This is a genomic window from Bacillus sp. NTK074B, assembly GCF_017303375.1.
GTDB lineage: Bacteria > Bacillota > Bacilli > Bacillales > Bacillaceae_B > Rossellomorea.
On sequence record NZ_JAFKOH010000009.1, the window covers coordinates 115,344 to 203,400 of the forward strand.

General features: G+C 43.8%; 89 protein-coding genes, 1 other RNA gene and 1 riboswitch (1 of these 91 running past the window's edge). Of the genes, 31 read left to right on the plus strand and 59 right to left on the minus strand.

Annotated elements, in window-relative coordinates; genetic code table 11:
• The 4 genes from JI667_RS15775 to JI667_RS15790 form a co-directional block, all read right to left on the minus strand.
• Positions 1-46: the 5' end (the start) of an SDR family NAD(P)-dependent oxidoreductase gene (locus tag JI667_RS15775; protein WP_206856858.1), read on the minus strand. The gene continues 734 nt to the left of window position 1, outside the view; 46 of the gene's 780 nt are visible here — the first part of the coding sequence; it begins with the start codon at positions 44-46; its stop codon lies off the left edge, out of view.
• A 143-nt stretch (positions 47-189) separates the two neighbouring features.
• Positions 190-1,974 (minus strand): acyl-CoA dehydrogenase family protein, encoded by a 1,785-nt coding sequence (locus tag JI667_RS15780; protein WP_206856862.1) that lies wholly within the window; start codon positions 1,972-1,974, stop codon positions 190-192.
• A 75-nt stretch (positions 1,975-2,049) separates the two neighbouring features.
• Positions 2,050-3,228 carry an acetyl-CoA C-acetyltransferase gene (locus JI667_RS15785; RefSeq protein ID WP_206856864.1) on the minus strand — a complete coding sequence of 393 codons (1,179 nt, stop codon included), beginning with the start codon at positions 3,226-3,228 and terminating at the stop codon, positions 2,050-2,052.
• 37 nt (positions 3,229-3,265) lie between these two features.
• Complete coding sequence (locus tag JI667_RS15790) at positions 3,266-5,650, minus strand: 3-hydroxyacyl-CoA dehydrogenase/enoyl-CoA hydratase family protein (protein ID WP_206856874.1); 2,385 nt, start codon at positions 5,648-5,650, stop codon at positions 3,266-3,268.
• Between the two features lie 439 nt (positions 5,651-6,089).
• On the opposite strand from JI667_RS15790, the gene JI667_RS15795 reads away from it, so the two are divergent.
• Together JI667_RS15795 and JI667_RS15800 are read left to right on the plus strand one after the other, a co-directional pair.
• Entirely contained in the window at positions 6,090-6,227 is a 138-nt protein-coding gene (locus JI667_RS15795; protein WP_206856877.1) for a YuzL family protein, read from the plus strand.
• Between the two features lie 398 nt (positions 6,228-6,625).
• On the plus strand, positions 6,626-7,252 hold the full coding sequence (locus JI667_RS15800; protein WP_206856878.1) for a YczE/YyaS/YitT family protein: 627 nt from the start codon (positions 6,626-6,628) through the stop codon (positions 7,250-7,252).
• Between the two features lie 259 nt (positions 7,253-7,511).
• Here JI667_RS15800 and JI667_RS15805 read toward each other — a convergent pair whose 3' ends face one another.
• Together JI667_RS15805 and JI667_RS15810 are read right to left on the minus strand one after the other, a co-directional pair.
• Positions 7,512-8,006 (minus strand): GNAT family N-acetyltransferase, encoded by a 495-nt coding sequence (locus JI667_RS15805; RefSeq protein ID WP_206856879.1) that lies wholly within the window; start codon positions 8,004-8,006, stop codon positions 7,512-7,514.
• Between the two features lie 72 nt (positions 8,007-8,078).
• Entirely contained in the window at positions 8,079-8,996 is a 918-nt protein-coding gene (locus JI667_RS15810) for a proline dehydrogenase family protein (RefSeq protein ID WP_206856880.1), read from the minus strand.
• A gap of 318 nt (positions 8,997-9,314) precedes the next feature.
• Between JI667_RS15810 and JI667_RS15815 the strand changes: the two genes are divergently transcribed.
• Both JI667_RS15815 and JI667_RS15820 read left to right on the plus strand, forming a co-directional pair.
• Positions 9,315-9,578, plus strand: coding sequence for a hypothetical protein (locus JI667_RS15815; RefSeq protein ID WP_206856881.1), 264 nt, complete (start codon positions 9,315-9,317; stop codon positions 9,576-9,578).
• 79 nt (positions 9,579-9,657) lie between these two features.
• On the plus strand, positions 9,658-9,942 hold the full coding sequence (locus JI667_RS15820) for a spore coat protein (protein ID WP_201714322.1): 285 nt from the start codon (positions 9,658-9,660) through the stop codon (positions 9,940-9,942).
• 217 nt (positions 9,943-10,159) lie between these two features.
• On the opposite strand, the gene JI667_RS15825 is transcribed toward JI667_RS15820, so the two are convergent.
• From JI667_RS15825 to JI667_RS15845, 5 genes are read right to left on the minus strand one after another with little or no spacing between them, the layout of a single operon-like run.
• Positions 10,160-10,417: a DUF2573 family protein gene (locus JI667_RS15825; protein WP_206856882.1), complete on the minus strand. Its 258-nt coding sequence runs from the start codon at positions 10,415-10,417 to the stop codon at positions 10,160-10,162.
• A gap of 26 nt (positions 10,418-10,443) precedes the next feature.
• Positions 10,444-11,190: an IucA/IucC family C-terminal-domain containing protein gene (locus tag JI667_RS15830; RefSeq protein ID WP_206856889.1), complete on the minus strand. Its 747-nt coding sequence runs from the start codon at positions 11,188-11,190 to the stop codon at positions 10,444-10,446.
• Between the two features lie 5 nt (positions 11,191-11,195).
• The gene (locus tag JI667_RS15835) at positions 11,196-12,014 is read right to left on the minus strand and encodes an ABC transporter ATP-binding protein (RefSeq protein WP_206856891.1); all 819 of its coding nucleotides are present in this window, start codon (positions 12,012-12,014) and stop codon (positions 11,196-11,198) included.
• A 15-nt stretch (positions 12,015-12,029) separates the two neighbouring features.
• On the minus strand, positions 12,030-13,085 hold the full coding sequence (locus tag JI667_RS15840; protein ID WP_206856892.1) for a FecCD family ABC transporter permease: 1,056 nt from the start codon (positions 13,083-13,085) through the stop codon (positions 12,030-12,032).
• A gap of 4 nt (positions 13,086-13,089) precedes the next feature.
• Positions 13,090-14,070, minus strand: coding sequence for a FecCD family ABC transporter permease (locus JI667_RS15845; RefSeq protein WP_206856894.1), 981 nt, complete (start codon positions 14,068-14,070; stop codon positions 13,090-13,092).
• A gap of 219 nt (positions 14,071-14,289) precedes the next feature.
• Here JI667_RS15845 and JI667_RS15850 point away from each other — a divergent pair, with 219 nt between their 5' ends.
• The 4 genes from JI667_RS15850 to JI667_RS15865 all read left to right on the plus strand — a co-directional run bounded on the left by JI667_RS15850 (position 14,290) and on the right by JI667_RS15865 (position 19,133).
• A complete protein-coding gene (locus JI667_RS15850; protein WP_206856897.1) occupies positions 14,290-15,249 on the plus strand; it encodes an ABC transporter substrate-binding protein in 960 nt (319 codons plus the stop codon).
• A gap of 169 nt (positions 15,250-15,418) precedes the next feature.
• Positions 15,419-16,924: a spore germination protein gene (locus tag JI667_RS15855; protein WP_206856899.1), complete on the plus strand. Its 1,506-nt coding sequence runs from the start codon at positions 15,419-15,421 to the stop codon at positions 16,922-16,924.
• Positions 16,925-16,941: 17 nt separating this feature from the next.
• On the plus strand, positions 16,942-18,030 hold the full coding sequence (locus JI667_RS15860; protein ID WP_206856901.1) for a GerAB/ArcD/ProY family transporter: 1,089 nt from the start codon (positions 16,942-16,944) through the stop codon (positions 18,028-18,030).
• Positions 18,027-19,133 carry a Ger(x)C family spore germination protein gene (locus tag JI667_RS15865; protein WP_206856908.1) on the plus strand — a complete coding sequence of 369 codons (1,107 nt, stop codon included), beginning with the start codon at positions 18,027-18,029 and terminating at the stop codon, positions 19,131-19,133. Before JI667_RS15860 ends, JI667_RS15865 begins: the two co-directional genes overlap by 4 nt.
• A 47-nt stretch (positions 19,134-19,180) precedes the next feature.
• Here the strand turns inward: JI667_RS15865 and JI667_RS15870 are convergent, their stop codons facing one another.
• Positions 19,181-20,218, minus strand: a complete 1,038-nt coding sequence (locus JI667_RS15870; RefSeq protein ID WP_206856910.1) for an oxidoreductase — start codon at positions 20,216-20,218, stop codon at positions 19,181-19,183.
• A gap of 124 nt (positions 20,219-20,342) precedes the next feature.
• Between JI667_RS15870 and JI667_RS15875 the strand changes: the two genes are divergently transcribed.
• On the plus strand, positions 20,343-20,657 hold the full coding sequence (locus tag JI667_RS15875) for a thioredoxin family protein (RefSeq protein WP_206856912.1): 315 nt from the start codon (positions 20,343-20,345) through the stop codon (positions 20,655-20,657).
• 57 nt (positions 20,658-20,714) lie between these two features.
• On the opposite strand, the gene JI667_RS15880 is transcribed toward JI667_RS15875, so the two are convergent.
• Positions 20,715-22,103 (minus strand): esterase/lipase family protein, encoded by a 1,389-nt coding sequence (locus JI667_RS15880; protein WP_206856914.1) that lies wholly within the window; start codon positions 22,101-22,103, stop codon positions 20,715-20,717.
• A gap of 174 nt (positions 22,104-22,277) precedes the next feature.
• Here JI667_RS15880 and JI667_RS15885 point away from each other — a divergent pair, with 174 nt between their 5' ends.
• Positions 22,278-22,418, plus strand: coding sequence for a hypothetical protein (locus JI667_RS15885; RefSeq protein WP_206856916.1), 141 nt, complete (start codon positions 22,278-22,280; stop codon positions 22,416-22,418).
• Positions 22,419-22,468: 50 nt separating this feature from the next.
• Here the strand turns inward: JI667_RS15885 and JI667_RS15890 are convergent, their stop codons facing one another.
• Entirely contained in the window at positions 22,469-22,621 is a 153-nt protein-coding gene (locus JI667_RS15890) for a hypothetical protein (protein WP_206856918.1), read from the minus strand.
• Positions 22,622-22,730: 109 nt separating this feature from the next.
• Here JI667_RS15890 and JI667_RS15895 point away from each other — a divergent pair, with 109 nt between their 5' ends.
• Positions 22,731-22,910, plus strand: coding sequence for an H-type small acid-soluble spore protein (locus tag JI667_RS15895; protein ID WP_206856919.1), 180 nt, complete (start codon positions 22,731-22,733; stop codon positions 22,908-22,910).
• A gap of 49 nt (positions 22,911-22,959) precedes the next feature.
• Here the strand turns inward: JI667_RS15895 and JI667_RS15900 are convergent, their stop codons facing one another.
• From JI667_RS15900 to JI667_RS15915, 4 genes are all read right to left on the minus strand, one after another.
• Positions 22,960-24,339 (minus strand): alkaline phosphatase, encoded by a 1,380-nt coding sequence (locus JI667_RS15900; RefSeq protein WP_206856922.1) that lies wholly within the window; start codon positions 24,337-24,339, stop codon positions 22,960-22,962.
• A gap of 140 nt (positions 24,340-24,479) precedes the next feature.
• Complete coding sequence (locus tag JI667_RS15905; RefSeq protein WP_206856924.1) at positions 24,480-25,337, minus strand: dimethylarginine dimethylaminohydrolase family protein; 858 nt, start codon at positions 25,335-25,337, stop codon at positions 24,480-24,482.
• A gap of 178 nt (positions 25,338-25,515) precedes the next feature.
• A complete protein-coding gene (locus tag JI667_RS15910) occupies positions 25,516-27,096 on the minus strand; it encodes a long-chain-fatty-acid--CoA ligase (protein ID WP_206856925.1) in 1,581 nt (526 codons plus the stop codon).
• 450 nt (positions 27,097-27,546) lie between these two features.
• Positions 27,547-28,968 (minus strand): DEAD/DEAH box helicase, encoded by a 1,422-nt coding sequence (locus JI667_RS15915; RefSeq protein WP_206856927.1) that lies wholly within the window; start codon positions 28,966-28,968, stop codon positions 27,547-27,549.
• A gap of 100 nt (positions 28,969-29,068) precedes the next feature.
• Here JI667_RS15915 and JI667_RS15920 point away from each other — a divergent pair, with 100 nt between their 5' ends.
• Positions 29,069-29,524, plus strand: a complete 456-nt coding sequence (locus JI667_RS15920; protein WP_206856928.1) for a hypothetical protein — start codon at positions 29,069-29,071, stop codon at positions 29,522-29,524.
• Between the two features lie 184 nt (positions 29,525-29,708).
• Here the strand turns inward: JI667_RS15920 and JI667_RS15925 are convergent, their stop codons facing one another.
• Together JI667_RS15925 and JI667_RS15930 are read right to left on the minus strand one after the other, a co-directional pair.
• Entirely contained in the window at positions 29,709-30,872 is a 1,164-nt protein-coding gene (locus JI667_RS15925) for an iron-containing alcohol dehydrogenase (RefSeq protein WP_206856929.1), read from the minus strand.
• Between the two features lie 101 nt (positions 30,873-30,973).
• Positions 30,974-31,849, minus strand: coding sequence for a LysR family transcriptional regulator (locus tag JI667_RS15930; RefSeq protein ID WP_206856930.1), 876 nt, complete (start codon positions 31,847-31,849; stop codon positions 30,974-30,976).
• A gap of 197 nt (positions 31,850-32,046) precedes the next feature.
• Between JI667_RS15930 and JI667_RS15935 the strand changes: the two genes are divergently transcribed.
• Both JI667_RS15935 and JI667_RS22760 read left to right on the plus strand, forming a co-directional pair.
• Entirely contained in the window at positions 32,047-32,586 is a 540-nt protein-coding gene (locus JI667_RS15935; RefSeq protein WP_206856931.1) for a flavodoxin family protein, read from the plus strand.
• 84 nt (positions 32,587-32,670) lie between these two features.
• Positions 32,671-32,955: a hypothetical protein gene (locus tag JI667_RS22760; RefSeq protein ID WP_244668353.1), complete on the plus strand. Its 285-nt coding sequence runs from the start codon at positions 32,671-32,673 to the stop codon at positions 32,953-32,955.
• Here the strand turns inward: JI667_RS22760 and JI667_RS15940 are convergent.
• Together JI667_RS15940 and JI667_RS15945 are read right to left on the minus strand one after the other, a co-directional pair.
• Positions 32,861-33,706 carry a nuclease-related domain-containing protein gene (locus JI667_RS15940; protein ID WP_206856932.1) on the minus strand — a complete coding sequence of 282 codons (846 nt, stop codon included), beginning with the start codon at positions 33,704-33,706 and terminating at the stop codon, positions 32,861-32,863. The two genes, JI667_RS22760 and JI667_RS15940, sit on opposite strands and share 95 nt — an antisense overlap.
• 207 nt (positions 33,707-33,913) lie before the next feature.
• Positions 33,914-34,342: a MarR family winged helix-turn-helix transcriptional regulator gene (locus JI667_RS15945; RefSeq protein ID WP_206856933.1), complete on the minus strand. Its 429-nt coding sequence runs from the start codon at positions 34,340-34,342 to the stop codon at positions 33,914-33,916.
• Between the two features lie 170 nt (positions 34,343-34,512).
• On the opposite strand from JI667_RS15945, the gene JI667_RS15950 reads away from it, so the two are divergent.
• Positions 34,513-34,935 (plus strand): organic hydroperoxide resistance protein, encoded by a 423-nt coding sequence (locus tag JI667_RS15950; RefSeq protein ID WP_206856935.1) that lies wholly within the window; start codon positions 34,513-34,515, stop codon positions 34,933-34,935.
• A gap of 132 nt (positions 34,936-35,067) precedes the next feature.
• Positions 35,068-35,478 carry a VOC family protein gene (locus JI667_RS15955; RefSeq protein WP_206856937.1) on the plus strand — a complete coding sequence of 137 codons (411 nt, stop codon included), beginning with the start codon at positions 35,068-35,070 and terminating at the stop codon, positions 35,476-35,478.
• A gap of 63 nt (positions 35,479-35,541) precedes the next feature.
• On the opposite strand, the gene JI667_RS15960 is transcribed toward JI667_RS15955, so the two are convergent.
• The 5 genes from JI667_RS15960 to JI667_RS15980 are packed head-to-tail and all read right to left on the minus strand — an operon-like array spanning position 35,542 to position 39,609.
• Complete coding sequence (locus tag JI667_RS15960; protein WP_206856939.1) at positions 35,542-36,189, minus strand: Crp/Fnr family transcriptional regulator; 648 nt, start codon at positions 36,187-36,189, stop codon at positions 35,542-35,544.
• Complete coding sequence (gene msrA / locus JI667_RS15965) at positions 36,186-37,328, minus strand: peptide-methionine (S)-S-oxide reductase MsrA (protein WP_206856945.1); 1,143 nt, start codon at positions 37,326-37,328, stop codon at positions 36,186-36,188. Before msrA ends, JI667_RS15960 begins: the two co-directional genes overlap by 4 nt.
• Positions 37,325-38,380, minus strand: coding sequence for a sensor histidine kinase (locus JI667_RS15970; RefSeq protein ID WP_206856946.1), 1,056 nt, complete (start codon positions 38,378-38,380; stop codon positions 37,325-37,327). The genes msrA and JI667_RS15970 overlap by 4 nt, the downstream gene beginning before the upstream one ends.
• Positions 38,367-39,071, minus strand: a complete 705-nt coding sequence (locus JI667_RS15975; protein ID WP_206856947.1) for a response regulator transcription factor — start codon at positions 39,069-39,071, stop codon at positions 38,367-38,369. Before JI667_RS15975 ends, JI667_RS15970 begins: the two co-directional genes overlap by 14 nt.
• 13 nt (positions 39,072-39,084) lie before the next feature.
• Complete coding sequence (locus JI667_RS15980; protein WP_206856949.1) at positions 39,085-39,609, minus strand: DM13 domain-containing protein; 525 nt, start codon at positions 39,607-39,609, stop codon at positions 39,085-39,087.
• Positions 39,610-39,995: 386 nt separating this feature from the next.
• On the opposite strand from JI667_RS15980, the gene JI667_RS15985 reads away from it, so the two are divergent.
• Complete coding sequence (locus JI667_RS15985) at positions 39,996-40,229, plus strand: hypothetical protein (RefSeq protein ID WP_206857064.1); 234 nt, start codon at positions 39,996-39,998, stop codon at positions 40,227-40,229.
• Positions 40,230-40,322: 93 nt separating this feature from the next.
• On the opposite strand, the gene JI667_RS15990 is transcribed toward JI667_RS15985, so the two are convergent.
• Positions 40,323-41,303 carry an LLM class flavin-dependent oxidoreductase gene (locus tag JI667_RS15990; RefSeq protein ID WP_206856951.1) on the minus strand — a complete coding sequence of 327 codons (981 nt, stop codon included), beginning with the start codon at positions 41,301-41,303 and terminating at the stop codon, positions 40,323-40,325.
• A gap of 227 nt (positions 41,304-41,530) precedes the next feature.
• Complete coding sequence (locus tag JI667_RS15995) at positions 41,531-42,379, minus strand: VOC family protein (protein ID WP_206856953.1); 849 nt, start codon at positions 42,377-42,379, stop codon at positions 41,531-41,533.
• A 172-nt stretch (positions 42,380-42,551) separates the two neighbouring features.
• Between JI667_RS15995 and JI667_RS16000 the strand changes: the two genes are divergently transcribed.
• The gene (locus tag JI667_RS16000; protein WP_206856954.1) at positions 42,552-42,866 is read left to right on the plus strand and encodes a winged helix-turn-helix transcriptional regulator; all 315 of its coding nucleotides are present in this window, start codon (positions 42,552-42,554) and stop codon (positions 42,864-42,866) included.
• 7 nt (positions 42,867-42,873) lie between these two features.
• Here JI667_RS16000 and JI667_RS16005 read toward each other — a convergent pair whose 3' ends face one another.
• The gene (locus JI667_RS16005) at positions 42,874-43,872 is read right to left on the minus strand and encodes a nuclease-related domain-containing protein (protein WP_206856956.1); all 999 of its coding nucleotides are present in this window, start codon (positions 43,870-43,872) and stop codon (positions 42,874-42,876) included.
• A gap of 268 nt (positions 43,873-44,140) precedes the next feature.
• On the opposite strand from JI667_RS16005, the gene JI667_RS16010 reads away from it, so the two are divergent.
• Entirely contained in the window at positions 44,141-45,352 is a 1,212-nt protein-coding gene (locus tag JI667_RS16010; protein WP_206856958.1) for an MFS transporter, read from the plus strand.
• An 85-nt stretch (positions 45,353-45,437) separates the two neighbouring features.
• Here JI667_RS16010 and JI667_RS16015 read toward each other — a convergent pair whose 3' ends face one another.
• Together JI667_RS16015 and JI667_RS16020 are read right to left on the minus strand one after the other, a co-directional pair.
• Positions 45,438-45,593 (minus strand): DUF1540 domain-containing protein, encoded by a 156-nt coding sequence (locus tag JI667_RS16015; protein ID WP_079532121.1) that lies wholly within the window; start codon positions 45,591-45,593, stop codon positions 45,438-45,440.
• Between the two features lie 113 nt (positions 45,594-45,706).
• Positions 45,707-46,897, minus strand: a complete 1,191-nt coding sequence (locus tag JI667_RS16020; RefSeq protein WP_244668359.1) for an MFS transporter — start codon at positions 46,895-46,897, stop codon at positions 45,707-45,709.
• 161 nt (positions 46,898-47,058) lie between these two features.
• Here JI667_RS16020 and JI667_RS16025 point away from each other — a divergent pair, with 161 nt between their 5' ends.
• The gene (locus JI667_RS16025; protein ID WP_206856962.1) at positions 47,059-47,487 is read left to right on the plus strand and encodes a MarR family winged helix-turn-helix transcriptional regulator; all 429 of its coding nucleotides are present in this window, start codon (positions 47,059-47,061) and stop codon (positions 47,485-47,487) included.
• A gap of 10 nt (positions 47,488-47,497) precedes the next feature.
• Positions 47,498-48,253 carry a sugar phosphate isomerase/epimerase family protein gene (locus JI667_RS16030; protein ID WP_206856964.1) on the plus strand — a complete coding sequence of 252 codons (756 nt, stop codon included), beginning with the start codon at positions 47,498-47,500 and terminating at the stop codon, positions 48,251-48,253.
• A gap of 45 nt (positions 48,254-48,298) precedes the next feature.
• On the opposite strand, the gene JI667_RS16035 is transcribed toward JI667_RS16030, so the two are convergent.
• A complete protein-coding gene (locus tag JI667_RS16035; protein WP_206856966.1) occupies positions 48,299-49,279 on the minus strand; it encodes a zinc-binding dehydrogenase in 981 nt (326 codons plus the stop codon).
• Positions 49,280-49,503: 224 nt separating this feature from the next.
• Here JI667_RS16035 and JI667_RS16040 point away from each other — a divergent pair, with 224 nt between their 5' ends.
• Entirely contained in the window at positions 49,504-49,881 is a 378-nt protein-coding gene (locus tag JI667_RS16040) for a winged helix-turn-helix transcriptional regulator (RefSeq protein ID WP_206856967.1), read from the plus strand.
• A gap of 38 nt (positions 49,882-49,919) precedes the next feature.
• Here JI667_RS16040 and JI667_RS16045 read toward each other — a convergent pair whose 3' ends face one another.
• Entirely contained in the window at positions 49,920-50,810 is an 891-nt protein-coding gene (locus JI667_RS16045; RefSeq protein ID WP_206856969.1) for a TIGR01777 family oxidoreductase, read from the minus strand.
• Positions 50,811-51,153: 343 nt separating this feature from the next.
• Here JI667_RS16045 and JI667_RS16050 point away from each other — a divergent pair, with 343 nt between their 5' ends.
• Together JI667_RS16050 and JI667_RS16055 are read left to right on the plus strand one after the other, a co-directional pair.
• Positions 51,154-52,797, plus strand: a complete 1,644-nt coding sequence (locus tag JI667_RS16050; protein WP_206856971.1) for a M4 family metallopeptidase — start codon at positions 51,154-51,156, stop codon at positions 52,795-52,797.
• Positions 52,798-52,949: 152 nt separating this feature from the next.
• Complete coding sequence (locus JI667_RS16055; RefSeq protein WP_206856977.1) at positions 52,950-54,038, plus strand: GGDEF domain-containing protein; 1,089 nt, start codon at positions 52,950-52,952, stop codon at positions 54,036-54,038.
• A 94-nt stretch (positions 54,039-54,132) separates the two neighbouring features.
• Here JI667_RS16055 and JI667_RS16060 read toward each other — a convergent pair whose 3' ends face one another.
• Both JI667_RS16060 and JI667_RS16065 read right to left on the minus strand, forming a co-directional pair.
• Entirely contained in the window at positions 54,133-54,543 is a 411-nt protein-coding gene (locus JI667_RS16060; protein ID WP_206856978.1) for a DoxX family protein, read from the minus strand.
• An 81-nt stretch (positions 54,544-54,624) separates the two neighbouring features.
• The gene (locus JI667_RS16065; RefSeq protein ID WP_206856979.1) at positions 54,625-55,572 is read right to left on the minus strand and encodes an arginine deiminase family protein; all 948 of its coding nucleotides are present in this window, start codon (positions 55,570-55,572) and stop codon (positions 54,625-54,627) included.
• A 127-nt stretch (positions 55,573-55,699) separates the two neighbouring features.
• Between JI667_RS16065 and JI667_RS16070 the strand changes: the two genes are divergently transcribed.
• On the plus strand, positions 55,700-57,004 hold the full coding sequence (locus JI667_RS16070; RefSeq protein WP_206856981.1) for an amino acid permease: 1,305 nt from the start codon (positions 55,700-55,702) through the stop codon (positions 57,002-57,004).
• Between the two features lie 4 nt (positions 57,005-57,008).
• On the opposite strand, the gene JI667_RS16075 is transcribed toward JI667_RS16070, so the two are convergent.
• A complete protein-coding gene (locus tag JI667_RS16075) occupies positions 57,009-57,764 on the minus strand; it encodes a YqcI/YcgG family protein (RefSeq protein ID WP_206857065.1) in 756 nt (251 codons plus the stop codon).
• A 55-nt stretch (positions 57,765-57,819) separates the two neighbouring features.
• Positions 57,820-58,449, minus strand: coding sequence for a LysE family transporter (locus JI667_RS16080; protein ID WP_206856983.1), 630 nt, complete (start codon positions 58,447-58,449; stop codon positions 57,820-57,822).
• A 186-nt stretch (positions 58,450-58,635) separates the two neighbouring features.
• Between JI667_RS16080 and JI667_RS16085 the strand changes: the two genes are divergently transcribed.
• Positions 58,636-59,226 carry a spore coat protein gene (locus JI667_RS16085; RefSeq protein ID WP_244668360.1) on the plus strand — a complete coding sequence of 197 codons (591 nt, stop codon included), beginning with the start codon at positions 58,636-58,638 and terminating at the stop codon, positions 59,224-59,226.
• 112 nt (positions 59,227-59,338) lie between these two features.
• Positions 59,339-59,833, plus strand: coding sequence for a L,D-transpeptidase family protein (locus JI667_RS16090; RefSeq protein WP_206856987.1), 495 nt, complete (start codon positions 59,339-59,341; stop codon positions 59,831-59,833).
• Positions 59,834-59,876: 43 nt separating this feature from the next.
• Here the strand turns inward: JI667_RS16090 and JI667_RS16095 are convergent, their stop codons facing one another.
• Both JI667_RS16095 and JI667_RS16100 read right to left on the minus strand, forming a co-directional pair.
• Positions 59,877-61,073: an aspartate kinase gene (locus JI667_RS16095; RefSeq protein ID WP_206856988.1), complete on the minus strand. Its 1,197-nt coding sequence runs from the start codon at positions 61,071-61,073 to the stop codon at positions 59,877-59,879.
• Positions 61,074-61,569: 496 nt separating this feature from the next.
• A complete protein-coding gene (locus JI667_RS16100; RefSeq protein WP_206856989.1) occupies positions 61,570-62,817 on the minus strand; it encodes a homoserine dehydrogenase in 1,248 nt (415 codons plus the stop codon).
• Between the two features lie 124 nt (positions 62,818-62,941).
• Positions 62,942-63,053, minus strand: a riboswitch (SAM riboswitch).
• A gap of 257 nt (positions 63,054-63,310) precedes the next feature.
• Here JI667_RS16100 and JI667_RS16105 point away from each other — a divergent pair.
• Positions 63,311-64,696 (plus strand): DUF2254 domain-containing protein, encoded by a 1,386-nt coding sequence (locus JI667_RS16105; RefSeq protein WP_206856990.1) that lies wholly within the window; start codon positions 63,311-63,313, stop codon positions 64,694-64,696.
• Positions 64,697-64,935: 239 nt separating this feature from the next.
• Here the strand turns inward: JI667_RS16105 and aspA are convergent, their stop codons facing one another.
• The 13 genes from aspA to JI667_RS16170 all read right to left on the minus strand — a co-directional run bounded on the left by aspA (position 64,936) and on the right by JI667_RS16170 (position 78,353).
• Positions 64,936-66,366: an aspartate ammonia-lyase gene (aspA, locus tag JI667_RS16110; RefSeq protein WP_206856996.1), complete on the minus strand. Its 1,431-nt coding sequence runs from the start codon at positions 66,364-66,366 to the stop codon at positions 64,936-64,938.
• A gap of 445 nt (positions 66,367-66,811) precedes the next feature.
• Positions 66,812-67,444, minus strand: a complete 633-nt coding sequence (locus tag JI667_RS16115) for a methanogen output domain 1-containing protein (RefSeq protein WP_206856998.1) — start codon at positions 67,442-67,444, stop codon at positions 66,812-66,814.
• 283 nt (positions 67,445-67,727) lie between these two features.
• Complete coding sequence (gene qoxD, locus JI667_RS16120) at positions 67,728-68,024, minus strand: cytochrome aa3 quinol oxidase subunit IV (protein ID WP_206857000.1); 297 nt, start codon at positions 68,022-68,024, stop codon at positions 67,728-67,730.
• Positions 68,024-68,635 (minus strand): cytochrome aa3 quinol oxidase subunit III, encoded by a 612-nt coding sequence (qoxC, locus tag JI667_RS16125; protein ID WP_206857004.1) that lies wholly within the window; start codon positions 68,633-68,635, stop codon positions 68,024-68,026. The genes qoxD and qoxC overlap by 1 nt, the downstream gene beginning before the upstream one ends.
• Positions 68,636-68,637: 2 nt before the next feature.
• Positions 68,638-70,599, minus strand: coding sequence for a cytochrome aa3 quinol oxidase subunit I (gene qoxB / locus JI667_RS16130; RefSeq protein ID WP_206857005.1), 1,962 nt, complete (start codon positions 70,597-70,599; stop codon positions 68,638-68,640).
• Positions 70,600-70,615: 16 nt separating this feature from the next.
• Positions 70,616-71,629 (minus strand): cytochrome aa3 quinol oxidase subunit II, encoded by a 1,014-nt coding sequence (qoxA, locus tag JI667_RS16135; RefSeq protein WP_206857006.1) that lies wholly within the window; start codon positions 71,627-71,629, stop codon positions 70,616-70,618.
• A 374-nt stretch (positions 71,630-72,003) separates the two neighbouring features.
• Positions 72,004-73,527: a multicopper oxidase family protein gene (locus JI667_RS16140; protein WP_206857007.1), complete on the minus strand. Its 1,524-nt coding sequence runs from the start codon at positions 73,525-73,527 to the stop codon at positions 72,004-72,006.
• Positions 73,528-73,578: 51 nt separating this feature from the next.
• Positions 73,579-73,815, minus strand: a complete 237-nt coding sequence (locus JI667_RS22960; RefSeq protein ID WP_206857009.1) for an SHOCT domain-containing protein — start codon at positions 73,813-73,815, stop codon at positions 73,579-73,581.
• Between the two features lie 230 nt (positions 73,816-74,045).
• Positions 74,046-74,327: a glutaredoxin family protein gene (locus tag JI667_RS16150; protein WP_206857011.1), complete on the minus strand. Its 282-nt coding sequence runs from the start codon at positions 74,325-74,327 to the stop codon at positions 74,046-74,048.
• Between the two features lie 28 nt (positions 74,328-74,355).
• Positions 74,356-76,812 carry a heavy metal translocating P-type ATPase gene (locus tag JI667_RS16155; protein ID WP_206857015.1) on the minus strand — a complete coding sequence of 819 codons (2,457 nt, stop codon included), beginning with the start codon at positions 76,810-76,812 and terminating at the stop codon, positions 74,356-74,358.
• A gap of 15 nt (positions 76,813-76,827) precedes the next feature.
• Positions 76,828-77,043, minus strand: a complete 216-nt coding sequence (locus JI667_RS16160; RefSeq protein ID WP_034764185.1) for a heavy-metal-associated domain-containing protein — start codon at positions 77,041-77,043, stop codon at positions 76,828-76,830.
• A 23-nt stretch (positions 77,044-77,066) separates the two neighbouring features.
• On the minus strand, positions 77,067-77,528 hold the full coding sequence (locus JI667_RS16165) for a CopY/TcrY family copper transport repressor (protein WP_206857017.1): 462 nt from the start codon (positions 77,526-77,528) through the stop codon (positions 77,067-77,069).
• A 234-nt stretch (positions 77,529-77,762) separates the two neighbouring features.
• Complete coding sequence (locus JI667_RS16170; protein ID WP_206857019.1) at positions 77,763-78,353, minus strand: YdhK family protein; 591 nt, start codon at positions 78,351-78,353, stop codon at positions 77,763-77,765.
• A 206-nt stretch (positions 78,354-78,559) separates the two neighbouring features.
• On the opposite strand from JI667_RS16170, the gene JI667_RS16175 reads away from it, so the two are divergent.
• Positions 78,560-79,921 carry a sensor histidine kinase gene (locus tag JI667_RS16175; RefSeq protein ID WP_206857021.1) on the plus strand — a complete coding sequence of 454 codons (1,362 nt, stop codon included), beginning with the start codon at positions 78,560-78,562 and terminating at the stop codon, positions 79,919-79,921.
• 17 nt (positions 79,922-79,938) lie between these two features.
• A complete protein-coding gene (locus JI667_RS16180) occupies positions 79,939-80,625 on the plus strand; it encodes a response regulator transcription factor (protein WP_206857022.1) in 687 nt (228 codons plus the stop codon).
• 51 nt (positions 80,626-80,676) lie between these two features.
• Here the strand turns inward: JI667_RS16180 and JI667_RS16185 are convergent, their stop codons facing one another.
• Positions 80,677-81,003 carry a four-helix bundle copper-binding protein gene (locus JI667_RS16185; RefSeq protein ID WP_060672600.1) on the minus strand — a complete coding sequence of 109 codons (327 nt, stop codon included), beginning with the start codon at positions 81,001-81,003 and terminating at the stop codon, positions 80,677-80,679.
• A 217-nt stretch (positions 81,004-81,220) separates the two neighbouring features.
• A complete protein-coding gene (locus JI667_RS16190) occupies positions 81,221-82,402 on the minus strand; it encodes a permease (protein WP_206857024.1) in 1,182 nt (393 codons plus the stop codon).
• 150 nt (positions 82,403-82,552) lie between these two features.
• On the opposite strand from JI667_RS16190, the gene JI667_RS16195 reads away from it, so the two are divergent.
• The gene (locus JI667_RS16195) at positions 82,553-82,864 is read left to right on the plus strand and encodes an LAGLIDADG family homing endonuclease (protein WP_244668354.1); all 312 of its coding nucleotides are present in this window, start codon (positions 82,553-82,555) and stop codon (positions 82,862-82,864) included.
• 524 nt (positions 82,865-83,388) lie between these two features.
• Here JI667_RS16195 and ssrA read toward each other — a convergent pair.
• The 4 genes from ssrA to JI667_RS16215 all read right to left on the minus strand — a co-directional run bounded on the left by ssrA (position 83,389) and on the right by JI667_RS16215 (position 87,590).
• Positions 83,389-83,729, minus strand: a transfer-messenger RNA (tmRNA) gene (gene ssrA, locus JI667_RS16200).
• Positions 83,730-83,885: 156 nt separating this feature from the next.
• A complete protein-coding gene (gene smpB, locus JI667_RS16205; protein ID WP_206857028.1) occupies positions 83,886-84,356 on the minus strand; it encodes an SsrA-binding protein SmpB in 471 nt (156 codons plus the stop codon).
• A gap of 117 nt (positions 84,357-84,473) precedes the next feature.
• Entirely contained in the window at positions 84,474-86,816 is a 2,343-nt protein-coding gene (gene rnr, locus JI667_RS16210; RefSeq protein WP_206857038.1) for a ribonuclease R, read from the minus strand.
• 27 nt (positions 86,817-86,843) lie between these two features.
• Entirely contained in the window at positions 86,844-87,590 is a 747-nt protein-coding gene (locus JI667_RS16215) for an alpha/beta hydrolase (RefSeq protein ID WP_206857040.1), read from the minus strand.
• Positions 87,591-88,057: the final 467 nt, after the last annotated feature.

Consider the following 88,057-nt stretch of genomic DNA (forward strand, 5'->3'; position numbering starts at 1 on the left):
ACCCGATTCCGCTTGAAGCTCCTGTTATTAATACCGTTTTATTCATCTATGGCAACCACCTTGGTTTTAAAGTTTAAACACTTAAACGTTTAAGTGTTTAAACTTATAGTAATTCAATCAGTTCGGGATGTCAAGTATAGAACAAAAGAAAGGGACGGACCTCCGATTCGGAGGTCCGTCCCTGATTACTTACAGTACATATTTCTCTGCGTCGATCAGTTTTTCTGATGCTTCACGCTTCACTGCGATCACGTTGATCGGTGTGTGGCGCGTGAACTTACGAAGGGCTGATAGCATCATACGCAGTGTGTCGCCCGTTTCGGTTGCGACTAATGTTTCTTTTGCATGCTGTTCGATTTCGTTGAAAGCTTCTTGACAGAAGATTTGTGTGTAAAGGAGCTTCTGCTTCGCTTTCTCTACTCCACCTTTTTCAATTGCTTTCTCGGTTCTAAGAACAACAGATTCCATTGCGTAAGCTTGTGAAACGATATCCGCAATATTCACAAGGATCTCCTGCTCTTTTTCAAGGGCCTTACCATATTTCTGTGCTGCCAATCCAGCCAGCATCAAGCCGATTTTCTTCGCATTTTTCACAAGGTATTTTTCCTGTGCAAGCGGCTCATCGCCTACTTCTTCAGGCATAAGCATCATTAATTCTTCTTGAAGGGCCTGTGCTTTTTGAAGGAGTGGTAATTCACCCTTCATCGCTTTGCGAAGATAAGTGCCGGGAACGATTAGACGGTTGATTTCATTCGTTCCTTCAAAGATACGGTTGATACGTGAGTCACGGTACATTCTTTCAATTTCATATTCCTGCATGAAGCCATACCCACCGTGAAGCTGAACGCCTTCATCAACAATATAGTCCAGTACTTCTGATGCGAAGAATTTGTTTAGTGAACATTCAATTGCGTATTCAGCAATGGACTTTGCCACCTCTGTTCCATTCTTCACTTCTTCTTCTGTAAGATTACTCATGCGGTCTTCAAACAATCCAACTGTACGGTATACGGAGCTTTCAGCTGCATATAATTGCGCCGCCATTGTTGAAAGCTTTTCTTTCGTCAAATTAAAGCTTGAGATTGGTGTTTTGAATTGTTGACGCTGATTGGTGTATTGAACCGTTACTTCAAGGGCACGCTTACTGGCTCCGACTGCACCTACACCTAATTTGTAACGACCGATATTTAAGATGTTGAAGGCAATGATATGACCTTTACCGGCATCCCCAAGAAGGTTTTCCACCGGGATTTCAGCATCTTCAAGAATCAATGTACGAGTCGAAGAGCTCTTGATTCCCATTTTCTTTTCTTCAGGACCTGTTGAAACACCAGGGAATTCTTTTTCCACGATGAAAGCTGAGAAATGCTCCCCATCGATCTTTGCATACACAACGAACACATCGGCAAATGCAGAGTTCGTGATCCACTGCTTTTCTCCATTTAAGATGTAGTGGGTACCTTCAGCGTTTAATTTAGCCGTCGTTTTTGCACCAAGTGCATCAGAACCTGAACCTGGTTCAGTTAATGCATAAGCCGCTAACTTTTCACCGGTTGAAAGAGCTGGAAGATACTTTTGCTTTTGCTCTTCGTTACCGAATAGAACGATTGGAAGGGATCCGATCCCAACATGGGCACCGTGAGAGATGGAGAATCCGCCGGCACGTGACATTTTTTCAGAAATCAAAGCAGAACTTACTTTATCAAGTCCCAATCCGCCGTACTCTTCAGGTACATCCGCCCCAAGAAGACCAAGGTCTCCAGCTCCTTTTAGTAGACGAACAGAGTGATCGAACTCATGATTTTCCAGATTATCAATGACAGGAACGACTTCTTTCTGTACATAATCTTCTGCCGTTTTTGCAATCATTTTTTGCTCATCGGAATAATCTTCCGGTGTGAAAACTTGTTCAAAGCTTACATCTTCAATTAAGAAACTTCCACCTTTGATTAGCTTTTCTGTTTGATTCGCCATTTCGAATCCCCCTAAAATTGATTATTTTGTAGTGAGTTGGGAGGGCCTCGCATTTAGAGGTCCGTCCCTCCCCTATTAACCGATTAATTCAAATACGCCGGCTGCTCCCATTCCGCCGCCGATACACATGGTGACGATACCGAATTGCTGGTTTCTGCGTTTCATTTCATGTACGAGTGAAAGGGTAAGCTTTGCGCCGGTACAGCCAAGCGGATGACCAAGGGCGATGGCCCCACCATTCACGTTTACTTTATCTTCGTCTAATCCGAGCTGACGGATGACCTGGATGGACTGGGAAGCAAATGCTTCGTTCAGTTCAAACAGTCCGATATCGGATAGTTCAAGTCCTGCCATCTTCAGTGCCCGTGGAATTGCTTCAACCGGTCCGATCCCCATGATTTCAGGTGGAACCCCCGCTACTGCGAAACTTCTGAATTTCGCCATCGGCTGAAGTCCCAGAGAACCTGCCTTTTCACGGTCCATCACCATAACAGCCGCTGCTCCATCACTCGTTTGTGAAGAATTCCCTGCCGTTACGGAGCCCTTCACATTGAAAGCCGGGCGTAACTTAGCCAGTACTTCCGAGCTTGTTTCGGCACGCACACCTTCATCCTTTGTAAATTGGAATGATTTCTCGACCAGTTTATTTTCACCGTTCACTGAGCGATGAAGGACATCAACAGGTACGATTTCATCATTGAATTTCCCTTCTGCGATGGCCTTGGCTGCTTTTTGATGGCTTCTTACGGCAAAGGCGTCCTGATCTTCACGGGATACGCCGAACTTCGTTGCCACCTGTTCAGCCGTGTGGCCCATACTCATGTAATATTGAGGAGCGTTTTCAGCAAGCTTCGCGTTTGGACGAACCACGTGCCCCATCATAGGAACCAGGCTCATGGATTCTGCTCCACCTGCAATGGCTGTGTCTGAGTGACCGAGCATGATTTTTTCTGCCGCGTAGGCAATGGATTGTAGTCCGGAAGAACAATATCGGTTGATCGTAATCGCAGGTACCGAGTCAGGCAGACCTGCAAGTCCTCCGATATTCCGTGCCATATTCAATCCCTGTTCTGCTTCCGGCATGGCGCATCCGATGATCAAATCATCGATGTTACCTTCATAATTTCCTGCACGCTTGAGGGTTTCTTTGACTACAAGTGCTCCAAGATCATCTGGTCGTACCCCGGCCAATGATCCTTTTCTTGATTTTCCGACTGGTGTTCTTGCACCAGCAACAATGACTGCTTCGCGCATGATATTCCCCCGCTTTCTAATATGGTTCAACCGCTGATTAGTTGCGTAATGGTTTTCCTTTTACAAGCATGTGCTGCATTCTTTGCTGAGATTTCGGCTGAGCAACCAGGCTCAGGAACGCTTCTCTTTCAAGGTCCAGCAGATACTGTTCGTCTACTTCGGTTCCGTATGGTACTTTTCCTCCTGCAATTACGTAAGCAAGTTTCTTCGCAATCATCAGGTCATGTTCTGAAATAAAGCCTGATTGGAACATGGATTGAGCTCCAAGAAGCAGAGTCGCGTAACCTGGTTCTCCTACAACTGGAACCTTTTTACGGATCGGCGCTGAGTATCCACCTTCGTACAAGCTTAGTGCTGCGCGTTTCGCATCGTATAACAGATGATCATTGTTCACGCTCACTCCATCTGCTTTGTTTAAGAAGTTATTGTCCCTTGCTTCATCACCGGACGTGGAGACCTTCGCCATGGCAATCGTTTCGAATACTTTATTGGCCACTTTCTGTAGATCGAATTCCACTCCATTTGGCAGATTGGCTAAGTGCTTCATATAAAGCTCTTTGTTTCCGCCTCCTCCAGGGATCAATCCTACCCCGACTTCAACCAATCCCATGTAGGTTTCCATGGATGCCTGGATGTGGGCCGCCGGTAAGCAGACTTCGCTTCCTCCGCCTAATGTCATACCGAATGGCGCTGCAACAACTGGTTTAGAAGAATATTTAATCTTCATCATCGCCTGTTGGAAGTGTTTCACGACCATATCGATTTCAAAGACGTTGTCATCCTGTGCTTCCATAAGGATCATGGCAAGGTTTGCTCCTACACAGAAGTTCTTGCCCTGGTTTCCGATGACAAGTCCCTTGAAGTTCTTCTCCACTTCATCAACGGCAAAATTAATCATTTGCGTGATATCCATCCCGATGGCATTGTTAGGAGAATGGAATTCAAGAAGGGCGATTCCGTCCCCGATATCAATCAGGCTGGCCCCTGAATTTTTCTTGATCAGTTTCCCCTGTTTTTTCAGAGCTTTTAAATCAAGAGCTTTAGGATTCCGCTCTACGAGCTTGTAGTCACCGTTGTGATAGAAGTAACGCTCCCCTTCTTCCTCTTTGTAGAAAGTGGAATGCCCCTCTGAAAGCATCGTTTCAACCCACTGAGGTACAGTGTGGCCTTCTTCCTTCATACGGGTTACGGATTTTTCTACTCCGATGGCATCCCATGTTTCAAAAGGTCCCATTTCCCATCCGAAGCCCCATTTCATGGCCTGGTCGATCCCTACGATATCATCAGCAATCTCGCCATGAAGCTGTGCTGAATAGAGTAGGACCGGTGAGACGATATTCCAAAGAAGGGTACCTGCCTGATCTTTTGCATAAACAAGTGATTTCACCTTATTTTTTAATCCCTTTTCATTTTTCGCCATTTCAAGTGAAGCGGTTTTCAGCTTCTTGCGTGGCTGATATTCCAATGTTTCAGGATTCAATTCCAGTATTTCTTTTCCCTGCTTCAAGAAGAAACCTTGACCGCTCTTACTTCCGAGCCATCCATTTTCAAGCATTTTTTGCATAAAGGCCGGTACTTCGAACACCTTTTGCTCTTCGCCTTCCACTTGGTCGTACACATTTTTGGCAACATGTGCGAACGTATCAAGTCCGACTACATCAAGTGTGCGGAATGTCGCACTTTTCGGTCTTCCGATGGTCGGCCCTGTGATGGAATCCACTTCCCCTACAGAGTAGCCGCCTTTCAACATTTCCTGGACCGTAATCAGTAATCCATACGTTCCGATCCGGTTTGCAATGAAGTTTGGCGTATCCTTCGCCATGACGACACCTTTACCGAGGACATCTTCACCAAATGCTTTCATGAAGCTGACGACTTCCGGATTCGTCTTTTTGGTCGGAATCACTTCAAGAAGCTTTAAGTAACGAGGTGGATTGAAGAAATGCGTACCTAAGAAATTCTTTTGAAAGTCTTCTGTGCGCCCTTCTGACATGGCCTCGATTGAGATCCCTGACGTATTAGAGCTGATGATGCTGCCCGGTTTACGGTAGCGTTCCACTTGCTCAAACACTTTTTTCTTAATTTCCAAGTTCTCGACGACGACTTCAATCACCCAGTCGCAATCCCCGATATTTTTAAGGTCATCTTCGAAGTTACCTGCCGTAATAAGTGAAGCGTTTTGTTTTGATGTTAATGGAGCAGGTTTTTGCTTGAAGAGCTTTTTTAAAGCGTTTTCACTAAACTGATTACGAAACGCCTTGCTCTCTTCTGTAAGTCCCTTTGCTTTATGTTCGTCGGTCAATTCTCTTGGTACGATATCTAATAACATTGTCGGGATGCCGATATTTGCAAGATGCGCGGCAATTCCTGAACCCATGACTCCTGATCCTAACACTGCTGCTTTCTGAATTCTACGAACCAATGGTATTTCCCCCTTATACTCACTTTGAATGAATACTCATTCATTTTTCACTTAAAAAAAAGACTCGAATGAGTTCCTATTACATCTAATATATCGGATATTCTAAAATATCGCAATATTTAAACGTTAAATTTACAAAAAATTCACTAATGTCTCCCACACCCTCCAAGGACAAACATCTACAACCATCTACAGCAACCTATTCACAAAAACCCGTCCACGTGAAAAACAAATACCCAAACATATGTCCTACTATATTTATATGATATTTTCGAGGGACGGACCTTAGGTAGATGGCCTTTTCTGTTCCCATTTTTTATTAAAAGCCTTATTTAAAGGGATTTTTCTCCTTTTTTGCCTTGATTGCTGCTGAAATATGGAGGTCCGTCCCTCATAATTCATTCTTGTTTCGGGCATGTTAGGGGTGGAGGTGTTCGATATGGCGAAGCATAAGAAGAATCCTTCTAAGGCTGGGGTTAGTGCAGCAAGTGTGAAGGGGGATGCCGGTCCGACGGTTGAGATGGATGGCGGCGGTAAAAGGAACAGTCAGAACAATCAATTTAAGAAGCAGCCATAAAAGGTTTGGGAACGGCACCTGATTCATTGTGATCTGGTGCGGTTTTTTTATGGGGTGTGCAAGGGACATGGTGCGGTTTTTTCCACCTTTATTTTGTTTAATTGACCGTTCGACAAATTTCACCACTTCCAATCGTGCCTCTCATCACCTCCACCACTCATTCGCCCACCACCCTCCCCCCCCCTTGCCCCAGCTATTACGGCCAGCCCTCTGAACAGTCACACACCTAACTTCCTTCCCATACAAAAATTAACTTTGCCTTCCTTCACGTTTTACAGTAAACTATGATTATCCATTAGAAGACGTCAGACCTCCTACTTTAACAGCATGATCGAAGTAGATTGTCTGTTTTTTTAAGTATTTGAATGATAACGTTTACAGATAAGGAGTTTGTACAGATGAAGCGAAGAATAATGTTTTTTACAATTGGGCTTTTCATTTTAACGATGGGGGTTGCCCTCATCATTAAATCAGGCCTCGGAGCCTCTGCCTGGGATGCCCTGGCGGTTGGTGAATCGAACATGTTCGGGATTACGGTTGGGACGGCAGTCTTTATCAATGGGATTGTGTTGATTGGCCTGAATGCACTCATTATGAAGAAAAAGCCGGATGTATTGGCAGCGGGATCTATCCTGGTGATCGGGATGTTAATTGATTTTTGGCTGCTCGTGGTCTTTAACAATTATGCTCCTGGGATGTTGATGAACCAACTGTTCGCTCTCGCTTCTGGAATTTTGACGATGGGACTTGGAATAGCCATTTACCTGCAGGCTAAGTTTCCGGCAAGTCCGATGGATACACTTATGGTGGCCATTCACACTCGGTTCGGATTAAATCTTCGTAACTCAAGGATCATCAGCGAGGGATTTGCCCTTTCACTTGCCTTTTTATTTAGAGGAGATATCGGAATTGGAACGATTATTGTGACACTTACTTTAGGATTCGTCGTTCAATACAGCTTCCCGATATTCGAGCAGATCTTCGAAAAAAAATCGATGGGAAAAGCAGCCGTATCAGCTGACTGACCCAGAGTAAAAGCCAACTCCCGGGGGAGTTGGCTTTTTTTCATTTCATGAATGGGCTAATCCGCCTTCCCCATTCAACATTTCATGGATACGCTTCCTCCGGCTTTTATCAGCGAGTACATAGAGAATATTGCCTGCTTTGATCAGGGTGCCCCCCCTGGGAGTGATCAATTCAATGAGGGCAGTTAAGAGCACAACGAAGAATACGACGTTAATGAAGGATTCATTGTTTTCGATACCTGCTACTAGTGCGATTTCCTTATAAGGTTCTTCCCATTATGATGTATTCGTCAGGGACATTAGGGAAAAATCCCTCTCGTATGGTTTTAAAGTCCATTCTATGATAAAAGGCGATGGCAGAGTGATTATCTTTACGGGTTGTGAGGAGCACTCTCTCTTCCATTCTATTCTGCAATAATTTCTCCACCAAATGTTTGGCGATTCCCGTACCTCTGTATGCCGGGTCGACCCCAAGCTCCACCAGCTCCATGCAATTGCTCAGCCACACATGTTCTGCATGTAAATGGCGTGATAATAAATCGTGATAATACTGACCCTTTCTTGAAGAATAACCATAGATATACCCTGCTACCTCCCCATCGGTGATAGCCAGGTATCCTTCAAAAGAAGGATACGTCGAATGACGCTTGAACTGTTCTTCCATACCGACGGGATCAACGTTGAACAACCGGCAATATAGTTTGATCGTCTTTCTAAAATAACTACCCTGCACACGAAAAGGCACTACTTTCATCTTTTCCCTCCTACCAAATGTATACAAATAAAGACCCTATGAACATCCATAGAGTCTGCATCCTGCTTACTATTATTTCTTTATGACTCCTTTTAGAACAAAGGCGACGTTAGCCGGTCTTTCAGCCAGTCTTCTCATGAAGTATCCGTACCAGTCCGTGCCGTATGGTACATAGACGCGCATTTTGTAGCCTTCTTTGACCAGTTCATGCTGACGTTCCACGCGGATGCCGAAAAGCATCTGGAACTCGAATTGATCCCGTGGAATCTTATACTCTTCCACGAGCCTTTTCGTATATTCGATCATCTCATCGTCATGGGTGGCAATGGCCGTATAATTCCCGTTCAACAAGTGAGTTTTAATGATTTTTTTGAAATTATCGTCTACATCCTTCTTATCGGGAAACGCAACTTCAGGTGACTCTTTATAAGCCCCTTTTACAAGACGCAGATTAGGGGAATACGCATTCAAATCATCGATATCCTTTTCTGTTCTATATAAATAGGCTTGAATGACGGTGCCAATGTTATCATACTCTGACTTCAGACGTGTGAAAATATCAATGGTCTTTCCACAACGGCTGTAGTCTTCCATATCAATGGTAACGAAAACGTTCTGTTTGGTTGCTTCATCTAGAATCAGTCTCATATTCTTCATGACAACCTCTTCAGAAATATCAAGCCCCATGGAAGTCATTTTAAGGGATAGTTGAGACTTGAGGTTCTCTCTTCCGATTGCACGAATCGCCTCTACGCATTCAAGGGCCATTTCGTTTGCTTCACGCTCATTGTCCACAAACTCTCCCAAATAGTCGATCGTTACAACAAGATTCTGACTATTCAGCTCACGAATAACCTCAACTGCCTGCATGATGGAAGACCCTGCGACGAATCGACCGGCACCAAAGCGCAGACCATATTTTTTAGCAAGTTTCGTCATTGGCTTATTTTTTGAAAGGAATAAAAAGAAATTACGCATTGCTTGCTCCATGTTGCTTACCCCCTGAAAAAACATATATACCATACTATGAAACCGTTTTCTTAATTGCTAAAAAAGAGAAAGTTCATACGCGGTATATCTACCAACATTTTATCACCTTTTAAAGGTTTTGAATATACTTTCAATACTTTCTTAGTAGAATATTATCGAAATTTGTAAATGCGTGAATAAGTCTGTTGAATAGTAGGAAAAATAACCTTTGCCTTAGGATGATATCGCTTTCTCAACATTTGGTATACAGGGTAATTTTACCTAACCTGCCATCTCAAAGAAGGCATATTTGAAAATACGGAAAGGGAGGACTGAATCATGCAACAACAACCTCAACAAGGTCAAAGTAACCAGCAGCAGACTTATACACAGCCACCGAATATGCTCACTACAAAGGATTCCCTTTATTTAAATGACATGCTGGCCTGGAATCTGAATGCCATGAAAAAGTGTCACTTTGCAGCTGCTCACTGTCAGGATACGGAGATTAAAGTCGAGTTGGATAAATGCGGGCAAATGCATCAGCGTCACTACCAACAGCTATTGGCACACTTAAACACGACGAACCAAAACATGATGTAGAAAGGGGCCATCTTACGTGAATCAACCAAATCAGCAAAAAATACAAAATCCACAAACTCAAGTACCGGCTACACCGCAGATGAATGATCGTGACTTCATCACTGATGTCCTTTCACAGGAAAAATACATGACTGCTTCTTACTGTACAGCTCTGAACGAAGCGAGTCATCAAGCGCTCTATCAAGACCTTCTAACAATATTTAATGAAACACAGAATGCCCAACGCGAACTGTACAATGAAATGTTCCGCAAAGGCTGGTACAAGCTTGAAGCCGCCGACAGCCAGAAAATACAACAATCGTATCAACAGCACCAGCAGTATTCTTCTCAATTCCCTTATGGGTATGGCGGTCAGGTTCAATAATTGAAAAGACAGACTCCGGTCTGTCTTTTTTTGTTGGGTAGTGTGTGCATGAGAGAGTAGCATTCTAAAGAAGTTTCAAAGTCGATATGACTGGAACCATATTAATCATCCATCCCCAAAACCGTTTAATACCTTCCTCTAACCTCCCCGTTCCGGACAAAACCCAATATAAAAAGCACCCTCTTTTCATCAAAAGGGTACTAATCAATCTAAATCGCTATTCTTTGTTCCCATTCATTTCCGCACGATGAGCTTCATTCATCTTCTTAATCTCACCGACGATCCGTTTCATCTCTTCCTTGCCTTCAGGATAAAGTGAATTCCAATGCTTCACGAGGGCAGGCATGTTTTTGGCGATGAATGAGTAAAGGGCATATTGCGTCACCATTTCTTTCTTGTCGGCATCGTTTTTTCCAACCAGTAGCTCCGTGTACTTTTCAAGCAATGCATCAAATTGTTCGGGAAATTCCTTCATAAGGTTAACCTCCTTGTGAGTATGAATCAGGGCTTTTTCACCAGACAGGTGCGCGGACAGGTTTTACATCGATACTGCTCCCCATTCTCCATCCTATAGGAGAAACAGCATGTTTTCCTTACACGTACCTTCTCCTCTCCATCATCGACATTTACTTTCCTGCTATAATATCTGGCCAATGGATTTTGATGATACCTTCCGAACCACTGCCGGTTTTCATTTGACAGAAGAGCTCGAAATTGGTCATCACGTCTACTTTTCCATCCTTCATTTTGAAGGAAGTCATCATTCTCGAAAATCCAGAATACATATACGGCCACGTTTTCCCAAAGGATGAGGTTGGAAAGCTTCGTCGTCTTCTTTAGTGATTGAATCACCCGATCAAGATGTTCCCGAAAGAGGGATTGAATGAACACGTTCTTTTCCTCAAGGGACAAGAACTCCGAGACGGACGCATCTTTCAAGTGAAAGTGAGGCATCCACAGACCATTTTTGTCCTCATCCACAAGAATCAGATTTTCAGGCGTAACGTTTACTTTCTTATTCCAATACGTCATCGCCACCAAGCCCATGGCCGCTACAAAAGCATATCGCTTCATGAATATGGATGCTGCCACTTTAAGATCATCCGTCCCGATCATTGAACGGAGACGGGACAGGTAATTCCTCATCTCATCAACGTCGCAGAATGTGCTTGCGTCAACTCCTTGATTAGCAGCAGTTGAAGGATGAAACCGGTATCTACCGAGAGTCTCCCATTGTTCCTCAGTCAAGGCATTCATCCCGTCTCAACTGCATCCTTCAATATGCAACGCCCTTTCCCGAATGGAATGCATAATGGTGTACCGAATAACGGGTCCCTTGAAACCTGACAGTCCATATCGAACACATTCTTCACGAGTTCACAGCTGATCACCTCTTCAGGCTTCCCTTGGGCATAAATCTGCTTATCCCGAATCGCCACAATATTATGGGCATATCTGCAGGCGAGATTCAGGTCGTGAAGAACCATGACGATGGTACGCTGTTCCTTTTCATTGAGCTCGAATAATAAATCCAGGATTTCAATCTGATGGGTCATATCAAGATACGTCGTAGGCTCATCCAACAATATGATGTCTGTATCCTGGGCGAGTGTCAGAGCGATCCACGCACGTTGTCTCTGACCCCCTGACAGTTCATCCACTTTCCGATCCCTGAGCTCCTCCATCTTCGTAGCTATTAAAGCATTCTGGACAATTTTCTCATCCTCATGGGACCACTGTTTGAGCCAGGTTTGATGGGGATAACGTCCCTGCTTGACGAGCTGCAGGACGGTCAAACCTTCCGGAGCCGTGGGAGATTGAGGGAGAATGGCCATTTTCCGAGCGACTTCCTTCGTTGATAAACGTGAAATTGCTTCTCCATCTAACAGTACAGAACCTTGTTTCGGCTTAAGCAATCGGGCAATGGAACGGAGAAGTGTGGATTTACCACAGCCGTTCCCGCCGATAAAGACAGAAATTTCCCCTTGCGGAATGTCAATATTCAATTCGTCAATGACCGTCCGTTCCCCGTATGATAGAGTCAAATCTTTCGTTTGTAATGCATCACTCATCTATGGCCCACTCCTTTAAGAATTTCTTGTTTTAAATAAAAGATAGATAAAATATGGTGCACCGATCGCAGCAGTAAATACTCCTGCAGGAACTTCCAAGGGCAGGAAGAAGGTTCTGCCGATCAAATCTGCGACCATGACGAGAATTCCGCCTAGAAGGGCTGCAGTCGGAAGCAGCGCCCCGAATGAAGACCCTACCATCCGCCTTGCCATATGGGGAGCCATCAATCCTACAAATCCGATTCCTCCTGCAAAGGCAACCGCCCCGCCAACCAACGCCGTTGACATGAGAAGCAGGAAGAAGCGCTGGAGCTGGACATTCCCTCCTACACTTGTCACGATTTCTTCGCCTAGTTCCTGTATATTCAGCTGACGTGTAATAAAGAAGCTTAACAGAATAAAGACCAGGCTCCAAGGAAGCAATATCCATACATCCTGCCAGTCGGACCCGTTCACCGTACCCGTAATCCAGATATTTGCCTGACTCGCCCGGTAAATCGGGCCGAGTATCATAAGCAATGTGGTCAGGGCTTGAGTCAAAGCTGAAATACCAATACCAATTAGAACGAGTCTAACAGGAGAAACCCCTTTACGCCAAGCCAAAAAATAGACCAAAAATGCAATGATTGTCGCTCCAAGGAACGCTGCAACGGGAAGCCATTTAATACTGACCATCAACGAGTTGTCATCATTGCTGAATATAGTCAGGAATGCAACGACTGCCGCACCTGCTCCACCTGTAATTCCGATAATATCAGGCGAAGCCAACGGATTTCGGATCATCCCTTGAAGGATACCACCCGCGACGGCCAATGCCATCCCGGATAAAAGGGCGATCATAATACGGGGGAGTCGAAATGAAGTGACCACGAGCTGTTCCAAGCTTGACCCTCCTCCAAACCAGACACTGATCACCTTCCAAGGAGCGATTTGCATGTCACCGGTACCAGTACTGATAATTAGGACAAACAGCGTTATCACGCCAAGGATTGTGACTTTTCTTACCGCCGATAAATCAACAAGCATGGAAACCCGGTCCTTTAACCAACGTTTTCCTATAAATCGATTCATTTGTTTAAAACCCCTTCCTTGCAACATACACGAAGAATGGTGCACCGATTATGGCTGTCATGACGCCAACCGGTACTTCCTGGGGCATGATGATGTATCGGGCTCCAATGTCAGCGGCCAATAGGAATACCGCTCCGAGAAGGCCCGAGAAGGGGATAAGCCACCGATGATCCACCCCAATGATCTTCCTGGCTAAATGAGGGATGACGATGCCGATAAAGCCGATGGGACCGGCCACGGCAACGGATCCACCTGCTAAGAGGACGACGACGGCCAGTGCAAGAAATTTAATCAAGGTCGTCTTCAAGCCGAGACCTTTCGCCACATCTTCCCCCATGGCAAGGATGTTCATCTTGCCGGCTATGATGAGGGCAAGGATCCACCCTGCTAATATATAAGGAAAGACCCCATTCAATATATCCAGACTTCTTCCTTGCACAGAACCAGCCAGCCAGAATAACACCTGCTCGAGTGCCGCTTCATTCAGGACAAGCAAACCTTGTGTGAAGGAAGAAAACATGGCTGTGATGGCAGCACCCGCTAGCGTCAGCTTCATCGGTGTCAGTCCCTTCGTCCCTGCTGAACTGATGACATACACACCGACAGCGGCTAGACCGGCACCTGTAAATGCCAGCCACGTAAAAGATTGAAGATTCGTTACGCCGAATAATGTAACCGCCACAACCACCATGAAAGCTCCGCCTGCATTGATCCCGAATATTCCAGGCGAAGCGAGGGGATTCTTGGTCATTGTTTGCATTAAAACCCCTGAAATTGCCAGGGAAGCACCAACTGTCCCTGCAATCAGCGCCCTTGGCAGCCGAATCGTCTCGATGACGATATGTTCCGTCGAACCCGTTGGATTGATAAAAGCATCCAAAGCCGTTTTCCATGAAGTGTCCGTGTATCCGTATACAATGCTGATGCCGATAAACAGAAATAGTAAAAGTAGTGTACCTAAAAATAACAATAATTGTTTTTGCATGTGCTAACCTTTCTAATCCTTACGCCGTTTATAAGGAATGGAAAATCGTATATAACGTTCTGTTCTTCCCTAACTATTTTAAAGAAGATTGAAACAAGCGTCAATGATTTTGAAAATCATTATCAATTATGGATTGACAATGAAAACCTTCTCCACTACTATTATGAGTGTAAATGATAATCATTATCATCGATAAACCAATATCAGGAGGATATACATATGAAATGGAAAGCCTTACTATCTTTACTGCTGATCTCTACTTTTCTATTTCTTGCGGCATGTGGAAATAAAGACGAGAAAGATGAATCTGCAGCAAATGATTCAAAAGAAGAAACATACACGGTGAAACATGCCATGGGTACGACAGAAATCAAAGGCACGCCTAAAAAGGTCGTCATCCTTACAAATGAAGGGACAGAAGCCCTTCTTTCCATGGGAGTGACCCCTGCAGGGGCTGTACAATCATGGACAGGTGATCCCTGGTATGAACATATTGGCGACGACATGAAGGACGTTGAAGTGGTTGGAACAGAGAGCGAATTAAACATGGAAGCCATCGCAAAACTTCAACCGGACCTGATTATCGGAAATAAAATGCGTCAGGAAGAGCAGTACAATCAGCTGAAAGAAATCGCACCAACGGTCATGGCTGAAACCCTTCGCGGAGATTGGAAGGAAAACTTCGAATTGTATGCGAAAGCCTTAAATAAAGAAGAAAAAGGTCAAAAAGTATTGGATGAATACGATCAGCGGATTGAAGATCTTAAAGGCAGGCTTGGAGATAAGCTGGACCAACAAGTATCCATGGTTCGCTTCATGGCTGGGGATGTCCGCATTTATCATAAAGATTCATTCTCAGGGGTGATCCTGGATGAATTAGGGTTCGCCCGTCCTGATGGTCAGGATGTAGACGACTTTGCTGAAAAAGGTGTGACAAAGGAGCGCATACCGGCGATGGATGGCGATGTCCTATTTTACTTCACGTATGAAACAGGTGATGGAGAAGCGAATAAGCTTGCTGAAGAGTGGATCAACGACCCTCTATTCCAGAACCTTGAAGTAGCGAAGAAGGATCGGGTATACGAAGTCAACGACAGCATCTGGAATACAGCAGGCGGCGTCATCGCTGCAAATCAAATGCTTGATGATATTGAGAAGTATTTCTTAGAACAGGAATAAAAGTAAGCCGGAAAGGGATTCTCCTTCCGGCTTTTTTATATCCTACCATTGCTGGCTCCCATCACTACCTTCCTTACGATGATTTTCCTCCTCCCCCTCCATTTTTCATAATTCTCCTTTTTTCGGAAACACTACAAGGTAGAATATACTTCGGACATGAGGGATTAGTATGTTTCCATTCTTTAAGAGCAAAAAGAAGATCGATCAGGATAAGAAGAAGCAATCATATGAGAGCATGAAAAAGAAAGCGGAGAAATCCGTGGACTATAAACAGGCTTTTTATCAAAACCCGCATACCGGTGTGAAATTCAGCTTGCATTTCATCAGCACATTAATCGATAGTAAAATTTTACAAGATGATGTCCTTCCATCTTTGCTATCTAAGGATTTTCATTCTTTGGAAGATCTGAATGGCCTCGTACCAGTGTTGGATATACAAATTTCCACAGATGAAACTCAAATTGAACAGAAACTCTATAACGGCTATACCTTGCTTACGATGGGTGCCTCCAATCGAAAGTTCGCCTTTATATTCACTAAAAACGAAATGGGAAGGAAAGTATCCCAACCAGAGGTAGAGTTCAGTGTCGTCGGTCCGAAAGAGGCATTTGTGGAATCCCTGATGGATAACTTAAATCTCTTACGAAAACGTCTTCCTATCAAAGAACTCGTCGTTGAACTATTCAATGTAGGGAAACTAACCCATACGAGAGTGGCATTACTGTATGTAGATGGCTTGGTAGATGATGCGAATGTGAATACGGTCAGGCAGAGGGTTCGTGATATTGACTTCGATCAAATCATGGACAGTTCATTTATAGAACAACTGATTGCAGATAATAGTAAATCGCCCTTCCCACAGTTATTGGACTCCGAACGACCTGACAGGGTCGCTTCGGTACTCGTGGAAGGAAAGGTTGCCATCATGGTGGACGGTTCACCCCATGCATTGATAGGGCCGACCACCCTGGTGGAATTCTTTAGTTCCTATGAAGATTACTTCCTGAATTTTTTCATTTCGTCCTTCTTACGTCTCGTTCGTGTATTCGCTGTAGCATTCTCCATCTTAATTACACCGATCTACGTAGCGGCACTGACCTATCATTATGAACTGATTCCAAAAGATTTGATGGCAACCCTTATTACGTCGAGACAAGAGATCCCCCTGCCTCCGATACTTGAGGCATTATTTCTTGAACTGACCATTGAACTGTTGCGGGAAGCCGGCGCCCGCCTGCCGACAAAGGTCGGCCAGACGATCGGTATCGTTGGAGGTATCGTAATCGGGACAGCATCCGTTGAAGCGGGGATTACAAGTAACGTACTTCTCATCCTTGTAGCCCTTGCGGCACTTGCTTCCTTTACCACTCCCGTATACCGGATGAGTAATACCATTCGTCTGCTGCGTTTTCCTTTCCTCTTGTTTGCACAGCTTTGGGGATTATTGGGGATCGTTTATTGTTTCTGCCTCCTTATGGGGCATCTCTTACAGTTAACGTCTTTAGGCAGACCGTTCTTAGAGCCACTTTATCCTCCAAGGGTAAAGGACCTGAAAGATGCACTCATTCGACTTCCGTTCAGTAAACAAAAAGGACGTCCGGAATATTTGCGTACCAAGAAGCCGTTTAGGTTCCGACCGTCCGAAGGCAAGAGAAAGCTCGATATCGATGAATAACGCTTGGAGGTGATCAGATGCAGCCTGTTCCGGACCGAAGAAAAATATCTCCGTTTCTCGTATTCTTTCTCATCCACTCCATTCAGGTGGGAGGAGGTGTACTTGGATTTCAACGGGTCATTTCAATGAACGCTGGATACGATGGGTGGATTTCTGTCATTCTTGCGGGTATTTTCACTCATATTATCATGGTGATGATGTATTTCATCTTGAACAAAGTGGATGGAGATCTTGTATCTGCTCATACTCTGGCTTTTGGAAAATGGATAGGGAATGTATTCAATTTTATATTTGTCATCTACTTCAGCTTATTAGTCATTACCATTTTACGAACCTATATCGAAGTATTGCAGGTTTGGATGTACCCGAGATTGAGCACGTTCTTCTTTTCTCTGTTCTTTCTGATACTCGTTTATTATATCGTGAACGGAGGGGTACGGACGATTACAGGAACGGCTTTTTTCGGTATTGTCCTTCCAAGCTATCTCATTTTGACGTTTGCCTTTACCTTTCAATATTCGGACTTCTGGAATGTTCTTCCTGTCTTTGATCATTCGGTTAAGGACCTGTTGATTTCTACAAAGAATATGTCACTGACATATTTGGGCTATGAATCCATTTTGATACTATATCCCTTTATAAAGGACGCAAAAAAATCACAGAAGTACGCCCATTGGGCTCTATTTACCACTACTACGCTATACACATTGTTAGCGGTCATTTCCTTTGCATTCTTTAGTCAGAAGCAGCTGGAAAAGACCGTCTGGGCCACCCTTTCCATGTGGAAGATCGTTGAAATGCCATTTGTAGAACGATTCGAATACATCGGGATCGCCAATTGGTGTCTCATTATCCTTCCCAACACCTGTATTGCCACCTGGTGTGCCAGCAGGATATTAAAACGGATGACACCATTGAGGCACAGGACGTCGTTACTGATTATATGCATTCTATGCCTTTCCACCCTTACCTTATTCACCGATCGCAAGCAAGTGAATTTCCTGAATGATATTTCGGGACAAATCGGTTTCTATATTAACTATTTTTACATACCGGCCCTATTGCTCCTGGTGATCATCATGAAGAAAGTGAGGCATAAACCATGAAAGGTCGTTATTTCATCTTATCCCTTCTGATATGCACCATGTTCCTGTCAGGGTGTGTGGAGAGAGAAATCATTGATGATTTGTACATTGAGACAGGAAAAGCGTTCGACTATGAAGGAGAGAATAAGATAAGAGGGACCGCCCTATTTCCCATCTATTTAGCGGACAAGTCGATTCAAAATGGAACACTGTCGGCTGAAGCTTCTTCCACCAGGGAAGTGTTGGAAAAATTAGAACGAAGGTCACAGCAACCCCTGGTTCGGGGAGGACTTGACATCGTACTGATTGGGGAGGAGCTAGCAAGGAAGGGAATCATTGACATCGGTGATTCCCTTCAACGGGATGCAAGTGTCGGGGCACGGCTCTATTTAACCGTTACGGAGGGCGAAGCCGGGGAGCTCATCAAAGGGAATTATGGATTAAGGGGGAACGGTACATACCTATCGAACCTGATTCACCATAATATCACTCGGAGAGAATTACCCGAAACGAACCTTCACTTGTTCATCTATGACTATTTCCAGGAGGGACAGACGCCCTACCTTCCTATCTTGAAGCAGCTATCCAATGAAAGTGTCGCCATCACGGGCATTGCGTTATTTGATAAAGATAAAATGGTGGAGAAAATCCCTGCTAAAGATATGTTTTTCTTTAAACTTCTGGTGGATAAATTTGCAGAAGGCAGTCACGTGATTAAAATGGGGAAGGAAAAGAGCAAGGGGCATGTGGAAAAGTCCGTTGAGGCCTCAGTTACAAGTCTTATTTCCAAAAGTAAAATCATCATCAATCACAAAAGCAGTCCCGTCGAAGTGACCGTACGAGTGAAGATAAGGGGGATCATCCGGGAATATACCGGTAAGAATTTGACGCCGGACAAAGTGATCGAAGTGGAGAAAGCGATGAAAAAAGATATAGAAGAAAATTGCATGAACATGCTGAAGGAATTCCAGGAGCTAGGGATCGATCCTGTAGGCATCGGTCAATACCAAAAGCATGGGATACGAGGGTTTGACTTCAAGGAATGGGAAGATAGCATCTACCCCCAAGTAAAATTCAAAGTGGACGCCAGGGTCCACATCTTAGAAGCTGGTACGGTAGAATAACGCATAATGAATGGCTCCCCTCATCTGAAGGGAGCCTTTTACTATGTTCATATGGTTATGACTCGTCCGCTTTCTGCACTTTCTTTACATGCTTCAATTAGTTTGATGACCTGTAAAGCATCCTCAGGGTCAACGGGAAGCTTGTGGTTTTCTCTTATGGCGCCATAGATACCGAGGTAGAATTGGGTGTAATCCCCTTTTTCAGAAGGAATGACTTGAGATGTGACTTCTTCCCCTGTGATGGTTGTCAGGACACCCCAGTTTTCTTCCTCTTCCATTCCCCACTGTTTAGAAATAGGATTCTCGCCGGCTTTCAGATCGTCTTCCTGACGATCCATTCCACTCTTCACAAAGCTTCCTTTAAGTCCATGAACCTGATAGCGAGGTCCCGGATCCAGAACGATGGAACGGGAGTAAAGCTGTACCCTCAATAAGTCATATCCAAGGGTAATCAGGAAGTAGTCTTCCGCTTTATCGGGATTTCGTTGGGGTAAAACATCTGCCTGTACCCAATTTGGTGCCCCAAACAACATGAGGGCCTGGTCCAGGAGATGAGCTCCTAGATCGTACAGCACTCCCGCTCCTTCCATCTTGTTCTCTTTCCACCGGTCTTTAACGGCAGGTCTGAAACGGTCAAAATGGGCTTCGTATGTATAAAGTTGTCCCAGTGCCTCTTCTTTTAACAACTTCTGGATCGTTAAGAAGTCAGCATCCCAGCGCCGATTATGGAAGACAGAGAGATGCAGGCCTTTTTCCTTTGCTAAAGCCAGAAGCTCTTCCCCATCCTTGCTGTTCGTTACAAATGGCTTCTCTACGACGACGTGCTTGCCTGATAATAACGATTGCTTAATCATGCTGTAGTGAAGGTGATTTGGAGTCGTGATGACCACTAATTCGTTATCTTTCTGAAGCAAGTCATCAAGTGTTGACACGACGGTCGCCCCTTCGATGTCCTTCAATACTTTATCCTGATTGGAAGAAAGGACCGCTTCGATCTGAAATTCCTTTAAGTGAGATAGTAAAGGACGATGAAAGCTTTGTCCTGAAAAACCATATCCTGCTAAACCAACTTTAATGGGCTGCATAATGTCACCTTTTTCTTTCAAAATGTATCCCTATATTATCATGTACAAGATCGGACGAAAAATGATTCGTTTTACAAGGGGGCAGGATTTTGTATAAAATAAGGGGAAAAGGGAGGTTATCATCATGCAATCAATCAAAAATAAAGAAACCTTTGACGATCTAATCGGTTCAACAGAGCCTGTCATCGTGAAATTCCATGCGGACTGGTGCCCGGACTGCCGTCGCATGGACATGTTCATTGATGAAATCATGGAAGAGTTCAATCAATATAAATGGTATGACATCAATAAGGACGAATTTCCGGAAATCGCCGAAAAATATGACGTCATGGGCATTCCTAGTCTGCTGGTATACAGAAACGGCGAAAAAATCGCTCACCTGCACAGCGCCAATGCCAAATCACCAGAACAAGTGACAGAATTCCTGAACACACTATAATGTAAAGGTCCGTCCCTCTTTATAGAGAGGGACGGACCTTTGTTGTTTCCCTTATCTTCAATATATATTTCCCTTTCCATCTACATATATCGTTTGAACCATCGTTCGCTGGAAGTTTTGTCCTTGCATCGTTTTTCCTTCCAGGTCTGTGGTGATGTTGTGAATTCCTTCTTCAAAGTCCGCTAACGGGAGAGATGAAAGTTCTTCAGACGTAATGAGTGTTGACGTTTTCTTCCCGCTTTTCATGGGGATATGATGAATTGTATAGGTCTTCCTCACAGTAGGATCCCCCACAGCCAAACTTCCCGCAGCATCACTCATTCCAATTTTATAAAAAAGGATGCTTACCATATAGTGTTCTCTTTGAGTCGATCTCGCCTTCACTTCCCATTTCCCTGAAACGGGTCGTGAAAGAAGGATGGAATGATGATATGCGCCAGGAAAATACCCTGTAGCATCTTCAGAGAGACTCCACTGCTTGAAGACTCCACCGTCGGGACCTACCAGTTCATACATCGTATCCCGACGGTCACTGATCCAGTCGACCGTGATACTTTCCACCCCTTCCTCAACGGAGAAACGCTCCCTTATAACCCCTTCATATTCTCCTCCCCTGTGAAGGACCGACGTTTCTCCTGCCGGGGGCATTTCGTTCACCTCTGCATATGGAACAGACGCTACTTTTTCTGTGTATAGATTCTTTAAATAAGGATAAATCTTGCTCCCTATTTTGATCGTGGTGTGTGTCCAATCTTCAACCGCCACTTCATTGGCATAAGGAAGCCTTGAGCTTTTCACCAGTACGGCACCGTCGCTTTGGCCGAACCTGCTTAAGTACAGGCCTCCCCAAAATAATTCTGAATTGAAACCGCCCCATCCTGTGCCCCCGAAGGTATAGAATGGGACACACCCGGCCATTTCACGCCCATCTGTCTCTGCCCGGAAACCTTTCATATATCCTGTTTGCAATGAAAAGACGGCAGGTGTCTTACTCTTTAATGCATCCGTCAGCCACCCTGCCCATTTACTGAAGGCAAGGTCTGCAAGCTCAGATCCATGATGGGGACTCGAGAGGGTGATGACCCTTTCGATATAGGAAGAAGCTCCATAATGCACCAATGCTGATTGGATGTCGATTCCACCTTTACTATGACTCACAACGACAATCTTTTCATTGAAGTATTCATGCATCTCCCTGAGCTTCGCAGCCAGTAATTCACCATTTCTCCACATATCTTTGTCAGGATGCAAGTCGATGAACACCGATTGATAACCAGCTCCACGGGTGATTGGAAGCATATCGTTACCCGAAAACCACGTCTCTGATGATGTATGAATTCCATGTATAAATAAAATCGGGAACCCATTTGTATTCACTGCTTCTTCGTCTACGAACCAATTACCGGGTTTTCCTGTCTCCAGCTGTCTCACCTGTTTCTCCTGCACAACCCTTCCCTCCCTTTATAAAGAAGTTCTTTCCTTCATTATCGTTTAGTAGCGATACATTTTCATTATGATTGTTAAATACAGGAAGAAAGACACATATTCTTCAAAAATTTGAATAGTCCCCATGTCCTTATGGAAAACTAATCATCATCCTACTCAATTGGAGGGATTCTTATGACAAAGAAAAACAATCGGGGAAGCGAGAACCAAAACTCACCGAAACGCGGTACGACAGAGTTCGCAAATGAAATCACAAGCGGGGACAACAGCAAGGGAAATAAGCACAATAAAGATCAGAAAAATAAAACGAAATAGCAAAAACCTGCCTGATTCGTTTCAGGCAGGTTTTTACTTTGAAAAAGGGGTCACTCTTCTTCCTTTGAGATATTCACTGGGATCATATTGGATTCAACATGTATGTGACTTTGGTCGGCTTCCCTATCATCGCCACCATTTAATCGTTCGTTTAACTCCATATTGGCTTCTGTTGCCGACAGTCTCTCTTCCTTCTTTTTCATATCATCATCCTTTCACTATTAGAGTATCAATTCTCCATTGGAATTATGCGGTCATGGTTCTACCTAATTGGGACACACTAATCAATGAAAAACGTAGGAGGAATGAAATATGGACCAAAATCGAGTCAAACAGATCTTATCTTCATCAGCTGACATCCAAGTCAAATACAAGGATACATCCGTTTGGATTGACTCTGTATCAGAAGACGGAAAAACGGCTGTTGTGCACCTTCGAGGGCCGCTTGAGGAACGTTCAGAAGTAAGTATTTCTGATTTAGAAGAGGTCTAAGAAGAATAGACCACGCCGGGGACGTCACGCCCCCGCGTGGTCTTCATTATTATTTCTTGTCTTTGATTTTCCCTTTGTTCTTCAATAGTTCAAAAATTTGGTTCGCCTGATCTGTATTATCGATCAAACCGGCAAATTTCTCTTTTTGAGGGCCGAACGCGTACACAGGAACGTCGTCACCTGTATGTCCACCTGTTGTCCAGCCGGTACCTGAACGCGTATCAAAGATTTTCTCAATCGCGTTATCGATTTCCGTTTGATCGCCTTTTTCAGCCGCCTTTTTCACAGAAGCAATCTCTTCAGGCGTCAGTTCAAGGTCGATGTTGTTCGCAAGTGTTTCTTCAACCGATGCACCGTTCACAATTTGTTCTGCCATGTAGTCAGGTGTATGCTTAGCAGCCTGGATTGGAGCCGGATCCCAGTTGTATTCACCGTCAGAACCGATTGAGATACCACCCGTTGAATGGTCAGCTGTGACAATCACCAATGTTTCACCATTTTCCTTGGCAAAATCTCTTACTTTCTCAAATGCTTGTTCAAAGTCTCTCATCTCACTCATGGCACCGACTACATCATTATCATGTCCGGCCCAGTCAATCTGACTGCCTTCCACCATCAGGAAGAATCCATCTTTATTGCCTTTTAAGCGATCAAGGGCAGCTGTCGTCATATCCGCTAAGCTCGGTTGCTTCTCATCGCGGTCAATCATCTTGTCCATTCCGGATTCAGCAAATAGTCCAAGAATTTGATCATGATCATCTTTTTTAAGCTCTTCAGCTGATTTTACATAGCTGTATCCGTCTTTCTTGAACTGTTCTGCAATATTACGATCATCACGCTCGAAGAAATCCGTTCCTCCACCCAGCATGACGTCAATCTTATGCTTGCCGTTGATCATTTCATCATAATAATCGTTTGCAATCGCATCTTCACTCTTACGGGATTCTTCATGTGCTCCGTAAGATGCCGGGGTAGCATGTGTGATTTCTGACGTAGCTACAATCCCTGTAGACATGCCGTTTTCTTTCGCCTGTTCCAATACCGTTTTTACATTTGATTTATCATTATCCACTGCAATCGCATTATTGTATGTTTTCACTCCACCGCTCATGGCTGTCGCGGCAGCTGCAGAGTCTGTTACATTTTCTTTTTCATCTTCCGGATACGTCGTTTGCAGTCCGACAAGGTAAGGGTCAAATGCCGTCTTCTCCATTTCCACTGTATCAGGATTATCATTCATATAACGAAGGGCGGTTGTGTAAGGTACACCCATGCCATCACCGATCATAAAGATGACATTTTTTGCTTTGCCGTTCTTCGATTCCTTCGCACTTGCTTCTGTGTCGTCCTGATTCATTCCTATAATACTCCCAAGAGCCAAAGTGGAAACCACCGCTAACGGAAGGATCTTCTTCATTGATTTCTTCATTTTCCCTACCTCCTATAATTCGTGGTACATGTAGAAGGATAAGGGTTAAATATGAAGAAGTATTTTCAAAACGAATACAGGAGTGTAAAGCTTATGTAAAATTGAAAAAAACAGGTATTAAGTCACCTGTTTTATCAATGTTATTCTCTTATAAGGGGAAGCGTACAGCAACGGAATGATCCACCTGATTTGATGATCTCTGAAAGATCAAGTTCGATCACCTCAAACCCTTTCGCTCTGATCCGTTCATTAAGACCTGGATTTTGGGTGAGACTGATGATTTTCCCGTCGCCGATTGCCAACACATTCGGTCCCATTTGGAATTGTTCATCATCTGTCACCGTGATGATATTGTATTGCCTCTTGATGGTCTCGAGATCCTCCTTTGAAAACGCCGGTGGATACACAAGTGCCCATTCACTTGAAATGATGGTGAACACGCAATCCAGATGAAGAATGTCTTCTCTTAAAGGCAATTCGTGAACGTTGTAAGGTGTAAGCTGATTTCGTAACGATTGAATTGCCAGCTGATTGGTCCGTCCGCTCACCCCGATCCAAATATTCTCCCCATCAACGAGTACATCCCCTCCCTCGATGGAATGAAGGAGTTCACTATACGATACTTCATTCGTGTCAAGCCAACTCTTGAGCGTTTCCACTTCTCCCTTCCTGACATCCGTATTCATCGATGCGACGAAGAACCGGTCATGGATCGTGAATCCGATATCCCTTGTGAATACCTGCTCATTCAATTCCGGCGATGGCGTGAGGTGAATCACTTCAGCACCATGCCTCTCTAATGTTTCAACGAATAGTTTATGCTGCGAAACAGCCTTATCTATATTTATATTTTCTTGCAGAAAATGCTTCTGTGTCTCATTTATGATTTCATTTATCTGCATATTCTCTGGTGATACAACTACGACTTTTTTCAACTTTCCATACTCATTGGTACAATTCGTTTTAGACTTTGGAACCAACGGGGAATTTAAGCTCATCTTTACGCCCTCCAATTATCTACTCTTAAAACCTGCTTTTCCCTGTTATTATGATGATAAAACTTCCTTTTTATAAGTTATGCTGTAAAAGCCTAAACAGAGACGCCGGGCATCATGCTTTGGTGAAATAAGGGCGTTTGTCCATTAAAAAAGGCATGCAGCTGCACGCCTTTTTTTATCAATGAACCATCCGATCATGATCCTTCCAGAATTCTTTTCTGATGACAACCTTTTGGATCTTCCCGGATGCGGTTTTGGGTAATTCTTTCACGAATGTGATATTCTTCGGTGCCTTGAAGTGGGCGAGCTTCTCTCTTGTAAACTCGATGAGGTCACTTTCTGTCACACTGTGTCCCTCCCTTAGAACGACCACTGCATGGGGAACTTCCCCCCATCTTTCATGTGGAACGGCTACAACGGCCGCTTCCAGAATGCTATCATGCTCATAAAGGGCACCCTCCACTTCAATGGAAGAGATATTTTCGCCGCCGCTGATGATGACGTCTTTCATCCGGTCGACAATTTCTATATAGCCATCTTCGTCAACCGTCGCCATGTCTCCCGTATGCAGCCAGCCACCACGAATCGTTTGATTGGTGGCTTCGGGATTTTTAAAATATCCTTCCATCACCGTATTGGTCCTTGTCACGATTTCACCGATCTCTTTACCATTATGTTCCACTTCTTCTCCCAGCTCGTTTACCACTTTCACCCTGCTTCCGATCATGCTATAGCCCGCTTTCGCTTTCAATCGGTATTTTTCTTCCTTAGGTCTGCCCTGCTCCGACGACCTCAGGATAGAAGTTGTAATAAGGGGCGAAATCTCTGTCATCCCGTATACCTGGATGAATTGCCACTTCAGATCTTCCTCCACTTTCCGAACAAATGCAGGAGGGGGTGCAGACCCGGCAATGACCACCCTCACATCCTGCCCGCTGGAACGCTTCCCGACAGGGTAAGATTCCAGAAGCATATTTAAAACCGTCGGTGCCATATGCATGACAGTGACACGATGTTTATCCATCTTGTCCAAAATCACTTCCGGATCAACTCTCCGAAGCATCACTTGGGTTGCACCGTTGGCCGTATAATAAAATGGTGACCCCCATCCATTCACATGGAACATCGGCAGGACGTGAAGAAGTATGTCTTGGTCAGACACTCTTAAATGATGCATCGATGACATGGCATGCAAATAATTGGACCTGTGGGTCAGGAGGACTCCCTTCGGATCTCCCGTTGTCCCACTCGTATAGAGAAGAGACGCAATATCCGTTTCTTCCAATTCGACACGGTCGAAAGGATCGCGGCTGAAAGAACCACGCCATTTTTCATAACCTGGATGTCCGTCCCTCGATTTACCGTGAATCACCACATGCTTTAAGTGAGGTACCTTTGATAGGATCGGCTGAACCAATGGATAGAGTTCCTCATCGACAAGCAGGGCTTTACTCTCACTGTGGGTGAGGATAAATTGATAATCGGCAGGCTTTAATCTGGTGTTCAATGGCGTCATCACCCCTCCGACAGAGTAAACACCGTAGAATCCTTCCAGCATCTCCGTCGTATTAGGTGCAAGGTACGCGACTTTGTCCCCCTTCTCTATGCCGAATTGTTTCAATCCCCTTGCCAGCTGGTTCACCCTGTCATTCAGCTGCTTATAGGTCAAACGTTTTTCATCATCGATGATGGCAATCTTATCTCCGTATAACTCTACTGCCCTGTCGAGAAAATCCGTCAATACTAATGGTACATGCATATGTAACTCCATCCCTTCTGATTCGTAATGAATGCTGTGAATCGTTTATAGGAATTATTTTACCAGATTTCGCTATATTATTGGGAATATTCAGAAATTATTGGAGGTATCCAGTCAAAATAAATGTGGATAGGACATAACTAAATCTATACACTCTAAAAACGAACAATGAGATTACGTGGTACACCGCTTTTGATTTCCGTGCAAGACTTCGCTTTCCTCGGGGCGGAAGGCGAGCCTCCTCACAGCTTGAGCTCCTGCGGGGTCTCACCCATTCCGCTATTCCCGTAGGAATCTACGTATTGCACTCCAATCAAAAGTTAGAACTAGCTTAATACATGGACTGAGCTTTAGCACTAAAAATCAAAAATCCGAACGAGTTAGATTTTCATCCAATCACTCATTCGGATTTTTCTTATCTGAAACCCTTTTGTCCCAGCCTCTAACAGACTACCTTCCTCTGCGACTGGAAGTGGATCTTCCCCCGCTATTTCGCTTAGTACCGGAGTTAGTCCTTTCCGTAGAGCCTCTTCGGCTGCCCCTGGAAGAGGCCGTTGATTCACCACTTCGACGTGAGTCCCCTCGACCGGAACTCCTCTTGTGTGACTGACCATTACTTTCATCCGTCCGTGGTCTGCCTCCACGTGGGTGCCGTGCTTTACGGTCTTTATTCGCTTGGATCTTCTTTTCACGGCGATCTTTCGCACTTTCATTGGATCCTTTCGGCGCATCAGAGGTCCCTTTCGCAGGAACGACCTCAACCACCCGACGGGGCAAGGAACGCCCGATCCCTTTCTCTATCACTTCCAGGTCCTGCTTATCCTTTAATGCTACAAAGGTGATGGCAAGTCCATCGTTTCCGGCACGGCCCGTACGTCCGATTCTGTGAATATAACTCTCCACATCCTGAGGGATATCATAGTTAAACACGTGAGTGACACCTTCAACATCAAGGCCACGGGCTGCGACATCGGTTGCGATAAGAAGTTGAAGCTTCGCGTCCCTGAACTTCTTCATCACGTTTTCCCGTTTCGCCTGGGAAAGGTCCCCGTGGAGCTCATCGACTAGAAAGCCCTTGGCCTTCAGGTCGCCAAGAAGCTTACTGACCCTTCTCTTTGTCCGGCAGAAAATGATTCCCAAGAACGGCTGAGTGTCCTGAATCGTCTGACTGAGGGCATCAAGTTTCAGACGATCCGTCGTTTCTACGATTTCCTGCTTGATTTCCTGTACGATCTTTTCTTTTTCACGGATCTGTACATTATGGGGATTGTTCATATAGCGCTTCCCGATCTTACGGATATCCTTCGACATCGTAGCCGAGAATAGCGCGGTCTGTCGGGTAAACGGGGTCTCGCGGATGATCGATTCGACTTCATCGAAGAATCCGATATGAAGCATCTGATCCGCTTCATCTAATACAAGAAACGATACCTTCGAAAAGTCGACCGTCTCACGGCGTACATGATCAAGTATCCGGCCCGGGGTTCCGATTACGATATGTATCGCTTTATTCTTCAATCTCTTAATCTGTTTCTCGACATCCTGGCCACCGTATACGGCCAATACATGTATATCATCTTCCGTTGAAGAAAGGATCTGATTTAATTCAGCGGTTACTTGAATCGCGAGTTCCCTTGTAGGAGTTACGATAAGCGATTGAATCTCATCTTTCCCAGGATCTATTTTGGCAAGCATGGGTAAAAGAAAAGCCATCGTTTTTCCTGTCCCTGTCTGTGCCTGTCCAATCACATCTTCTCCGTTTAAGAGAAATGGGATGGTTTCGCTCTGAATCGGCGTAGGTTCTGTAATGGATTGTTCTTTTAAAGCATTGACGTACTTAGGCTGGATACCTAAGGAAGTAAAATCATTCATTGGGGTCACCTCTTTGTTCCTCATTATACCTTTAAACCTCGTTAGAAAATAGGGGCCTGTGTTATAATGGGGAAATCGAAAAATGAAATGAGGAATAACAGTGCTGACATTTGAGGAAAAATTAGCTGTCATAGAAGAGTTTCCTGAGCTTACACGGAAGGATGTCTCTATGAAAAGGGTGAACTTCCATTTTGAGGACAGTCTATATGAAAAGACGACTGTTGTGTACCACCTGCACCCGAACGGGAATGGGTTTGTTTTCACAGGCAGTCTCCAGGGATATGAACCGGATCAAAAAGGTCTTGTGAACATCAGGGACTTTACTCGCGATGAACTCCGGGAAGTCATCCGTGCTTCCATCGACCTTCTGGCATCGGAAGAAGAAGCTGTTCCACCAGTAGAAGAGTTATGGAAAGATGCTGAAGGACATTCCCTCCAATTGATAGAGGAAGACGATCGCTGGAATATTTATGCCGGCGACAATTTGGAAGACAGTTTCGGCGGGTATGATGAAGCAGCCCTGTATCTGCGTGAAGAAGGCTTTAGGAGACGATGATACAAACGTAAAAAGGACGAATCGACTGGCTCTCGATTCGTCCTTTTTATATGGGTCTGGCTTTGGAATTGAGCCGCTTTGGGTAAAAATCCGTCCGAAATGATGAATAATCCAGCCGAAACCGCTCATAATCCGGCCGTTTCCAAAGAAAATCCAGCCGAATTCCATTTATTACCTCAAACCATCATAACGAGCGCTTCAATATATCCCGTACACTATCATAATCCATTTCCTTATACGTCCCGACGCCTGGTTTAATGAACGTCTTCTCTACAATGGCATCAAACTGACTATCATCTATATCATAGTCTGCAAGTGTACTTGGAGCACCAAGAGAGTTCCAGAAGTCACGAAGTGCTCTCGCCCCTTCTCTTGCCACTTCTATATCTTCCTTGCCATCAGGCGAAATCCCAAATACATTGACCGCAAGCTGTTTGACCCGGAATGGATCCTCCTCAAGCACATGCTCCAGCCAATTAGGGAATAGAATCGCAAGACCACCGCCATGTGGAATATCATAAATGGCGGAAATGGCGTGCTCGATTCTATGTGTTGCCCAATCTCCACCGTCGGTTCCATTGGAAAGGGTTCCGTTAAAAGCCGTTGTACTGATGTACATCATCGTTTCCCTATGCTGGAAGGACTCCAGATCCTCCAATAATTTTGGTCCGGTTGCAATCGCCGTTCTTAGGAGTGATTCAATAAACCCGTCAATCATCGGAGTATTTCCAGTCCGGTGGAAATAATGTTCAAGAGCATGGGACATGCTGTCCACTATTCCATAGATCGTCTGATCACGGGGTACAGAGAATGTATAAGCAGGGTCCAGTATAGAAAACGATGGGAAAACATGTGGAGATCCCCAGCCCAATTTATCATTCGTTTCCCAGTTCGTGATGACCGACACAGAGTTCATTTCAGAACCCGTTGCCGCAAGGGTCAGAACTGTTCCAAATGGAAGTGCTTCCTTGATCGGAGCTTTAGCGGTAATCAGTTCCCACACGTCCCACACATATTTTGCTCCTGCTGAGATCGCCTTTGTACAATCGATGACGCTTCCGCCCCCTACGGCAAGGATGAAATCGATCCCTTCGTTTTGACAGATAGAGACACCCTTACGAACCGTCGTCAACCGGGGATTCGGTTCGACTCCGCTTAATTCAAAAACATTTGCATCGATTTTTTTCAATTCGTTCATCACATCGTCATAAACGCCATTTCGCTTGATGCTTCCACCACCGTAGACTAGTAATACGTTCAATCCTTTATCCAGGATGGAAGACAGCTGCTTCACTTCATCTTTACCGAAGTAAAGCTTTGTTGGATTGTATTGTAAAAATGTATTCATATTTAACACCTCATCAATCATATTTTGCATTCATTTTAGCACTAGATTCAACTATGGAGATATTGATAGTTTTTCATATTACATATCAAAAATTTTGATGATTAAGTAGTCAGGGCTGAAATGAATTGTGCAATCGGAGGCGTCAGCCACTTTTTCTTTTGATAAACGATCTGCGTATGCACCGGGATTTTTTTATGATCAAAGGGAATCTGGATCACTTTCCCGCTCTCAATGTCTTTTTTCACTGCTATTTCGGGCATGATGGCAAGCCCCAAATCATCCGCTACACATTGCTTGATGGCCTCCAGACTGCTGAAAGAGATGACTGATTTTGCCTGAACGTTTTCCTCTTTCAATAACTGCTCAAGTAAGACACGATACGAACAGCCTTTCTCCGTCAGGATAAGGGTTTCGGTTTCAAGCTCTTTTAAGCTCATTTCTTTCAGGGAATTCAGACGGTGCCTTGGAGGAGCGATCATCACCAATCTCTCTTGACGAATGGGGATCGTCGTCAAATCAGGATGCTCCGATAATCGGTCCAATAGGATGGAAACATCGAACTTCCCCTCAAGGGTGCCTTCTTTTAAGTTCGGGCACAGTCCTGATTCAAGCAGGATCTTCAATACGGGATGTCTTCCTTTTAAATCCTTTATATAGGGTGTGATGAAATATGCGGCCAGAGATTCGACGGTACCGATGCGCACCGTTCCCCTCAAGTTGCTTTCCTTCGAGATTTGTTCTTCAGCCTCATCTAACAGGGAGAGTATTTTGTCTACATAGAAGTAAAGTTCCTCTCCCGACTGCGTCAGCCTCATTTTCCGGCCTACCCGCTCAAACAGCTTCACTTTATAATGCTCCTCCAGTTTCCTGATCTGGGTCGTCACACTGGACTGGGCATAGCCGAGCTCCTCTCCGGTCTTCGTATAGCTCCCCCACTTGGCTACTTCTTTAAAGGTATAAAAATAGTTCAGATCCATTTGTCCCTCTCCATCATTATTTATAATACTTAGTATCGGTAATTATAGATAACTATAATCCTTCAATCAATGGTATACTCAATTCCATTACAGGCATAAAAATACCGGTATTTTCAGATCTTGGACCATTCTCTTATGGAACCCTTGGAAAAAACGAATCATTCAGTACATTTGAATTCATAAAGGAGTGTTGATTGATGAAGATATTAACCCTTTTAGGAAGTACACGAAAAAACGGAAACTCAGAATACCTTGCAAAGAAAATCGTAGAAGGAACCGATCACACTGTCGTTTCCCTTGCTGACATGCATATCGAGCCGATTGAAGACCTTCGCCATTCTGAAGGAGGCTTCCTTCCCGTGGAGGATGATTACGAAAAGCTTGTCCGACTGATGGAAGAGCATGATGTATTATTATTTGCCACTCCCCTTTACTGGTATGGGATGAGCGGCCCGATGAAGAACTTCTTTGACCGCTGGAGTCAGTACCTTCGTGATGAACGTTTCAACTTAAAAGAAGAACTTACGAAGAAGAAAGCGTATGTGGTGATTACCGGGGGAAGCTCCGCCAAAGTAAAAGGACTTCCACTGGTACAGCAGTTTGATTACATTTTTCAGTTCGTCAATATGGAATTCACAGACTATATGATCGGGGCAGGAGTCAAGCCTGGCGAAATTGTCAACGATACCGCAGCTCTTGAAAAGGCTGAACGATGGAATTCCCATTTCAAATCATAGATGATCCCTTTATGGGGTCATCTTTTTTGTTAATTTTGCGGGTTAAGGAAATAGTATGGATAAAACCCTTATTGGAGGCTCATTATGGATTTCCCTACCATTCACACAAACTTCTGGGATGCCGTCATTGCCATTCCTGTTATTATCCTGTTAACACAGCTGGTTAAAGTTTTATTTAACCCTCGTGCTTTTCTTGTACCAAATATAGCTGTCATACTGGGCTTGTTCATTTCCATCTTTATCAGCCATAGAGGGCATACCGTCACAGGTCTTTTTATGGGATTCTTTTATGGGTATGCGGCAATAGGGAATTATGCTTCCTTGAAGACAACGGTGCTGGCTTATCGGGGGGAGAAGGAGGAGTCTTGATGAGTGGCGTTAAGTCGTATGTGGAGACTTGTTGACAATGAACACAATAGACGCCGGTAAGGATTTCAGTTTGTGATACATTGAATTGTTTTAGAACGTCATAGGATTTAGGTGAATGATTTTTCACTAAGAAGTTCGACCATTTGGATAATTGTTTAGGGGTAAAAATAGGGGTTTGATAGGACTTGGAATAGTCTTGGATGTAGAAAAGAAGTTTAGGACTTCTAACCAGTCTTCGAAATACACTTTGGTCTTGCGGAGAATTTTTAATGTAGGTATTGGGGTTAGTGAATACAACCAGATTCTCAATTGGAATAGCAGGACATTTATTTCCCATCAACCATCTTTCAAGGTTCTTCCTTTGATTTGAAGACTGGAGAATAGGATCAGGAAATACTTCCGTTGTACCATTTAGTGTTCGAGTCATTTGATTGTAAGTGGTATCAATATAAATGTCTCCAGAGATATTTTTCACTTCAAGAATGAGGATGAAATTCTTATGAAGAATGACAGTATCTATCTGAAAGCAGGTAGATTGATGGCAAAGGCGCAGATCATGAATGATAACATATTCTTTTACCGGGAGTTGTTTCAAATAATAAGCCAGTGACATTTCACCATTGTATCCAGCTCTATATTTTGCCAACTGAATTTCAATTTCATGTCCTCCGTTGTAGTATTTGGACAACCGCTTCAGTAATGCTTCAAGTTTGAAGATGATGTCAGGAGGTTTATGCTCTTTTACGATCAATAGAATCACTCCTTTTAGGTAAATCAGCTGAATTCACATCATTACTGTGGAAAATCAGGCCGAAATTCGAAAAAATCCAGCCGTTCTACAAGAAAAAACAGCCGAAATCCTAATGAATCCGGCCGCTTTCACGTAAAATCCAGCCAAAACAATCAATAATCCAGCCAATAACCAAATTATAACAATTGTAACCCGAGAAATATACAGTTAATTCTGAAGTCTATCCAAAATCGTCGTCAGCGTCTGATCCAGCTGCTTAAGCTCCTCACCGTCCATTTCAAGTCGCTCCAATAAACGGTTCGGGACACACTTTGCTTTTTCCTTGAGGTCTCTCCCTCTTTCCGTAAGACTGATGACAACACTCCGCTCATCCTCTTTCGACCGTTTCCGTTCGACAAGACCGTTTGCTTCCATCCTTTTCAACATGGGTGTCAGGGTGCCAGAATCCAGGAATAGCTTCTTCCCCAAGTCCTTTACCGATATCGTTTGTTCTTCCCATAAGACGAGCAAAGACAGGTATTGAGGATACGTGACTCCGATTTCTTCCAACAGGCTTCGGTAGAGTTTTGTTATTTCCCGCTCTGCAGTATAGATTTTAAAACAAATTTGATTTTCCAATAAAAGTGGATCTTTCATACATGTCGATTCCTTTCTTGTACATACTAATTGTGATTATCATACAAAAAAGACTATTATTTATCAAATTTAATTTTACACAACTAAATTGTTGACAATATTATTAAAGGACGATACAATTGGTTTTGTAGAATTAAGTTGTACACAATACAAATGGAGGAGTGAATAAAATGGATGCATTATACACAGCAAAAGCAACAGCTGAAGGCGGCAGAGCAGGAAAAGTAAAAAGCAGTGACGGAGTATTGGATGTGGCACTTGCCATGCCTAAATCACTTGGTGGCAACGGGGCAGAAGGAGCAACAAACCCGGAGCAGTTATTTGCAGCCGGTTATGCAGCATGCTTTGACAGCGCCCTTAACTTAGTCGCTCGTCAGGAAAAGAAAAAAATCGAATCCAAGGTAACAGCGGAAGTCTCCATCGGAAAAGATACGGATGGCGGATTCAAGCTGGGCGTAGCCCTAGTCGTAGGTGTCAGCGGTGTAGAACTGGACGAAGCGAAGCAATTGGTCGAGAAAGCCCATGGTGTATGTCCTTACTCAAAAGCAACAAGCGGAAATATCGAAGTTGAATTACACACTGAATCGATGTAAGCTTCCCGGATGGGCCTTTTCATGGCCCGTCCTTTTTTTGAGAATAAAACGAACATTCGTTCTTGTTTTTATTCCGTATTGTGCTCTATAATAAAAGAGTACAAAATTCATCGAAACGGGAGTGGAGAAAGTATGAAACATCAGGCTACACCTTATTTTAGTTTTGACGGCATGGCAAGGGATGCGCTGGAGTACTATAAAGAAGTGTTTGAGGGGGAAGTGCTGGGAATTCAGACGTTCGGAGAGACAGATTTTCCAAGCCCACCTGAAATTTCAGACCATATCATGCACGCTCAATTTAAAAAAGGAGAGCTTTTCTTTATGATGTCGGACAGCTTTCCCGGCCAGGCACCGAATGTTGGCAATCATATTTCTCTGGTCCTTGAACTGGAAAGTGAAGAGGAAATCCATACTTATTATAAGCGGCTAACTGAAAAGGGAACGGTCGTGATGGAGCTTCAAGACACTTTCTGGGGGGCGATCTATGCTAAAGTGAGAGATCCTTTTGGAATCAACTGGGACTTGAATTACACAAAGAAATAAATAATAAGGCTGCTGCATTACCTGACTATGCAGCAGCCTCCATCCTGGATCCTTCAATCCATATCATTGGACGTATGGAAGGTCCGTCCCCCTCACGACATGATAATACTTCTCCATCTTCTGGAGCCGTCCTTCTAGGATGAGTTCTTTTGTCAGGCTTGTGACAGTCTCCCTGGTAGATCCGATGAAACCCGCGATGTCCTGGTGGGTTAGGGGGAGATCGATTTTAATAGAGTTCCCTGTCTTTTTCCCGAAGCGTGGCATAAGGAAGGCCATGAGACAAAGGATTCTCTCTTTAACGGGGGCATACATGATTCGTTCGAGGAATTGATTGCGCTCCTTCATTTGCTGGTTCAGGCTTGAATATATTTCTGTCACATCATGATGATGCGCAACACTTAAACGATCCACTTGTTTATAATTGAGCACGCCTACCACTGTCGAGTCGATCGATTCTGCATACACACCCTCATCATCTAAACTAAAACGGGGCATATTACTGAAGAATTCACCCTTGCCAAGAACGGTAAGGATGGTTTTCCGCCCTTCCTCACTGTTCTTATAGAGCTTTACTTTCCCTGAATGGATCATATATAGATTCTTGCTTAATGAAAAAGGCTGAAAAATGATCTCTTTTTTTGAGTAGTTTACAAGTCGTCCTGAAAGACTTTCTACCAAAGGCATAGATGGCAATGGGATAGCTGGATTCATGACGTCCCCTCCTCACTACTTTCAAATTCGGACACAAACTCACCATAGCCCTGCTCTTTTAATTCATCTTTCGGAACGAATCTGAGGGCTGCGGAGTTCATGCAGTACCTCAATCCTGTAGGCTCCGGCCCATCTTCAAATACATGACCAAGGTGGGAATCGGCATGCTTACTCCTGACCTCGGTGCGGACCATGAACAATGTGCGGTCCTTGACTTCAACAATATTCTCTTCCACGAGAGGCTTGGTGAAACTTGGCCACCCTGTTCCACTTTTGTATTTATCCTTCGAGCTGAAAAGAGGTTCACCAGAGACCACATCCACATAGATCTCCTCTTCCTTGTTATCCCAATATTCATTGTTGAACGCTTCTTCCGTATCGTCTTCCTGAGTGACTTTATATTGAGTATCCGTTAACTTCTCTTTTAACTCTTCCTCTGTAAATGAAGGATAAAGTGATTGGGTTTGAAGGATGATATACCGGTCTTCTCCCCAGGCCTCATCCAGAAAATCATCCCTGCCTGAATTGCTTCGATAGAACTTGTAGCTTAACTTATTTTTCTTATAATAATCCTGGTGGTACTCTTCCGCTTTGTAAAAGGTTTTGGCAGGTTGGATCTCGGTGACAATCTCTTCTTTAAAACGTCCTGAGTCTTTCAATTCTTTTTTTGACTGCTCCGCTGCCTTCATTTGTTCTTCATTATGATAGAAAATCCCACTCACATATTGGGGTCCGCGGTCAACGAATTGTCCGCCATCATCGGTCGGGTCGATTTGTCTCCAGAAGACCTTTAATAACTGGTCATAGGTAATCACTTCAGGGTTATACTCTATTTGGACCGCTTCCACATGTCCCGTTTGTTTGGATGAAACTTCGTCATATGTCGGATTTTTCTCTTCTCCTCCCGTGTATCCTGAAATGACAGCATAAACACCGTCCAACTTTTCAAATGGCGGTTCCATGCACCAGAAGCAGCCTCCTGCAAAAGTCGCTATGGCATGATCTTCATCGATCATATCTGATTTAACCGCTTCACTCCCCAACGATTTCTGCGTCATGCTTGCATACAGTTTCGGTCCGAAAAAAGCGGCAAGACCCACTATCAGTATCACACCGATTCCCATCACAATTTTTTTCATCGTCTCTCCTCCTTACTATTTTTCAAAGGTATTCGAAACCAGAACGTGCTGCCCGATTGTCCATCACTTTCAACACCTATTTCTCCACCGTGAAGCTCTATGATTTCTTTGCTGATGGAGAGGCCAAGGCCAGATCCACCTCCCGCCTTGTTGCGGGATTTCTCTACCCTGTAGAATCGTTCAAAAATCGAAGCTTGTTCTTCAAAGGGGACTCCTCTTCCCTGGTCTTTCACAGAAAACTCTGCCTGTTCCCCAATATTCACAGCACGAATTTCGAGAATGGTATGGTCAGGGGAAAAGGAAAGAGCATTTTGAATAAGATTGGTCATGACCCTCTTGATTCCAACAGGCATTAATGGAACGAGAGGCAGGCTATCATCGTATTCAACTTTCACTTCTATATCTTTCTCCTGTATTTTGCGTTCGAACTGCTGTATGGTATCAATCAAAAGCTGATCGATCGGAGTAGGATGCGGTTCCCAGGAAAGCTTTCTATTTTCCAGCTGAGAAAACTCCAGAACTTCTTCAATCAATAGACTTAATTTTTCCGTTTCAGATAAAATCGTTTCATAATATCGTTTGCGTGTCTTCGGATCTTCGATGATGTCATCATTCAAAGCCGCCACAAAGGAGTGGATGGATGACAGGGGTGTCCTCAAGTCATGTGATACATTGGCAATGAGCTCACTCTTGAATTTTTCTGATTCCTTTAATTCACCAAACATCCTTTCGATCCTTGAGGACATATGATTAAAGTTGGCAGCAAGCTCCTTGATTTCCTTTGGCCCCTCCTCTGTCACCTTTACATCAAAGTCGCCGTTCGCCATTTTGCCTGCTTCCCTGCTCATCTGCTTCACAGATTTTAACAAAGGGGAGGTAATCATCAAATTCACGGCAAACGATAACAATCCTGCTCCCAATGTTATGAGTGAAAGGAGAATGATGATGTCCGGTGAGATGAACATTTGCACATATGAAATAGTGAGGAAAACGAGAATTACGACAAGAGAAATGGTGTTGGCCAGAATGAGGAGAGTTCTAATCTTCATCATGATGCTTCCCTTCGAATTTATAACCGATTCCCCATACGGTTTTAATCCATTGGGGATCAGAAGGATCATTCTCGATCTTTTCCCTCAGTCTGCGGATATGGACGTTGATCGTATTAGCATCTCCGAGATATTCATATCCCCATAACGTTTCGATCAGCTGGGACTTGGAAAACACCTGAGCAGGATGTTGGGCCAGTAAAGATAATAGTTCAAACTCCTTCACTGTCATTTCAACTTCATTTCCCCTTGAGATCACTTTTCGTTTATGTCGGTCAATAAGCAGCCCCTTCCACTTAAGTACCTCCTGTTGTCCTTCCCTTCCTTCAGAGTAGGTTCTTCTTAGTACGTTTTTAACCCGCAGTAACAGTTCACGCGGACTGAATGGTTTCGTGACATAATCGTCCGCCCCGATTGTAAGTCCGTACATCCGATCCTTCTCTTGACCGAGTGCTGTCAGCATGATGATCGGAGTGTCATGTTCTTCCCTGATTTTTTCTGCTACCTGCCACCCATCCATTTCGGGCATCATGATGTCAAGGACCACAATGTCCGGATTGACCGATTGATACATGTCGAGTGCTTCTATCCCATTAACAGATGTACTCACTTCATATCCCTCCCGGACAAGATAGCGTGAACATACATCTAAGATATTTTCTTCATCGTCTACCAACAACACTTTTTTTGCCACTTTGAACGCCCCTTTACATCCCTGCACCTAATTCAGCACTTCCAAAATCCACATTGAATTGCTTACACCAGATCACCATTTTCATTCCTTCAGCCGCTGATACTCCACTGGGGATTTCATGGTTTTGATTGCCTATGTTTCCTTTTAACTCTCCAAGAGAAACTCCTTCTTTGGTTTCTTGATCTGCTTCTACTAAGTAAACGTAAAGATCCGGTCCATTGGTCACTTCAAAATTTTCCAATCGAACATGTTTTCCAGAAACCATCACATTCCCTTGTGCATGATGATTGGAGTCTGCCCCTTTGAATGTTCCCGTGAGTTCATTTTCTTTCATTGTATCTTTTGTCATAGCCTCTTGCGAAAATGAATCGGTTTCTTTCATAGTATCCTCTTCATTTTCTTTCATATGAGAGGCTGTAGTGGATTCAGGTGCTTCATTTACGACCTTATGGAAGAAAAGGGGGGATACAAGCCACCAGCCGACTCCCAACAAGCCTGCTGCAACAATTCCTATCACCCATTTTTTCAATACAATCATCCTCTCTCTTTCCCATTACCTGTAGTATAAAAAACAAATCTTATGGAATCTTAACGGAATTCTTAATTAATTCTTAACTGTGGGCAACGGACAAAAAGCCACGTTGGAGCCATCATATCAGCTCTCGTTCAAACCAAAGAATCCTCCAATTGAAGTTGCTTTACATATTCACTTCAGAATGTAGAGCAACTAACATTAGCTGTTCTACATCAATGATCATGTAAGAAAGATTTGCGCGTTCCATCTGGTCTGGGTACATTTTCATAAAATCTCTTCATCTGGGTTAACGCCCATACCATTTGGATGTGAAAAGAATACTCATAACCTAGATAGAGAGGAGGTTTTATGCTTTGAATGATTTTCAGACATTAAATAGGGAGCACTTTATGAACTATGGTGATTTTCGTCGCCCGATTGGACGCGTTGGATTTGGGAGACCCGGATTTGGATATGGCGGATTCGGAAGACGCCCGTTTGGATTTGGCTTCAGCCCATTTGTAGGCGGCCTTGCCGGAGGATTATTGGGAGCGGCATTATTGAGCCCAGGTTACGGATATGGGTACGGTTATGGATATCCATCTCCTTATTATGGCTACCCTTCATACCCCTATTATTATTAATCTCATACAACTAAAAGAGGAACCCGGATTCCGCTGCAGGAATATGGGTTCCTTTTTTCTGTCTTCAGAGCTGACGATGAGTAAGGTCTGTGATTACGAAAAAACAGCCTCCGCTACGAGCTCATATGACCTTAATTTATCTTCGAATTTCGCCACATTGGTTATGACCATAAATTCATCGGTTTGATACACTTCACTTAACATCTCTAGCTCTTCCTTCACTTTCTGAGGAGTCCCTACAATGCTTCTTTTCCTGTTTATTTTTACTTTTTCTTTCTCGAAATCTGATAGCGCCCTTGCCTTCGCTTCTTCCGTTGCAGGAATTTCTGTATCCCGGCCCTTCTCTACAGCCAATAACCACAAATCCTGGGTCATGGCTATTTCTTCTGCTTCCTCCTGTGTTGGAGCGCATACAACAAAGATACACACATTACTCTTAGGTGTGGATAAAGAGTGAGAAGGCCGAAAGTGAGAATGATAATAATCCAGCGCCCTTTTTCCATTTACCGGATTGATGAAGTGACCAAATGTAAATGCCGTACCCTTTTCTGCTGCCACCCGGGCTCCCCGGTGAGTGATTCCGAGTATCCATGGAAGTGGAGGAGCCGTTACATCGGGATACGCCTTCACTGATTGGCCCGTGGAGAGATGCAAATATTCCTGCAGTGCTTCCACCTGTTTCGGAAACTCGTTCATACTCTTTTTCAGTCCATCCGTAAGAGCCAGTCTTGTCTCATATGAACCCCCTGGCGAACGTCCGATTCCAAGATCAATCCGATTAGGAAATAAGGTTTCCAACACCTTGAAATCCTCTGCAATTTTGTACGGGCTGTATTGGGGAAGCAGGACGCCCCCAGATCCGACCCTGATTGAATCCGTCATAGAAGCAATATGTGCCATCAACACCTGGGGACTAGAGCCGGCGAGACCATTCGTATTATGATGCTCCGCCACCCAAAACCGTGTGTACCCCAATTCCTCCGCTCTCCTGGCAAGACGGACCGTATTCCTGAAAGCAGTCCCTGCATCCTCGCCCCTGGATATCACAGACTGATCCAATACACTCAACTTCATTCCTATCACTCCCCTTGTCCATCTGAATTTCCCTTAGTATGTGCCCACCATTATCCCACTAATATCCCTTGAAATAAAAAAAACTGCTTAGAGGGACGGACCTCCCTTTTTTATGGGTTGACAGAAGAAAAGCCCCTGGCTAATCGTGTCAAAACGGCTTTGCACCAAGGTTTCTATTGAAATATCGAAGGGGGACGGACCTCGTTTTTCGAGGTCCGTCCCTCCTATCACAAGCTTAAGTCGATACGGTTTCCGGATGGGTCCCGGGTCAGGATTTTTCCTTCGTGTTCCTGGATGGACGCCCCGATGGACTGAAGTCTGTTCATGACGAGGGCTCGCTTTTCTTCATTAGGGAAATGCAGAGTGAACCAATTGAGTCCAGCACTGTTTTCGGCGGGAGGCGGTGCACCAACGCCATTCCATGTATTCAATCCAATATGATGATGGTACCCTCCGGTCGATATGAAGAGTGCCTGATTTTCAAAGCGGCTGACCACGTCGAAGCCAAGGCCTTTCCCGTAGAATTCTTCCGAGGACTTCAAATCTGAAACGTGTAGATGGATATGTCCCATCACTGTATCGAGAGGAAGCCCATTCCACGCTTCCCCCTCCGCCTCGGCTACAATTCCCCGGGCATCGATGGGATCCACTGTCATCTTGACCTCTCCATCGTTCCATTTCCATTCCGTCGATGGACGGTCCCTATATATCTCGATTCCATTCCCATCGGGATCCGATAAATAAATGGCCTCACTGACAAGATGATCGGACGAGCCCAGCTGAATATTCAATCGGATCAAGTGAGCCAATATTTTCCCAAGCTCTTCTCTATTTGGCAACAACAAGGCGAAATGATATAACCCCGTCGTCCGCTGCTCTTTGGGCACGATATGCTCAGGCTGCTCCAAAGTTAACAGTGGATGAACTCCGTCTGCTGACAACGTTGTACTCTTCTGAGTTTGGTTCAGAACATTGAATCCAAGCACTTCCTGGTAAAAGGATAGGGATTGATGTAAATTCTGTACTTTAAGATTTACTTCCCCAACGAAAACATGGGGATGTTTATGAAAGTTCATTTTTATTTCCTCCGATTTTATTGATGGCTTGTTTAGGTGATTTTTTATAAGTTACTTTATGTAACCTACTTTAAATAAATAACTAAACACCGTCAAGTAATCAACTTACTATAATATGATGAGTATGGTATACTACTAACTAGATTTTCCCCAGATGAATGGAGGCATTTATATGAACCAATCCGACATATGCCCACGATTTGAAAAAGCCATCGGTATTTTAAGTCAGCGATGGACAGCCCTTATCATCTACCAACTGCTTTCCGGGCCACAGCGAAACTGCACCATTAAAGACGCCATCGGCATCAGTGGCAGACTCCTTTCAGAACGACTAAAGGACCTTGAGCAGGAAGGAATCGTCAGAAGGGACGTCTATCCTGACACACCCGTACGCATTGAATATTCGTTAACAGAAAAAGGCTATTCTTTAGAGCCTTTGATGAAAGATATAGAAAAGTGGTCTCAGGAATGGATTGAGATGGGCTGAAAACTCGTCAGGTTTGGCGGGTTTTTTGTTTTGGTGTATTTTTGTTGATAGATAGGATGTAACGGGTGCCTTTTCCTGTTCCGGTGGTGGGGAGGTTGAGGGATTGAAGGAGTCTTTTGGCGACATAGGGTGAATCAACTTCTAAGAACCATCTTAACTCGGCATTATTGATCGTAGGGCCAATCAATAGCTCATAATCTTTTAGAGCCCCTATATGAGCATCTCTATCTTGTTTATTACACCCGCGGCATATCCAGCTACCATGTATCTTCTTTAAAGAATGATTGTGGCAAAACCTGCACCTTACCCCTTTAATAATCTCTCCCTTTTTAAGATTATATCTTTCCATAACTTCTGGTTGTAAATCCCTATGCTGCTTTTTCATTATACGAATGACCTTTTTCAATTGTTTTGGAGAAATTGATTCATTAAGGATTATTTTATCGATATCCTCTAGTTTCTCCAATAAAGTATGGCGATTAATAACCACCTTATGAAGGGTTTTGTTTTCTGAAGATGTTCTAATAATCGTACGGTCATTGCTCATGACTACACATGACAATATCGGGATAGTGGGGAATCCATTTTTACCTAACCATTCTTCAAGCTGTTTTTTCTGCCGTTTGATTTGGAGTGTAGGGTCTGGCAAAGCTGTTTCCATGCCGTCTTTTGTTTGTATTAATTGATTAAATATAGGGTCGAAGAATGCAGTTCCAGCCAAGTACTTAACCTCAATAATAAGAATGAATTTTGTTGTCATGAGGAGCGTGTCGATTTGAAAGAAGGTATGCTTGTGAGGAATTCTTAAATCATTAAGAATAAAGTAATTTTTGGGTTCTAGAAAGCTTAAGATGAAATCCAAGGCCTCTTCCCCTTTAAAACCTGCCATTCTTTTACCAAGTTCTTCGGAGATAACAGTTCGTTTAGGGTGTTGAGGGGATAGTCTCCGCAATAAGGCTTGCAAAATGAGGATGATTCGGGGAATTGATCGTTCCTTTTCAACCATTTGATCACTCCAATCAGTTTTGTTACTGGTTCTATTCTCTATTGTTTAGTAAATTTCCTTCTTGAACCTGACTGGAAATTATTTATCGGCGAAAAATGAAATTTAACGGCGAAATAAAAAATTTAACGGCGAAATTTTCATTTTATCGGCGAAATCTCACTTATATCGGCGAACCACCAACTCTCCCACAAAAAAACCATTCCCATCCCACCCCTACCATAGTATATTTAGAGTAACGAAATAAATCGACTGCGAGGGACAGACCTATATGTGGAAAAATAAGAATGTGTGGATATTATTGATCGGGGAATTTATCGCCGGGCTTGGATTGTGGCTGGGGATCATCGGTAACTTGGAGTTTATGCAGGAGAAGGTGCCATCTGACTTTCTAAAGTCGGTCATCCTGGCTTCTGGGCTTCTCGCGGGTCTCGCTGTCGGTCCGCTCGCTGGAAAAATAACGGATCAGGCGAATAAAAAAACTGTGATGCTCGTCTCGGGGTTCACACGTGCGATGAGTGTGGTATTCATGCTGATTGCCATCTATACGGGTTCGGTATTATGGATGGTCATCTTTTTAGTCAGCATCCAGATTTCTGCTGCTTTTTATTTTCCTGCTCTCCAGGCCGCGATTCCGATGGTGGTAAAAGAAAAAGAGCTTCTGCAGATGAACGGGGTCCATATGAATGTTTCCACCCTTTCAAGGATCCTTGGGACGGCATTGGCGGGGATCCTGCTGGTCATCATTTCTTTATCTATGCTATATGTTCTTTCCCTGGTCGCTTATCTTGCCCTGTTCCTCATGACATGGTTCCTGACGATCGATGAAACACAGCAGGCAAAACCTCAGGGCTCAAAAAGAGCAGCAGGCTTCAAGGAAGTATTCCCGGTCATCAAAAGTCTTCCCATTGTGCTTATGACACTTGTGATGACCCTCATACCCCTGTTATTTATCGGTGGATTCAACTTGATGGTCATCAACATCAGTGAGCTTCAGGACAGTTCCGCCATTAAAGGGTGGATCTATACGGCTGAGGGGATTGCTTTTATGACGGGTGCATTCGCCGTTAAGAAACTCGGCGAGAAAGTATCCCCATATAAAATTCTGTTCACCTTCAGCTTTGTGATCGGGATTGCGCAGATGCTTCTTTACTTTGCTACAAGCCCCGTGATGTCCGTACTTGCGTTTACTGTTTTTGGATTTTCTGTAGGATGCTTCTTCCCAACGGCCGCCACCATCTTTCAAACGCGGATCCCGAAAGAATTCCACGGACGCTTTTTTTCATTCAGAAATATGCTCGACCGGCTGATTTTCCAAGTGGTGCTACTTTTAACCGGACTCCTGTTGGATCTGGTCGGACTACAGATCATGACGTTCTTATTCGGTATACTGTCCCTTGCAATGACTGGACTATTCTACATGAAATACAGACAGCTCAAAATCACTACATTGTCAGAACAAACTAACTCCGCCCACATCTAATTGTGGGCTTTTCGTATAATAATGAGAATTGTTATCAATACTAAGTCAAAAGAAGACAACCACGCCCATGGTTGCCTTCCTCGTATTACATACCGGGTTCGAATGTTTTGCAATCTGTTTCTTCGCTGTTATGCGCCTTGTTCCCTTTATGACTCACAACGAAAATCTGATCGGCAGAGCATTTCTTACCTTCGCTGTTGTACCTGCAGTTGCTTACTTCACAAAGTACGTCTTGTGCCATGGTATTACACCTCCCCTATATCATTAGAGTGTACGATTCATTTCAGGTTCATACCTTCACTTTAACCTCTGCCCATGAAAAAGGGACTCACCTAAGGTAAGCCCCGTCTCATCCTATAATTCCAATACTTCTCTTTGATTCACTGCTTCTTCTTTTCTCTTAGTCACAATTTTATATGCTGCCACCGTGATCAATACCACTCCGCCAGAGATCAGATATAAAACCGGGAAGCCGAACTGGGAAGATACAATCCCCAACACAAAGGAACCGACGGCTATCCCCATGTCGTAAAAAATGAAGAAAGTGGCCGTGGCATGTCCCGTTCTGTTTTTTGGGGCGGCTTGAATGGACATGGTCTGGAAGCTTGGAAGCAGTGCTCCATACCCAAGTCCGATGAGGGTACCTGCCACTAATAACAACACAACGGAATGTGTCATACTTAAGAGAACCAATCCAATGGCAAAAATGAAGAGGGATGGATAGATGACCGCATTCGGTCCCGATTGATCGAATAATCGTCCTGTAAATGGCCGAGTTAATAGCATGGCCGCTGCAAAGACGACGAAGAATAAGCTGACCGAATCAAAGAGTCCGACGGATTTTGCATAGACAGAGATAAACGACATAATCCCTGAATAAGCAAAAGCCGTCAAGAAACCAACCAGCGCAATCGGGATGGCCTTCACTTCCATTAAATCCTGAAAGGTCAATCGCCTGGAGATCTCCGCTTTCAATATTACTTCCTCGTTCACCTTCATTCCGAATGTACAGAAAAAACCGATGACGATGATCCAAGACAGCCCCATAAACAAAGACGTATACGGAATCCATCTAATGAGTGCCAAGGAAAGAAACGGTCCAACCACCACCGCCAGATTCATCGACATGGCAAAGTATCCAAGTCCCTCCCCTTTCCTGTTCGCAGGGATCATATCAGCGGCAATCGCTACTAAAACCGTTGAGCCGATACTGAACCAGATCCCATGGAAGAATCGAAGTCCCATTAAAAGATAAAAATCATTTACCCAGAAGTACATGAATGAAGAAACACCAAACAAGAGCACACTCATGCTCAGCGTGTTTTTTTTACCTAACATTTCAATGATTTTCCCCGAAAACGGCCTTACAATGATGGCCGATAATAAGAAAACCGTCGTAGCAAGTCCAGATTGGCCTTTTGTTCCATGAAGTTCATCAATCACATAAAGAGGCAGGACCGTTAATAAAGAGTAAAAAACCAAAAACATGAAAAAATTATTCAGTAACGCCATTAAAAAAGGACGTGTCCAGATGTTTTGTTTCATTGACTGTTCCACTTCCATTCTCCTTCGTCCAGTTAGTTGTTATACTAATTATATATACAACATGTATATTTGTAAATATAGTTGTTGTGACAATTAATTTTATATTTCCTGATTTTCATGTATGATAAAGAATAGAAAATGACTATAGAAGGTGAATAACCATGACCCGCGATGAATCCATTGGTTTGTATACAAGCCACACAGTTAAGAATATCATTCGATTCCTCACCCTCCATCTAAAAGACTTTGATGTGACACCTGAACAGTGGACCGTTCTAAAGAGGCTTGCAGAACAGGATGGAGTCAGCCAGAAACAGCTGGCCAAGAGGTCAGAAAAAGATCAGCCTACCGTGACCAGAATATTGGATATACTTGAAAGAAAGGAACTGATCTACAAACAAAAAAACACTGAAGATAGACGATCCTTCCTTATCTTTATTACAGAAAAAGGAATGAAAGCAAAAGATGAACTGTCCCCCTTCATAGAAAATTTGTATGAAGACACCATTCTCAAAGGAATTTCAGAGGAGGAATTAGAAGTATATAGAAGCGTTCTTTCTCAAATCAACGCGAACATGACCAGAGGATAGGAGTGTCGGTATGAAACAAATCCCTGTTGCCCTCCAGATGTATACATTGCGGAACGAGGCGGAAAAGGATTTCAGAGGTACACTGCAAAAGGTGGCAGAATTGGGGTATGAGGGTGTGGAACTTGCTGGCTATGGAGGATTTTCTTCCAAGGAGTTGAAGAAAGTACTCAATGATTTTGGGCTCCGGGCAGTCTCCAGTCACATACCACTGTCTGAACTAAGAACCCGGTTAACCGATGTCATCACCGATCAGCTGGAGCATGGCACACGCTACGTCGTTTGTCCCTACCTGGCTCCTGAAGAACGAACAGAGAAAGATTATTTCCGTTTGATTGATGACCTGAACACCATTGGCGCGAAATGTTTTCAAGGGGGGATCACCCTCTGCTATCATCACCATGACTTCGAATTAACGACCCTTTCCAATGGAAAAACGGCTCTGGAGACTATCCTTTCAGAAACTAATCCTCATTGGGTCAAAGCCGAATTTGACGTGTATTGGCTGACCTATGCAGGGGAAAATCCCGTGGAATGGTTGAAGCGTTACCAGGGCCGGGCTCCCCTTGTCCATTTAAAGGATATGACGACGGAAGGAGAGCGATTCTTCGCGGAACTTGGATCCGGTGGTGTGGACCTCGATTCTGTCCTGGAATTTGGAATGCACAGTGATGTGGACTGGTGGATCGTTGAACAGGATGAGTCAAGGATTCCTCCCATCGACAGCGTCCGAAAAAGTCTTGAATACTTACGACATAACAAAGCGTAATGCAAAAAGGAGAGCCGCGTTAATAAAAGGCTCTCCTTTTTCTCATTATTTAAGTTTCGCTACGATCTTGCCTTTCACATGACGGTCAGATAAACGACTCAGTGCTTCGGGTACTTCTTCAAGAGTGACCGTCTCCTTCAACATGGCATCCATCTGCCCTTGTTCCAACAGGGAAAGCATTTTATCCCCTATTACTGCAAAGTCTTTCTGCGCTTTGAAGTCATCTGTTTGATGGGCTGCTGCAAGAGCGATTTCGTGATAAGACACGACTTTTGTGAACGAGTTGATTTTGGTGAAATCAGGTGCACCGGCGATATATACCAGGTGCCCCATATAGGCCAAGGCATCCAGTGAATCTGTCGCACTCTGTCTGCTGACAGCATCCACAACGGCGTCCACACCTCTGCCATCCGTAATTTCCATCACCTTTGCTGTAACATCTTCTTCCCGGTAGTCGATACAATAGTCTGCTCCAAGTGATTTCACATAGTCATGATTGTGACGGGACGCAGTCGATATGACGGTCTTCCCTGCAAGTTTCGCAAGCTGCACACCAAACCCGCCTACTCCACCGGCACCTCCGTGGATCAAAATCGTCTCGATGTTGTCGAGGGGCAGTTTACGGTGAATGGCCTGGTAAGCCGTATAACCCGCAGTCGGAAGGGCTGCAGCATCCTCAAAGGAAACGCTGTCCGGGATGCGAGAAACCGTATGGGCCGTGATGATCGCATATTCTGCATATCCGCCTTTTTTCGTAAAGTCACCGTGATAAACGACACGGTCCCCTTCTTTAAAGTCTGTTACTCCCTCACCAACTTTTGCGACTTCACCTGCCACATCCAAACCGAGAATATGTGGGTACGACCAGACAGCCATCCCATTCGTGGCTGTCTTGTAATCAACCGGATTCAATCCGACTGCATGGACCTCTACGAGAAGTTCTCCTTGTTGTGGTGAAGGTGTTTCGATTTCCTCCACCTGCATGTCTTTCCATAAACCTTTTTCTTTTAATAATAGAGCCTTCATTATCTTCATCTCCTTAAGAGCGTTATGATTATTTTGCTTACTTGGTATATAATATATACTATAGACTTGATTAACAAGTAGGCACTATTTAGTATCCTGGTTCCCGTTTGGAAACCTTGGAGGTGCCTTCGTTCGTTGATGAGGCGGTTCAGCTGCTGAAAAATCTTCTTTATGTAACAACTTAAACACAAAGGAACACCACATACAAACCAGGAGGTATTCTTATGAAACAACTAAACCCCGAATATCAATGCTCCATCGACCTCGTGATCGACGTCATCGGAGGGAAATGGAAGGTCCTCATACTGTGGAATTTAAATGAAGGGGTAAAACGATTTAATGAATTGAAGCGTTCCCTGCCGAACATCACACAGAAAATGCTTACCCAGCAGCTTCGGGAGCTTGAAGAGCATGGACTCGTCTCCCGGGCGGTTTACCAGGAGGTCCCGCCGAAGGTCGAGTATTCTACGACTGAAATGGGAAAGAAGCTTCAAAGCACTTTATTTGAGATGTGTAAATGGGGAGATGAATATGCCGGGCAGAAAGGGATTGAGATGAACCGGTGCTGGACGACCTATGATTTCATGGAGAACGACCGGTAGTACGAAAAGGACTTGCCACTGTGACAAGTCCTTTATCTTCATTTAGCGAGTATCTGTTTCAGCGCCTTTTCCAACGTGTCATATTGAAATACGAATCCTGCTTTCTCTAACCTCTCTGGAAGGACCCATCTGCTCTTCAGGACTAATTCGGTTTCCGTTTGAATCAGCAGGGAACCTACTTCGAGCATCCATTTCGGAGTCGGAAGACCGACCTTCCTGTTCATATCGTTTCTTAATTGTGCCATGAATTCCCGGTTGGTGACAGGATCTGGAGAGGAGCAGTTAAACACCCCGGATAACTCCTTCGAATCCTTCAGAAAAAGGATGGCGCGGAACAGGTCTTCAATGTGAATCCAGCTGAATTTCTGACTCCCTGTCCCCTGCACTCCCCCAAGGCCAAGTTTGACCAGATTTTTATAAGGTGTCATCACTCCGCCATCGGGCCCAAGTACAATGGCGATTCGTAAAGCGGCCCGCCTGGTATCCGGCAAAGAGTGGGAGAAGAATGCCTTCTCCCACTCTTTGGCCACTTCGACAGAAAATCCTGTGCCGATCTCGCCGCCTTCTTCTGTCATAGGCCGGTCTTCTGCATGACGATAAATGGTTGCCGTGCTGGAATTGATCCATAAAGGCGGTGGGTTCTGACATTGTAAGAGGGCGTTCCCCAAGAGTTCCGTTGTTTGGGTCCTAGAACGGAAAATGTCGGCTTTATTTTTTTCATTGTAGCGGCAGTCGACTGACTTTCCTGCAAGATTGATGAGCATGTCGGCCCCCTCTAATGACTGAACAATATCATTGGGGCTTTCCCATGACACATGCGGCGACTGCCTTGAGATGATGGTCACGTGATAGCCCTTCTCCATAAATTTCTTCTGAAGATACCGGCCGATAAAACCGGTGCCCCCTGCTATGACGATCTTATTTTCCACAGTATCAACTTCTTTCGCCGAATTAGTTTGTGAATATCTTCACATTAATTATACCAAATCCTGTCACAATCTCAAATGAAAATCTCCCTTATCCCCCATCCACAAAATCAGTGGAATATTCCTAGAAAAATATTTTACTGTGAATGGAATAGATAACGGTAGAAATTCACCCCTAATTTGTTTTATATCGACAATATTAAACACTAAATATTTTAAATTAACTGAAAATTACCATTTTTTACATTGCGGATCTTTCTTTTTTTTACTAGACTACTAATTAGCCGCCGGGGCCAAAAGAAATAGCTATTTCCAAAATCTATGATCAAAAGGGGAAATTGTAATTATGTCGAAAAAGAAATTAGTCAGTTTAGCACTAGGTACTTCTCTCGTATTCAGCGCCTCTTTTACGGGTGCTTCCGCATTTGCCCAGTCTTCAGATTCGATTACTTCTAAAATGGACATTCATCAAAAGGTCATGAACATAGATAAAAAAGGGCCAAGCTTCTTATCTGGGAAACTATCAAAAGGTATTGTAAAGAACGATCAAGATGTGAAAACGTTCATGAAAGAGAATAAAGAGCTTTTCGCCATCGATCCCCATTCTGAACTGACATTACTGGAAAAAACGACAGACGATCTTGGAATGTCTCATTATCGATTCACTCAATCAGTGGACGGTGTCCCTGTTGATGGAGCCATCTTCATTGTTCATACAAACAAAAAGAATGAAGTGACGGCTACAACTGGTCAACTTTATAAAGAAGCTTCTAAAAAAGTGACCAAGACAAAATCAAAAATCAATCAAAAGTCAGCTACGGACCTTGCCTGGAAGCATATCGGGCTATCTAAAGCTGATACAGTGAATGGAACTCAGGATCAGTTTGCCATTGATGCAAAAAAAGACAGTCATGTTGAAAGCACGACCGAAAAAAATGATTTAGTGATTCATGAAAAAGATGGAAAGTTCACTCTTGCTTATAAGGTACAGCTTCAATTCATCGAGCCTTATGGAGCGAACTGGCAAATTTATGTTGATGCGAATGACGGATCCATCGTCGAAGCTTATAATGCTGTAACAGATGCAGCTACGACAGGTAACGGTTATGGAGTTTTAAATGACTATAAAACTCTTAATACTTATTCTTCAAATGGAACCTATTACTTATATGATACAACGAAACCAATGAATGGTGTCATTGAGACCTTTACGGCCAATAACGGGTCAAGCCTTCCAGGAAGCTATTCCGTTGACAGCAATAACTCCTGGACTGCTTATTCTCAAGCTGCTGACGTAGATGCCCATGCTTATGCCGGAAAAGTCTATGACTATTATAAAAACACACATAACCGAAATAGTTTCGACAATAATGGAGCCACTATCCGTTCTACTGTCCATTATGGATCCAATTACAATAATGCGTTCTGGAATGGGTCACAAATGGTATATGGTGACGGGGACGGGTCAACGTTCACTTCCTTATCGGGTGCACTGGACGTCGTTGCCCATGAGCTGACTCATGCCGTGACGGAACGTACTGCGGGATTACAATATCAATATCAATCCGGAGCCTTAAACGAATCATTCTCTGATGTATTCGGTTATTTCTTAGATCCGGGTGATTATTTAATGGGTGAAGATGTTTACACACCAGGCATCTCTGGAGATGCACTGCGCAGTCTTTCTAACCCATCTAAATATGGACAACCGGAACATATGAATAACTATGTGAATACTTCTTCGGATAACGGTGGTGTTCATACAAACTCCGGTATCCCGAATAAAGCGGCTTACAACACGATCTCAAGCATCGGTAAAGCCAAAGCGGAAAAAATCTACTATCGTGCCCTAACTGTCTACTTAACACCAACAAGTAACTTCAGTTATGCACGTGCAGCCCTTCTTCAATCAGCGGCTGACCTTTACGGTAGCGGAAGCTCAACTTACAATTCCGTCAAAGCTGCATGGGATGCTGTAGGGGTATACTAATCTAAATATGTGGACTAAAAAGCCATCCTTTTTGGATGGCTTTTTATATTGGAAGAACTTCTCATAAGTCCTTCACCATTTCCCCTGCAGAACCGATATAATAAATATAGGTACATCGTCACATGCCCCTATTACTTCAAGGAGGAATTAGTTTGCTGGAAATTTTATTTGTTAACTTGTGCATTATCATTTCATTTTTATATTTTGCCGGGATTGTAATGAGAAGTCCCCAAAGATCCTCCTTCACTTCCCTTTTATTCATGGGCATATTCTTCGGGATCCTCGGCCTCGCTCTCATGCACTTTACGATCCCCCTTAAACATAATACCATCATGGATTTGAGACATTTGGCAACGGTCACGGCAGCTGTTTATTTGGGCTGGATTCCTGCCCTCCTATCCGCAGTTGTCATTACTGCCGGCAGAATTCTCATGTTTGGGATGACACCCCAAGCCTTCGTTGCAGGCATCGGGATGATTCTAATCGGACTTTTTTGCAGTCTTTTGGCCCGACTTCCCATGAAGAATCTGTATAAGCTACAAATTTTAAATCTTATAAGCTTGATGATTATATTTCTTGCTCTATCCAGAAATATAGGCTTACCAGAAACTCTGAAGGTTTTCCCATACCATTTTCTGACTTCAATAGCAGTTGGGTTTATTGTCTTTTTTATTGGGGATCAGATCATTCGTTCAAATGATCAGTATCATTTAATGAAGCAAAGTGCAACGATTGATTTTCTCACCAACTTAAATAACGTAAGACAGTTTGATGTGTGTTATAACGAGGCCCTCAAACACGCTAATGAAAGAAAGGAAAAACTTTCTTTGCTGCTTATTGATATCGATCACTTCAAGAATGTAAACGATACCTTTGGGCATCAAGCAGGTGATGAGGTCTTGAAAGAACTTGGAAAAGTGTTAAAACACCACTCCAGATCCTTTGATATTGTTTCAAGGAATGGAGGAGAAGAATTCAGTATACTTCTCTTGGATTGTCCACATGGTCATGGAATGGTCATTGCCGAAAGAATTAGGCAGGCAGTTGAAACCCACAAGTTTTTCATTAAAGAAGATCAGTTTATTTCTATTACGGTATCAATCGGAGTGTCCACTTTCCCAGATACTCTTTCACAGGACGGAGAAGAGATTTTCGAGCAGGCAGATAAGGCTCTTTATTTGGCGAAGCGTACTGGACGAAACAAAGTATGTGATTTTCAAATGGTTCAAGCCATAGACTAATACAACAAGATTCAACATCCTTTCCCAGGAAATGATGCTGATATTTGAAGAAAGAAGGAGAAGGGCGTCGATCACCTTCTCCTTTCTTCTTCATTTAACCCGTACTCATTGAGTTCACCTTTCGACGTTCTTTATCGAGCGCACTCATGACGGACCACTTGTCACTACCCGTGATCGAAAGCATGACCGACAATGCCAATAATACTAAAGGATACTCATATCCTCCAATGAGACCCATCTTGAATTTCACCAGTACAATTGCCCCCAGCATGGTAACCCCTATTGCAGCGGCAGACGGGATCACATAGAAACCGAGCATCAACGTTAAGCCCCCGACCGCTTCTATGACGGCCGTTGTATAGGCCATCATGGGGGGTAAACCGAGCTGATCGAACATCCCGATGGTTTGTTTCATATCCATTATTTTCTGCATACCGTGTGCGACCATAATCATTCCTAAAATCACTCTTCCAATCAGAAGGGACCACTCTACTCTTTTGTTCATCTCAACCACTCCTCTTTAATCAAGCTAACGCCCAAACATTCTGGTTGGATCACTCATTGTTTTCATAAAAGGAGCTGTGTGTTATTCGTTTCGTTCAAATGGCAAGGTCATGCAGCGAATTCCGCCCCCGCCTTTTTCGAGTTCGTTTACGTCCACCTCGATCAAATTCTTAGCTTTTAATTTCGGATGATCCTTGAATATTTTTTTATTGGCTTTTGTACTCACCAACAGTGTCTCAGGATCCAGGTTCAAAAAGTTGATGTCAGCTACCGTGTGTTTTACTTCATCGGTCCATAGCACATCAAAGCCCTGTCGCTTGATGAAGTCTTCCATCATCACATACTTTCCGCTTTTTTCAGTCACGACCTGGACTGGGAAAAGGCGCATATAACTTTTCGCAATCAGGAGATCCGATCCCGCTACATTACAATTCATATCCAAATGCATCGTTTCACCTGTACGCGGCAAGTCGATGACACCGATCTCAGAAAAACCAGCTTGAAAGATTTTTTCTTTCATCACCTCTACACTTTCAATACTGGACCGAAGTCCGGTATTGATGAAGACGGCATTACGATTTAAAACGAATACGTCCCCATTCTCTAAAGCCTTTAACCGATTATTATCCTTTATGGAAAAAACCTTCTCCCCAAACCAGTCTTGAAACAACTGGTGACAATGTTGGTATTCCGGTGCTCTCATGGTAATACCAGCATCTCCGGGTATGACTGTGTTGCCATATACACACGCCAAATCCCTGACAAAAACGCGATTGATGAGCTGTCGATTCAGTTCAGCTTCCTCGCTCTCCAGATAATTTGAATAATCGATTACTGTTACGCCCGCATCTTCCATGGCTTTAACCATCTCTTCATGGTTTTCTTTGGCTTTCTGTTGATTAACCGGCTTTTCCCACCCAACATAATCCGCTGTTCTTTGATCAGGTACGTCCTGTAAAGAAGGTGCGCATACCATGACCTTCTTCAATTCTCCATGTTCGCTCCAACATTCTGGTTGAATTCTCACCATAGCCAACCTCCTAGATTCCATTCTTTCTTACTTTCTCCTTCTAAATGAAAATCATTCTGATACTTTGCACATAATTCACGTGTCGGAACGTCAAACTATGGGAGATAAAGGACAGGTGAAGAATAGTATGAGTAAATGTACGAATCAAACGAATATTTCATGGTGGCAGCTGTCTTTTATTGGAGTGGGGTGCATCATCGGTACCGGATATTTCCTTGGTTCGGCGATTCCCATTCAAAGGGCGGGATCATCGGTTCTCCTTGCCTATTTGATCGCTGGTATCGGTACATGGATGGTGTTCCAGGCACTTGCCAAACTCACTGCTCATCACCCTGAAAAAGGCTCATTCCGAACATATGCAAAGCAAGCTTACGGATCATGGGCTGGATTTAGCAATGGTTGGGTGTATTGGTCAGCAGAAATGCTGATTATGGGAAGTCAATTAACAGCATTAGGCCTATTTGCACAATTTTGGTTTCCACGTATTCCCCTTTGGATATTTACGGCAGGATTTGCTGGTCTAGGTTTATTGATCATCCTACTGGGTGTCCAGAAAGTGGAGCAAATGGAAAATGTATTTGGAGTGATGAAAGCGGCAGCCATCGTCATGTTCATCCTCATTGCCGGAGCCGCCATGCTTGGATGGATCGGGGATGGGACCGGGGAACTGCACTCCCCCTTCAAGCAGATACTCCCACACGGAGGGAAGGGATTATGGCTTGCCCTTCTTTTTGCGTTCTATGGGTTCGGGGGGATTGAAGTGATGGGATTGATGGCACAGGAATTAAAAGATCCAAAGGATGCTCCCAAGTCGGGGAATGTCATGCTGATCATTTTGACCGTTCTCTATATTGCCTCCTTTTACTTCGTTCTAAAACTGGTTCCAGCAGAAGCGATCAATCCTAATGAAAGTCCATTTCTAACAGCCCTTAAACAATATCATTTCCCATGGGTATCTCATGTGTTTAACTCCGTGTTGATTATTGCAGGATTTTCTACAATGGTTGCCTCATTATATGCCGTAACAACGATGCTCGTCGCACTAGCCGAGGAAGGAGATGCTCCCCCTCTGTTTGCTAAAAAGGGGAAAATGAACGTCCCTCTTCCTGCCTTCCTATTAACGGTATTTGTTGTTGCAGTATCCATTGGGGTGGCCATGCTCCTCCCTGAGAAACTCTTTGAATATGTAACGACAGCTGCAGGGCTTATGCTTCTGTATACGTGGATCTTTATTCTGGCTTCTTTCTACAAGCTGATGTGCAAAACAGCGTGGGATCTGACTCAAACCATCATTGGCCTGGTTCTTATTCTATTCGCCATCAGTGGCACCCTGATGAACGGTGTAAGTCGCATTGGTTTCTTCGTGAGCATCGGATTCATTCTGCTGATTGGCCTGGCCACTTTCATCAAAGAAAAAAGAGATAAAGCATGAGGCTTTATCTCTTTATATTCTTTAAACTGTTTAAGAAGGGGCACTTGCTCAAGGAAGAGTCATCGTCGCTAAGATAATATTGCTTCCACTCATAGTTATCTTTTTGTCCATACCACTTCAGGCTTGGATGAGGCTCCATCTCATCGTACTCAACCAGTCTTTTACGTATGACTTTTTTTAATTTCTGACCAAATGTTGTGGAAGAATTGATTTCATCAAAAACCCATCGAGGCTGGAATGCGAGCATGAAGTAAGGAAAGTGACGACTCTTCCTGACTGTGTGGGCAGGAGTGGCACAGAAAGCAAAATAAGCTTCTCCATCAAAACAGAACTCCCATGTGTGATCGTGGGGGTCCTTAGCAATATTCTCTGGCCACTCTTTATCATCCAAGTCATGGACCCGGTTTAACATAGTCCAGAATATCTTCTCATAGGATTCTACAGAATTATGGTCCCCTTCTAATTCTGTAGAATTAAAAAACACGACAAGAGAAGCATAATTCCCTGTCTCCCTTGAAATTTGACCGTATTGTTTAAGTAAGTATGCAAGCTTTATGGCAGCTTCGTCGTTTTCAGGATCCTCTGCAAATCCAAATCGCAGTGTATCTGTCAGAAAGCCTTGTTTTCCTGGCACGCACGGATAGGGGTGTTCTTCATCACACATGACAGAAGAGAAATGATGGAAAGCTGATTGCTGCCATGGGTGAAGTTCTTCTAAGTGCTGATCGATCCAACTTTTTGAATATAACATCTCGACGATCCCTCCTAAAGATTACTCATTTATCCTATTAGGAGAGACCAAAGTGGGTGTCTGTCTAGCCAAATAATAACCGGCAGGCCTGGACCCCGAAATAAATACCAAATCCCATGAGGATGAGCCCTGAACCAATGGAGATGGTACGTAGAACCCGTGGGCTCACAATCTTCCTGGCACCAGTTGCGACACCGGCCATCGTCAAGTCCCAAAGAGTTATTCCGAGAAAAATACCCATGCTATACAAAAAAAGCTGACCAGTTTCATAAGTGCCTGACGTTTGGGCGAGGACCGATCCATAAATTCCGAGCCAGAACAAAATACTCAATGGATTTGAAATGGCCATAAAGAACCCTGTACGAAAAGATTTCCCTTTTGTCTCGGATGGAGTATAGTGAACGGCTTTGGAAGTGGTTCCCGACTTTTGAATGCTCTCGATCCCCGTATAGGTTAAAACAAAAAAACCAAAGCTCCATAAAAATAGTTTAATGACCGGCACCTCAATAAATTGTGCGATTCCGAAATAAATGAGAAGCATAAAGATCCCATCCGCCACCATCCCCCCTATTCCCACCAGCCAGGCATGCATGAAACCGAAACGAATCCCCTTATCCAACTGAGCTGCGTTTATCGGCCCCATAGGTGCAGATAGAGATAACCCCAAAACGATATAACTTACAAATATACTCATACTCAACCACCTTTAAAAATTGACTTTTACCTATTCTATTCGGACAAGTTCATATGTATTAAACTCTTGTACCTGAAAAATACATAAATGTTTAACATGTGGTTATTCTAAAGAACGATGCAATCACCAAGGAGGAAAAAATCGGTGCAAAACCAAAATCAATCAAACCAAAGTCAATTATCTAATATGACGCCTAATATGATGAACACACAGGCTCATAACCATGGGGGACATGAGCTGTTTGACGCCCATGAAATCATCGCAGGAATCATCAGTATGCTCGATCAGTATCAAATGTATGATCAACATATTCAGGATCCTGAGTTAAAAGATATCGTAAAGCGGCAGACAGCGTTTGTGACGACTATGTATAATTCAATCGTAGGAAGCTTTTCAACTGGCCATGATCCACAAATACCGACCCAGCAATACAAAATGACCCAATCCCACACTGCCACTTACGGCATCAAACCTGGTGCTCCCAAAAAGCCCAATCAGTCCGTGAATGACCTTTCAGACAAAGGCTTGTCTGCGTATATGCTTGGACAGACCAAAACATTGGCCACTCTCCTTGCCATGACAGCTCTCGAAATGACAAATCCGGTGCTGAGACGGGTTGTAGCCGACAGTGTACCGAATTTCATTGAAATGAGCTATGAAATTTTCCTTTATCAGAACAAGCATGGGTACTATCAGGTCCCTCAACTGAATGATCAGGATATGACCCTGATGCTGCATAGCTATACGGAAGTTCCACAGCAGAATCTTCCTCAATAACGACCACTTGACGCCTGCCCTCAGAATGCAGGCGTTTTTTATTTTCTACGGCTCACTGATTTCCTTACCTGCACATAGAATGAAGGGAAAGTAAAACAGGAGGTGACCCCTGTTGATTCATACGGTAAAAACAGGAGAAACACTTGGCCAGATATCAAGGGATTACAGGACCCCCCTTTCTGCCATCCTTACGGCTAATCCGGGTATCAATCCGGATCAAATTTATCCCGGACAGACGATCACCATCCCCGGTATCCCCGATACGACCGGCAATCCTTATAGAATAGAAGTCTCTGTTAACAACCGGACCCTCCGTCTATTCAAGGATGGTGTTCAGATAAAACAGTATCCCATCGCTGTGGGAAGGGTCCTGTTCGAAACGCCCATCGGGGATTATATCATCATCAATAAAGCACCAAATCCCGGGGGACCATTTGGAACGATGTGGATGAGTTTATCGAAGGAAAGCTATGGGATACATGGTACAAATAACCCGGCTTCCATAGGAAATGCGGTCTCTAAAGGGTGTATAAGGATGTATAACAAAGACGTGGAAGAGCTCTCGGAAATCGTGCCTGTCGGAACGCCGGTGTCAATAAACCCATAATAAATAGAGAAAAGTGTATAGAAAGGACTATACACTTTTCTCTCTATAATACAGCCCTTTTGGCTTCCATATAATCCAGACCAAAGTGCATATGAAGGATTCTTGCTGCTTTTTCAACATCAGGCCGATCGACAAGGGCACTTAGACCAACGGATGATTCCCATACCGACACTTTCCCGATATGATAGTCATGAAAAACATTGGTGACCTTCTCTTTTACTTCCCCGGAAGAATGGATATTTCCAATCACACATACCTTCGATACATCCTCCATTATGTCAAAATGAGAGTAGGCCCCGCTGTACTTGCTGAGGATTTTCTTCACAGCATGAAGATCTTCATCTTTAATGATCAGTGCCAGTTCTTGGCGATGCTTGATCCTCTCCGTTTCAATATGATGAGAATCAAGGTCATACAGAATCAAGGATTCTCCTCCGTCACATCCATGGATGGTAAGGACTGATACACCTTTCTGGAGCGCTACGCCGACTATGCTTCCATTCTTTTGAGCTTTAGCGCTGATAACGGTTCCCCATCCCTCCTTTAAACTGGAACGGACGATTAAAGGGACAAAATGTTCCTTTGCATGTTTGATGGCTCTCGGATGCAGGACATTGGCTCCCATCGTAGCAAATCGGAGCATGTCATTATACGATAAGCCGTCGATTTTGGCAGCCCTGGGAACCACTCTCGGATCTGATGTATACACCCCGTCTACATCCGTGTAAATGTCGCACCGATCCGCTTTCAAAGCGGAAGCAAGGGCGGCTGCTGTTGTATCTGAACCACCCCTTCCGAGCGTAGTGAGCTCTCCTTCATCTGTCACCCCTTGGAAACCGGCAACCACCACAATCCGTCCGGCTGATAACTCCTCCTTGATTCTCCCTGTTTCAATGGAAGTGATCTTGGCATTTCCGAACACCGCGTCTGTCCAGATCCCAGCCTGCCTGCCTGTCAGGGACACTGCCTCGGCCCCTTTATGCTGAAGGGCCATTGTAAGAAGGGAAATCGTGACCTGCTCACCTGTTGAAAGGAGCATATCCATTTCCCTTTTTGGTGGTACATCAGACAGTTCACCTGCAAGTTTTACAAGGGCGTCCGTCGTTTTATCCATGGCCGATACAACCACTACCACGTCATGCCCCTTCTCCTTTTCCTTCAACGCATAACCTGCTACCCGTTTAATCCGATCCGCAGAACCTACAGAGGTTCCACCAAATTTCTGAACGATGATACTCAAGTGATCCCCCTACTTTCTATCAGATCTGTTTGCTTTCCTTAGGCTGTCTTCGTATAAGCTGTTGCTTTTAGTGGAGCGAGTAGCGGTTGATTTCCGCTCCAGGTGCTCGCTTTCCGCGGGTCTGGCGGTGAGCCTCCTCGGGCTAAAGCCCTGTGGGGTCTCACCTGTCCAGCGTTTCCCGCAGGAGTCGAGCACCTTCCGCTCCAATCAACTTTCTGACATACGTTTTTTCTCTAATCAAAGTAAATGTCATATTTTCGTATAGCCATCTTTTATAAGCTGAAAGGCCGATTCATTTGATCAGAATCCACACCTCTATTTCTGGCTTTTGATATATCATAAGAAACTATTTAGATAACGAGGGGGAACTCCGCAAACATCTGCAGAAAACAGGCGTGCCGAATCCCCGCTCGGCAAAATTGTGTTGAGGAAGTTCTGCCGAGGAAACCAGATAACAACAACCTTTGCAAGAAGAAGCTACCTTTTTAGAAAACCGTCAGGAAACCGACGCGCCTTCTTTCACTGCATTTTCAAGTGGAATTTCTTCCAGGATGGACACTGCCTGGAGATGTTCCTGTGATTGAAGAAGCGTTTCTATGTCCTTCTTCCTGCCTTCTACAAAGACATACAGGTAATCGCCTAGCTGAATGCGGTCTTTTAGCGTGAAAAGGGTAATCCACCGCTGATAGTCTTCATTTGCAGGGACGCGTAAGACCCATTGGCCTGTGCTTTCTTCGGAAACCTCCTCATTGTGTACTGCACTTTCAGGAGAAGCCGTGTATTTCCCTTGAATCAAAGATAGAAAGTCCTCGACCATGGCACTTCCGGTCGGACACTTACCGGCGCCCGGGCCCAGCAGTGTGATTCTTCCAACCAGACTCCCTTTCAATGAAATCGCATTTTCCACATCCTCCACCCCGTAGAAAGGGTGGGTGTCATGGACGAGGACCGGCTCGACTTCTCCTTTGATCCGGTTGAGTCCGTCACGTTCCAATGAACCTGCATGTTTAAAGCGCAAGCGGAAGGACTCCGCTGCCTGCAACCACTCTGCAGTCAGGTGTGTGATCCCCCTGCGTCTGATATCCTCCCAATCCGGCTGTCTCCCAAAAGCGGTCTGACTCAAGATCAGCAGCTTATAAAAGGCATCATATCCTTCAATGTCGCTCGTCGGGTCTGCCTCTGCGTACCCCTTTTCTTGAGACTGTCTTAGAGCGGTTTCAAAAGAAAGACCCTTTTTTCTCATTTGGGACAAAATGAAGTTGGAAGTCCCATTCAATATGCCTTGGATGCTTCTGATTTCATTTACCTTCAGGAGCTGGCGGATCGTGCCTATGACCGGGATCCCTCCGGCCGTTGTCGCTTCGAAACCAACGGATACACTGTGGCGTGTTGCCTTCTCCAAAAGATCGGGTCCATATTTAGCAAACATGGCTTTATTGGCCGTAACGATGTGGATCCCCTTCTCCACTGCTTTCGATAAATACGTGTATCCCGGTTCTTCTCCTACAATGGCTTCAAAAATCACATGAAGATCCGGTATGTCGAGAATGTCCTTAAATTCTGTCGTGACCTTAATGGAGGGATCGATTTCCCTTTGTTTGACGGGGTCCTTGATAAGAATCGCCCTCACCTTCACCTCTTGACCCAGTGCTTCCTTCAATCTGTCCTGGTGTGTATCAATGGATTCACATACCCCTTGACCAACGGTTCCAAATCCCAGAATGGCTACATTTATGGCTGACATGATTCTGCCTCCCTCTTCGTTTTATTCCTTCATCCCTGCCTGAAGATCCACGGGGCGTGGTAGAAAGAGGGTATAAAGAAAAGCCCTCTTCTTGTAAGAAGAGGGCTTAGTGTATATGCTCCTCCCCTTATCTTCCAGATTCACATTTGAATCTGTAGGAATTGGCACCTTTACAGACTGATCCTGCAGGTTGCCGGGCTTCATCGGGCCTATCCCTCCGCCGCTCTTGATAAGAGATATAACGTTTCGTTTTCACGTGATATTTGAGTATGAATTGGATTATATAGGGGATTCTTTCCTTCGTCAATACTATTTTCGGTATTTTTCAAAAATTCTTTCTAATGTCGTAGATACTGGAATTTCCAATTGGTTTACTTTGATTTCCTCTGAAAAATCCAACTCCTATCAATCTATTTTTTATAATCAGGTTTTAACCGACACTGGCAGGGAAAACTAATCCATATCCATTTACTAGAAAGGAACCGTTTCAATCATGATGAAAAAAATGCTTCCTCTTTCCATCCAGAAATATTTGCTCATGTCAAAACGTCAGCGCATGCATGAAATCCGGCTGACCATATGGTATATGCCTTTCTTATACATATGTCTAGCTGTACTGCTGGTAGCCTTTACCCTTTACCTGGATCTCTCATTGGAAATCTCCCAGTATACGTTCGATCTATTGAGCATGGATGCCTCTGTGACCAGAATCCTGGTGAGCACCCTCATCGGTGGCGTTCTGACGCTCAGTGCCTTTACACTTAATTCCCTCTTAGTCGTGTTGACGACGTTCAGTGGGCAGTTTTCTCCAAGAATGCTTTTGGATTTCATATCGGACAAGCAGACGCAGCACGCCCTCGGTATATTTAATGGCAGTTTCGTTTATGTCCTCCTTCTCTTTCTGTTTATCGGTAGTTCAAAGAAGGAGATGTTTGTCGCTGCACCCATGATGACGATCTTCCTGGCCTTTCTTTCAGCCGTCACTTTCATCTTCTTCATTAATCATGTATCAACTTGGATGCAGGTCCATAACATCACGTATAATATGAAACAGGTTTCTGAAGTGATGATCCATCAAACGCTGAAGAAAGATTTAGAAGCACACCGCACCACAGAAGATGGGGACCTCATGGAGGAAGAGAAAAAGAACATTGTCCATGTGAAAGCTAAACACTCCGGATATATTCAATTAGTAGATTTCCAGGGAATGATTCAACTCGCACAGAAAGAGAATCTTGTCCTTCAGCTTCATTATAAGGTGGGAGATTATGTACTCGCCGGAAATGAAATACTGAGCTTATGGGGGCCGGATACAGATAATATCCTCACTGATTCCTACCTTCCATTCCTCGAAATGGGCCATAAAGAGACGGAAATTCAAGACCTCCAAATGGGGATCCACAAATTGGCAGAGGTTGCGATAAAATCCCTGGGGAATGACGACCCCAAAACGGCTTCTAATACGATCGACCAGATGGCCGATCTGATGTTGACAGTGGAGGATCAATTATCCTTCACACCCTATTTAATTGATCAACAGGATCGAATCCGGGTCATCCTTCAGTCAGAACCGTTTGATTATTATCTCTATCGTGGATTTGGTTATATTCGACACTATGCAAAAGACAATCACTTAATCATAACGGAAATCGTACGAGCACTGGCTCTTTTAGCAGAATCCATTCAACCTTCCAAACATAAAGCTCTTTGGGAGTTTGCCTGTAATACCATCGATCATATCGAAAGAGAGGTCATATATGAATTAGATAAGACCTTCCTTCTTCAAGAAGTTCATAAACTTGCACGTCTCACTGGACATCTGGAAGAGTATGTAGGTATTGAGAACAAATTCTACCCTTTCGCCAATGAAAATGCATAGTCATGTATGCCACCGAGAAAAAATGATTTATTGTTTCTAATCTGGAGGACCCATTAAGTCCTGAACAAGAGGCAGGGATATAACACAATCCATTCACGTTAATGACGAACAATCTTCTCAGATCACTTGTAATGAAGAGCAATAAAAAATCCGAACGAATTCGAATTTCATGAAGAAATTCGGAAAATCGTTCGGATTTTTCTTCGGCTAAAACAAATTTGTTCCAGCCTCTTTCCTTCTTATTCACGATCAAACAGAATGCGGCCTGCAATCCCCGGATTCGTCATTTCATAAGGGTTCAGGATCAGATCCAGCTCTTCCTCTGATAGAACATCATATTCTAAACAAAGTTCTCTTACGGATTTCCCCTTTAAAATGGCTTCCCTAGCGATCCTGGATACGACTTCATATCCCAGGTGGGGGTTAACCGCCGTGATGATCCCCACACTGTTTTCCACATATTCCTTCATACGTGTCTCATTCGCTTCAATACCAACCAGACAGTTGTCCGTAAAGCTTCTGAACGCATTGTTCATGATACTGATGGATTGAAGGAGATTGAATACGAGTACTGGTTCCATCACGTTCAATTCAAGTTGGCCGGCTTCCGATGCCAATGAGATGGTTTGGTCATTCCCCATGACCTGGAAGGCTACCTGATTGATCAGTTCCGGCATGACCGGATTTACTTTACCCGGCATAATGGAAGAACCCGGTTGTCTGGATGGAAGTGAAATTTCACCAAGGCCCGCCCGGGGACCGGAAGCCATCAAACGAAGGTCGTTGGCGATTTTCGACATGTTCGTCATACACACTTTCAATGCAGCCGAAACTTCTGTGTAAGCGTCGGTATTCTGTGTAGCATCTACCAGATGTTCAGCCCCGGTTAAAGGTAGCCCGCTGATTTCAGCCAGGTGCTTGACAACACTCTTGATATATACAGGATCCGCATTTAATCCAGTGCCTACTGCGGTAGCCCCCATATTCACTTCATAGAGATGTTCCCGGGTGCGTCCGATACGTTTGATATCACGCTCCACTACTCTGCTATACGCTTCAAACTCTTGTCCAAGACGGATCGGAACCGCATCCTGCAGATGGGTACGGCCCATTTTAATGACGTGGTCGAACTCCTGGGCTTTTTGTTTATAAGCTTTCAACATATGTTCCATGGTGTCCAGAAGCTTATCTAGCAACTTCAGGGTGGAAATATGGATGACTGTCGGAAATACATCATTGGTCGACTGTGACATATTCACGTGGCTGTTCGGACTTACTTTCCCGTACTCTCCTTTGCGATGGGACATGATCTCCAGAGCACGATTGGCAATGACCTCATTGGCGTTCATGTTGATGGACGTACCAGCCCCACCTTGAATCGGATCGACGATGAAGAATTCATGAAGCTTCCCTTGAAGAATCTCATCCGATGCCTGGACAATGGCTTGCCCGATTCCGTCATAAAGACGTGTGGTTTCCATATTGGCAAGTGCTGCCGCTTTCTTTACCACTGCCAGGGCATCGATCATTTCTTTATGAATTTTATAGCCTGTGACGGGAAAATTCTCCACAGCTCTCAGCGTTTGTATTCCATAGTATACCTCTTCAGGTACTTCTTTTTCCCCGAGGAAATCTTTTTCTATTCTAAATCCACTCGTGACGTTTATCATTTCTCTACTCCCCATATTTGGATTAGCTCTCTAATTGATGATTCTATCAATTAGAGTCAAAGTAGGCAACGATTTAGAGATAAAACCCATTAATTTCAAAGGTTATAAAAGGCTGTTTTGATAAATGTTGTTGTTATTCCGATACAGACTATGATTTGGGGATGCTCTGTCATTTAGGGTGTGGTGCAGGAGGGTGAAGGGAACGGCTTCGATTTCCAGAAACCTTCGGCCGAGCCTAAACCCCCGCGGAAAATCAACCACCGCCCGCTACATCCAAAAGCCACAATGTATACGAAAATAGCCTTATAGAAAAGCGCTTTTACTTTCCACCTGAAGTTTCATTCACCAAATGAGATACATGCATAGAAATAATCATTGGCAAAAAAATGCGCCTCGTGTAATGTCCCGAGGCGCACTGTATCTTAAGAATTTGTTACCTATCAATCTATCCTTTATGCTTTACTTGCTCCCGTAACTCTTCCAACTCACCTACAAGTTTCATGACAAGATCATCACTTTGCCTCAACTGCTCGTTAAGTAAACGAATGGTTTCTTCTTCCCATTCAAACGGATTACCGTGATCAGGGGTATAGCTTAAATCTTGATACACATCACCGTCTTCCCCCACCGTTTCACGGAAGTATACGGCTATCTCACAACCGGGATCCCCCATGGCAATCCTCTTTCTTAAAACCACTTTCGAGTAACCGAATTTACGTGACGCAATCCCACCAAGCACACTCGACGTCATATTGCATAAATGAGGAGCGTCTTGAACAGCTTCACCAAACGGACATCCTTCCGCCTTCACCACTACATGATCAGGATGGACTTCTGATATATAGAAGTGTCCACCAATTGAATTCTTTAAATCAACAATGACTTCGGCATAGCGGTCAACCGTCCATTCTTCATCTTTTCCCCCATACACCCTCTCAATCCATTCTCCTGTCCTAAGACCAATTTGACGTATATATTCATCTGCCGTTTTACCTACCGTCTTTTGATGGATATGGGCATATTGAGTAATGAGCTTACTTAAAAAAAGCGTACCTGTTAATGCAGTTCCCGTTTTCATTTTCCCACCCCTTCATTTTACCTATGGTATAAGACTCAATGTAATGCCATGTTTTTTTATCATTAAAATGTTTCTCTGTTTTTTTGAATTCGGAATTATTACCATACAGTATAACACCTACAGAACGAAAACTCTCTATTTCTTGAACTTTATTCCTTATCAAATGTTCGATATAGGATCGAATCTACCTTTCCTTAGGAAGGAATAGAGCATAATAGGTTCAGAAAAGCACCTAAAAAAAAGAAGCTGATGAGAATGAATTCCCACCAGCTTCCTATCTCTATTAATGCATATTGCTCAATACCCAGACAGAACCGGCTACGATCACAATCGCGATGAATGCGGCTGACATCATTTTTCCGACCTGCCATCTGCCTTCACCTTCGTTTACGTGCATGAACATGAAGAGCTGGATCGCGGCCTGGATGAAAGCCAGGACGAATACGATCGCTACGATCAATTCATATGCCAGATTCGTGTAAAGTCCAAACCATACGGCTAGGAACGTTAACGCAATCGAAAGAATAAAACCAATGATCTGAGTCCAAGGCAATCCACTATGATTCGTATGTTGTGACATTATCCCACCATCCCTAATAAGTACACGCTTGTGAACACGAAGATCCAGACAAAGTCCAGGAAGTGCCAGTACAAGCTTGATACAAATAGTTTTTTAGCGGTATCAGGATTCAATCCCCGCTGTTTCACTTGGAACATGACGAGAATGATCCATAGAATCCCGACGGATACGTGGAGACCATGCGTCCCGGTCAGTAAATAGAAGGATGACCAGAATGCATTTGTACCCATGGCTGCTCCTTCATGAATCAAATGGACAAATTCCGTGATTTCCATGTATAGAAATCCTAATCCGAACAGTAATGTGATGATCAGCCAAACCATCATGGATTTGACGTTTCTTTTTCTTAATTCATTTATTGATAAACCAGACGTGAAACTACTGATTAACAGTAGCAGCGTCATGATGATCGTATTCTTCATATCAAACACTTCACTTGGAAGCGGGCCACCCATCGTACCGGCTTTCAGAGCGAAGAACGTTGCGAAAATCGTGGCGAACAATGCGATTTCCGCACCAAGGAAAACCCAGAATCCGAAGATGTTCAATTTACCGATATCGGATTGATATTCTAGTGGCGTGTTTGGATCTATATTCGTACTATGTGCCATGCTCACGCCTCCCTCTTATACGGATTTTCAGTCTTTTCGATTTCTTCCACACTTACATAATAGCCTTCATCCTGTTTGTGGGACATCATAGAACGGAATGCCATGCATCCGAAGATCCCGACAAGTGCAGCAATGGCCATCCAGAACAGTTCAAACACTAAACCAAATCCTGCAACAAAGAACAGTGCGGACATGATGAAAGGTGTCCCTGCATTACTTGGCATATGAATCGGTTGGTATTCAAAGTTATCAGGAATCATTTTTCTTCCTTCTCGCTTCATATCATAAAATGCATCATGACTCTTCACTTCAGGTACATGTGCAAAGTTGTAGTGAGGGGGAATTGCTGAACTTGTTGCCCATTCCAGCGTACGTCCATCCCACGCGTCACCTGTTGTTTCTCTCTCGGCAAAACGATAGCTGTAATAGATACCATAAACGAGCACCATGAATCCTACTCCCATTCCGAAAGCTCCGACAGAAGAGATCATATTCAATGCTGTCCAGCCATCTTCAGGACCGTACGTGTATACACGCCTTGGCATACCTGCAAATCCTAATACAAACTGCGGTAAGAAACAAAGATTGAATCCGATGGAGAATAACCAGAAAGCCCATCGTCCAATTCGTTCATTCATCTTATGACCGAACATCTTAGGGTACCAGTAGGCAAGTCCTGCGAAGCAGGCGAACACAACACCGGCAATCAATGTGTAATGGAAGTGAGCAACCAGGAAGTAGTTATTATGATATTGGAAGTCAGCCGCAGCCATTCCAAGCATCACTCCTGTCACCCCACCAATAAGGAATGTAGGGATGAACGCTACTGACCATAACATCGGTACAGTAAATTCGATTTTACCCTTGAACAGAGTACCCAACCAGTTGAATATCTTGATCCCCGTCGGTATGGCAATGGCCATCGTTGAAATCGAGAATACGCTGTTCACTGCTGCGCTTCCACCCATTGTAAAGAAGTGATGGACCCACACAACGAAACTTAATCCGGAAATCGCTACTAGTGAGATAATCATAGATTTATAGCCAAATAGTGTTTTTCTTGCAAATGTCGCAATGATTTCCGAAAAAATACCGAAAGCCGGCAATATAACGATATATACCTCCGGGTGTCCCCAGAGCCAGAAGAGGTTTGACCATAGCATCGGGTTACCGCCATCTGTAAGTGTAAAGAAGTGGGAACCGAATAAACGGTCAAATGTCATCAATGCTAATGTGACAGTCAAAATCGGGAAAGCGAATACGATAATGAATGCCGTGATCAACGTTGTCCATGTGAACATCGGCATGCGAAGAAGCGTCATGCCAGGTGCGCGCATCTTAATGATGGTGACGACAAAGTTGATACCCGTCAGTAACGTACCGATACCCGATATCTGTAAGCCCAGCAGGTAATAGTTGATACCCGGTCCAGGACTACCTTCAATGGCAAGAGGTGCGTAGTTCGTCCAACCTGCATTCGGTGATCCCCCGAATACGAATGAAATATTGAAAAGGATCGCCCCGAACATGAATGACCAGAAGCTTAAGTTATTCAAATAAGGAAATGCTACGTCCCTTGCACCGATTTGCAAAGGAACGACAACATTCATCAATCCAAGTAAGAACGGCATCGCCATGAACAGGATCATGATCGTACCGTGAGTCGTAAAGATTTCATTGTAGTGCTCGGATGTCAAAAATGAATTATCCGGCACCGTCAATTGTGCCCTCATCAAGAGTGCATCTACCCCTCCGCGGAAGAGCATGACAAGTGCGGCCAGGATATACATAATCCCGATTTTTTTATGATCAACGCTTGTGATCCAATCGTTCCACAACCATTTCCACTTTTTAAAGTAAGTGAGGACTGCAACGATTCCGATTACGGTGAAGGCGATCGAAATGTTGGCTCCTATGATCAACGGATCGTTGAGGATCAAATTATCCTTAATAAACTCAAACATTTAAATTCCTCCTCTCTTAGTGCTCATGACTGCCATGATCTTCATGGTCGCCTTCTTTTTTCTTGCTATCTTGGTCCATGTCTTCATGACCTTCCATGTCCATATGCTCGTGACTGGACATAGCATCTTTATCTGCCCCGTCAATCGTAGTATCAAGCCCATACTTCTGGCGGATCGCCATGGCATACTCTGAATTCTTACCATGATCGACGAATGCTAAGTGAGTAGATGAAAAAGTCATCTTATCAACCGTTTCAGGAAGCATCAGTTTTTCATACGTATCTTCCGTCAATTTTGGTTCGTTCGATTGAGCATCTTTTACCCATTCTTCATATTTGCCTTGTTTCATGGCAACAAAATCAAACGTCTGGTGCGTCATTCCTTCACCTGTGAAATTTGAATTCCTTCCATCATACGTACCCGGTTCATCAGCCTGCAAATATAAATCATTGACCATACCAGGCATTCCATAAATCTGCCCGCCGATTTGCGGTACCCAGAATGAAGCCATGGAGTCTGCCGCTGTTACTTTAAATAGAATCGGGTGATCTTCAGGAACATTCACATAGTTGACCGTTTCAATTCCTTCTTCAGGATAGCTGAAGATCCATTTCCAATCGACTGCCGTCGCGTGGATGACGATCGGATCCTTATGAGAAGTCGCTTCCGGCGCGTCCCTTAATTCATAAAGGGCCTTTGTATTGGGAATGGATAATGCGATGACGATCAGGACGGGAATGAGTGTCCAAATGATCTCAAGGAATGTACTTCCGTGCATATCCGGCTTGTAGTCACTATTCTTCTTGCTGCTTCGATACTTCAACAAGATAATCGTAAAAAAACCAAGAACAACAACCATAATGGCAATCATATAGTATATCGATAACATAATCAGATCTTTTTGGACGGCTCCGACCGGTCCTTTGGGATCAAGGATGATTAACTCGCTATCGGTACTGAATATAATGATGAAAAATAACGAAATAAGACTTATTAAAACAATTAAATACGGTTTGAATTTATTAAACAAAAGAAATCACCTTCCTTTATGTAGAATTTACTCTCGTAGACCTATACTATCAAATTCTCTAAACACGTACCCTTCATAACTGCATTTTTAAACAGATTTTCGAAATTTCGACGCATTTTATTCACAGAACGGTAACAATGTTGGAAAGAATTGCTCTAGGGACAAAAAAATAACTCTCAACGTTATCTGAGAATAACGTTGAGAGCGTTTTATAGGTTGATTATTTAGAATATTAATAATCATCACTCATGAAATGTGAGAAGATCTTAAATTTTTTTCTGATTAGCATTATGCTAATAAAACATTCTTTATATATATATCTGTATCCTCATGAACGTTTTATTCCTCTCTTGTGGTAAATACTAATGATTGATTCAGTTAGGCTGATTCTCCTCTTGTCCGCCTAACTCAAACGGGGAATATACTCCTTCATAATCAACGATCGTCACCATTCCCCTGGCAGCATGATTGTTATCATGGCAATGGAATAACCATTCTCCCACATTATCGGCTTTAAAATAAATCACGTATTCCTCGCCTGGTTTCACATGAATCAAGTCTTTGACTATTGGTCTTTCAAATTCTTTTCCGTTCTTGGATTCCACCTGGAAACGATGACCATGAAGGTGCATGGGATGATTCATCCTGCCTTTATTTCTTAATGTGACTTTTACGATGTCCCCTTCTTGCACCTTGATAGGCGGTGTATCGGGAAAGGTCTTATCGTTAATTTGAAAGGACATGCCTTCTCCCATTGACATGCCCATGCTTAGATCCATGTCATAGGTAACATCGGGGTCAGGGGTTTTGTCGAAAATTAGTTCTTCACTCCCATATGAAATTCCTTTCGCAGTACCTGCTTCCCCTGCAAGTGACGCTTCTTGATCGGAATGAGTCTCATTCGAAACAACTGGCAGAATCATGTCTTCTGCGTGGTCTATATTCTGTTCCTGACCAATGAATACCGTATCTTGATCGGGCTTCGTAAATGCCACATCCACTCTTTCGCCAGGGGCAATTTCCAGAACATTGGTGTTTCTATCTTCAGAGACCACTCTTTCTGCATCATTCTCAATAACTTTCATGGATCCCTCAGGAAAAACCAACCGATGAACCTGGTATCCTGCATTCACGAATCTCAATCTTGCTTTTTCACCTGCTTCCATCACGAGGGGTTCAATGGCCTTTCCTGATTTTCCGTTCACGGTAAAGGTATCATACATTTGTTTCGTATCTGCTTCACCGTCCCCGGACATGGCTCCCTTCATCATTCCTCCCATATTGGTGATGTCCTCTTTTTCTTGATTTACTGCCCACTCATCGAGGATGAAGACTTCATCCTTCTTATAGTCTTTTTCCTTTTCTTCCACAATGAACGATCCATATAAGCCTTTGTCGACCTGTACGGAGCTTTGTTGATGGGAATGATACCAATACGTACCCGCATCATTTGCTATGAATTGGTAAGTAAAACTTTCCCCGGGCTGAACAGCATCTTGAGTCAAACCTGGGATCCCGTCCATTTTATTTGGCAGCAGGACGCCGTGCCAGTGAATGGTGACCGGTACATCAAGCTCGTTCTTAAGCTTAACTTGTACAAAATCTCCTTCCGTCACACGAATGGATTTTCCAGGAACCGTCCCATTATAAGTCCAAGCATCCACTTTTTTACCTTCACTAATCTGCCACTCCGTATCCTGAACCGTTAATTCAAATTTTTTTACATCACGGTCACCTTTTTCTTGTGCGCTTACGTCTAATATACTCGTCTCTCCGTCCGTCACTCCCTTGGGCAATGCCATTTCCCCATTTTTATACCAGGGTGATTGAAGAAACACGATCACCCCGATTGCCACTAATAACGTAATGAGTATGCTTCCAATCATTTTTCTTTTCATCGCTGCCTCTCCTAACCGTTTGTCGTACCAACCAGTCTTGCATGTAGGTTATTACTCTTGGATTTTCCGTTTAAGTCGTTCGTATTCTTCTTCCGTTATTTCCCCTTTTGCCAATCGGTCCTTTAATAAACTCAATGAATGACGATTTGCATTGTCCGTCGGGTTGTTCTCTTTCGGCGTCTTGGCCCTCATCATCCAGATGAATACCCCCACAATCGCTACGATCAATAGGATAAAAAGAAAGCCGGTTCCAAAAAATCCGCCGCTCATTCCTCCACCATTCATCATATAATCATCTCCTTTATGTTTTTTATTTTCTTATACCCAATGCGGTATTTTATAAAACAAAACCTCACTTCTATTGCAGCATTTTGGGGACACCTGCACTATTCCCCATAAATGTGCAGATTTAATGAAGAAAGCAACAAAAAAACAAATCAGAAATGTCGTTGATCATCTACACATTTCTGATTTGTTTATAGCAGCCCTCTGCGTCATGATGAGCTGTTTTAATGAAGTTATTTCAATCCTAATAATTGCTTGATTTCTTCTTTATTGTTCTCAAAACCAATCAAATTCTTTACGACTCTTTTTTTACCGAATATACCTTTTTTATAGAAAGCAAAGGAAGGAACGATTCTGGAGCCGGATATTTCCTGGAGTTCCTTTTCGAACCTTTCATCTTCTCCTACGTTCTTATGGACATACTTGATGTTCTGCCCATTCAGGTATTCTTTAGCAGCTTGACAATCGGAACAGGTGGGTCTGGTGTAAAGCTCTAATTCAAGGTCATGACTCATGGTATTCGAAAGCTCCTTTCGTCAAGAACTACGTTTCTGATGGTTTGAATCCTCTCAGGCGCAGAGCGTTCAGCAACACGGATACTGAACTGAAGCTCATGGCTGCACCAGCGATCATTGGATTCAGTAAAGGTCCGCCGAACAAATACAGGATTCCCATGGCAATAGGTATGCCGAGGATGTTATAGCCAAAGGCCCAGAAAAGGTTCTGTTTAATGTTCCGTATGGTTGCTTTACTCAATTCAACGGCTGTCGGTACGTCCATTAGATCACTTCTCATGAGGACGATGTCTGCCGACTCCATGGCCACGTCCGTACCGGAGCCGATGGCGATTCCGATATCCGCTTGTGCAAGTGCCGGAGCGTCATTGATCCCGTCCCCGACCATGGCCACTTTCCTGCCTTCTTCCTGAAGCTTCTTGACTTCATTTGCTTTGTCTTCAGGCAGTACTTCACTCAGTACGCGGTCGATCCCTACTTCTCTTGCGATCGCTTCCGCTGTCCGCTTATTGTCTCCCGTGATCATAGCCACTTGGAGCCCCATCCTGTGAAGCTTTTCAATGGCTTTGAAACTCGTTTCCTTCACCGTATCAGCAACGGCGATGATGCCCGCAATCTCTTCTTCGACGGCGATATACATGGGCGTTTTCCCCTCGGCTGCCAAGCGATCCGAAACTTCCGCCAGTTCACCGACATCGACATCATTTTCGTCCATCAGCTTGCGGTTTCCGAGCAGGAGATCGTCTCCTTCGACCGTCACTTCAATTCCCTGTCCGGTTATGGCGTCAAAGAAGTCGGTCTTTCGCAAGGTGAGTCCTCTCTCCTCTGCCTCCCGGACAATCGCTTCTCCAAGAGGATGTTCTGATCCCTTTTCAGCTGAAGCGGCAAGTATCAGGAGATCTTCTTCTGAAATGGATTCCGAGGTTACGATATCTGTCACCACAGGCTTTCCTTCCGTGATGGTGCCGGTTTTGTCAAACACGATGGTGTCGATTTTATGTGTTGTTTCAAGGGCACCACCGCTTTTAATCAATACGCCATTTTCCGCGCCTTTCCCCGTACCCACCATAATGGCGGTAGGTGTCGCGAGTCCCAGCGCACAAGGACAGGCGATGACAAGAATCGAAATCGTGATCGTAAAGGCGAAGAGACCTGACTCACCTGCTATATACCAGGCGAGACCGGATAGGATGGAAAGGACGATGACGATCGGAACAAAATAACCTGAAATGACATCGGCCATTTTGGCAATTGGTGCCTTTGACCCCTGGGCATCTTCGACCAGCTTAATGATCTGGGATAGTGCCGTATCTTTTCCTACTTTAGTAGCCTCGTATCGGATGGTTCCATTTTTGTTGATGCTCGCACCGATGACGTTTGAGCCACTGGTCTTCTCTACAGGGATGCTTTCCCCTGTCAGCATCGCTTCATCGACGGATGTTTTTCCTTCTAGCACCACTCCATCCACCGGTATCTTCTCACCGGGTTTCACGATGATGATATCCCCGACTTCCACTTCTTCTACCGATATTTCGGTGTCTGCTCCTTCTCTTACGACAGTGGCGGTTTTAGGGGCAAGCCCCATCAGCTTCTTGATTGCTTCAGACGTTTTCCCTTTCGAAAGGGCCTCGAAATATTTCCCTAATGTAATGAGGGTGAGGATGACGGCTGCCGATTCAAAATAAAGGTTCTGCGCATACCGTTCACTGCCTGCTATGATCATGACGCTTGCAAACAAACTATAGAAAAACGCTGCCCCCGTTCCGAGGGCCACCAATGAATCCATATTCGGATGGCGTTTGGAAAGCGTCTTAAATCCTACGGTGAAAAATGGCTTCCCCATCGCAACGACAGGAATGGTAAGCACAAGTTGTATCAACGCAAATCCAGATGGGTTCACCATCGGATCGATTGCATCAGGGAGCGGCATGCCGAACATATGCCCCATGGAAACCAGGAGCAAGGGAACGGTGAAGACGGCTGAAACCCAGAAGCGTTTCCACATGGTCTTGATGTGCTCCTCTTTCTTATCCCTGTCTTCGTCCACTGATTGTTCGACATCAGTGTCCTCATGTACCCCGTATCCAGCGTCGGAAACCGCTCCCTTGATATCAGCCACGGTAACGACGGTGGGATCGTACTCAATGACCATTTTCTCTGTAGCCATATTGACCGTCGAATCCTTGACGCCATCGAGCCTCCTTGTTGCCTTTTCGACCGATTGCACACAGGAAGCGCACGTCATGCCTGTCACGCTGAATGTCTTTTTCTCCATTTCTGTAACTGCTCTATAACCTGCATCATCCACTGCTTTCTTGATTTCTTCAAGTGAGAGCTCATTTTCATCATAGGTTATATTCAATTTCTCCGTCGCAAGATTTACGCTTGCTTGTTGAACACCAGCCAGTTTCTTCGTTGCTTTCTCAACAGCCAGTGAACAAGAGGCACATGTCATTCCTTCAATGTTAAATGTTTTTTCCGTCATTGTGCTAACCACCTTTTATTTTGCAGGTTCTGTTTGATATCCCGCATCAGACACAGCTTTACTTAAACTGTCTGGTGATTGCTTTGATTCGTCAAACTTCACCTTAGCCGCACCATTCTCGAGATCAACTTTGGCTTTTTCTACTCCGTCCAATTCATTCAGAACCGTCTCTACTTTTTTTACACAATTCCCACATGTCATTCCAGATACGTTTAATAATGTCTTTTCCATTGAATAAAACACTCCTTTAATTTTTAATGATGGCAGTTCATGCCGTGATCCTTTTTACAGGTACACTGTCCTGGTACGCAATTACATGCGATCTCATCGACAGCATCTTTTTTCTTGGTTTGTAGAACTTGTTCAAGAAGGGCGATATCATCATGGCTCAGCGTTGCCTCTCCAATCAAGTCGGCAATCGTCCTCCCCACAGCCCGGCTGCATATATGGGTGAATAATCCTGCCTTCAGTGTTTTGAGGCTTTCTTCCTCACTGACTCCCGGCCTGTAAATGAACCGGTTGCCGATTTTTTCGGTCGTCAGCATCCCTTTTTTGACCAGGCGCCCAATAAAGGTTTTCGTCGTTGCCGGTTTCCACTCTTTCTTTTCCTGAAGGACAGCACTTATTTCCTTACTGGTCACTTCTTTGAGCGTCCAGACAACTCTCATCACTTCCCACTCAGAATCCGTGATTTCCGGTTTTTCTTCTTTGGGCAAGTTTATCCCTCCTTTTCGTTTACATTTGTAATCGATTTATATTTATAGTTTACAACTGTAATCGATTTTAGTCAACAGAATTGATTCGACTAAATGTAAAAATGGCCTGTTGCACTTGATCCCTGTTTTTTATTCTGTACCACTGGTGATATTCTATAAACCGTCAATCTCAAACAAAGAAGGAAAGTGATTGTGTAAAAAAGAGATGACCTATTTCGGACATCTCTCCCTTCTTTATTCAACTGGTGATAATTCGTTTTCAGTTACCCATTTATGATTCTTGACTACACTCCCACCTGTAGTAGGTGTGTAATCTATCATATAAACCGTCATCTTCTCAGCGGAGTCAATGGTAGCCGTTGCCCCCTTCATCCCCTTCATATGATTAGCATTCAAGACAACCTCTTCTCCAGGTTTATAAGGTTTCTCACCAAAGTCCTTCAGTTCTTCATGTATGACCCATTTATGATCCTTCACTTTCTCTCCACCAGTGGTTGGTGTATAGGTAACGGTATAAACAACCGTGTCGTAAGCACCTGTAATGGTTGCTTCTGCACCCTTCATCCCTTTCATATGATCAACCTTCATGATGGCTTTGCTTCCTACTTCAAATTTAGGGCTTGTTGATTCTTTCAATCCCTCCGGCATCTCTTCCGAACCTGAGTGATTCATGTCACCATGTTCCATACCATCCATTTCTTCCGACTTCTCTGTATCTTTGTCACTTTTAGCTTTATTCTCAGATTGATCATTTGAACAAGCACTCAACATGAGAAACAGAGCTGTAACGATAATTAGGAACCATTTTCTTCTACGTTGTTTCATAGGTAGTACCTCCCCGAGTCATTTTAATTAAAATTTTACCCAGCAAATATGCAAATTATATGGAGAACAAACATTTTCAAGACAGCTTTTTTAGGGTATCGTATGAGTACTCAATGAAGCGAATTTAAGTAGAAGGGAGAATGTGCATACTTTTTTCATATTTTTCCCCTAAACTAAACAAAGAATATATAAATGAGGTTGCCGATGTGAATAAGATTTCAATCAAGTTAGCTGCTTACTTTACGATCGCCGTATTCATCATGGAAGGTTTATTAATGTTATACCTCCATGACAATATTATTGATGTCCGGATTCAGGAGGAATTTCAATCCATCCTTTCCCGGGGGAACAGCCACCGGGATGTATTAGAGGATCGTTATTCAACTACTACCTTGCATCATATTGCGCTCATGGAATCAAAAACCGAAACCGAAGTGGTGATTACTGATAAAAATCATCACGTTATTATCAGTTCGAAGAAATTAACAAAAGGAATGAGAGAACTCATTGATGAGAGCCCCCAATCTTTGCCCCGGGAAGGAAGGATGATTGAATCAAATTGGAAAGACATGAATTATTTAGCTACGGTTACGGCTTTTGAGAAAGATGGCAACGAAGGCTATGTTTTTATGTTTAAAAGCGCCTCTCCATTACGGAACTTAATCAGTAAACTAAATGGACACTTTCTTCTTGCAGGAATCATGAGTCTCATCATATTAGCCGGTATCCATTTCCTTCTATCCAAAAGGTTGACAAGGCCACTCATTAGAATGAAGCAAGCCACTGAAGAATTGAGCAAAGGGAATTTCGAGGTCAAGCTACCCCACCTGGGGAAAGATGAACTAGGGGAACTGGCAACATCCATCAAAACTCTAGCCAATGATTTAGAGACCATTCAACACGACCGATCTGAATTTCTGGCCACTATTTCCCACGAGCTGAGAACCCCGTTGACGTATGTTCTTGGATATACGAATGTTTCTCTTCGCGACGAAATTCCGGAATCTGAACGAAAAGAGTATTTAACGATCATACAGGAAGAATCAAAGACCATTGTCACATTAATCGATAACCTATTTGAACTTGCCAAGATTGATGAGAATAACTTTTCCATTCAACTGGAAGAGATACAATCATCCCCATACTTCCATAAAATCATTAAAAAGATCACTCCTGCTTTTAAAGGTCGGGACATGGATTTAATCCTTTCTGTCAAGGACCCTTTTTCATTCCATGCAGATCCGATCCGCCTGGAACAAATCATCATGAATCTATTGGATAACTCCTTGAAATATTCAAAGGCGGGTTCAACCACTACGGTCATCGTCCGACAACATGGAACTGGCAAGTTGGCCCTTACAATCAACGATCAAGGCATCGGGATTCCAGCCGATGAGCTTCCCAAGGTATTTAACAGGTTACACCGGGTAGAGAAATCACGTTCAAGGGACTTTGGAGGTTCCGGTCTCGGTTTATCCATCGTAAAGGAGCTCGTGGAAGCCCACGGTGGAAACATCTCAATCGAAAGTGAACCGGAAAAGGGGACATCAATCAATATCATCATGTAATGCCTGGAGGTTGAACGATGAACACCATTTTATTAATAGACGACGAAACAAAGATGTTGAATCTATTGGAACTTTATCTCGCTCCTCACGATTATTCGTGTATAAAGAAGAATAATGGCTATGATGGCATTCAATATATGAAAAAACATCCCGTAGACCTAATTATTTTAGACATCATGATGCCGGAATTGAATGGCTTTCATACTTGTGAAAAGGTCAGGAAGTTTTCCACTGTTCCCATCATCATGTTGACTGCCAGGGGGGAAAAGGATGACATCGTGAAGGGGTTAAATGCAGGGGCTGATGACTATATTACCAAGCCTTTTGACGAAGATGAACTTGTTGCACGGGTAAATGCCCTATTAAGAAGAAAAACCTGTTATGAGCAACTAGAAGATTCGGAACAACTAACCAGGGGTGGCTTCACATTGGATGGGCATACCTACACGTTAAAGTATGAAAATCAAATTCTTTCCTTAACCTTAAAGGAATACAATATCCTGCATTCCCTGATGAAAAATACTGACCGCGTATATACCAGGGAGCAACTCCTTCTGATGGTGTGGGATATCAATTCCAAAACCGACATCAGAACCGTCGATTCACATATCAGGAATCTGAGGGATAAATTAAAAAAAGCAGGATTCCCAATCGAGAATCACTTGAAGACGATTTGGGGCATTGGGTACCAGTGGAAAATATAAACGTATATAAAAAGAAGTGGAGACTAATGGATGGTCCCCACTTCTTTCTGATTACGCGATTTTCTTACATTCTTCTGCACAATTGAAGCAGGCATCGGCACATTTCTGGCAGTGATCATGATCATGTTTCTTACATTCTTCCCCGCATGTTTCACAAATTTTCGCACACACCTGTGCGAGTTCCGCTGCAAATGGTGTTCCCCTTACCAAGGATTGTTCTAAGTATGCACATATATCCGCACATTCACGGTCCAAACGGATACACTCTTTCATCATGTTAATATCCTCTTCTTGTAAACAAGAATCGAAACAGTGGTTACAGGCTTCCATACACTCGTGTAGTGCTTTGATGGCAGATTGATACTTTTCATGTGACATTTTATCTTCCTCCTTAAGATTGTTTGTTACTACAACATTCCTTTATCCAGTTAGAATGGCATTAAACGGAAAAATTACTTTTTTCTTCGTTTGATCAGCTTTATTTTGATTTGCATAGAATCTGCACAAACACAGGGTAAACATAGAGAATTTAACGTAAGGACGAATGGTAAAAGGGATGTTCCATAACGCTGGGACATCCCTTTGTGCGACCCTATTAAAAAATGAAGAAGATGGTTCCTACTATTAAATAAAGTAAGCATAAATAAGTCACAACCGTCTTGAACTTTGAATCCCCCTCCATCATCATCATGTGCGAGTGGGCATCGGATTGTTTAAATAATTTGTTTAAGTAGATGGACACACCGGCCACCACCACGAAGACGATATTCAACCAGAATGTATAATCAATCTTAAAGGGATCTTCATTCATGACCTGCTTGGCATCTTCAGGGAGAAGTCCCATGGCTGTGAAGCCGTAATGCATGCCAAGTGATGTTAAAATAATGGATACGTAAAAGACTCCCGCAATATATAAGGCCGTTTTTAATCCATAATATTTTTTATGAACCGCAATAATTGGCGGTACGACTAAATCTGAATAAATGAATGCCATAATCCCAGCGAATGCCACCCCACTGGATGCAAGTATGGTGGAAATCGGAATATTCCCCATCGACCCGATGAAGGTCAACATCGCCACCAACGGCCCTATAAGGGCATTCTCCAATACCTTTAAGAATGAGTCCGGGTGATCTGCGAGAAAGAAGCTTTTCCACGTGTCTTCCGATACAAAGGTTGCCATCATCCCGGCAATCGTAAATCCGATCGTGATTTCTTTCCATACCATCTTCCAGTTCATGACGAACTCATGACCGACCTGAAGCCAGCCTTCTTTAGACCTTATCTTCTTTTTCCAATCGAACTCCTCATTTTCATCATCCTCATCCTCTACATGCTCTCTTGCTTCTTCCACTAGTTTTTTCGGGAAAGTGAGTTTCACTAACACCCACGTAACCAAAATCAGTATAATACCGCCGACCATTTCGGCCACAACGAACTGCCAACCAAGAAAGATATAAATAAGAATCCCCAATTCAATCACCAGATTGGTAGACGCAAACAAAAAGGCAAGGGTCGGAATGAAATGTGCACCTTTTTTAAATAAGTTCCTGCCTGCCGCCAGTGCCGCAAATGAACAGGATGAACTGATCGCCCCAAACAGCGAGGATAACCCAACCGACTTCAAGCTGGCATTCCCCATATACTTCACCATTTTATCCTTTTGGACAAATGCCTGAATCATGGAGCTAATCAAATACCCCAGTACAAAGGCCCACCCTGATTTCCAGAAGTACCCCAGGGAGGTATTGGCTGATTCGCCGATTAAATCTAACAAAGAATCATCTCCTTTTTTAAGTAGGTGTTTATACAATACCCGTTAAATGTGCAAATATGATGCAAATAGGAAATTTACGTTGGTTAGAAATTATTTAAAAAGAGGAATAGTACAACTGATATATAAATTATCAAATAGGAGTTGTTTAGCATGGAGGATTGGGAAGCAGCTTATCTAGCTGGGATTATTGATGGAGAGGTTTCCATTACATTAACACGCATGCATGACATAGAACATAGACGCCCTTGCATTACTGTCGCCTCTACTGATTATGAACTTTTAGAATATCTTCAAATACTAACAAACGGTCAAATCACCAAAAAGAAAAACTACCATCCAGATCGTCACCTTAATTCATTCACACTCTCTATCAAGGCTAAGAATCAAGTTCTGTATATATTAATTAGTTTTCCCATTCCTAAGAGTTCACAAGAAGAAGAAAAGAGCATCCTGGATTCTTGATCATTATGATCGAGTTACAGTTAGAAACGGAAAGTATAGTACGGATAAGTTAAAAACAGAGGAATTTTTCAAATTATAAAATTTATTAAGAAGTCATTTCCCTCTATAATAGCACTAAAAAACCATGTCTATGCCAATCAGCAAAAACATGGTTACACGTGTGTTAGTTAAGAGGATAACCTTCAAAAGTCCTCATATGGTTGTATAAAATAAAAACCACCAAATATGTATTTGGTGGAGACGGTGGGACGTGCACTTCCATGCTTTCGACATGGCACTGACTATATCTTGAACCTTGTAGTTTCAGGTCCTTTGGCGTATTATGCGAAATGTAAATTTATCTACTGAGAGACAGGATTCCGCATCCTAGTACTACCGTTATCCGGCAGCCTATAAGTCGATACACGGCTGTTGGATTGCTCCACATACCGCTCGGCATTGCCTTATCACACTGGGTGTGACTTAGGTTTCACCGATAAAGCCAAATTTTCACTTATGTGTTACCACATAAGGCGACTATGAACTAATCGAACCCACGTCCAGAAACATCGCCACTTAAGCGTCTACGAGCGTAGTCGATATATTCGCAAGTTCGCTACAGCTTCTGCCTATCGACGGGCGTCCGTGCAGCTAGTCTGATTGGTCTCTTCCTTTGTCCTCAGACGGTGGACTCCGGCGTAGCCTACTAAGAGTGAGTCCCTTACCCTACCACATAGGCGATGGAGGGAGGAACAGCTAAAGTGCTATTACGCAGCTAAAGCTAGGTTATTGTTAGTTTTGCCAGTTATTATTGGCTTTGGCGTTTTAACGTAGACGACCCCTACGGCTCGCGACCTAAGCTCGAACTATCCCTGTCGAATCCGTAACGTCCCCATGATAGAAAGGGAAGAACGGGAAAGAATAAGTTCAGCGTGTAAGTCACTTATTCAATTGTCCTTACTGCCGCAATATCCTTGCGACATATACTAGTATAACAAATCCTGAGATAATTGCAAATGGCATATTCCGGAAAACGGTACGGCTACATCCCTTTTTGGCGCTGGGCAAGCTCACGCTGAATGGAACGATTCGCTTCTTTACGCTTCAAATCTTCGCGTTTATCGTACTTCTTCTTACCACGGGCCAGCCCGATCAGAAGCTTCGCCACACCATTTTTGATGTACAGCTTTAAAGGAACGATCGAGTAGCCTGCTTCATTGGAATCCCCGATCAGTTTATTGATTTGCTTTTTGTGAAGCAGTAATTTACGTGTTCTGAGTGGTTCATGATTGAATCGATTTCCCTGCTCATATGGGCTGATGTGCATATTGTGCACGAAGATTTCACCGTTTTGAACACGGGCGAAGGAGTCCTTCAAATTCACGCGTCCGCCGCGGATCGCTTTGATTTCCGTCCCTTGAAGGACAAGTCCCGCTTCATATGTTTCTTCTACGGCATAGTCATGCCTCGCTTTTTTATTTTGGGCAATAAGCTTGCCTTCTCCCTTTGGCATTGGAATCCCCCTAGTCGTCGCTTGTCTACTCATTATTATCTCATATTTTAAAGAAAAATTGTATCGTTACACTCTGAAAAGAAAAGGAGCAAAGGTTGTCCCGTTGCTCCCAGACTGTTACTTCTTCTTTTTACGCTTGCTTCTCGGTGCATTTTCAAAATGTTTCTTATTCGTTTTTTTCTTTTTATTATTTTTAGGAGGTCTCGTTGACCATTCCCCGTCCTTTTTACGGGATGACGAACGATCCGATTTCTCACGGTTCGATTTCCCTTTCTCCGATGAGAATGTGCGGGTGCGGCCTTCGCGTTCCTTGCGAGTACCCTTCATCCCGACAATTTCAAAGTCGATGGCACGCTCATCTTTGTTGACGCTCACGACACGAACGGTAATTTCGTCACCGATCCGGAATACATTCGCAGTCCTTTCGCCGATCATGGCAAGATGGCGCTCGTCGAACCGGTAGTAATCATCGGTCATGTAACTTACGTGAACAAGACCTTCAATGGTGTTCGGCAGTTCGACAAACAGCCCGAAATTCGTCACGGAACTGATGATACCGTCGTATTCCTCTCCCACTTTGTCTTCCATATACTCTGCTTTCTTCAGCTCATCGGTCTCACGCTCCGCATCCACTGCACGGCGCTCGCGGCTGGATGTATGTTCAGCGATATGGCCCATTTGCGCACCCCATTTTTCACGGGTGGCCTGATCAATTTTCCCTTCAATCAAATACGTTCTGATCAGACGATGAACGATCAAGTCAGGATAACGACGGATCGGTGAGGTGAAATGAGTATAAAATTCTGTCGCAAGACCAAAGTGACCCAGGCTTTCAGGATCATATTTTGCCTGCTGCATGGAACGAAGCATCATCGTCGAAACGACCATCTCCTCCGGCTCTCCCTGTACGTCCTCGACAATTTCCTGTAGGGCACGGGGATGGATCGAGTTGGCTGTCCCTTTTACGATCAAGCCGAAATTGGTGATGAACTCAAAGAAACGCTGAAGCTTATCTTCTTTCGGATCTTCGTGGATACGATAGATGAACGGTACTTCCATCCAGTGGAAATGCTCGGCCACCGTTTCATTTGCAACCAGCATGAATTCTTCAATCAACTTTTCAGCCACTGAACGTTCCCGCAGGACAACTTCCGTCGGTGCACCTTCTTCATCCACAAGCACTTTCGCTTCTTTAAAATCAAAGTCAATGGCTCCACGCTTCATCCGTTTTGTACGAAGAACCTGTGCGAGATCCTCCATTTCCTCGAACATCGGAACCAGCGGCTCGTACTTTTTGCGAAGCTCTTCGTCTTTATCGACAAGGATCTTGTTTACATCGGAATACGTCATTCGTTCCGTCGTTTTAATGACGCTCTGGAAAATCTCGTGTTTCACGACATCGCCATCAGGTGAAATTTCCATATCACAGGAAAGAGTCAAACGATCCACTTTGGGATTCAATGAGCAGATTCCGTTTGATAATCGGTGAGGGATCATCGGGATGACACGGTCTACGAGATATACAGACGTTCCTCTGTCAAATGCCTCCTGGTCGATCGGGGAACTTTCATTCACATAGTAGGTGACATCTGCGATATGTACTCCGAGCTTATAGTTCCCATTGTCCAGTTTTGTGACCGTTACGGCATCATCAAGATCCTTTGCGTCTGCGCCATCGATTGTGACGATGGTCTGATCACGCAGATCTTTCCGGTTTGGAATTTCCGATTCATCGATTTCACTCGGCACCTTATTCGCCTGATCCATGACCTCTTCTGGAAATTCAATATCAATTCCATGCTTATGGATGATAGATAGGATATCGACTCCCGGATCATTTTTGTGGCCGAGGATTTCAATCACTTCTCCCTCGGCACTCTTGCGTCCTTCCGGATATGAGGTTAATTTCACCACAACCTTGTGTCCTTCGGCTGCACCCAATTGGGCAGATTTCGGAATGAAGATGTCGCTCGCAAACTTCTTATCATCGGGAATCACGAATCCGAAATGCTTACTTTCCGTAAACGTACCTACCATTTGATCCACACCGCGTTCAACGATTCGGACGATGGTCCCTTCTCTTCTTGATCCTGAAGATGACGTTGAAACTCTGACCAACACGATATCACCATGCATAGCGTTATTGGTTTCGTTCGGAGGGATGAAGACATCGTCCATTCCGGATTCTTCCGGTATGACAAACGCAAATCCTTTTGCATGAGCGGATACTTTCCCTCTGACCAGATTCATTTTTTCAGGCAGGCCGTAGCGATTGCTTCTTGTGCGTACGACGAGGCCCTTTTCTTCCATCACGACAAGCGCTTTGACAAAATCCTTGAAGTTCGTTGATCCTTCAATTCCGAATGCCTCTTCAAGCTCCTGTACCGTCAATGGTTTGTATGCTTCTTCCTTCATATAGGAAAGGAGCCTATCCACATGCTCTTTAATGTTTTCGTCCATGACAATCCCTCCTGATCATCGAATTCATCAAACCGTCCAATCCAATTTCTCCAAGAAATGGTAGACGTCTTCATGAAGCTGTTCTTTTTCTTTATCTAATGTAATGACGTGACCGGACTCTTCGTACCACTTGATTTCTTTCTCATCGGATTCCACATTATCATAGATGATATTGGCAGAATCCGTATTGATCATGTGGTCATGCCTTGCCTGTACCACAAACGTCGGTGAATAAATCATATCCACGTTTTCACGCACATCTGCAATCAATTCCTGCAGTGCCTTCAATGTATTCATCGGCGTTTTCTTGAACTCTTCTATTTCTTTTTCAATTTGATCTTCCGGTTTTCCTTCAAATTTTTTAAATTCACGGGCGTAGTCCACAACCCCCTGATACATGATTTCTTCACTTTTTATATACATCGGCGCACACATAGGGACAATACCCTTTACAGGTACAGTGTAACCTAATTTAAGAGAAAATACCCCTCCCAGTGATAGGCCGGCAACAGCTATTTCTTCGTATCCCCTGCTCTTTAAATGCTCGTACCCTTCCATGACATCCTCCCACCAGTCAACAGGTCCGGTATGAACCAATTCTTCTGGTGGAACACCATGTCCTTTATAGTGTGGGGCATGTGTTGAATAACCTTTCTTTTCTAAGAAGCGCCCAAGCATCCGGACGTCAGCCGAGTTGCCGGTAAATCCATGGAGCAGCAATACGGCTCTTGGACCCGCTTCGAATGTAAATGGTTTTGGTAATACAGTTTTCATCTTTATGACTCCTTTTATCTCATTTTAAACAAACGTTTGATTAAGGGCGAGAAACCTTGATTTAACAGGCTCCATTCTATTAAACAGTTGTTTAAACGTTTTTATTAAGTACTCTGATTTTCTGTGGTTTTTTGTTAAACAAACGTTTGAATAAGAATGACGGAAGCATGATATTACACGCTTCGTATAGTTAAACGATCGTTTAGTCCACTCTTCATCCTTATTTTTAGCAAACATTGGTCTGACAATCCAATATTTCGCTTGAAAAAGTCTATATTTCATAATCCTACATACTAATAGTGAGTGCTGGTTGATTTCCGCTCCAGTTGCTCGCTTTCCGCGGGGGGTGAGTTGAGCCTCCTCGGGGTTTGCCCTGTGGGGTCTCAACTTTCCCGCTTTTCCCGCAGGAGCTATTCCTGTGAGGTGAGAATTCATCTATTGCATAAAAAAAGACCCTCCGTTATGAT

Excerpts from the sequence above, each read along its gene's own strand:
- JI667_RS15780 (WP_206856862.1), bottom strand. The coding sequence starts at position 1,974 with ATGGCGAATCAAACAGAAAAGCTAATCAAAGGTGGAAGTTTCTTAATT.
- JI667_RS15785 (WP_206856864.1), bottom strand. The coding sequence starts at position 3,228 with ATGCGCGAAGCAGTCATTGTTGCTGGTGCAAGAACACCAGTCGGAAAA.
- JI667_RS15795 (WP_206856877.1), top strand. The coding sequence starts at position 6,090 with ATGGCGAAGCATAAGAAGAATCCTTCTAAGGCTGGGGTTAGTGCAGCA.
- JI667_RS15800 (WP_206856878.1), top strand. The coding sequence starts at position 6,626 with ATGAAGCGAAGAATAATGTTTTTTACAATTGGGCTTTTCATTTTAACG.
- JI667_RS15805 (WP_206856879.1), bottom strand. The coding sequence starts at position 8,006 with ATGAAAGTAGTGCCTTTTCGTGTGCAGGGTAGTTATTTTAGAAAGACG.
- JI667_RS15810 (WP_206856880.1), bottom strand. The coding sequence starts at position 8,996 with ATGGAGCAAGCAATGCGTAATTTCTTTTTATTCCTTTCAAAAAATAAG.
- JI667_RS15815 (WP_206856881.1), top strand. The coding sequence starts at position 9,315 with ATGCAACAACAACCTCAACAAGGTCAAAGTAACCAGCAGCAGACTTAT.
- JI667_RS15820 (WP_201714322.1), top strand. The coding sequence starts at position 9,658 with ATGAATGATCGTGACTTCATCACTGATGTCCTTTCACAGGAAAAATAC.
- JI667_RS15825 (WP_206856882.1), bottom strand. The coding sequence starts at position 10,417 with ATGAAGGAATTTCCCGAACAATTTGATGCATTGCTTGAAAAGTACACG.
- JI667_RS15835 (WP_206856891.1), bottom strand. The coding sequence starts at position 12,014 with ATGAGTGATGCATTACAAACGAAAGATTTGACTCTATCATACGGGGAA.
- JI667_RS15840 (WP_206856892.1), bottom strand. The coding sequence starts at position 13,085 with ATGAATCGATTTATAGGAAAACGTTGGTTAAAGGACCGGGTTTCCATG.
- JI667_RS15845 (WP_206856894.1), bottom strand. The coding sequence starts at position 14,070 with ATGCAAAAACAATTATTGTTATTTTTAGGTACACTACTTTTACTATTT.
- JI667_RS15850 (WP_206856897.1), top strand. The coding sequence starts at position 14,290 with ATGAAATGGAAAGCCTTACTATCTTTACTGCTGATCTCTACTTTTCTA.
- JI667_RS15855 (WP_206856899.1), top strand. The coding sequence starts at position 15,419 with ATGTTTCCATTCTTTAAGAGCAAAAAGAAGATCGATCAGGATAAGAAG.
- JI667_RS15860 (WP_206856901.1), top strand. The coding sequence starts at position 16,942 with ATGCAGCCTGTTCCGGACCGAAGAAAAATATCTCCGTTTCTCGTATTC.
- JI667_RS15865 (WP_206856908.1), top strand. The coding sequence starts at position 18,027 with ATGAAAGGTCGTTATTTCATCTTATCCCTTCTGATATGCACCATGTTC.
- JI667_RS15870 (WP_206856910.1), bottom strand. The coding sequence starts at position 20,218 with ATGCAGCCCATTAAAGTTGGTTTAGCAGGATATGGTTTTTCAGGACAA.
- JI667_RS15875 (WP_206856912.1), top strand. The coding sequence starts at position 20,343 with ATGCAATCAATCAAAAATAAAGAAACCTTTGACGATCTAATCGGTTCA.
- JI667_RS15885 (WP_206856916.1), top strand. The coding sequence starts at position 22,278 with ATGACAAAGAAAAACAATCGGGGAAGCGAGAACCAAAACTCACCGAAA.
- JI667_RS15890 (WP_206856918.1), bottom strand. The coding sequence starts at position 22,621 with ATGAAAAAGAAGGAAGAGAGACTGTCGGCAACAGAAGCCAATATGGAG.
- JI667_RS15895 (WP_206856919.1), top strand. The coding sequence starts at position 22,731 with ATGGACCAAAATCGAGTCAAACAGATCTTATCTTCATCAGCTGACATC.
- JI667_RS15900 (WP_206856922.1), bottom strand. The coding sequence starts at position 24,339 with ATGAAGAAATCAATGAAGAAGATCCTTCCGTTAGCGGTGGTTTCCACT.
- JI667_RS15905 (WP_206856924.1), bottom strand. The coding sequence starts at position 25,337 with ATGAGCTTAAATTCCCCGTTGGTTCCAAAGTCTAAAACGAATTGTACC.
- JI667_RS15910 (WP_206856925.1), bottom strand. The coding sequence starts at position 27,096 with ATGCATGTACCATTAGTATTGACGGATTTTCTCGACAGGGCAGTAGAG.
- JI667_RS15915 (WP_206856927.1), bottom strand. The coding sequence starts at position 28,968 with ATGAATGATTTTACTTCCTTAGGTATCCAGCCTAAGTACGTCAATGCT.
- JI667_RS15925 (WP_206856929.1), bottom strand. The coding sequence starts at position 30,872 with ATGAATACATTTTTACAATACAATCCAACAAAGCTTTACTTCGGTAAA.
- JI667_RS15930 (WP_206856930.1), bottom strand. The coding sequence starts at position 31,849 with ATGGATCTGAACTATTTTTATACCTTTAAAGAAGTAGCCAAGTGGGGG.
- JI667_RS15935 (WP_206856931.1), top strand. The coding sequence starts at position 32,047 with ATGAAGATATTAACCCTTTTAGGAAGTACACGAAAAAACGGAAACTCA.
- JI667_RS22760 (WP_244668353.1), top strand. The coding sequence starts at position 32,671 with ATGGATTTCCCTACCATTCACACAAACTTCTGGGATGCCGTCATTGCC.
- JI667_RS15945 (WP_206856933.1), bottom strand. The coding sequence starts at position 34,342 with ATGAAAGATCCACTTTTATTGGAAAATCAAATTTGTTTTAAAATCTAT.
- JI667_RS15950 (WP_206856935.1), top strand. The coding sequence starts at position 34,513 with ATGGATGCATTATACACAGCAAAAGCAACAGCTGAAGGCGGCAGAGCA.
- JI667_RS15955 (WP_206856937.1), top strand. The coding sequence starts at position 35,068 with ATGAAACATCAGGCTACACCTTATTTTAGTTTTGACGGCATGGCAAGG.
- JI667_RS15960 (WP_206856939.1), bottom strand. The coding sequence starts at position 36,189 with ATGAATCCAGCTATCCCATTGCCATCTATGCCTTTGGTAGAAAGTCTT.
- msrA (WP_206856945.1), bottom strand. The coding sequence starts at position 37,328 with ATGAAAAAAATTGTGATGGGAATCGGTGTGATACTGATAGTGGGTCTT.
- JI667_RS15970 (WP_206856946.1), bottom strand. The coding sequence starts at position 38,380 with ATGATGAAGATTAGAACTCTCCTCATTCTGGCCAACACCATTTCTCTT.
- JI667_RS15980 (WP_206856949.1), bottom strand. The coding sequence starts at position 39,609 with ATGATTGTATTGAAAAAATGGGTGATAGGAATTGTTGCAGCAGGCTTG.
- JI667_RS15985 (WP_206857064.1), top strand. The coding sequence starts at position 39,996 with ATGAACTATGGTGATTTTCGTCGCCCGATTGGACGCGTTGGATTTGGG.
- JI667_RS15990 (WP_206856951.1), bottom strand. The coding sequence starts at position 41,303 with ATGAAGTTGAGTGTATTGGATCAGTCTGTGATATCCAGGGGCGAGGAT.
- JI667_RS15995 (WP_206856953.1), bottom strand. The coding sequence starts at position 42,379 with ATGAACTTTCATAAACATCCCCATGTTTTCGTTGGGGAAGTAAATCTT.
- JI667_RS16000 (WP_206856954.1), top strand. The coding sequence starts at position 42,552 with ATGAACCAATCCGACATATGCCCACGATTTGAAAAAGCCATCGGTATT.
- JI667_RS16005 (WP_206856956.1), bottom strand. The coding sequence starts at position 43,872 with ATGGTTGAAAAGGAACGATCAATTCCCCGAATCATCCTCATTTTGCAA.
- JI667_RS16010 (WP_206856958.1), top strand. The coding sequence starts at position 44,141 with ATGTGGAAAAATAAGAATGTGTGGATATTATTGATCGGGGAATTTATC.
- JI667_RS16015 (WP_079532121.1), bottom strand. The coding sequence starts at position 45,593 with ATGGCACAAGACGTACTTTGTGAAGTAAGCAACTGCAGGTACAACAGC.
- JI667_RS16020 (WP_244668359.1), bottom strand. The coding sequence starts at position 46,897 with ATGAAACAAAACATCTGGACACGTCCTTTTTTAATGGCGTTACTGAAT.
- JI667_RS16025 (WP_206856962.1), top strand. The coding sequence starts at position 47,059 with ATGACCCGCGATGAATCCATTGGTTTGTATACAAGCCACACAGTTAAG.
- JI667_RS16030 (WP_206856964.1), top strand. The coding sequence starts at position 47,498 with ATGAAACAAATCCCTGTTGCCCTCCAGATGTATACATTGCGGAACGAG.
- JI667_RS16035 (WP_206856966.1), bottom strand. The coding sequence starts at position 49,279 with ATGAAGGCTCTATTATTAAAAGAAAAAGGTTTATGGAAAGACATGCAG.
- JI667_RS16040 (WP_206856967.1), top strand. The coding sequence starts at position 49,504 with ATGAAACAACTAAACCCCGAATATCAATGCTCCATCGACCTCGTGATC.
- JI667_RS16050 (WP_206856971.1), top strand. The coding sequence starts at position 51,154 with ATGTCGAAAAAGAAATTAGTCAGTTTAGCACTAGGTACTTCTCTCGTA.
- JI667_RS16060 (WP_206856978.1), bottom strand. The coding sequence starts at position 54,543 with ATGAACAAAAGAGTAGAGTGGTCCCTTCTGATTGGAAGAGTGATTTTA.
- JI667_RS16065 (WP_206856979.1), bottom strand. The coding sequence starts at position 55,572 with ATGGTGAGAATTCAACCAGAATGTTGGAGCGAACATGGAGAATTGAAG.
- JI667_RS16070 (WP_206856981.1), top strand. The coding sequence starts at position 55,700 with ATGAGTAAATGTACGAATCAAACGAATATTTCATGGTGGCAGCTGTCT.
- JI667_RS16080 (WP_206856983.1), bottom strand. The coding sequence starts at position 58,449 with ATGAGTATATTTGTAAGTTATATCGTTTTGGGGTTATCTCTATCTGCA.
- JI667_RS16085 (WP_244668360.1), top strand. The coding sequence starts at position 58,636 with ATGACGCCTAATATGATGAACACACAGGCTCATAACCATGGGGGACAT.
- JI667_RS16100 (WP_206856989.1), bottom strand. The coding sequence starts at position 62,817 with ATGTCAGCCATAAATGTAGCCATTCTGGGATTTGGAACCGTTGGTCAA.
- JI667_RS16105 (WP_206856990.1), top strand. The coding sequence starts at position 63,311 with ATGATGAAAAAAATGCTTCCTCTTTCCATCCAGAAATATTTGCTCATG.
- aspA (WP_206856996.1), bottom strand. The coding sequence starts at position 66,366 with ATGATAAACGTCACGAGTGGATTTAGAATAGAAAAAGATTTCCTCGGG.
- JI667_RS16115 (WP_206856998.1), bottom strand. The coding sequence starts at position 67,444 with ATGAAAACGGGAACTGCATTAACAGGTACGCTTTTTTTAAGTAAGCTC.
- qoxD (WP_206857000.1), bottom strand. The coding sequence starts at position 68,024 with ATGTCACAACATACGAATCATAGTGGATTGCCTTGGACTCAGATCATT.
- qoxC (WP_206857004.1), bottom strand. The coding sequence starts at position 68,635 with ATGGCACATAGTACGAATATAGATCCAAACACGCCACTAGAATATCAA.
- qoxB (WP_206857005.1), bottom strand. The coding sequence starts at position 70,599 with ATGTTTGAGTTTATTAAGGATAATTTGATCCTCAACGATCCGTTGATC.
- JI667_RS16140 (WP_206857007.1), bottom strand. The coding sequence starts at position 73,527 with ATGAAAAGAAAAATGATTGGAAGCATACTCATTACGTTATTAGTGGCA.
- JI667_RS22960 (WP_206857009.1), bottom strand. The coding sequence starts at position 73,815 with ATGATGAATGGTGGAGGAATGAGCGGCGGATTTTTTGGAACCGGCTTT.
- JI667_RS16150 (WP_206857011.1), bottom strand. The coding sequence starts at position 74,327 with ATGAGTCATGACCTTGAATTAGAGCTTTACACCAGACCCACCTGTTCC.
- JI667_RS16155 (WP_206857015.1), bottom strand. The coding sequence starts at position 76,812 with ATGACGGAAAAAACATTTAACATTGAAGGAATGACATGTGCCTCTTGT.
- JI667_RS16160 (WP_034764185.1), bottom strand. The coding sequence starts at position 77,043 with ATGGAAAAGACATTATTAAACGTATCTGGAATGACATGTGGGAATTGT.
- JI667_RS16170 (WP_206857019.1), bottom strand. The coding sequence starts at position 78,353 with ATGAAACAACGTAGAAGAAAATGGTTCCTAATTATCGTTACAGCTCTG.
- JI667_RS16180 (WP_206857022.1), top strand. The coding sequence starts at position 79,939 with ATGAACACCATTTTATTAATAGACGACGAAACAAAGATGTTGAATCTA.
- JI667_RS16185 (WP_060672600.1), bottom strand. The coding sequence starts at position 81,003 with ATGTCACATGAAAAGTATCAATCTGCCATCAAAGCACTACACGAGTGT.
- JI667_RS16195 (WP_244668354.1), top strand. The coding sequence starts at position 82,553 with ATGGAGGATTGGGAAGCAGCTTATCTAGCTGGGATTATTGATGGAGAG.
- smpB (WP_206857028.1), bottom strand. The coding sequence starts at position 84,356 with ATGCCAAAGGGAGAAGGCAAGCTTATTGCCCAAAATAAAAAAGCGAGG.
- rnr (WP_206857038.1), bottom strand. The coding sequence starts at position 86,816 with ATGGACGAAAACATTAAAGAGCATGTGGATAGGCTCCTTTCCTATATG.
- JI667_RS16215 (WP_206857040.1), bottom strand. The coding sequence starts at position 87,590 with ATGAAAACTGTATTACCAAAACCATTTACATTCGAAGCGGGTCCAAGA.